This is a genomic window from Oscillospiraceae bacterium NTUH-002-81, from assembly GCA_032620915.1.
Taxonomy (GTDB): Bacteria; Bacillota; Clostridia; order Lachnospirales; family Lachnospiraceae; genus JAGTTR01.
On sequence record CP136052.1, the window covers coordinates 443357 to 558699 of the forward strand.

The following is a 115343-nucleotide window of genomic DNA, read 5'->3' on the forward strand; positions in this document are numbered from 1 at the left end:
GATCAGGCAATCCTTGCAGATAAGCTGGGATTGTCAGAAAAACAGCTTGCCCATGTAACCAATTCCGAGCCGGGGTGCGGACTGATTCTGTTTGACAACGTGGTTATTCCGTTCGTAGATAAATATCCGGTAGATACCAAGACCTTTGCGGTTATGAATACCAAACCAGAGGAAAGTGTAAGGCAGGAGGTAAATGAGTAGTGGCGGAGAAAAAGAAACAGAAACCGGCTGCATTTGCACAGGAGAAAAAAACCTTTACCGGAGAAATTCCAAAGAAAGCAAACGAGGGTAAAGGTAAAAAATCCGCAGCATATCAGCCGAGAGATGCAGATACCACTTCTGGACACGATGTCCAGAGGTCGAAAAATACAAAGAAGTATCAGAAAGCAGATGCTTCTGGACAGAATGTCCAAAAGTCCGAGGGAGCAGAAGCCGGAGAGAAGTCTAAAAGCGATTTTATGCAGCCGGACAGCACTTTTACGGAGGAAGCCGGAGAGGAGCAGGGTAGAAAAATTGCCAGCGATGACTACCGCCACAGGGACACCTATCATTCGTCACAGAAAAAGGGCAGGTATCAAAGGCGGGAGATAAAGAGCCGGGAGCGAGTAAAGCAATTTGATTTTGAACAGGATTTCCAGACAAAGGACACTACCTTTACCGAAGAGGCAGAACCGGAATTTCATGGAAGCAAAAAGTTAGACCGACTGCAAAAGAAAGCGGAGAAAGCCAGAAAAAAGACGGAAGCTGCAAGAAAGAAGATTCCAAAGAAAACGGAGTATTCTCTGGAGCGTGTTTTTGATGAAAAGACGGGCAGAACAAAGTATGTATTGACTTCTGTAAAAAAAGAGAAACCATTCAAACCGGACAGTCCGGTAAAAAGAGCGGCTGGCAGGGTGGGAATGGAATCTTCTAATTTTGCCCATAGTAAGGTTGCCGAAGTGGAGAAAGAAAATTCCGGTGTGGAGGCTGCCCACAAGACAGAGCAGAGCGGGGAAGATGTTTACCGCTTTTTCAAAGGGCATTACAAAGGGAAAACGGAAAGACGGAGAGCGAAAGCTGCAAAGCTGGAGAAAAAGCAGATGCAGAAAGAGGTCAATTTCCGTTATCAGAAGTTCTTGGAAGAAAATCCGGAAATGCAGGAAAAGACCATTCAGAAGCAGTTGCAGAAAAGACTGCAAAAGCAGCGTATCAAACGGGAATATGCAAAAGCAAGACGGGCGGGACAGACAGCGAAAGCCGCAAAGGAAACAGCGGCGAAGTCCGGGAATCTTTTTACAGCGGCAGCCAGAAAGATACAGGAGATTGCATCAAAAAATGTTTCGCTTCTGCTTGCCATAGGAGCCTTTTCGGTGCTTCTTGTGATGATTATGACAGCAGTATCTTCCTGTGGGGCGATGTTTGCCGGAGGAATCAGTACCACGCTGGCAGGAAGTTATATGAGCGTTCCGGCAGAAATAGATGCGGCAGATTTAGCTTTTTCTGAACTGGAAAAAGAATTGCAGGCAGAGATTGATGCCATAGAAACCACTTATCCGGATTATGATGAGTACCGTTATAATCTGGCATCTATCGGGCATGACCCATTTGCACTGATCAGCTATCTGTCGGCAGTCCATACGGAATTTACTGCAAGTGAGGTACAGGCAGAAATAGAATATCTGTTTGATGAAATGTATGAGTTGACACTAAATCCTACAGAGGAAACGAGGACAAGGACGGTAACAAAAACAGGCACTCATACGGTAACAGACCCGGTTACGGGGGAAACAACAGAAGAGGAATACGAGTATGAAGTGGAAGAGGAATATACCGTAACCATTCTGGAAGTGACCCTGACAGCAAAAGATTTAAACGTAGTAGTTGCCGGACGCATGAATGAGGAGCAGAGAGAAATCTATGCTTTTTATAACCAGACCCACGGGCTGACACAGCAGTTTTATAAGCCCCTTGATTTATATTGGTACAACTATGTGAGCAGTTATTATGGCTGGCGTATCAATCCGGTCACAGGGCAGGAACAGTTACATCGGGGCGTAGATATTGCAGTACCTACCGGAACAACCGTATATGCGGCGATGGACGGGACAGTAACTACCGCAACTTATGACAGCTATTACGGAAATTATGTAGTGATTGAAGATGAAAAAGGCTACTGCACAAAATATGCCCACATGGATACCTTAAATGTCCGGGCAGGACAGAGCGTGACGCATGGAAATGTGATCGGAACAACAGGGAATACGGGAAGCAGTACCGGAAGTCATTTACATATCGAATGTCTGTATCAGGGGGAATATTATAACCCTCTTTTTTATTTTTGAAGCAGGCACGGATACGCTGTATGGCGAAACGCCGGGCAGCGGAAGCGGCGGAGGAAATGTGATACCGCCGGATTCCTATGACGATGCAACCGTGCAGGCACTTATGGAAGAAGCGGCGAGATATTTAGACTATCCCTATGTATGGGGAGGCTCCAGTCCGTCCACCAGCTTTGACTGTTCCGGTTTTGTCTGCTGGGTATTTACAAACAGCGGTGTCCATAACCTGCCACGAACCACAGCACAGGGCATTTATAACCAGTGTACGCCTGTGTCGGCGGCAGATGCAAAGGCGGGGGATATTATCTTTTTTACAGGTACATACAATTCGGGCGTACCAGTCAGCCATGTGGGGATTTACTGCGGAAACGGGGTCATGATTCATTGCGGAGATCCAATCAGTTACGCTTCAATCAATTCGTCCTATTGGCAGAGCCATTTTTATGCGTTTGGAAGATTATCAGGAAATTAAAATAACAGGAAGTGAGGAACGATGACGAAAGAGAGAATTGTAAAGGAGCTTTCCAAAGTCCGGGAACAGCTTGCGGGATTGCAGGCGAGGGAGAGGGATTTGGCGGAACAGCTTCAGATGGCAGAGGATGCGGGAGAAGATGAAATTCATTGAAAAGAATAAAATCTCTCTGGATCGGCTGATTCTGTTAAACAAGGTCAGCGAAGAAGAAATTATGCGTCTGCTGAAAGAAAAAGAGCAGAAAGAAGCAGCACAATCAGAAGAAAGGGAGGCTTACAGCCATGAAGAACAGGAAGTTATCATCTAAGGCAGTTATATCACTGATATTGTCCGCTGTGCTATTTACCATGCCTGCGGTAGCGTTTTCTGTAAATGGGAACTACGCAATCAGCGCTTTTGCCGAAGAAACAAAAGAAACCGAAGAATCCAAACCGGAGGAAAGTACGGAGCAGACACCCGGCGAAAGTGAAACTGATGTCAGTACGGAGGAAAATACAGAAAACAGTACCGAGGGGAAGCACGGAAGAAACTACGGAGGGCAGCACGGAGGGAAGCACCGAAGGCGGCACCGAAGAGAATACAGAAGGCAGTACCGATGAAAGCACCGGGGATGGCACTGTATCGGGAAATGATAAACCGGAGCCGGTATGTAATTGCGAAGATCAATGCGGTGCGTATGAGTATGACAAAAACTGTCCCGTCTGCGTCACAGATTATAAGCTCTGTACCTATAAAAAACCGAATGTGAGTATCAAAATCAGACAGCCGGAGGAGTGGCATAATGACATTGTTTCCGTTTCTTTCAGTGTAAAAGATACCGCAGATACGGGGAATTTTGAAATCGCAAAGATAGAGGCAAAGGTAGGGCAGAATGGAAGCTGGACAGATGTGACGGAGGAAAAGAAATTAAGGATTTCCGAGAACTGTACCGTGTATGTGCTTGTCACAGACCAGAAAGGCAATACCTATGAGAAGAACCGTGCCATAAAGTGCTTTGATACCGTAAAGCCGACCTTAAATGCGGCAGTCAGTGACGGGCTTTTAAGCATACAGGTACATGATACGGATTCCGGTGCAAAGGCGGTATATGTCAATGGATATGAGTTTACAGATCTGACGGGCGGTACGTTAAATATCCGCCTCCAGCAGTTTGACGCAGGGTATGAGTATTTTACCATTTCTGCAATGGACAATGCCGGAAATATGTCTGAGGTTTATAAAACGAAAAATCCGTACTATAAAGACCCTGCCGATACCAGTGATGGGAATCCGGCGGAGCAGCTCCCGGAGAGTGCGACCCCGACGAAACCGGGGAGTGCTACGGGAACCGTGACGGAGCATACCAAAACAGACAGTAACGGAAATACCACATCACAGACAAGTCCTGCCGAACAGAAAAAGCAGGCAATGAAAGAAGCTGCGGAGGCAGAAAGCGGGAAAACAGAAAGTACGGAAAAATCCGGTCAGGGCAAGGAGTTTTATACTATTCAGACCGCCACGGAGAAAGTTTTCTATCTGATTATTGACCGGGACGGAGAGGAAGAAATGGTATATTTTTTGACTGAGGTTACGGAAAATGACCTGTTAAATGCAACTTCCGATAACAGTGAAACCTTGCCGAAAAATTCCGCTGCGTTGGAATCTGCAATTCCGAATGGGGAGAGTGCATTGCCAAACAACAACGGAGAGCAGGCAGATACAGAGGGAAAGGAAACGGAAACAGAAAAAGGTACGGAAGGTGCAGAGAGTACGGGAAATACAGAGGAAACCGAACCGGAGCCGGAAGTGAAAGAAGCACCGAATCCGATGATTTCGTATGTGCTGATTGGTAGTCTTGCCTTAATCGTTATCGGAGCTGCTTATTATTTTAAGGTTGTCCGCAAGAAAAAAGAGGACTTTATCGAGGACGAAGATGAAGATGAGGAAGATAACGAGGAGTATGAAAACGAAGATGAGGAATCGGAGGAAGATACGGAAGAAGATTTCTTTGACGAACAGGAGGAATAAGGTATGCAGTTGGTGGTTACAGAGAAGCCCAGCGTAGCACAGGCAATTTCCCATGTGATCGGGGCGAAAGAGAGAAAAGACGGTTACATGGAGGGAAACGGATTTCTCGTTTCATGGTGTGTAGGACATCTGGTAGAGCTGGCACAGCCGGAGATGTATTCAGAAGCATGGAAAAAATGGAGCTATGAGAGCCTGCCCATGATACCGGAGCAGTGGCAGCATGAAGTGAAAAAGGAAACAGCAACGCAGTATAAAATCTTGAAAAATCTGATGCACGATACAAGAGTTGAAAGTGTGGTGTGTGCCACCGATGCCGGACGGGAGGGAGAACTTATCTTCCGTCTGGTATATGAACAGGCAGGCTGCCGGAAACCAATGAAACGCCTGTGGATTTCATCAATGGAGGAGAGTGCAATCCGTGACGGGTTTGAAAACTTAAAGCCGGGAAGCGATTATGACAGCCTGTACCAGTCTGCACTTTGCAGACAGCAGGCAGACTGGCTGGTGGGATTAAATGGTACGAGATTATTTACTGTACTGTATGGCGGAAAGGTATTAAAGGTGGGCAGAGTACAGACGCCCACCCTTGCCATGCTGGTAGACCGTGAAGTGAAGATTATGAATTTTGAAAAAGAGCAGTATTACATGGCTCATATTCTGATGGATGGGATAGATGCCATGACAGAACGGATTGACGATAAGGCAAGGGCAGAAAGTATTGCTGCAGCGTGTGAAAGTCAGAGTGGAGTGGTTCGTTCCGTTATAAAGGAAAATAAAAGCGTTGCACCACCAAAACTTTATGACCTTACCACGCTTCAGCGGGATGCCAACCGTATCTTTGGTTTTACTGCAAAGCAGACATTGGAGTACACCCAGAGCCTTTATGAGAAAAAGCTGGTCACTTATCCGAGAACGGACAGCCAGTATTTATCCGATGATATGGAAGAAACTGCAAAAGCGGTAATCGGGGCAGTTTATCAGGCGATTCTCTTTGAGGAACAGACCGGAGCAGAGCCGGATATAAAAAGAGTGTTGAACAGTACAAAAGTGACCGACCACCATGCAATTATTCCCACCATAGAAATTACAAAGACAGACCTTTCCGCTGTGCCGGAGGGAGAAATGAAAATCTTATCCCTTGTCGCTAATCGTCTGTTATGTGCAACCGGGAAAAAGCAGTTGTATGAAACGGTAAAAGCAGAGTTTTCCTGCGGTGGTTACAGCTTTCATGTATCCGGAAAAACGGTTCTGCAGAACGGGTGGAAAGAATTTGAAGCAGCATTGAAACGTACCTACCGGGTAGAAAAAACAGATGAGGATAAGGAAGAGAAGAAACTGCCGGAGCTTTCTGAAGGCATGACGTTTCCAGTTATCCAGACAAAGGTAACAGAGCATTTCACGCAGCCTCCCAAACATTTTACCGAGGACAGCCTGCTTTCTGCGATGGAACGTGCCGGAGCAGAGGATATGGGCGATGAGGTGGAACGCAAAGGACTTGGCACACCTGCCACCAGAGCTGACATTATTGAAAAGCTGGTCAAAGACGGTTTTGTGAAACGGGAGAAAAAGCAGATGCTTCCCACCGAGGACGGGATGAAGCTCATTACTGTTCTGCCGGATATGGTAAAATCCCCGAAGCTTACAGCAGATTGGGAGAATACGCTGACTTTGGTTGAAAAAGGCGAATACACCATGCAGGAGTTCATGGATGGCATTGAAGATATGGTGCGGGAGCTGGTGCAAACCTACCACAGTATCAGTGACGATCAGAAGTCTTTGTTTGGAACGATGCAGGAAGTGCTTGGAAAATGCCCGAAATGCGGCAGCGATGTAGTAAAAGGAAAATTCGGTGCTTACTGCAAACAAAAATGCGGCATGAATGTGGGTAGGGCAATGGGAGCAACGTTTTCCGATACACAGATGAAAAGTCTGCTTGAAGGGAAAAAGACCCTTGTGAGAGGATTAAAAGGGAAAAAGGGAAGCTACGATGCGTACCTGATTCCGGAGGGAATTGAGGATTATTCTTATATCAAAGACGGAAAGGAAATCAAAGGTTCGCAGTACAAATTCAAGATGGAATTTCCACCGAGAAAAAGCAAGTGAAAAGGAGACAGAAAAATGAATACAGAAATGAAAAAGACCGTTGTTTACAGCACCGGAGATAAAATTTTAAACATTATGAAAGAGCAGGATATGGATATTCCAGAACTTTCTTTGCGGTGCGGTGTCAGGGAAGATGTATTGATGGATATTCTGGCAGGTATCCGGGAAGCAGATATAAGTACGCTCTGCAAAATTGCAGACGGACTGGAGATTTGTGTACGGGAGCTTTGCCCTGATGAAGAAAGCTATGTCGTTCCGGTGGAAAAAGATATCCTTGCAAAGCTCATTGTGATCAGCGAGCTGAAGGAGATGGAATTGGAGGAGCTGATTGGCACAATTCTGGAAAACGGTATCGAAGAACACGGTTTTTATGAATAAGGCGGCGGGGGTTATCCCCTCCGTCATTTTGGAGGAATGCTTATGGTAACAAAATATCAGATGATTTCCTATCTGGCGGAGGATACCGCAAAAGAGATAGCGAAAAACGGGCAGGAGTGGACAAGGTATCTGACTACCGCTGCAAGGCTTTATAAATATCCGTTCAATGAACAGATACTTATTTTTGCACAACGACCGGATGCAACAGCCTGTGCGTCCCTTGAACTATGGAATGAGAAGATGAATTGCTGGGTAAACCGTGGAGCAAAGGGAATTGCCCTGCTGGATACGGAAAATTCCTATACAAGATTGAAATATGTTTTCGATGTGTCCGACGTACATAAGGCAAGGCGGATAGGACGTGATCCGAATTTGTGGGAGTTGCGTGAGGAGCATAAAGAAACAGTCCTGGCACAGCTTGAAAAGACATACGGAGAAACGGATAAAAACAGCTCCTTTGAACAGCGGATAATGGAAATATCCAATCGGATTGCTTTGGATTATTATGAAGAACTTCTGCCGGAAATCGAATATGTGAAAGAGGGCAGCTTTTTAGAGGAACTGGACGAGTTAAATGTAGGTGTCAGGCTTCGTGATACGCTTTCTTCCAGTATTGCTTACACCATACTGTCACGATGCGGTGCAGATATGGAACTGTGGAAAGACGAGCAGGGATTTGAATATATCAGCGACTTTAATACGATGAAAACCCTGTCTGTTGTTGGTACAGCCACCACAGATATGTGCAAGCCGCTTTTAATGGAGATAGGCAGAACCATAGGAGCGTATGACCGCCAGATTGCCCGCAGGAAGGCACAGGAAAAAGCTAATGCAGGACGCACACAAACTTCTTTGGAAAATACGGAGAAAGTGCTTGCAAATGAAGCAGATACAGACTATAATGCTTTAAAGCGTGAAAGCGAAAAGGAGCTACAAAACAATCAGGAGATAGAAATACAGAGCAAAAAGGAGGATGCGGCACATGAAACTGACATACGAAAAGAACGGGGATTATCTGATTCCGAACCTGACAGCGAACGAGGAACCGGAGGGAACGCTGACGAAGTACGGTATGATGCGGAAGAACTTCTTACAGGAACACCGGAAAGGGATTTATCAGGGCATGATACTGGCGGGCGAGCTGAAAGCACACTGTCTGGAGATACAGGAGCAGGCAGAGCAGAGAATGGAAGCCCTGAGCGAACAGATGGCGAAAGCAGAGGGAGTGAACGAGGAACTGAAAGCAGCCGATCAGATGAAGTGGGTAGCGAAGATGAACAACATCAGACATTCAGCGGAGGAGATCGTGCTGACGGAACTGATTTACAGTTAGAAAATGACATACAGGAAGAAGAAATACCAGAACCGGATAGTGGAGAACATTCATTATCCGGTTCTTTTTTTCCGAAGCTGTCTGAAACAGAGCAGGGGGAGGACTTACAGCGTGGTATTTTATGCAGTGATGAGTTCCTGAAGCATAAAAGACCGGAAATAGCTGGGTATTTTCAGATAGAGCAGGATGCAAAGATTCAGGCGGATTATCTGAGAAATTCGTTCCGCATGGAAGAATACACCGAGTTCAATATCGGGGAAATGCGGGGCGGCTACCGTGCCGATGAGGACGGTATTACCTTATGGAAAGGCAATTATCTGACCCGTGAAGCGGAAAGCAGGCTGTCATGGGAGGAAGCACGTTTTCTTGTCAATTCCTATATGGAGGACGGAGTATATCTTCTTCCAGGAGAAACCGCAGAGCGGATTGAAACAGCGGGAATGTACCAGCAGCTTGACTTATTTTCCATGTTTACGGAGCAGGCTGGCAATCTTGCCATGAAACAGGCGGAAACAGTGACACCGATACGGTCAGAAACAAAGATACCGCCGGAGCAGATAGCGGATATTCTGCGGAGCGGCGGAGGCAGGGATAACAGCAGAAAGCGTATCTACACCAAATATCAGCAGGGAAAGACACCGGAGGAGATGGCTGCTTTCTTACAGAAAGAGTATGGAACAACCGGAAAGGGCTTTGAATTTGACGGAAAGCAGTTAGCGGTATGGTTCAATGAGGATGGGATGCGTGTCGGATATGGCACATCGACAGAGCGTCCGGTGCTTCAGATGAACTGGCAGGAGGTGGAAGCAAAAATCCGCTCACAGGTAGTAAACGGTACCTATATGGGAGCAAATGAAGCTTATCTGACTGACGAAGCAGAACGTGACCGGATTGCAGGGCATCTCTTTTTCTTTTTCCGGGATGGCATGGGAGAACTGCCGGAGGAGCTTGGGCTAAAAGCAGGAAATTATCCGGAGGCTCATGCAAGAATGATAGAATACCTTTCTACAAAAGAAGGAGTTGAGCTTGTGGCTTCCCACATGGATCAGGCACTTCATCAGCTTGAAACCGGAGAGAAAAAGCTACGTTTCCGTTCAGTTATGCCAAAAGAGGAGCTGCGGGAGGAACTTGACAATCTGCTGATAGAAAAACAAATCTTTCCAACCGCAGACCATGTGGAAATAAAAAGGGAGGATTTTATTACTCAGGACGAGATAGACCATAATCTTGGCAGGGGAAGTGGATATTCACATGGTTCTTTCCGCATCTATGATTATTTTCAGGAAAAGCATGACAGCAAAGAAGCAGCGGAATTTCTGAAAAAAGAATATGGCATTGGAGGCGGCTCTCATGCACTTGCCGGAGCAGACCATAGCTGGCAAGACCACAACTTTAAAGGGATTGAATTAAAAAAGGGAAATATCTGCGAACCTTATGCGAAAGTGCTGCTGTCTTGGAAAGTAGTCGAAAAGCGTATCCGAAAGCTGGTGGCGGAAGATAAGTATTTATCTCCGGCAGGGAAAGAAGCCTATGCCCGGTACAAAGAGGAAGAAGCACAGAAAGCGCTGGAAAAAGCACAGGCGGTAATAGAACGGAAAACGAAGGTTGCCTGTAAAGAAGCCATTGAACGGACGATTTCGGAAAAATTTGACGGGTATCGTCTGCCGAAAGATACACCGGATGAAGTAATCCGAAAATATGGTAGCGAGCGTGTCAGCTATGTACTTGCCAATACTGTCATGCACCTGACGCACGATGGCAGATTTTCTCCCGACAATAAGGCATGGGCAAAAGAAATAGAACCGTATGCCAAGTATGAGAACCGTGATTTGATTGTTTCTTCCCATCCGGCGGTCTTAAATGGATTTATCAATCAGACAAGACGGTATATGGAGCAGGAAAAGGAGATTGCGGCACAGCAGATTACCATTGACGGGCAGTTGTGTTTAAAGATTGATGAATGGAAGTCGGAAGAAAATAACTATGTGCTTGGAAATTCCATGCAGGACAATGCGTTCTTTTACGTACTCATAAACGAAAATGTCCATTTTGAATATGATTACAAACCGAGCAGGGAAGAAATTGAAAACGATTATTTGAATCTCATTGCAATGGAAGATATAGACCGACACGAAGCGGAGGTATTTTCACGCATTGAAGGAACGGAAGATGTAGCGGAAACAGAATCACGATTCTCAGTTGAGGAAACCAGCGATGCCTTTGAGCCGGGACAGGATTTTGCAGTATGGGATCATGGCAGGGAAGATTATTATATAAAAGAGGACGGTACAATTCCCACCTTTGAAACAAAAGAGGAAGCGGAACACTATCTGCAAAGCATGGAACCGGACACTTCTGGACACGATGTCCAAAAGTCAGTGGAAGAACCTGCCATAGAAAAGCCTGTGAAGCAGCCTGCACCAAAGATTGATAAATCCAATGCGGTCAATTTCCACATTACAGACGATGCGTTAGGAGCAGGCAGTGCGAAAGAGAAATTCCGACGAAATATAGAAGCAATCCGTACTTTGGAAAAGGTGGAGAGCGAGAACCGTATCGCCACACGGTCGGAACAGCAGATTTTATCACAGTATGTTGGCTGGGGCGGGCTTGCCGATGCCTTTGATGAAAGCAAATCTGCATGGGCGGGAGAATATCAGCAGTTAAAGGAATTGTTATCGTCGCAGGAGTACGCTTCTGCAAGGGAAAGCACCTTAAATGCCCACTATACCAGTCCTGCCATTATCCGCAGTATTTATGATACCTTAGACCGTATGGGATTTGAAAAGGGGAATGTATTAGAGCCTGCAATGGGTATCGGAAATTTCTTCGGAATGCTGCCGGAGAAGATGCAGGAAAGCCGACTTTATGGTGTGGAGCTGGATGGTATTACGGGCAGGATTGCAAGACAGCTCTATCCGAAAGCGGATATTAAAATATCCGGTTTTGAAAAAACAGACTATCCGAATGATTTTTTTGATGTAGCAGTCGGCAACGTGCCATTCGGACAGTATAAGGTAGCGGATAAACAATATGATAAAAATAATTTCCTGATTCATGATTATTTCTTTGCAAAGACATTAGATAAAGTCCGTCCCGGCGGTGTGGTTGCTTTTGTTACCAGTAAGGGAACAATGGATAAAAAAAAAGTCCGGAGGTCAGAAAGTATCTGGCTCAGCGAGCGGAGCTTATGGGGGCGGTCAGACTTCCGAATACAGCATTTAAGGAAAATGCAGGGACAGAAGTCACTTCGGATATTTTGTTTTTTAAGAAGCGTGACCGTGTGATGGACATAGAACCGGATTGGGTACATTTATCAGAAGATGCAAACGGTATCGCCATGAATACCTACTTTGCGGAACACCCGGAAATGATTGTTGGGAAGATGGAAATGGTCAGCGGTCCCTATGGCATGGAAAGCACCTGCCAACCGGATGCCACAAGACCGTTTGCAGAGCAGTTAATGGATGCGGTCAGCCGGATTGACGGGGAAATCGAAGCAGTGGAGACGGACGAGCTTGCGGATGAGCTGGCAGATGCCACCATTCCGGCAGACCCGGACGTAAAGAATTACAGCTACACACTGGTGGAAGATAAGGTATATTACCGTGAAAATTCCATTATGAAGCCTGTGGATATGTCAGAATCCATGCAGGAACGCATAAAAGGCATGGTAGGAATCCGAAACTGTACGCAAGAGCTTATCAATTTGCAGTTGGAAGAATATCCGGATACTGTGATTAAGGAAAAGCAGAAAGAATTGAATACCCTTTATGATACGTTCAGCAGAAAATACGGTTTAATCAATTCCCAGACCAACAAAAGAGCCTTTAATCAGGACAGCAGCTATTGTCTGTTATGTTCTCTGGAAAAGCTGGATGACGAGGGAAATTTCAAAGGCAAAGCGGATATGTTCACGAAACGTACCATTAAGAAAGCGGAAGTGGTTACAAGCGTGGATACAGCAACGGAAGCTCTGGCAGTATCTTTATCAGAAAAAGCAAAAGTTGACCTTTCTTATATGGCGGAGCTGACCGGAAAAAGAGATTGATACAATCAAAGAAGAACTGACGGGCATTATCTTTCAGAATCCGGTCACAGACAGGTGGGAAGCAGCGGACGAGTATTTAAGCGGCAATGTCCGGGATAAGTTGCAAACAGCGAAGATTTACGCCGAAAACCACCCGGAATACAACATAAATGTGCAGGCACTTACACAGGTGCAGCCCACAGAACTGGATGCCAGCGAGATTGAGGTGCGTATCGGTGCCACATGGGTTGAACCGAAATATATTGAAGATTTCATGCGTGATGTTTTTGAAACACCGCAGCATCTCTTCAACCGGAATACAATGGGGATTCAGTATTCCGATGTGACAGGACAGTGGAATGTAAAAGGAAAAAGTGCGGATTACGGAAACAGTCTTGTAAATATGACTTATGGTACAAACCGGAGAAATGCTTATCAGATTTTAGAGGATTCTCTGAATTTAAAGGACAGCCGGGTGTACGATACCGTGATAGAGGACGGAAAGGAAACGAGAGTCCTGAATAAAAAGGAAACCATGATTGCCAGTCAGAAACAGGAGGCAGTCCGGGAAGCCTTTAAGAACTGGGTATTTGAAGATCAGGAACGTAGACAGGACTTGGTGGCGAAATATAACAAGCTCTTTAATTCTACCAGACCAAGAGAATATGACGGTTCCCATTTGAAATTCCCTGGCATGACACCGGACATCGACCTTAGACCGCACCAGTTAAATGCGGTGGCACACCAGCTTTACGGGGACAATACCCTGCTTGCTCATTGTGTGGGAGCAGGAAAGACTTTTGAAATGATTGCTGCAGCAATGGAAAGCAAGCGGTTAGGGTTATGCCAAAAGAGCCTGTTCGTTGTTCCCAATCATTTGACGGAACAGTGGGCGAGTGACTTTTTGCGGTTATATCCCGGAGCAAATATTTTAGCGGCAACGAAGAAAGATTTTGAGCCAGCCAACCGGAAGAAATTCTGTTCCAGAATCGCCACCGGAGATTATGATGCTGTCATTATCGGGCATAGCCAGTTTGAAAAAATCCCGTTGTCGCAGGAAAGACAGATAGGCATTATCGAAAGACAGATTGATGAGATTGAGCTTGCCATAGAGCAGGCGAAAGCAGATAACGGGGAGCGTTACACCATTAAGCAGATGGAAAAGTCCAGAAAATCCCTTATGACAAGACTGGAAAAACTCAACGATACTTCCCGGAAAGATAATGTTGTAACCTTTGAGCAGTTAGGTGTGGACAGGCTGTTTGTAGATGAAAGTCACAATTATAAGAACCTTTTTCTATACACGAAAATGCGGAATGTGGCGGGCATTGCACAGACGGAAGCACAGAAGTCCTCCGATATGTTTGCTAAGTGCCAGTACCTTGATGAGCTGACTGGCGGAAAGGGCATTACGTTTGCTACGGGTACGCCGATCAGCAACAGTATGACGGAGCTTTACACCAATATGCGGTATCTTCAGTATGGTACGCTTCAGAAGATGGGATTAGGGCATTTTGACAGTTGGGCAGCTTCTTTTGGAGAAACACAGACCGCCATTGAGCTGGCACCGGAGGGAACAGGATACCGGGCAAAGACAAGATTTGCAAAATTCTTCAATCTGCCGGAGCTGATTGCACTTTTCAAGGAGAGTGCGGATATCCAGACACCGGATATGTTAAAGCTGCCTGTGCCGGAAGCAGAATATGAGAACGTGGTGCTGAAACCCAGCGAATATCAGAAAGAGATGGTAACATCGCTGGCAGATCGGGCGGAGGCAGTGCGTAACAGACTGGTAGAGCCGCATCAGGATAATATGCTCAAGATTACCAACGATGGAAGAAAACTGGCACTCGACCAGCGTCTGATCAACGATATGCTCCCCGATGAGGAACATTCCAAAGCAAAAACCTGTGTGGATAAGGCATTTGAGATTTGGGAAGATACCAAAGGGGAGAAATCAGCACAGCTTATTTTCTGTGATTTATCGACACCGAAAGGAGATGGTACATTTAATGTCTATGAGGATATAAGAAATAAACTGATGGAAAAAGGTGTTCCCGCAGAAGAAATCGCCTTTATACATCAGGCAAATACGGAGCTTAGGAAAGCGGAGCTGTTCAGTAAGGTAAGAAGCGGACAGGTTCGTTTTTTATTGGGTTCTACTGCAAAAATGGGAGCCGGGACAAACGTGCAGGACAGACTGATTGCTCTGCACCACCTCGATGTACCGTGGCGTCCGTCTGATATTGAACAGCAGGAGGGGCGTATTTTGCGGCAGGGCAACAGGAATCCAAAGGTTAAGATTTTCCGGTATGTGACAGAGGGAACATTTGACAGCTACTCATGGCAGCTTATCGAGAATAAGCAGAAATTTATCGGTCAGATTATGACAAGCAAATCTCCGGTGCGAAGTTGTGAGGATGTGGACGAAGCAGCACTTTCTTATGCAGAGGTTAAGGCTCTGGCAACGGGGAATCCCTATATAAAAGAAAAGATGGATTTGGATATTCAGGTCAGCAAGCTGAAACTGATGAAAGCCAACCACACCAGTCAGAAATACCGTCTGGAGGACAACATTGCAAAGCATTATCCACAGCAGATAACCATTCTGAAGGAGCGTATCAGTGGCTTGCAGGCAGATATTCAGACTGCAAAAACCAATCTCCCAGCAGATAAGGAGTTTTTCTCTATGAGGGTCGGGAATAAGGTCTATACGGATAAAAAAGAAGCCGGAACTGCACTTGTGGAGATGTGCAAAGAAATCAAGAGCGTTAATGCTCCGGCAGTCATTGGAGAGTATGCAGGCTTTAAAATGGCGGTGTCCTTTGATTCCTTTAACCATAAATTCGTTATGAACATCAAAGGACAGCTCAGTCATAATCTGGAGATTGGTGTTGACCCGCTGGGTAACATTTCCCGTATCAACCATGCGTTGGAAGCCATGACAAAGGAACTGGCAGAAGCATCCACAAAGCTGGAGAATGTGGAGCGTCAGCTTGAAACAGCGAAGGTAGAGGTTACAAAGCCATTTGCACAGGAAGCAGAGCTTTCAGAGAAGTTAGACCGCCTTTCTGCCTTAAATGCCCTGCTCAATATGGACGAAAAGGGAGATGACGGAATAGGTATGGAAGATGATAAATCGGAACTGGGTACTGAGCAGGTGGCAGATACCAGAAAACCGTATCCCATAGAAAATACCCGACATAATTATGCTGTGGAGAATGGAAATCCGCAGGGAATGAGGCTCACAGCAGCGATGGCGGATAAGCCGGCACAGAGGGTATCCTTGAAAGAAAAGCTTGAGACTATGAAAGTAAAGGCTGCGGGGAATAATATAGAAAATTCCGTGCAAAGAGATAAGGGGAAGGAGGAGTATTTGTAATTATTATATTTCTTTTTATGCAAATATGAAATATAATATTAGTTCAAGGGAAATATAGTGATAGAGCGATTTGGAAAAAGCTAAAGAGAAATGGAGACAACGTAATACATAAAAATGGAAATTGAATTTGTCAGACACTGTCTGACAAATTCGGAAAGGATATATTATGAATGATTTAGAGCAGACAAATATGCTTCAGCCATTGGTGGATGAGATTGAAACAGCAGTTTCAAATGCCAAAAAAGAGATAGCTGAAAAAGTAAACAGTGTAATTACAGAGACGTATTGGAAAATCGGAAAATATATTGTTGAGTTTGAGCAGGATGGAAATGTTAAAGCAGCATACGGTTCAAAATTATTAACAACACTCTCGCATCAATTAACTTTGCGATTGGGACGAGGATACAGCCGCCCAAACCTCAACAATATGCGGAAGTTTTATCTTTGTTATGAGAATTGTCAGACGGTGTCTGACAAATTGACATGGTCGCATATTTGTGAGCTGATAAAGATTGATGATGAATTAGAAAGAAGTTTTTACGAAAAAGAATGTTATAAGGAAAAGTGGGATGTAAGAACACTCAGGCGACAGATGGATTCCGCTTTGTTTCTTAGATTAGCTACAAGCAGAGATAAAGAAGGAATTCTGGCACTTGCCAGAGAGGGAATTACTTATGACAAGCCAGAGGATGTTATCAAGGATACTTACACATTAGAATTTTTGGGACTTCCGGAGAAAGAGCGTTATAGTGAGGAAGACTTGGAGCAGAAAATAATAGATAATCTCCAAAAATTCTTGTTGGAATTAGGAAAAGGATTTACCTTTGTGGGCAGGCAGTATCCCTTTAACTGTAAACAATATTCATTACCATGTGGACTTGGTATTTTACCACAGAATTTTGAAATGCTTTGTGCTGATTGATTTAAAGAAAAATTCCGTCCAGCATATAGACATCGGTCAGATGAATATGTATATGGGGTATTTCGCAAAAGAAGAAAATATGGCAGATGATAACCCACCGATTGGCATTATCCTGAGTCATAACAAAGATGAACTGCTTGTAGAATATGCAACTTACGGTATGGACAGCAATTTATTTGTTTCAAAATATGAATTGTATCTGCCAAATCGCAATGAACTCCAAAAATTAGTGAACAATATTTTAGAGAAGGATACAGAAAAGAAAGAAGAGTAATAAAAAAGCAATCTAAAAAAGATGCAAATTGAATAGGCATATCGAAAAAGACAATCAGAGATGGTTGTCTTTTTTGCGTGGAAAAAAAGAAAGGACAATCGAATTATGGAAGATAAAAATACCGTTTACATGAGTGAAAAGCAAAAAGTCAAAGAGATTACGGATAAGCTGGAAGCTGGTTTGAAAGAGCTTTTTGAGAGTGAAAAATATAAAAGCTATCTCAGTACCATGTCAAAATTTCATAATTACAGTTTTAATAATACGCTGCTGATTGCCATGCAGAAGCCGGAAGCTACGCTGGTGGCAGGTTATCAGGCGTGGCAGAAGAACTTTGAGCGGCACGTCAATAAAGGAGAAAAAGGCAATCCGTATTCTTGCACCAGCTCCTTATAAAATCAAAGAGGAACGTGATAAGTTAGACCCTGTAACGGGAGAAATGATGTTTGATGAAAACGGTATGCCGCAGAAAGAGGAAACAGAGGTTACCATTCCTGCCTTTCGTGCGGTATCTGTTTTTGATGTATCGCAGACGGATGGCAAGCCTATTCCGGAACTGGAAGTGAATGAGCTGTTATCTACGGTGGAGGGATATGAGGATTTTGTCCAGGCGCTTATGAATATTTCTCCTGTTCCGATTGCATTTGAAGATATTCCCGGCGATTCCAAAGGGTATTTCAGTACAGCAGAAAAACGGATTGCTGTTCAGGAAAATATGAGCGAAAGCCAGACTTTGAAAACAATGGTGCATGAGGTGGCTCATTCCAGGCTGCATGATAAAGAAGTTAATCAGAGCATGGATATTCCGGTAAAGGACAGGAATACAAAGGAAGTGGAAGCGGAGAGTGTGGCTTTTACAGTGTGCCAGCATTTCGGTATAGATACATCCGATTATTCCTTTGGATATATCGCAGGCTGGAGCAGCGGCAGGAATATGAAAGAGCTGAAATCTTCCCTTGATACAATCCGAAAGACAGCTTCAGAACTGATTACAGGCATTGAGGGGGCAATGCAGGAGCTTCAGCTTAACCGGGAGATGGAGCAGGAACATGGAAAGGAAAGCATTCTGCTGGTACATAACGAGGATTTTTCAGAATACAATCTTGTCAGTGTCCGTGGAATGGACAGTGCAGAACTTATATCCGCTCTTTCTACCATGAATGAAGAGGATAAATCGAATATATCATCTTATCTTGAAAGCAAAGGAGCATGGACTACCGAACTTGCTGACGAGCAGACGGAAGAAGCGGAGGAATATCATATTGATGTCCGCTATAACATGGATACAGACGAGCTTATTGATGTAAAGGAAAGAATGGAACACCCCATTGATACCAATTTATCTGTCATGGGGCAGGCAGAACAACTTATCAATCAGTTGGAAGCAGAAAAAAATATTTTCACGTCTGAGGAGCGAAATCTGATTGTAAATTATGCCTATAAACTTGATGATATGAATAAAACAAGGGAACTTGCAGAGAAACTGGCATATAGGGAGCAGTATGCCCAACAGGATGTGGCATTGACCATAATTGATGCAAAGGCGGAGATTGATGCCCTGCCTGATCCGATGATTGGTTTGTCGGAAATGAGGGAATATGGCTATCAATGGAATGAAATGCTGCCATTAACACAAGAGAAAGCATTGGAATTATTTGAACATGATTTGCCTGTATATTTGCTTCATACTGACGGTGCGGAATCATTGGCAGAAAGCAGGGAGCGTATAGAAGAGCATGAAGGTATCTTTGGGGTTGAAAAGGAAACATGGAATAAAGCATTGAAACAGCAGACTAAGATTACACTTATCTTAATGGACGAACAGGAGCGAGAATATACATACCCGTATCCAGTTGTGGCTGTCGATATAGAAGAAATGGGTGGGGATAGAACTGCGGTATTCAAGACCTCAGAGCCTATTTCAGATACTGATGTGGCAGAAATTCATAATGCTTTTTATGGAACTGATTTGGAATTTGAAATAGAAAAAGAATTAGGTATCACATGGGTGGAATCTATTAACTATGAGGACGGATCTGTTATTACACCTGAAATGGCAAGAAAAGAGCAGCTCCTATATGCTAGTACTGATAAATATGGAATTTATCAATTAAAGCCTAATCCGGAATTAGATTCCTTACGTTTTGAGGGGACGGAATCCTTAAAGCGTATGGGCATTACAAAAGATAATTTTGATGCAATTAAACCAGAGAATTATACACTTTTATATGTGGGCGAATTATCTGAACTGCAAAAAGAGACGCAGGGGGCAACTTTAGAGGCAATCTTTGAAAAATTCAACCTTGACCACCCAGAAGATTTCAGAGGACATTCGCTATCTGTCAGCGATATAGTGGTGCTTCATCAGAACGGACAGAATACGGCTCATTTTGTGGATTCTTTTGGATATACGGAAATACCGGATTTTTTACGGGAGCAGACACCGGAAAAGGAAGAAATGCAGGACACTTCTGGACACAATGTCCAAAAGACAGAACCGGAAATAGATGGAGATGAAATCATTGATCTTGGCGATGAAACAGAACAGGTGCTTGCGGAAATGAAAAAAACTTTGGAAAGTGAACAGGAAACAGAACTGGCATTTTCTATTGCAGACCGTTTTATCAGCATTCAGGAAGTGGATGGCGGTTATGATTATTCCATTATGGGAGCTGATTATAAGGAGATTGACGGAGGAATTTATGATAATCCTGATGTGACGATAAGGGAAGCCTTGCATGATATTTTAGAGGATTTGAAGTCACAGCCGGATTACAATGGTGCAAAAGGAAATATCCAAAGAGAAGATGAACTGATACCGATGGATTATGATGGACTGATGGAAAAAGCAGAGGAAGCAAATCGTATTATTCCGGAGAGTACACCAAGCAGTGTGGTGGCAGATTTTAAGGCAAAAACCGGGGAATTATTCCACGATATTAGTGAAATGAATCCGGAAGAAATCGAGGAAACTGTGAAATGCCATGTGCAGGCGAAGATTGAAGAGTATGATATTAATGCAACAATCGTGGATGTTGCTGTAACAGGAAGCAGATGCAGGGGATTAGAGCATGAAGGTTCTGACCTTGATGTGGTGGTGGAACTTTCCACAGCGGAACGGGAGGACGATTTATTTAATGCCTTTAATGAGGATGGACTTCATATCGGAGAAGTAAAAGTTGACATCAATCCAATTACAGCCCAACGAACAGGTACGCTGGAATCCTATCTGCCACAGATGGAAGAATATTTGGAGGGCGTCAGACAGGTAAGAGAGCAGGAAAAGGAGAGCGCAGAAGTAACTTTAACTGTTTCGGAATGTGGAGAATTTCATAATCTTGGTGAGTGTTATGAGAATATTCCTACGGTGGATGAAGCTATAGCAATCTGGAAGCAGATACCTTCAGAGCGGATGAATGGTATTCCGGCAATCGGAATCAATATCCTAGGGAGAGGGGCGGAACCCTTCGAGGATTACGAGATTGATGTTTTATCTGGAAAGAGGATTGACCTTGGGGTTTTGGACTATGTTCCTGATATTAAAAACAATCCGCAGGCAATGGAAGTCATTACGGAACTGGTGGCTAAATTGCCCGATATGGAGATAGATGGCGTGATGAGTGAAGAAATGGAAGCAAGAGTGTGGGAACTGCGTATGCCGGACTTGCCACAAGAGGAACAGCTTGCAGTAGAACTTGACCGACTTTCCTACGATTATGATACTGTACTGTATCACGATAGTACAAGAAATATGACCGAGAATGTATCAGAGCTTGCAGAATCCATAAAACAGGGCGATACCGGACATTTAACAACGTGGCTTGCAGACATTATTTCGGAGGGAGCTGTACCAGAGGAAATAAAACGAGCAACGGAGCTTCTGGAAAAACTGACAGAGTATAAGCCGCTTGCCAAGATTGAGGAGGCAGAAGAACAGAATTATAATATGATTGATAATGTGCTGAATAATGGTGTTGGGGAGAAAGCCCAAAGGGAAGAAAATAAGAGAATGGAGGAGAAGCCTACGGTAAGGCTTTCCTTAAAATCCCGTCTTGCGGAGAAAAAATCACAGGTAGAAGGGCAATCGAAAGAACATGATGTTCAAGAAAATGAAAAGAAAAGTCAGAGGGAGATGTAAGTGATGAATAAGAGATTTACCGTAGAAGAGAGTAATTTAATCAGTATTTTTATGGAAGAAGGTATAGATTCAGATGTGGGAGGCAGAAAAAATGTCATAAATGGTATCAATAAGACACTGAAACATCTGGAGGATGATGAGATGGTTGAATTGTCATTATGTGTCCTTGCAAAATTAAAGGAATTGACGGATCATGAATTTATGAAGATGGAGTTTGTAGCGGCAGAGTAACATCAAACGTAAGGCAGAACATGGCTTTTGGTGGCTGTGTTCTGTCTTTTTGAATAAGAACTTGACTGATAAATATTACGGGTGTAATATTTATAACGAAAGGGAGTAAATTTTTTTGCTTCAAAATCTTACACTTGTAATATATAAGCGTAGTACATTGATACGAATAAGAAATGGAGGTAACGATGAAGGCAAAACATAGAACCAAAAGAATACAAAGATATAGAAAAATGTTGGGCATTATAGTGTTAATGTTAACAATTACTTTGATTGGAGTAGTTGTGAGTGCAACAGTATTATATAAAAGAAAAAATGCGTGTAAAACACCAGATACTATCTTAGTAGAGTATATGATGCATATTCCAAAACAAGAATACGAAGAAATGTATGCAATGATTGATTTGGAGTCATCTGGATATATCAGTAAGGAAGATTTTCTGAAGAGAAATTCCACTATTTATGAGGGAATTGAAATGCAAAACATGTCGATAAAAAATGTCGAGTATGTGGAGGAAGATAAAAAAGTAACATATTTGACTTCGTTTGATACAGTGGCAGGAACTATCAGCTTTGAGAATGAGGCATTTTTTATAAATGGAGAAGAAGGATATAAATTGGTTTGGGATGATTCCATGATTTTTCCTAATCTGACTTCTGCAGATAAAGTAAGAGTTTCTACTACACAGGCAGAGCGAGGAGAAATTCTGGATAGGAACGGACGTGTCCTTGCAGGAAAAGGTACAGCATCTTCAGTTGGAATTGTTCCGGGCAAGTTGGAAAACAGAGAGGAAGCAATCGCACAGATTGCAGGACTATTGGAAATCACAACGGAAGCGATAGAAAAGAACCTGTCTGCAAAGTGGGTAAAGGATGATTCTTTTGTACCTATTAAAACGATTCCAAGAGTGGAAGAAATTGAGTTAATGTCTATCAGTCCAGAGGAAGAAGTTTTAAAGGAGAAAGAAAGGCATGATAAGTTGCTGGAGATTCCCGGAGTGATGATATCTGATGTTGAAGTGCGTGAATACCCATTAGGGGAAGCCGCTGCGCATTTGGTCGGGTATGTTCAAAGCGTTACTGCGGAAGATTTAGAGGAACATGCAGGAGAAGGTTATACAGCCAATAGTGTAATCGGCAGAAGCGGAATGGAGGGCTTGTTCGAGAAAGAACTGAAAGGCCAGAACGGTTGCAGGATTTACATTGTAAATTCGGAAGATAAAGAGAAGGAGGAACTGGCTTGTATCCTGGTACAGCATGGGCAGGACATCCGGCTTACGATAGATACTGATTTGCAGGTTTCCTTGTACGAACAGTTTAAGGAAGATAAAAGCTGCTCGGTAGCCATAAATCATTATACCGGAGAGGTATTGGCTTTGGTCAGCACACCGGCTTATGACAATAACGATTTTATTATGGGATTATCGAGTGAGCAGTGGACTGTACTTAACGAGGACGAGAATAAGCCAATGTATAATCGGTTCCGGCAAGTGTGGTGTCCGGGATCTACCTTCAAACCAATTATAGCTGCGATTGGTTTACAATCAGGAGCAATCGATCCAATGGAAGATTACGGGAACGTAGGATTAAGTTGGCAAAAAGATGCATCGTGGGGTTCATATCATGTAACAACGCTTCATGCGTATGAACCAGTCATTTTAGAGAATGCCTTGATTTATTCTGATAATATTTATTTCGCAAAAGCAGCATTAAAGATTGGATCGGATGAGTTGGAGAATTCTTTGATACGGCTTGGTTTCAATGAGGAACTACCATTTGAGATTAAGATGGCAGAATCTCAGTATTCCAATACAGAAGGCATTGAAACTGAAATACAGTTAGCTGACAGCGGTTACGGACAAGGACAGATTTTAGTGAACCCGTTGCATATGGCATGTATTTATTCTGCTTTCTGTAATGAGGGAAATGTAATAAAGCCTTATTTGGTATATCAGAATGAAGCGGAAGTTGAGTATTGGATTCCGGGTGCCTTTTCTAACGAGACAGCAAGTCGTGTATTGGAAGGAACAAAGAAGGTTGTGAATGATTCTAATGGAACTGGATATGCAGCCCATCGAGATGACATTCTTTTAGCAGGAAAAACAGGTACGGCAGAAATAAAGGCATCGAAGGATGATACTTCGGGTACAGAATTAGGATGGTTTGCAATTTTTACAGCAGAAGATACGGAATGTCCTATATTGATTATCAGTATGGTAGAAGATGTGAAAGGAAGAGGAGGAAGCGGATATGTTGTTAAGAAAGACAGTCTGGTTCTGGAAGAGTGGTTTAGCAGTCATTAGTTTTGTACTGATGTTTAGTATTTCGGGGTGTAGCGATACACCACCGGAAGAAGATACAGTTTCGGAAACAGTAATTGATGTTCAGGACGTTTCAGAAGAAGAACAGGAGAATGAAGAAGAAATTATAAACATCTGCATAGATCTTTATGACAAGGCAGCAGAGGAAAATAAGTTAGATGATTTGGAAATAATTCGGAGTATTGTAAATCGTCTTGGAGAAAACGAGTATCCTGCTGTTGACAGCAGAAATCAAGTGAATATGACGGAAGCGGAGCAGGTACTGGAATTTTGTGAAAAGGTGGATGCACAGGAAGAAGCAGATATAACGATTCTTGAAGTCGGCTATTTGGGCGGATTTGTAAAATACGATTTGCACACAAAAGACGGAAATGTAGATGTGGTCAGAAGCTATTATGGATACGAAAATGGAGAAATACAGAAAGAAGTTACTGGGAGGTATCAAGCAGAGTATTGGAATTATACAGAAGAAGGTTACCTGATGTTTTCTGGTGTCTGGTTTTCAGAAGAATTATACGTTCTTACATTGAGTGGAGCAGAGGAGCATACCGCATTACGAGTACAGCCATTGGATGAAACATATAGGGAACTGAGTCGGAAATATCTTCTTCCAATCAGCTTTGAACAGAATAATATGTTTATTGTGGATTGGAGTGAAGAAGATTTTGGGGATTTGAATTTCTATGATATGTATGACATTCTTTATCCAAAAGTGAATGGTCAGTATGTTCCTTATGTTGCAGATGACAATTTGTCAGTCAGTGCAGTTTATCGGATTCCAAAAGAGGAATTTGAAAGCGTTATTATGAAATATTTCAATATTGATAGTGAAACGCTGCAATCCAAAACTGTCTATGATTCGGAGGATTCGACCTATGAATACAAACCGAGAGGCTTCGAAGAAGTAGAGTATCCGGAATACCCATATTCAGAAGTAATCGGGTATACGGAGAACAGTGATGGAACAATTACACTTACTGCTAATGTGGTATTTCCATATTCGGGAAATTCCAAAGTATATGCCCACGAGGTTGTGGTTCGTCCTTTGGAGGATGGCGGGGTACAATATGTATCCAATCGAATTATACCCTCCGAGGATAATTCTGAGGAAACATGGCATACGCCACGGTTGACGTTAGAAGAATGGGAAGAATTATACGGAGGCGAATAATGGAAGATGTGAAATGGCTGCTTAGAAGATGTGGTCTTCCGATTTTGCTGCTGTTGATTTTCGTAATAGCCGGAGTGGTCTGTTGGGGAGAACTGCATACAGAAAAGCAAAAGGTGGCAGAAGAAGTATGGGAGCCACCTGTAGAAATCGAAAATAGCGAAGCAGAAACAGAAGAAGCCGAGAATGCGGAAACTTCCACAGAGTCAGCATATTGGTTTATTCCGCAAGCCAGTGATGATCTCCTTACAGAAGAGGAGAAGGAGCAACTGCAGAGTACGGTTTTGTCAGCAGCAGAATCGGTCAGAGAAATCTATAAGGATATTGTAATTGCAGATGCACCAAGCTACTCTTCCGGTATTGGCGAATTTACCAAAGAGCAGAGGAAAGCTGTGGTGGAGCAATTGGGCAGAACCGGTCTGGTAAGTGTTGAAGAAGATACTGCTATGCAAAATCATGAAGCAATCGAAGCATTTTATGCAGATTACCTGGATGGACAAGACTCGATGGTTACGGTATTTGAAGTACAGAGAGATGGGCTGATTGGAGCAGTTACCTTTATCTATCGGAAAGGTGAGTTGCAGACCTATTACATAGGAATTCGGTGGAGAGAAGGTGGTATGCCAGAAATACAGGGAACTTCGGTAAGTAATGTGGCTGAGATTAAACTGACCGAAAAAGGATATTTTATCTACGCATATGAATATGTGATTGCACATGCAAGTTTGAGACAGTATTGGAGAATAGAACCGCTACCAGAAGACTGCCGGGAATTAACGCAAGAATACATATCAGGACTAAGTTATGTGAATTACAATCTGCTCGTTACCGATTGGGATAGCAGCAATGTGGAGGACATTCTGATGCCTTGTATGTATGAAGATGTTTATAGGATTTCTACGGGGGAAAATCTGAAAACTGAGGGTTGGAAGATTCCGGCAGAGGAATATGAAAGGATAATGACTACTTATTTTCCGGTATCGGTAGAACAGTTGAGAGAGCATTGTGGATATGATGAGGGCAGCAATAGCTATGAATATGAGATGATTTATGCCAGTCCATACCCACCTTTCGGAGAAGTAGTTGACTATACCCAAAATGCGGATGGAACGATTACACTTATCGTGGATGGAGTATGGCCGGATTATAATTCTGATCTCGCTTTTCGGAATACGGTTGTGGTCCAGCCATTTGAAGACGGAACTTTCAGGTATCTTTCCAATTCTATAGAACAAATAGAGTTGGAACTGCCGCCAATAGCAAAAGCACATTAAATTTGCTTTGAAAGAAAGGATGATATTATGGCATTAAAGAAAAAAAGCATTTTGCTGATTATGGCATTTCTGATTGGATGCTTCGTATGTGCCTGTGGAAAAGAAGATAGTATTGTGGATGAATCTCTTGTGGAAGATACGGAAGATGTATCTTCCACGGAGGAGATAAAAAGTGCCGAGGAAGAGGCTGCAGAACAATGGGAAAAGGGCTACGACCTTCCGTTAGATGAACAGGAAAGGGAAGAAGCTGAGACTGACTGTAAAAAGCAGATGGAACTTTATCTTGACATTTATGAAACTGCAGATAAAGGGATAGCATCTAATGTTGCTTTGGATGATCAAACAGTTTTGGAAATGCAGAGGAAGCTAAAGGATGCAGGATGTCCGGTTACAACAATGGTAACATATTCTAACATGGAGAATTATGAAAGTGTTGACAGTTTTCTGAAAGAATGTATGGAAGGGAAAAGTGGTTCTGCAGTAATTTATGAAGTCCACAACGATGGTGGATTGGGCAGAATGAAATTCATTTTTGATGGAACAGATATGTATGTTGTAAGTGCAAAAGGAATCTGGAATGCTGATAATAAGCCGGGGATTTCATACATTTCCTATACAAGACTAAAAGAGTGGAAATATACAGATAAGGGATGGTTCTGCTACGAGTTGTGTGTGCCGGAGCCACCGGAGGTCAGTGAAATTGTGGATGGAAGCAGCGTGATTAGAATAAAACCTATGACAGAGGAACAGCGAGAGATGTCTGAGCGCCTCGTCTTGGGACTTGGATATCAGGGACAGAACCTTTTGTGTTCCAACTGGAATACGGAAAATATGAGTGAATTGGATTATAACGGAATGTTTGAATATCTGTATGGAATGAAATATGGAGAAAAGTTCAATTCCGAAGATTATCCAAATGGTATTCCAAAAGAAGAATTCGAAAGTCTGATTATGGAATATCTTCCGATAACAGCGGAGCAGATACGAGAGTACGCAGTATTTGACGAGGAAAACCACACATATGATTGGGCTCGATTAGGATGTGGAAATTATGCACCTACTTTCTTTGGAACTTCTTTGCCAGAGGTCACGGATATCAAAGAAAATGATGATGAGACAGTCACGTTAACGGTGGAGGCGGTTTGTGATATGGTTATTTGCGATGATGCAGTCATAACCCATGAACTTACGGTAAGGTTTGCAGAGGATGGCAGTTTTCAGTATTTGGGGAATAAAATCCTAAATGACGGAATTATGCAGATACCCGATTATCAATACCGAATTAAAGAATGATTTGATAATAGTTGTGTTTTGTGGTAATCTTACAGATGTAAGAAAAGGAAGGAGGACACATGAAGAAATTAAAACTAGTTGGAATATTGGCAGCAGTTGTATTAATAGGCGGTGTGATTTCAATTCCGCTTATAAATAACCACACTGCTTATAAAGTGGAAAAGAAATTATGTGAAACACCACTGCCAGAGAAAACGGAATTGATAGAGTCAATATCACGGGCAGGGAAGCTGACAGGTAACGGAAATGGAATGCAGTATTTCGGAGCAATTCTAATTCGAAGTGACTTGTCTTTGGAAGAATTGGATGCTTACTATTCAAGGTACAGAAGTAATGAGTGGGAATGTTTGGTGAAAATTCAGGAAGGGCAGTCCATTGAGGGGATTGATCACGGGACACTACAATTTGCGGAAGAAATAAAGGACAGGGGTTATTACATTGTATATTCTTGGGGAAGTGAAAATTCTCTATTGGATGAATTGGATATACGTGGACACTAAAAACGAGATGGAGACAAATTATGAAGAAAATTTCTAATATATGTGGTTTTATTGGAATTGCTATATATGCGGTGCTGATGATTCGCATTTCAAATCTATGTCAATACGGTGGGACGAAAGTGGACTTGATTCCAATATTGATTTTGGGTGTTGTTCTTATAGCAACAATCATTTTTGGAATTGTTAGCAGTAGAAAAGAAGAAAAAATTGAAAAAGGTAAACTGTTCTGGGGAAAATGTATTGTAGTTGTTGCCCTGACCATTTTGTTTGGAGGCAGGATTATTTATTCGGCAATCCCTTATAATGGTGCATTGTCATGGAAGATTGACGAATGGCGTAACCAAAAGAAAATTGAACTTACTCATACCAACTTCTTTGAGACAGGTGTAGAAGGAATCTTGGAAGACATTGAGACAGAGTTGGATTTACCGGATGAACTTTATGTTCAAAATAAGTTCCAGCTTTCCTTTGACAAAGATGGTGAAATTCAGAGTATTTATACTTATATGTATGGAAGATATGAAAATGGAGACGAAAATACATTCCTTATTGACTATGATGTGGATGCAGATTCAAAAATGACTGTGTGTATTAATGGAGTTGCGAGCAAATCTTACGATGATGACATGAGATTACAGCCGATGCTTGAAATTTTGAAAAACGCTGATTACAAAACAAGAGTAAATAACTGGGCTGTGGAAGGATATGCAGACGATTATGAAATTCTCTATTATGGCAAGCGGGAATTTAACACAATGGAAGGATTTGTATATCTTCAAGGTGATGTGGATGGTGACGGAGTGGACAACACAGACAATGCCATTTATTCGGAACTGAATGGTGGAGCTGTTTATGGATATGAAGTCTCGCTTCATATTCCAAGTGAATCTGAGGTGACTCCGGTACGTTATTTTATGGAACCGGAAGTGATTCCGTTAGAAACTATCATCGACAGGGAGGAAGAGCAGACTATTGATGATGCTAAAGAAACAGAATCCTGGTATGTAGATAATTCCAACGGTTCTGTATATTACTGGTTGTCTGAGAATAAAGAAATTGGATGGAGATTAGTAGTTACTGATGCGGCAGCAGGAAGCCGTTATTATGAATTGGAAAAGTCATCAGATGGTGGTGAAACATGGAATGTGATAAATGCCAATCCGTTTAACAACAAGATTGGCGTGGCACTGGGAATAGAATTTTACGATGAAAATCTTGGTGTGATTGGTATGACAGGCGCTTCACAGGATGCCTCAACTTTATATGTGACATCAGATGGCGGAGTTACTTTTACACAGATGGAATTTCCAATGGAAGAGGTTACGGAACTGCCGGATATTGCTGATGAACTAGGATACACAATCGCAGATTATGATTACGCAGAGATGCCACAAGTATCCGATGGACAATGGACTGTAATCATCAAGGCAGAATACAGCAGTTACGGAGGCTTGAGATTTACATCTAACGACAATGGAAAGACATGGATGTATGAGGGATTAAGTACAGGCGAAGGTGATTTACAATAAGAAATAAAAGATACGAATAGTGTTAAAACACAAAAAATCGGGTAAAAGATTGTACGACTGACTATGACCTTTACCCGATTTTATTATGTTTTATTTCCAGATATTCATGTCTGACAAGATAGACATGGTTATTTCAGTTGCGTTGCCTCCGGTAGCATCGCTGTCTGCACTAATGTTGGTGGCAAAAAAGTATGTATTATCTGCAGTTTCGATATAACCGATGAACCATCCGTTTACATCCTGTCCATTAACACGGCCAGTTCCGGTCTTTCCGTAGAATGTTCCGGCATCGGAAGCTGAAAGGCAGATGGCATCTTTTACTGCATTGATATTTTCAGGGGCGAAGCCGAAACTGTTATTCTGCAGCTTGGTTAAAAGTTCGACCTGTTCTATTGGAGAGATTTCCAAGGAGGATTCCATCCAATAAGAGGAGAAATCGCCACTCATGTTTTCGTTACCATATCCGATTTCTTGAACATAGCTGTAAACGTCAGAGGCTCCAAGCCGTTCATCTACTGCTTGAAAATACCAATTCACAGAGGAGTTCATTGCAGACTGTAAGGTCTGATCTGCGTTCCATGCTTCAAATGGATAGGTTTCTCCATTCCATGCAATGAACGAATTTTCCGGTGTAATGACGCCTTCTTCCAATCCGAACAAAGCATCGTATATCTTGTAGGTGGAGTTTGGAGCAACCCGTAAGGTGGCATGCTCCATGTCATGTATACTCCATGCATCGTTTTCCAAATCGTATAAAACAAAGCTGCCTTCGTATTCTCCGAAGTATGTGGAGAGGTCTACATAGGAAATATTCTCAGAAGAGGAATCCCATTGGTAGTGGCTTCCATCTGCTGCGTATGTAGAAATAAAAGGTGCGAATCCAAGGAGAAGGACAGCAGTCAACATGAATGCAGTCATACCTTTTACTCTTTTTATAAATGTCGGCTTCTCATAAGATGCAATGTTGATAATTCTCCGTTTCATCTGCTTCATGTTTCCACCAAGACCGGCGGCAAACGGAAATGGAGTAAGTGAAATCTTTTCCGCAAAATTGATCAGTGTATTACCATAATCTGCATAATCATCCTCCTCAAGCATCTTTAAAACAGAGGTGTCACAGGCAACCTCTCTGTCATTGCGCATTTCTTTTAGAGCATACCAGACAAGAGGATTGAACCAATATATTACTCCGGCAAAGTTCATTAGATAGTTGGCAATAGCATCTTTGTGCTTATAGTGCTGTAGCTCGTGTAACAGCATGTATCGCATGTCCGATTCGTTATAATCTGAGATGAGATGAATCGGCAGATAAATACAAGGTTTCAAAAGCCCCACAATAATCGGAGATTTCAAAAATGCAGTACTGTAAACATGGATATTTCTGTTAATTCCCATTTCTTTCATACATCGATGATATAGTTTTCGGACTTCCGGGTTTTGAAGGGGAAGTGCAGATTTTTTCAAGTTCTGTAAGCGGATAGAGGATTTGATTATCAATATAATCATTGCAAGGATGCCTACAAGCCATATTCCAAATAGTATGTATCCGATGCTGGATGGAGTCTCACTATTTACCGAAAGGGCAAAGTCATTCATCCAGTCTGCATTTCCGGCTGGATTGATCCCAACAGCTTCTCCTATGGCGGTTCTGGTGCCAGAAGTAGGAGAACTTTTCAGGCTACTGAGCCACGAGAGGATTTGCGGAAACCCAATGAAACGGAACGGTATAAAAGGAACTACCAACAATCCAAGTAGCAGGAACCACAGATTATACTGCATCCGGCTGGATAGGTTGCCTTTGAATATCCGCTTGGCTATCAAAAGAATTCCGATGATACCGCTGATAAATACATTGCATATTAAAAAGCGTATCATAAAATCAGCCATGTTAATTACCTCCTTTTTTTGACCTCTTGGAAAGAAGAGAGCGGAGAGTGTCTATTTCCGTTTCGGACAGTCTGTCATTTTCTATATATGCAGACAGCATGGCAGTGATGTCCCCATCGTAGTATCGTTCTAGAAAAGAGTTACTTTCCTGACCGATGTATTCACTTTCTTTCACAACTGGAGTGTAAACAAACACCCGACTTTGTTTTTCATAAGTCAGAACGCCCTTGTTCACTAGACGTTTAATTAGAGTTTGTATTGTTTTTGGACTCCAGCTCGTAGTCTGTAATAATTTATCAGTTATTTCATTGGTGCTGATCGGCGCATGTTTCCATACGATTTTCATAACTTCAAATTCAGCTTCAGAAATCTGTGGTAAATCGCTCATTTCAAATCCCTCCTTAAATCTTACGGCTGTAATAAAAATATTATAGATGTTATTTGTGTAGTTGTCAATTTAAGAGAAAATAGATTGACTTGAAATCTTACTTATGTAATAATTAAAATATTACATAAGTAAGAATTAAAAAAGGAGTGGAATCAGGATGATTGAAATTGTAAATAAAGTGCTTTGAAAATAAGAAAACCAATAGATTCACAAGGAGTCTATTGGTTTTCTTACAGAGTTGGATGGTCTTGCTTACGCAGCAAATCAAGCAGGTAACGAACCATAGGTAATAAATCAGCAGCTTCCTGTTCCGTGCAGTCATTCAGTAGGGTTAGGAGCTTCTGGAGATTTGGTTGTTGGTTTGTGCTGGCTGGATAGAAAATCTTATTGGCTGGTATCTTCAAATATGTAATTAAAGGATGCAACTTTTCAAATTTTGGATTACCACGTCCGGCTTCAATATTAAGTATAGTGCGTGTATCCAGATTGAGAGTTTCAGCCAATTTTTCCTGTGAAAGTCCGAGTTCTGTGCGGGCTTCACGCACTGCGATGGCAAGAGCCTGTTTCATATTATCCTGCATTATAATTCACCTCGATAGTAGTTTACATTACATATTATCCTGCGTGAATTACAACAAAATACACTATAAATATGGAGCACAATACATGAATGGGAAATGTAGAAAAATACACAAGAAAAGAATATTGAGTAGAATTGTGGCAGAGGCTTACTACACATATCAAGGTGTATCGCAAAGAAGTAAAAAACTTCAATGCGGTACACCTTTTTTAATGGGGAAATCAGAGCATGGTGGAGTCCTTTTCCAGCTTGCGGTTTAAGGTCTGTTCCTGTCCCGGAGTCCGGTCAAGATACTGGTTCAGATTATCCAGTTTTCGGTTGAGAGCCTGTATGTCTTTTTCAGCAGATTTATAGGTTTTCTGCAAGGCTTCTTTCTTGGCATACAGAGCATTGTAATCATTACGAAACTTATCAATATCAAAATGTTTTAAGCTGATTCCAAAGCGTTTCAGCATATTTTCTGCACCGTCATGGAGCAGGAGTTCTGTTTCATGGTGGCGGAGATAAGCATCAGGGTCTTTCGATTTCTGGTAACGGATGTGATAGATATGATTGCTCTGATATTGTTCAGCGTATTTCAATATCTGTCCTAAATCCTTTAGCTGACGTTCTGTTTCCACAAGACTGTTCCGTGCGGTTTTTGCAAGAACAGACTTACTTTCAATCTGTTTTTCAAGCTCGATGATAGAACCTGCTTTACTGTAACTGCTGGCAGCGATTTTGAGATTTTCAATCGCTGCCCAATGCTGCAGACCGGGGCTTTGCGTGAACTTTTCTTCCGAGGTGTCAATGAGCGTTCGGGAAGAATAATCCTTGATAAGAGGTTTCTTTCGGGCAGGGAATGGGACACGTTTTTGTGTCTGTGCTAAAGCCTTTGTTTCTACCCGTTCCTTAATCCGTTCTTTGGTGTATTCTGCCCCCAAAGACTTTAAGCTGCCACGGACAAAATGCTCCCGGTCAAGGGGGCGGAAGGAAATGTACTTTTAAGGCGTTTTCTCCAATGGTTTCGCCTTTGATTTCATAACCTTTTGCCCGTATCAGCTCCATGCACTGTTCATATGTATCAGCGTTTTGAATTGCTTCATCAATGTCTAGCTTGAGCTTGATTTTCCACGAGGTGCCATTTCTGCCGGATGTCCATTCTTTATAACTTTTACCACGCTGGTTTGTGGGAGAAATGACGGATAACTGATGCTTGGAACACAGCTCATCATTCAGGCGGCGAATGTGGTAGTAGGTCTGTTTACAGTCATGATATTTTTCGTGATTCACATTATCTGCGGCACAGAAAATGATGTGGTTGTGAACGTGACCTTTATCAATATGAGTGGAAACGATATAAGAAAATTTCCCCTCTAACAGCTTGTCGGCAAGCTCCACACCGATCTGATGTGCTTCCTTATAAGATACCTCTCCCGGAGCGAAAGCCTGTATCAGATGAAAGGCTTTGTTGGGGTCTGCCTGATTTGTTTTTGACAGAGCAAATTTGAAGTCAAAGGCAGCGGTTTCAGGACTGCATCCGAAGGAAGAAATGAGAATACTTTCATCTGTTTTTTGGGAATTACAGATATAGTTTACTGCCTTATGGACGGTTGCCTGGATAGCATGGATTTTTGTGATTGCCATACCTGTTTCATCAGCTCCTTTACTTCGTTTACATCGGCTTTATAGACATTGCCAGTAGCATTCATCCGCTTGGCAATCTGGTTCAGATTATTGCCGATACGGGCGAGCGTGGTGTTGTATTCCCGCAGGTGTTCGTAGTTTACATCGTAGACATAGCCATACAAAATCAGATGCCGAATAAATGCGGATTTGCTCTTCATGCCGGAGGCTTTCCATTTCTGATCTAAGATGTATTGCTCGTCATCGCTGAGATAGATTTTAAGTTCATTTTGTCTTTCTCGGTTTGCCATTGCAGTATCAGTCCTTTCCTTATTTATATAAAAGATTTTCAAATATGCCGTAGCCGGCGGTTGTTTTTTGCTTTTAGGGGGACAGGGGGATATGCCCCATGCAAGCCAATTTCTGCAAGTTTTCGCTTGGTAGAAACTTGCGGAAATGGTGCCTGTGAGGGAACACAGGCAGTGCTTGCTATTCTTCTGCAAATTACCCGTAGGGAATTTGCGTGTTGCGTGAGTATAGGCGAGCGGTTTGCAACACAGTAGGGTGTTACCGCCCTTGTTATGGATAGCGTTGATAATTCGACTTTGCAGTTGGGCAGAAGCAATAAAAAAACTGCCACGGTTCATAAGGGCATTGATTGCCCGTAAAAACTCCATAGCAGTTTGTGTGACTTTTTATGATTTTTGATTCTATCCATAATGATTTTATCAATGGGAAAAGGGAAAGTCAATGGCTGGAGAGAGATAAAAGATTTACAGAGAAATTTAGGGGAATAAGCAAAGATACTGCATATTCTGCATTTAAAATTAGAATTGGAAAACCAGAAGAGAGGGGGTGAAGCATGAATACCGTACATCGTAGAACGGAAATAATCAATATTCTTATTATCAGACGACATACAACAGCGAATGAATTGGCACAGGAATTTGGCGTTTCCATTCGCACGATACAGTATGATATTCAGGCTTTAACTCCGGTTTATCCGATTTATACAAAACAGGGAGAGAACGGAGGAATTTTTATAAGAGAGGATTACAAGCCTTATGCCAATTCGCTGACACCTATGGAAGTAGCTGCCTTGCATGAATTATATGATTGGACGGAGGGCATACATAAAAAAGTTTTATTTCAAGTCCTAAGAAAATATGGACCGGATAAATTACAACTTTGATCTTGTCATTCTGATAAAGCACATAATTTTTACAGAACCGTTCATAGCAGACGGAAGTGTGCTTATGTGCTTTTTAGGCTGACAATTTCAGCTTTGATTTTATCCAAAATGCAGACGATGTCTGCGATTGTACCTTGACAATTTCATAAACCAATGCGTACAGGACGTGTGGAATATGTGGAGCCGCTTTGAGGATACGCCATAAGACACCTGCTTTTGCCTTTGGCAGAGGTGGATACGAAGGAATATTGAAAGCAGATATTGAAGTTAAGGTGTGGAGCGAGAAATATCCGGCATAAATGTGTAGCAGTTACACGGAGGCGTTGATACATATTTTTGATAATGATACTTCCGGCTTAGTCCGGTCAGATAAGATGACGGTGCGATACCGATGTGGGTAGTGTAATGAGCTGCCACCTGTACGGATTTTTTAATATCTTCCAATAAAAGCATATTTGTTTGTTAAGTATGTTTTTATTGGCAGATATGCCATAACCATAGCAAGAGAAAAAGAACACACTTTGAAAAGGTAGGTGGAAGAATGCAGGCAAAAGTGAACACAAAAAATTTTATAAGGTATGACGAGGGTGCGGAGAGGTATTCTATGAGTAAACACAGCTTTATGAAATTGGCACAGGATGCTCGTGCTGTTTATAAAATTAACCGTATCACATTGGTAAACGTGAAGATTTTTGAGGAGTATTTGGAATCTTTTCGGGCGTAGACATGATAAGAAAGAGGAAAACGAATTATTGTATATCAAAAAGTATTTGACTTTTTGATATACAAGTAGTAAAATGAAGTCAGGTTATGAAAGGCAGGTGTTGACGGATGGCAAGAATGGGTAGACCTAAGTTAGAAAATCCGAGAAGTGAAGGTGTATTCATCCGTCTTACAAAAGATGAGCATACAGATATAACAGAGTATGCCAGCTCTCATGATCTGACCATAACACAGACGCTTGTTCAAGGATTTAGAAAGCTGCAAGAGCAGGATAATACCGAGAATGAGTAATGGCATTTGTGACCTCTTTCTTATATTGAGAGGAAGGTGGTACATAATGTCAATGTCGAGAAAAAGATTCAAAAGGCAGAGTATTAAGGAAAGGCGAAAGTCAGAGGAAAAACGACGGAAGGTATATCTACCAGTACACCGATTCGACAGGTAAAAGGCGGGTCGTTTATTCAAATGACCTGTTGGAGTTAAGGGAAAAGGAAAAAGAACTTGTTCGCAATCAGTTGGACGGTCTTGAAAGCTATTGCAGTGGAAAGACAACTTTGAACTATGCATTTGACAGGTATATTTCAACGAAGTATGATTTGAAAGAACACACACGGGTAAATTATAAGTATATGTATAACCGTTTTGTCAGAGATACTTTTGGAAAAAGAATCATCAATGATATAAAGTATTCTGATGTGAAATTCTTTTATTGTTCGTTGATGAACATATTGGGGTTACAGGTGAATACATTGGATAATATTCATACGATTCTGCACCCAACCTTTCAGATGGCAGTTAGGGACAATGTGATACGCAATAATCCGGCAAGCGGTGTAATGGCAGAAATCAAAAAGGCGAATGGAAAGAATAAGGGCATAAGACACGCACTTACATTGGAACAGCAGAGAGCATTTTTGAATTATGTATCGAACAGTCCTGTGTATTGCCATTGGTTGCCACTGTTTACAGCACTTTTTGGAACGGGATGTCGCATAGGAGAAATGATAGGGCTGCGTTGGGAAGATTTGGATTATGAGAATAAAACCATTAGTATAAACCATGCGGCTATCTATCGAGTAATGGAGAATGGAAAGAGTGAATTTCATATTTCTTCGCCAAAGACAGAAGCCGGGATTCGTACTATTCCGATGATGCAGGCTGTAGAACAGGCATTTAAGGATGAATACGAAGCACAGAAAGAAACCGGTTTTAATGTGCAAGTGGTTGATGGTATGAGTGGGTTTATCTTTTGCAATAAAGACGGAATTATCCATAAACCCAGCGTAATCAACAGTGCAATCAAAAGAATTTACGAAGCCTACAATGCCGAAGAAATTATTAAGGCAAAACGGGAGAGCAGACGCCCGGTATTGATTCCTCATTTTTCGTGTCATCATATCCGACACACATTTTGCACCAGATTTTGTGAAAATGAAAGAAATCTGAAAGTGATTCAAAGTATTATGGGTCATGCAAATATTGAAACAACGATGGATATTTATGCGGAAGCAACAGATGTGAAGAAAAAGGAAGCAATTAAAGCTCTGGAAAATAATAGTGATATATTTTAGGAAGAAGTCCTTGCAAGGGGACGATTTCCAAGACAAACCTGACATCAAAAAAGTCAGAATACATCAAAATGACATTAGTTTGTTGGATTTTGGTGGACAAATATGGACTGGCGATATATAATGAAAATCGTGTAAAAAAGCGTTTATCAACTTATTTGGACTGTGGTGGATTAGCTTCGGTTATATTCCCGACCATGAAGAGCCAGGGCGCTGCCAAGAACGAAGCAAACAACGCCGCACAGGCAGCAGGCAACGTTTCCGCAGAGAGCGCGGAAGCTGCTGCACCGGCTGGGGACAACAATGGATTCTTCACCCCCAACGAGAAGATCGACTTCTCCAACGTGAAGATCGAGCCGCTGTTCGAGGAGCAGGTAGACTTCGACACCTTCAGCAAGTCCGATTTCCGTGCGGTGAAGGTAAAAGCCTGCGAGGCTGTAAAGAAGTCCAAGAAGCTGTTACAGTTCACCCTGGACGATGGAACCGGCACAGATCGCACCATCCTTTCCGGTATCCATGCTTATTACGAGCCGGAAGAGCTGGTGGGTAAGACGCTGATCGCCATCACCAACCTGCCGCCGCGTGCCATGATGGGCATTGACTCCTGCGGTATGCTGCTTTCCGCAGTGTGCGAGGAGAACGGCGAGGAGAAGCTGAACCTGCTGATGGTGGATAATCATATCCCGGCAGGCGCAAAACTGTATTAAGAGACACGAGTTGTGTAAGCAAGAAAAAATCGCATAATTTGGAACATCAGCAGGAAAACAAGCACGGGCGAAGCGAGTATTTGTTTTCACCTGATGTGACAGCGACAAAATCGGAGAGTGCGAAGCACGGCAACGGTAAAGCCGTTGGATTTTGGAGTGATAAAAGAGTGGGCAATTCCAATCGGGATTGCCCATTTTTAAAATAAGGAAGCTACAAGACGAAAGGCAGGAAGGAGAAATACAGATTATGGGGTTATTTAGCAAATTTAAAAAAGAGAAAACAGCGGTTGATTGGAGTAATACATATGCTGCAACACCAAAATTTTATGCGAAACCAGATGGTAGTCCGTTTGGAGCAATCGCATTAACAGAAGGTACAGAAACAATTCTACCGAAAATGCCACAAAACGAATATGCCGTAGATGGAAAGCAGGTAGACGATTGGAAAATCGTACTTGTAAGCACGACAAAAGATTGTGTTATGGGGGATTGTGATTATCAGAAAGCTTTGAAGAAATTGGAAAAGCACACATTAGATTCCAGGGAGAATACGATTTTAGTGAAAGGCTTATCTTTAGACGAATTAGAAGCTATTGTGGAATAACGGTTATCGATTTGCCTTTTGAGAGAGGAGAAATTCTTTTCTCAAAGGGCTTTTTCTGTTTATACGGATATTCGCAAACTACAAGATAAAGCAGAAACTTCATATACTCTAGGCACAAGGAGGTTGAGGTTTGACTATGGCAACAGCAGGTTGCTTTTCAGAATATGAATTTGTTTATATGATATGGCTATGGAGGTGACAGCTATGGAAACAAAAAATATTATTTTGAAACTTCGTACTGGAAGAGGAATGTCACAAGACGAGCTGGCAGATAAAGTCATGGTAACAAGGCAGGCAGTATCCCGTTGGGAAAATGGAGATACAGTTCCAAACACTGATACACTTAAGCTCTTATCTAAAGAATTTGATGTCTCAATCAATACGCTTTTGGGAGAACCCAGAAAATTGATTTGCCAGTGCTGTGGAATGCCAATCGATGATGATTCCATATTGGGACGTGATAAAGATGGCACATTAAATGAGGAGTATTGTAAATGGTGCTATGCAGATGGAACATACACATATAATGATATGGATGAATTGATTGATGTGTGTGCAAAGAATATGGTAAATGAAAACTTTACCGAAGAACAGGCACGCACTTATCTAAAAGAAATGCTTCCAAAGTTAGATTACTGGAGCAGGTATGATGAACTTAGTGACAATGGGCAGTTTGAAGAGTTTAAAATGCAGTTGATAAATGAAATAAATGATCTGCATATAGACGGACTTCCAAGGGTAGACAAGCTAAATGCACTTGTGGGGAAATATGTGAATCTGGAATATACTCTGCCTAATGGACAAAAAGTGAAATTCCTTGATGATCATAAAACCTATCTGGGAAATCAACTGGAGTCTGAATTTGGAGGAGACAGCTGCTTTGGTATTTTGGCAAGTATGGATTTTATTCTGGTATGTACATATGAGAAGGATGGTGAAAATCCAGAGCTGTTGATTTATAAAAAGAGATAATATAAGCAAAAAGAAAAGTCTTGACAAATAAACGATCGTTTACTATCATTAAAATGTAAACGGTCGTTTATTTATTTTGGAGGAAATGTGCATGAGTAATAGGAAAGAGGAAATATTAATTGTGGCACTGCATTTGTTCGCCAGAGATGGTTACGAGGCTGTCTCTGTTAGCCAGATAGCAGGAGAGCTTGATATGACAAAAGGGGCATTGTACCGTCATTACAAAAGCAAGAGAGATATTTTTGACAGTATTGTAAAGCGCATGGAACAGCAGGATGGCGAACAGGCATCAGAATATGGTATGCCGGAAGAGGAAAAAGAAAAAATGCCTGAACAGTATGAGAATGTATCAGTGGATGATTTGGTGGAATACAGCAAGTCAATGTTTGAATACTGGACAGAGGATGATTTTGCATCATCGTTTCGGAAAATGCTTACGCTTGAACAATTCAAAAATGAAGAAATGCAGAAGTTATATCAGCAATATCTGGTATCCGGACCGGCAGAATACGTGAAGGATCTGTTCAAAAATATGGAAATAAAAAATCCGGAAGAGAATGCAGTTCAATTTTATGCAAATATGTTTTTCTATTATAGTGTATATGATGGAGCAGCAGATAAGACGAAAGCAAAATGTCAGTTTGAACAGATGATGGACAAAATTGTAGTAGAAATGAAGCAGTAATTGTATTTTGGGGGAAGGAATGTGAAATGCAGGAGAAGGGATCGAACATACTTTTTAAGAGAGGACATAAAAGAAATGGAAAAAAGTAATATTATGATTCGTTTAGAGAAAAAGGAAGAACAACAGAAAGTAGAAAATCTGGTAAGAGAAAGTTTTTGGAATGTGTATCGTCCAGGATGCCTTGAGCATTATGTATTGCATCAGCTCAGAAATGATCCGGCATTCGTTCCAGAACTGGATTTTGTGATGGTTTTTAGTGAAAAAGGCAAAGAGGACAAGCTGATCGGTCAGAATATGTTTATGAGAACAAGTATTAAAGCGGATGATGGAAGAAATATTCCAATTATGACGATGGGACCGATTTGCATTACTCCGGAACTGAAAAGACAGGGGTACGGAAAAGTCTTGCTGGATTATTCATTAGACAAGGCAGCGAAGCTTGGATGTGGTGCGGTTTGTTTTGAGGGAAACATTGATTTTTATGGAAAAAGTGGATTCAGACCGGCAAGTGAATTTAACATCCGTTATCATGGACTGGAAGAGGGGCAGGATGCGTCCTTCTTTCTATGCAAAGAGCTGATTCCGGGATATTTAAATGGCATTACAGGGGAGTATGCGACACCAGCGGGATATTTTGTAGATGAAAAGGAATCTGAAGAATTTGATAAGATGTTTCCTTATAAAGAGAAGAAAAAATTACCGGGACAGTTATTTTAATTTACTTGAATTATACAAAGCAGTGTGATATATCAAAACTACCGAATGGTAGTTAAAATAAAACCAAAAGGTAATATATGGGAGATAGTTAAAACAAATAATGAGTGATACAAGAAAAAAAGACATTATCATGGCTACATTGGAGCTGGCAGCTAATAAAGGACTTGGTAACGTATCTATGAATATGATTGCAGATAAGGTTGGGATAAAAAAACCGTCATTATACAATCATTTTGCATCCAAAGAGGAGCTTGTTGAAGTAATGTATCAATTCCTCCGGGAAGAGGCTAAGAAAAATGCCAATATAGGTGCGATTGATTATACAACCATTTTTGCGGATAAGAGTGCATTGGAAATATTGAGGATGATGGTCGGAGGATATTTTAATATGAACCAGCAGGAACATATGATGAATTTCTATAAGGTTATCTATTCCGAAAGAAGCCTGAATCCTATGGCAGCAAAAATTGTCGCAGAAGAGATGGATAAGATGATTATAGCAACGAAGCAGCTGTTTTATGCCATGGAAGTACATAAATTACTTCATTTTACAAATCCGGATCTGAGTGCAGTAAGCTTTGCTATGACGATACATGGGCTGATGGATTACGAACTGGATCAGAGCAATGGTGAGTGTAGGAATGAAACAGATAAGAATCTTTTGGACGATTATCTGAAATGGTTTTGCGAGGAAAATGCTGTATGATAAAGAAAAAGGGTATATTGAATGATTGTGGATTACTTGAAGCAGCAGTTTTTTTGTCATATATAGCAGCGGGAACCCGTTAAGCAGTTTGTATAATGATTTAAAAGTTTCAGATGTGAAGGATCATATAGTGGATTATCAATCCATTGCCAGACGCTAAGACGCAGAGCAGAAATGAAATGTTTTTTGCCTGCGTCTTTTTTGCTATATAAGATCTGCCAGGCAAAGAGGAAAGCTGAATATGTTAAAGTTCTTTAATTGAAAATATAGTAGCTGTTGACAAGTAACCGATAGGTAACTATAATTAAAGTAACCAAAAGGTAACTTGATGACAGATTTAAATTAGGAGACAGATATGGAAAGCAAGGAAAAGAACACAAAGGAAAAAATACTGGAAGAAGCCTTGAAGTTATTTGCACAGAGTGGATATATGGGAACATCCATGAATGATATTGCTTCAAAACTTGGAGTGACCAAGGCTGCATTGTATAAGCATTATAAAAGCAAGCAGGAGATATTGGACAGTATTATTGAAAAAATGAATGAATTAGATATGGAAAGAATAAAGCAATATGAAATGCCGGAGGGTGATCTGGAAAAGGTTGCAGCCGAGTATAAAGAAACGGCATTTGATAAGATCAAGCAGTTCACAAAGGTGCAATTCCTTCATTGGACAGAGGAAGAGTTTTCATGCTGTTTCCGTAAGATGTTGACATTGGAACAGTACAGGGAACCACAGATGGCTCAGTTATATCAGAATTACCTTGCAAGCGGACCATTAACTTATATGGAAGCTTTGTTTTCAGGAATGCTGGGAGATGCAGGAAAAGCAAGACAGACAGCGCTTGATTTTTATGGACCTATTTTTTTGCTTTACAGCATATATGATGGAGCAAAAGACAAAAGCCATGTGATAAAGTTACTGGAAGAGCATATGGATCATTTCTACAGGGAGATGCAGAAAAATTTATAGTAAAGGAAGCCGGACGCTAAGACGCAGTGCAGATTGTGGTGCCGGCATGGGACAGACAGGCACACAGCGAAAAGAGGATGATATGTTAGGTGTGATGATAAATGGCGGAAAACGAGTATCTTTACAGAATTTGAAGGCGGTTACTGAGTAGTATAAAAGTTTGAATTAGCAGGAGGAAAAGCAGATGAAACTCTATTTTGGAAATATGGTAACAACAGTTACTACACTTATGATTTTATCGCTGGTCGGGTTTGTTGGATATTCAATCAGTAACAGAAACAACATTAATTTCTGGGGCAGAAGGAGCCTGTTTGTTTTGGTATATGGCCTTGTTATATGCTGCTTCGCAGCTGCAAGAGACGGACTGGATAAAACAATTCAGTATACGATAGATGGAAGCTGTAATCCAGGAATATTTTCACTTGTGAGCGTTCCAAACATAGTTGGATGTGTCGGAGCTGCAATCATAATTATTGCAGCAATAGCAACACCGATTGCAAAGTCACAGCATATGCGTGAGATATGGTTTTATGTAATGTCCGGCGGAGTGATGCTAAAGATTGTAGTTATGGAGATCGCAAGAATTGCGGTTGGTTATTGAAACAGAATCTGATCCTGAGATGAAACGGGCTTACACGGATATGCTTGAAGGAAGTCTTTCTAACTCTAATAAATGCTGTTTATATTTATGATGGAAAACTTTTAAATAAAATAGGAATGCGCATCATACTTTGGTAGGATTTACAAGCCGCCCACCCTTTGCTAAGATTTTGGTAAAACCGATGCGGATAAGAACCGTGCAAAGATCGGGAAGGAAAGGGCAGTCATATGGAAAAGAGGGCAAAAATCAATCTATTTTTTTCAATAGTTGCAGTGATGTTGCTGACATTTTTATTCGTTCCCGGACAGGTTCGGGCGGAAGATCAGAATGTGGTGCAGTTGGATTTCACGAATTGTTCAGAAATTGATACGGATGCAGGGCGGGTGACCTATGAAATAGAGGGAGCGAAGTATCGGATCAGTCTCTACAGAGAGCTGGACTTTGAACAGATGCAGCGTGTAGCCATTACCTCGAATGGGATGGAAATTGACCTCAATGCATTTTCCTATTATTTAGAGGTGGCGGCAGTGGCTGATCTGGAGGATCTGGAGAATCCGGATAGCGTGCTGCCGGATCTGGCGGCAGTGCAGCTGTATCTGGGCGAGACGGTGTTTGATCTGTCTGCGTCTCCGCGTATCCAGCTGCAGACGGAGCAATTTTCCGGGACGGTTCATATCGACCTGAAAAAGAAAGATGTGGCGCCGCCCGGCCCTTCTTACCCGGATGAAATAGCGATAAGCGGCACGTATGACGGATTTGGAATGGAGATTTTCTTGAACGGAGAAAGAATCGGCCAGGAGAGTGCCCATATTTTCGGGACTGGCCGTGGGTATGCCAGCGGAGACATCTATAATATGCTCCAGATTCAGCTTGCATTTGGAGATGGAGCGATTGGATCAGTAACGGTAAATGGAACAGCGATATCGCTGCCGGAAAATGTTTCCGATACGATGACTTTTGTTGTGGCACCTGCTGACCGGTATGATATTGTCGTAACAAAGAAAATCGTTCCCGTGCCAAGAACCATCGTCTGGGATTCGGATAAATCCGGGCAGCCCGGATGGAATGACGATGAACGGGTAAAAAACGGGACGGTGGAAATCCTGGATGTCCAGGATGCGGATGGCAATTCCCTGGGATTGAAGGATGTCAGGCAGGATGCGGATAAAAATACCGGATATGCCAACATTCTTCCCGGGTCAAAAGTGATTTTCCGCCTGACGCCGGATTATGGGTATCAGCTGACATCTGCCCGGCTGGGAGATACCTCGCTGACTGCCATGGAAGAGAAGTCCGTGTTTGAATACATTATGCCGGACGCCAACGTACATATTGCCGGGATTTTTGAAAAAGTGGAAAATCAGGCAAAGAGCAGTGCTGCGGACGTGAAGGCTGCCGCTATTTTGTTGGCAGATGGGGAGATTTCGTCCGGTTCGGTTGTTCTGTCAGTCAAAGATGCGGAGCTGACGGACGCACAGAAAGCCAATTTTGAGAAAGCAGCCGCCGGGGCGCAGATCATCGCATATACAGATCTGAGCCTGGAACAGATCGTATACAAGGGGACGCCGGACGCAGTCTGGGCAGACCGTTTGCATACATTGCAAAACAAAGCAACGGTAAAGCTCCAGCTGGCGCAGCAGCCGTCTGCCGGGGAAATCGTGGTAATCCACGAAAAACAGGATGGCTTTTATGAAAGTCTTCCGGCTGTTTATGATGCGGCGACGCAGACCGTTACATTCCAGACCACCGGTTTTTCCAACTATGCCATTGCGGCGAAAAAAGCAGATACAAAAGATGACCAGAAGGGCGATGCTGGCAAGACAGACGGTGCGTCTTCCGGTGGTTCCGAGGGTGGAAGCAAGGACAGTACGTCTTCCGGTGGTTCCGACAATGGCAGTAAGGACAGTGCGTCTTCCAGTGGCTCCGGCAGTGGAAGCAGGGAGACAGCTGCCGCCGCAGTCAGCCGGACTGCGCCCGAAACAGGAGATGCAACTTCCCTGTGGTGGCCGCTGGCCTGCCTGGGCCTGTCTGTACTGGTGTTGCGGACTGTCCGGAAGAGAGAACGAAACACACACCCTGACATGTGACCGCACGCAGAGTCAGGAAACAGCTTCCGCATTTTGCTACACTGTGATCACAGAGGAGGCGTGGAAACATGAATTGGATTCAGGGAATACAGCGTGCCATCGACTACGTGGAGGCGCACATCACCGAAGAAATTGATTTTGAAGAAGTGGCGAAGCAGGCCTATTCCTCATCGTTTCATTTTCAGAGAGTCTTCGGGATCCTGTGCGGATTTTCACTGGGGGAGTATATCCGCATGCGCAGGCTTTCCCTTGCGGGGGAGGAGCTGTCCCGTGGGAATGCGAAGATCATTGATGCGGCGCTGAAATACGGCTACGATACGCCGGAGAGTTTTTCCCGTGCCTTTGCCCGGTTTCACGGCATTACGCCCAGCGAAGCCCGGCATGGTGGCAAGGTCAAAATATTCACGTCCCTGTCTGTTAAATTAACTTTCACAGGAGGCAGTAAAATGGATTACAGAATTGAAAAAAGAGAAGCGTTTCAGGTTGTGTGCAAAAGAAAGCGTGTGGGAAAGCCCCAGTCGGCCAATGCTACACCGGACATTACGGCCATGTGGCAGGAATTTGGCGCGGACGGAACCATGGGCAGACTGATCGCGTGCCTGCCTGAACATCCCGTGATGAAAGGGCTGTTGGGCATCTGTTTTTCCTCGGAGCTGAATGCAAAGCAGTTTCCCTACGGCATCGGCGTGGAGTATGACGGAAGACCCATCGACGATGATCTGGAGGTGGTGACGATCCCGGCCCATACCTATGCGGTATTTACCAGCAAAGGAAAAATGCCGGACGCCTTTATCGAGACATACCATCGTATTGTGACCGAGTTTTTCCCGCAAAGCGCCCAGTATGAATATGCGGAAAATGTGGAGTTTGAGGTGTATTCCTCGGCGGACATTTCGGATCCCGATTACCAGTGTGAAATCTGGATCGCAGTGAACGAAAAAGAGAAATAATCGGCCCTGAAATGGCATCCTGCAACACCCGGTTGACAAATTGACAGCCTTACATGGTGGCGGACAACCGAAAAAAGGCTTATGATAAGTGGGAAAAGAAACCTACGGAGGAAGCAGGATGATATTAGCAGATAAGATTATGGAAGAGAGAAAAAGAAACGGCTGGTCGCAGGAGGAGCTTGCGGAGAAGCTGGGGGTGTCCCGGCAGGCGGTTTCCAAATGGGAGAGTGCCGGTTCTAGCCCGGACTTGCAGAGGATCCTTCAAATGTCCCAGCTGTTTGGCGTCAGCACGGACTATCTTTTGAAAGACGAGATGGAACCCGACGGCGTTTATCAGGAAATAGAGCCGACCATGGAACGGCGGGAAACGGTTCCGGTGCGGAGTGTGTCCATGGAAGAGGCCAATGATTTCCTGGACAGGAAAAGGGAGGGAGCGCCACGGATCGCCAATGGCGTGTTTATGTGTATCGTCAGTCCGGCCCTTTTGATCCTTTTGAGCGGAATGGCAGACGACCGCAGATTTCATGTGACGGAAGCCTTTGCGGCAGGGCTGGGTCTGGTATTCCTGTTTGTGATGGTTGCCGTGGCGGTATTTTTGTTTATTACGTGCGGTATCCGGAAAAGCCAGATGGAATATCTGGAAAAAGAAGTTTTTGAAACAGAATATGGCGTCTCCGGCATGGTAAAAGAGAGAAGACGTTCCTATGAGCCTGTGTTTACGCGGGGGATCGCGGTGGGCGTCGGAATCTGTATCCTTTCTGTCGTGCCGCTGCTTCTGGCAGGGGTGGTGGATGCGCCGGACGCGGTCACCTGTGCGATGGTGAGCCTGTTACTGCTTCTGGTGGCGGCAGGCGTCAACATGATCGTGCGGGTGAGCATCATAAAGGGCAGCTACGACATGCTGCTGCAGGAAGGCGAATTCAGCAAAAAAGAAAAACAGGCGAAAACAAAGCTGGACACATTGTCCGGGGTATACTGGTGCCTGGCCACCGCCATTTATCTGGGCTGGAGCTTCTGGACCATGCGCTGGGACATCACGTGGATCCTGTGGCCGGTGGCGGGCGTGCTGTTCGCGGCGGTGTCTGGAACTGTGCGATTGGTCATCGGTGCGGACGGAGCGGATCAATAAATAGTTAGAAAGACATACATCCCAACCCCCTTGCATAGATTGTAAAAAACAAACTATGCAGGGGGATTTTTTTTGAAGGATTATATCGAGGAGCGAGCCGTTGAGATTGCGGAATATATAATAGAAAACAGTGCAACCGTGCGGCAGACGGCAAAAAAATTCGGAATCAGCAAGAGTACGGTACATAAAGATGTGACAGAACGGCTGAACCAGATCAATCCTGCGCTGGCGGGACAGGCGCGGCAGGTGCTTGACGTGAACAAATCGGAGCGTCACATTCGGGGAGGCATGGCAACACGGGAAAAATATTTGCATCAACATGAGGTAAAATAAGAAAAATGGCTTGACGCCAGGGCTGATATTTGCTATAATTTAATAGCTGTCAGATATGGCGACATAGCCAAGTGGTAAGGCGTGGGTCTGCAACACCCTGATCACCAGTTCAAATCTGGTTGTCGCCTCTTGAAAACCCCGATAAAATCGGGGTTTTTTTTGTACTTAAAATGTATGTAAGTGTATGTAAGCCTCAACCAAGGGCTTTTTTTATTGTCTGCTATCTGAAACGGGCTGTCAACAGAAATGTCCGTCATCCTGCGTGACAACCTTCCAAGTCATTGACAATGACTTGCATTTCCTTTCTTTTGTCCTTCAAAATGTTATTCTATTTATAGAAACTTTTTGACAAAAGAAGGGAGATAGAGTTATGGAAAGTGGAAAGAAAGGATTTTTCCGAAAAGAAAATGCTTCCGCCATCGTTCTGATCATCTGCCTGCTTCTGATGGTGATTTCATCGGCGGTGGGGCATAACATTCAGACCAGCGGAGGTTCTGTGAAAACCGAAAACCTTACATTTGTGACAGATACAGGTGCGACCAGCCATGCGAAGCTGTATGTGCCGGAGACGGCAACTGCGGACAACCCGGCACCGGCGATCCTGCTCTGCCATGGGTATACGGCATCGCTGGATGCCATGGAGCCCAATGCCATTGAGCTGTCCCGTCGGGGCTATGTTGTCATGGCACTTGACATGTACGGCCACGGGGAAAGCACCCTGCCGCCGGATGGATATAAGCAGGCGGAGATGGGAAATGTGGAGAACTATGCTCCGGATCTGGGAAGCTACAGTGCGCTGCAGAAGTTTGCGGAGTATGATTTCGTGGATCTGACAAAGATCGGTATGCTGGGACATTCCATGGGAACGGCGGCGATCCAGGAGGGCGCCTATCTTGCCTATGCAAAATGGCAGGCTGCCTATACTGCGGCGCTGACAGAGGCACAGGCAGCCGGGCAGGATGATGCTACAGCAGCTGCGACTGCGTATACGGCGGCTATGGGATCCGGGATCGTGCTTCCCAGTTCCATGGTGCTGACCGGTTACAATTATAATATCCGCAACAGCCAGGATCTGACGTACATCGGCGTCACAGAGGACAATGGTGTATTTCCTCTGTATGCAGCACCGGTGAATATCTGTACCATCGAGGGTGATTATGATGAGTTCTCCGGTCTTCTGTGGGGCATTGATGATGCCAGCCAGTACACCAAGAGCTTTAAGTTCAAGCTTGGCGTAGGCGGCGCCAGCGATGTTCCTTCCGGCACTTATTTTATGTACGGCGATGCTTCCGCCACGCCGCTGAGCCGCGAGGATGCGATCACGGCAGCTGCTTCTGCAGCGGCGACCATGCAGCCGATCCGTGCGGCCTATACGTTTGACGGCACCCATTCGGATACATACTATGACGAGACTGCCATCAGCTATGGCATTGATTTCTTCGATATTACGCTGCGGGGCGGCGAGGAAAGCATTCCGGTAACCGAGCAGAACTGGCATGGGCGTGCAGCCTGCGGTCTGATCGGCCTGCTGTCCGCACTGGTGGGATTTGCGGCAATGGCACTGACACTGCTGCGGGTACCGTTCTTTGCCGGTATTGTGCAGAAGGAGCTTCCGTCTGTCAGCACGGTCAAAGATACGGCAAGCGCTGTAAAATATGCAATCCTTTACATCGTATTCCTGCTTCCGGCACCGCTTCTGTACTATTGGCTGGTGGGATATCCGTATTATATGCAGCCCCAGTGGTTCAAGTTCCTGACAAAATTCATGCCCAACAGCTTTTTCAATATGGCACCGATGAACTCCCTCATGCTGTTTAACGGCGTGGTCGGCGTGATTTTCCTTGTGCTGTATGTGCTGGTGTTCTTCCTGTTTGCGAAAAAGGCCGGTTACACCGTGGAAAACACAGGACTGAAGCTTCCGGTTGTAAATGTGTTGAAGAGCCTGCTTTTGGCAGTGGTATCCTTCGGCCTGATCTATGTGGTGATTTACCTTTGCTCCGGCATTTCCGGAACAGAGTTTTCCTTCTTCAAATACAACATCATGCCGATGGACGGCGCACACTGGGTGGCTTTCCTGAAATACCTGCCAGTGTTCCTGCTGTTTTTCCTGCTGGTCAGCGTGTTCTACAATTCTCTGACCCGTATTGATAACGCACCGGCGTGGCTGAACTACATTCTGATCGCGGTATCTTCCTGCGGCGGTCTGGCTGTGATGTTTGCCTATGACTATGGAAAACTGTTCGCAACGGGAACGAGAGGCATCAAATACATTCCGGGCACTACATCTGCGGCGTGGCTTTCTGCTGTGGGCATGTCCTTCCCGACCGCGCTGGCAGGCATCATGCTGTTCGGTCTGCTGTTTATCCTTCCGATCACAGCAGTGATCAGCCGGGTTTGCTATAAGAAAACCGGTTCCGCATGGCTGGGCGGGTTCCTGACAGCCTTTGTGGCACTGGCATTTACCATCTCCCATATGGTAACTTCTATTATGTAACCGCCGGGAAAAATATGACATATATTAAACTGTACCTGAATAATAGAAGGGAAGGAATGCTATGGCAAGATTTACCAATCAGGCACAGTTGAAATATGGAAATGCTGTGACGAATTCAAATATTGCAGTGGGTGAGATCCTGGAAGTACTGTCGGCTTCCAAGACGGCCGTGCGGGATACCTACGGGCAGAACGACAGCGTGACGTATCTCATTGCGTTGGTCAATTCCGGGACTGTACCGGTGACCGGGCTTACCCTCACCGATGATCTGGGGACTTACGCCTTTGGCCAGGAGACACTGACGCCCCTGACGTATGTGGCCGGAACGGTCACCTATTATATCAACGGCACCAAACAGGCCGCGCCCACAGCTGTGGCCGGGCCGCCGCTGGTGATCAGCGGAATCTCGGTACCGGCAGGCGGCAATACGGTCATCGCCTATGAGGCGGAGGTGAACCGCTATGCACCGCTGGACCTGGAATCCAATATTACCAACACGGCGGTGATCAGCGGCAACGGGATCACACCGATTTCCGTGAATGAAACGGTCAATGCCCGGGTGGAACCAATTCTGACGATCACAAAATCCATCAGCCCGGTGCCGGTAACGGAAAACGGAACGCTGACGTATACGTTCCTGATCCAGAACTCCGGCAACGCGGCGGCAGATGCAGCGTCCGCTGCGGTGATCGTGGATACGTTTGATCCTAGGCTTTCCAACCTGTCGGTGTCCTTCAACGGCACCGCATGGACAGAGGCGGAAAATTACACCTATGATGAGACGACAGGACTGTTTTCCACAACGGCGGGGCAGGTGACCGTACCGGCAGGCACATTCGTACAGGATCCGAATACCGGAGAATGGACTGTGACGCCGGGCATCAGCACGCTGGTGGTGACAGGAACGATATAATGAGCGCAAAAGAAAAGGAAGCGACGTCGAAGACGGCATTTACTTTTCTTGCGCCATTAACGAAGGTTCCGCCTGCGATAGCAGGCAGTAGAGCGCGATAGCGCGGGGAACCTGAGTCTGAAAGGCGAATAACTTTTTGGGACAGCCGGGCTTATGTCTGGCTGTCCTTTTCATTGTCCTGCATCGGAAAGAAACTATCATTTGAAAGCCTGTTTTTATACTGGTACGAAATCAGTTTCCGTGCAGATGCCGTTGATGACAGAATCCGTGGTTCGTCGCCCATGGTAATGGTCGCATACAAGTATACGAGTCTAGGGTCTTGAAAAAATGCTGCTCTGTGCGTAAAATACAGGATATGCAGAGCTTTCATCAGGAGGACGGAAGAAAAATGGAGACGATCACAGTAAGAAAATATACAAGGGATGACGTGGCAGCCATGGTGCGCATCTGGAATGAAGTGGTGGAGGAAGGCGTGGCATTTCCCCAGGAGGAGCTTCTGGATGAGACAAGCGGCGCACAGTTTTTTGCAGATCAGACCTGGTGCGCAGTGGCGGAGGACGAGAAGAGTATGGTGTGCGGCCTGTATATTTTACACCCGAATAATATCGGACGTTGCGGCCATATCAGCAATGCCAGCTACGCAGTGGCATCGGCGTGCAGAGGGCTGCATATCGGTGAAAAACTGGTCAGCGACTGTATCCGGCAGGCCGGTGCCTGCGGTTTTCGGGTGCTGCAGTTCAATGCGGTGGTGGCAACGAATATTCACGCCAGACATCTGTACGAGCGGCTGGGCTTTCAGCAGCTGGGTGTGATCCCGGGCGGTTTTCGCATGAAGGACGGACATTACGAGGATATCTGCCCGTATTATAGAGAGGTCTGATGGAAAAGATCACCGGGAGAGCTGCAAGTGCATCCAGGCGTACAGATAGAAAAAGTCCGGTGGAAGAGGTGGCAGGGAAAGAAACAATGGAAAAGTGCCAGAAAACAGCGGCAGTGGTTGCAGGAATGCCCGGAAAATGGTACGATACCCCTATCAGAGTATGTATCTTTAAGGGGGATCAACGTGAAAGAGAAGGTATTATTTGTGAACGCTTGCGTGCGGGCGGAGTCCCGGACACTGGGGCTGGCACGCTATTTTCTGGGGAAGCTTTCGGACGTGGAAGTAGAAGAGCTGCGTCTGGATGAGGCAGGCCTTGTGCCCATGAGTGAGGAAGCGCTGGCGAAGCGGGATCAGGCCGGACAGACCGGTGATTTTTCTGATCCGGCATACGCACCGGCGAGAGCGCTGAAGGACGCGGATACGGTTGTCATTGCGGCACCGTACTGGGATCTGTCTTTCCCGGCATCGCTGAAAATTTTCATCGAAAATGTGCTGGTGACAGGGCTGGTGTTCGCCTATGGTGCAGACAGTATTCCGCACACGTTGTGCAAAATGAAGCGCGTGGTGTATCTGACCACTTCCGGCGGCTACATTGGTGACATGAACACCGGCGAGGTGTATATCCGTCAGCTGTGTAAAAACTTTCTGGGAGATCCGCAGGTGGATGTGGTATCTGCGGAAGGTCTGGATATCTGGGGAAATGATGTGGAAGGCATTCTGGCATCTGCCCGGGAAAAAATTGACGCACTTTTTTAGAAAATGCTTTTGTGAAAAAGAATCCCTCCGGGGCCATCTGAAAAGAGATGATTCCGGGGGGATTTTTTTATATGATTTTATATGATAAGAAATTACGGCAGGAAATCTTCTCTCACCGGGGTGAAGAATTCCAGCCACTCGGCATCTTCCTCGATGGAAGTGAAGGTGTGCGGGACATTGGCGTCGATCTGCACCGTATCACCGGCCTGGATCATCTGCTCTTCCTCCCCGCAGAGGAACACGCCCTTGCCTTTGATCATGTAGACAACCTGCAGGTGCGGATGGCTGTGCGCCGGAGCGGCAGCGCCCTTTTTGCCGGTCATGTAATTGACGGTGTAGCCGTTTTCTCCCTCGCAGTAAGCCAGGAGCTGGCGGGTGACAGCGGGGCCCATCTGGGCGGCGGGTACATTTTTGCACGGATTTAATTTCATAGTCAGACATCTCCTTTTGTGTCGTTTGCTTCTTGTTGATAAGAAGTATACCATTTCATTTTTTGTCTGTAAATATCTTGACAGATGGGAAAAAAGTGAGTATGATAAAAATTATTTTAAAGATTTAACGCGACAAAGCGTTGAATGGACAAAGAAAAATGGAGGAGCGCAGGATCACAACGCTGATGATCACCCACAATATGGCAAGCAGCCTTCGGCTGGGCAACCGCACGATCCTGATAGACAGCGGCAGTGTGGCCATTGACCTGAAAGGGGAAGAGCGGGAGCACATGGATGTGGAAGGGCTTCTGCGACTGTATCATAAGATCAAAGGGCAGGAATTTGACAATGATCGGATCCTGCTTGCAAACTAGAAAACGGTCATGTCATAATCATAAACCAGAAACAGAAAAAGCTGTATCGGATAAAACGCTATGGTGTGTATAGGCGAATGTATCCGGTGCAGCTTTTCTGATTGTTGTACCTGTATGTTTTCCGTCAGAACTGTTTGTCCCAGGGGATGATTTTTCCTGCCTGTCTTGTTTCCTTCATATCAATGAGCCGCTGGTTGGAGGAACCGCGGAACCGCAGAGTGATGTCCTTCTGCGCCGCTATGAAGGGGCCGTCCACCAGCACGTCGATGAGGGAAAGCATTTCTTCGGTAGCTTCGCAGAAATAGTGACCGTCGGGGATCAGATCCCGATCCAGGACGGCGCCGGTGTAGCACCAGATATCCTTGCCGGGAAATGCTTTTTTCACCCGGCGCAGGAAGGGCAGCAGTGCCCGCTGGTTGGAGATCTCGAAGGGATCGCCGCCCAGCAGCGTCAGGCCGTTGACAAATCCGGGAGCCAGCGCTTCCAGCAGCTCTTCCTCCGTTTGGGCGGTGAAGGGCTGGCCGTAGGAGAAATCCCAGGTCTCGCTGTTGAAGCAGTCCTGGCACCGGTGGGAGCACCCGGATACAAACAGGGATACCCGGACGCCGAAGCCGTTGGCAATGTCTGTTTTCTTGATCTCTCCGTAGTTCATAAAATTTCCCCCTCCCTTGTTCCTTCCGATGCAGAACCCTGTCCATATATTTATACCTTCTTGTTGAGGTACTTTTTTATAAATGTAACACGCGCTCTTTGATCTCCTGGGTACGGCCCTGGTTCCAGAACTGGGTGCCGATGTAGCCGCAGGTACGGCGTGCCACGTTCATCTTGTCCTGATCCTCGTTTCCACACTGGGGGCAGTGCCAGATAAGCTTGCTGTCCCGCTCGATGATCTGGATCTCACCCTCGTAACCGCATTCCTGGCAGTAGTCGCTCTTGGTGTTCAGCTCCGCATACATGATGTTGTCATAGATGAAGCGGATGATCTGCAGAACGGCCTCCAGGTTGTCCTGCATGTTCGGTACCTCCACGTAGCTGATGGCGCCGCCGGTGGATAATGCCTGGAACTGGGACTCGAATTTCAGCTTGTCAAAGGCATTGATCTTTTCGGTAACGTGTACGTGGTAGCTGTTGGTGATGTAGCCCTTGTCTGTCACGCCCTCGATGATGCCGAACCGGCGCTGCAGGCATTTGGCAAATTTATAGGTGGTGGACTCCAGCGGTGTACCGTACAGGCCGAAACCGATGGATGTTTCTGCTTTCCATTTTTCACATGCTTCGTTCATGTGCTTCATGATCTCCAGGGCAAACGGGGTTGCGGTGGGATCGGTGTGGGATTTGCCCGTCATATAGCGGACGCACTCGCACAGGCCTGCGTAGCCAAGGGAGATGGTGGAATAGCCGCCCACCAGCAGCTTGTCGATGGTCTCGCCCTTTTTCAGGCGGGCGCAGGCGCCGTACTGCCACAGGATCGGCGCTGCATCGGACAGCGTGCCCATGAGACGGTTGTGGCGGCACATGAGAGCCCGGTAGCACAGATCCAGACGCTCATCAAAAATTTTCCAGAAGCGCTCGATATTACCGCTGGAGGAAAGGGCCACGTCTACCAGGTTCAGGGTAACGACGCCCTGGTTGAACCGACCGTAGAACTTGTAGTTGCCGTTCTCATCCTTCCACGGACTTAAGGCGCTGCGGCAGCCCATCACCGGGAAGCAGTTGCCTTCCTTTAATTCCTTCATTTTCTTCTCGGAAATGTAGTCAGGAACAAGACGGCGAGCGGTGCAGCGGGCAGCCAGCTCTGTCAGGTAATAGTATGGAGAATCGGTGTGGATATTATCCTCTTCCAGCACATAAATGAGCTTCGGGAAAGCCGGTGTCACCCACACGCCTTTTTTCGTTCTTGACGCCCTGATATCTCTGGCGGAGCACTTCTTCGATGATCATGGCCAGATCCTTCTTCTCCTGCTCGTTCTTGGCCTCGCTCAGATACATGAAGACCGTGACGAAGGGTGCCTGACCGTTGGTGGTCAGCAGGGTAACGACCTGATACTGGATCGTCTGGACGCCGCGCTGGATCTCTTCCTTCAGGCGGGTCTCCACCAGCTCTGCTGCGGTAGCCTCCTCCACAGGAACACCGAGAAGCTCCAGCTCCCGGTTTACCTGTCTGCGGATCTTTTCACGGCTCACCTGTACAAAGGGTGCCAGATGGGCAAGGGAAATGGACTGGCCGCCGTACTGGTTGGATGCCACCTGGGCGATGATCTGGGTCGCAATGTTGCAGGCCGTGGAAAAGCTGTGGGGACGCTCGATGAGGGTGCCGGTGATGACCGTACCGTTCTGGAGCATGTCCTCCAGGTTGACCAGGTCGCAGTTATGCATATGCTGTGCAAAATAATCGCTGTCGTGGAAATGGATGATACCTTCGTTGTGTGCGTCAACGATATCCTGGGGCAGCAGCATACGCTCAGTGAGATCCTTGGAAACCTCTCCGGCCATGTAGTCACGCTGGGTGGAGTTCACCACAGGGTTCTTGTTGGAGTTCTCCTGTTTGGCCTCCTCGTTGTTGCACTCGATCAGGCTTAAAATCTTGTCGTCAGTGGTGTTGGACTGACGGACCAGGGTACGGATGTAGCGGTAGGTGATGTAGTTCTTGGCTACCTCAAAGGCACCGTGAGCCATGATATGATGCTCTACCATATCCTGTACTTCTTCCACACTGGGGGAACGGCGAAGTTCCTCGCAGCTTAACACCACGCTCTCGGCAATTCTCTGAATCTGGCGTTCGGTCAGACGGTCAGCCTCTGCCACCGTGCTGTTCGCTTTGCTGATCGCCACGATGATCTTTGTTATATCGAATACGGTCTCAGAACCATTTCTCTTAATAATCTTCATTCTCGTTCCCTCCACAATATTTTGGTGTGTATTGATTATTATATACTATATATTGAAAATGACATGTTGCAGATGCAACAAAAAACAGATTTCGTCATTATGCACAGTGCGGGCTGTTTTTTGCAGGAAAAAACCCGACCTGTCCAGAATAACAGAAACTGCGGTCGGGTTCAAGGGGGATTACAATCCTTTAAAGATTCAGAATTGATTACAAATTTTTAGAAAATCCATCCCAGGATATTGGAAAGGGCGGAGCTGAAAATAATCAGCAAAATGACGAAAAGTACACTGGTGCCGCCTGCTTTGCCAAGATTTTCTCTGGCTTCGTAGTTGGGCTGAGAAAGGTTGGCAAGGCCGGCCTTCGTCAGCTCCTGTTTCACATATTCCCAGTAGAGCACGTTGCCCTGGCGTCCCAGATAGACGAAATAAAAAACATACAGGGCAATGGTGTACAGGCCGCGTAAGGGCAGGGCGAACATGTTGAAAAAGGAATTCAGCAGGGAAACGATGACCACCAGTGCCAGCGCGGGCTTCCACATTTTGCGGTAGATCATCCAGGAGGCGCTGAACAGGGCGCTGCACCAGTTGTAAGGCTTCTGCCCTCTGGTGATGCAGTGGAACCGTTCCAGATATTTATCCGCATTGTTCCCCACAAAAGCGCGGACATCGTCCTCAAAAAAGCCCTCAATCCGGCGGGGCTCCGACGGATTGGCCCAGTTGTCGAAAGAGCCGCTGCCCTGGGTGGAATTGCTGCCGGTATCGTCGTAGTAGTTGTAGTTATCGCAATTGTCGCTCATAACTTCCTCCTTTGGGAAAGAAAATATTTTGTACCTAAAAATAATTATAGAACGTGATGGTAGCTTTGTCTACAGTTCACTCGCACCATTCGCAAAATCACATCTTCGATACAAATCAGAAACATTTGGGGGATAAATTTAAAAAGTAATTTAAAAACTATGCAACGATTTCTTAAAATAAAACATCTATTATATTATAGAGAGTAAATTGCCGGACGTGCGGGGCGGGGATATCCCGGGGGCACCCCGAAGAAAACGGTGGCAATGGGCGAAAAGAAGGGTACCTGAAAGAAAAAGGGGAAGAGAACGTGTTGGATCTGATCTGCCGGCTGGGCTGGGCCGGGATGGTAAATGTGGTGGTCATTGCCATTATCGTGTATGTGATACGGGCGGTGTTTGTATTATGGAAGAAGAAAAGTTGTCCGGGTATCTGGGGGCTGGTGTTTGCGGCGGCGCTCTGTCCGGTGGAATTTCCCGGCATTCCGTGCAGCGGTTATGTGGTGGAGGCACTGATCGGCTCTTCCATGAAGTTCTATTTTTTTCTGGTGTGGGAGGGCGTTGCGGTGGCCCTTCTGCTGTGGGGCTTCTTGGCGTGCCGCCGGATCAAATGGCATACCCTGGATGGTGCAGAGCTGGAAGAGGGCGTGTTTGTCATGAAGGGCCTGAAACGGGCCCGTGTGTGCGGCTTCTGGCATCCGGTGATCTATGTGCCGGATAATCTGTCACCGCAGGTACAGACGGAAGTCATCGCCCGCAAGAAGAAAGCTATCGCCTCGGGGGCACATCGGATCTTTGTATTTGGCTGTATCGTCACCTGCCTGTACTGGTTCCACCCGATCCTCTGGTTCAGTCTGTACTATATGAAGCACGATATGAATCGGCTGTAAATGTGAAAAAACTGGGAATTCTTTATAAACATCCCCATTTGAGAATCAAATCATGATATAATGTGCGCAGGGAAAAACAAGCGGCTGCGTTAGCAGACATTTGTTTTTCGCAAGCCATTAACGAAGGTTCCGCCTGCGATAGCAGGCAATGGAGCGCGACAGCGCGGGGAACCTGAGTTGAAATCGAACGAACCGCCTGCGACAGCAGGCAGTAGAGCACGATAGTGCGAGTTCGTGAGATTAAGTGTAAAGCCATTAACGAACGAATTAGTTTATATTTATAACAGGAGGGGATGAAATGAATCTTCTTTTTTTCCTCACACCCAAGAGTGAGGTGCTCTATGTGGACAGCCATGATACGGTGCGTCAGGTGATGGAGCGAATGGAATACCATACCTATCAGGCGATTCCGATGATCGATTCTTACGGCCACTATGTGGGAACGATCACAGAGGGAGATATTTTGTGGTGGATCAAGGACGATCTGCCTTTTGATATGAAGAAAGCGGAGACAGAATATATCGGGGATATTCCGCGCAAACGGGAAAATCTGCCGGTGAGCATCCAGTCGGATATGGAAGACCTTATGTCCAAGGCGGTGAACCAGAACTTTGTCCCGGTGGTGGACGACAAGGATATTTTTATCGGCATTATCACGCGAAAAGATATCATTCAGTATCTGGATCGGCAGAGACGACAGGCCGATGCAGGTGAGAACCGGCAGGTGTATGGGCGGGTCGATGCGGGTGAGAACCGACAGGTGTATGGGCAGGCCGATGTGGGTGAGAATCGGCAGGTGTATGGGCAGCCGGGGATGGATGAGAACGGGAACGCACAGGAGCTGACCATATGAAAGTGATCCTTGCGGCGGTCAATGCCAAGTACATCCACTCGAATCTGGCAGTATTCAGTCTCCGGGCGTATGCCGTCCAGCACGGACAGGAGGCGGAGATTGCCGAGTATACGATCAATCATCAGCCAGAGCATATCCTGATGGATCTCTATAAGAGAAAACCGGATGTTCTGGCTTTTTCCTGCTATATATGGAATTTCGAGATGATTCTGGAGCTGGCGGAGGAGTTTTCCCTTCTGTGTCCGGAGACGGACATCTGGCTGGGCGGCCCGGAGGTGTCTTGGCATGCGAAGAAGCTGCTGGAGCGACATCCATTCCTGCGTGGGATCATGCGGGGCGAGGGAGAGGAGACGTTCCTGGAGTTGCTGGAATATTACCGTGGAAAACGGCAGACGCTGGAGGAGATCCGGGGGCTGACATTTCGACAGGCGATGTTAGATCGGAGTCTGCCATCCATGGAGTTGCAGCATCAGACTGACGAGATGCAGATGGTCAGGCAACCGGAGTCTCAGAAGTCAGTGAGCGGGCAGGAAGAAACGGTACATGTGAAGCTTCAGGAACAGATGGAAGGGGAGCAAGTCATCAGACAATCGGCGTCGATGGAGCAACCGGCAATGGTGGAAATTTCCTGGAAATCGCAGGAATCTGTTGTGACAGAGACACACGACCGCGGCCTGCTTCCGCTGGATGCGGTGCCTTTTATTTATGAAGATCTGCAGCAGTTTGAGAACCGCATCCTCTATTATGAGACGAGCCGGGGCTGCCCGTTTTCCTGCTCCTACTGCCTGTCATCCATTGACAAACGGGTGCGTCTGCGCAGCTTTGACAAGGTGCGCGGGGAGCTGGATTTTTTTCTGGAGCATCGGGTGCCTCAGGTGAAGTTCGTGGATCGGACGTTTAACTGTAATAAGAAGCACAGCCGGCAGATCTGGTCTTATATTACGGAACACGACAACGGTGTGACGAATTTTCATTTTGAAATATCGGCGGATCTGCTGGAAGAGGAAGATCTGGCGCTGTTTCGCCGGATGCGGCCGGGGCTCATCCAGCTGGAGATCGGTGTGCAGTCTACCAACCCGGATACGATCCGGAAAATTCACCGGACGATGGATCTGCATAAACTGCGGGAACGGGTGAACGCCGTGCATGCGCTGCACAACATTCACCAGCATCTGGATTTGATCGCAGGGCTGCCGGATGAGGACTATGAAAGCTTCCGCCGTTCCTATGGCGATGTGTATGCCATGGAACCGGAACAGCTGCAGCTGGGATTTCTGAAGGTGCTGAAGGGTTCTGCCATGGAGGAAGAGGCGGCAGATTACGGGGTCGTATACCGCAGAAAGCCGCCCTATGAGGTGCTGTACACCAGAGATCTTCCTTATGCGGATATGATCCGGCTGAAAGCGGTGGAGGAGATGACGGAGGTCTACTACAACAGCGGGCAGTTTGTGCACACCCTGCGGCAGCTGGCGAAGGAATTTGACAATCCCTTTGACCTGTATGCGGCGTTGGGGGATTATTATGAGAACCATGGTCTTTCTGCAATCAGCCATACCCGGATCCGACGGTATGATATTTTGCTGGATTTCATCCGGGAGCGGTTTGCCGGGGATGCACAGAAGATTGATTTTTACCGGGAGCTGTTGACGTTGGATCTGTACCTGCGGGAAAATGTAAAAAGCCGTCCTGTCTGGGCGAGGGATCTGTCCCCGTACAAAGAGGCGTCTGCAGCCTTTTACAAAAAAGAGGATCAAGAGCGGAAGTACCTGAAAGACTACGAGGGATTCCATGCCGGGCAGCTGGCGCGGATGACACACATAGAGGTATTTACATATCCGGTAGTAGCATTAGAAGATAGCACTTGGGTTTCAGATACAAAACAGACAACAGGAATGCATGTGGCAATGCCAGGGAACGGCTGTTATCCGGTATTATTCGACTACCGTAGCCGCAGCCCACTGACCGGAGAGGCAGTCATATACATACTGACGAAGGAGGACGGCTATGGAGACGTATATAGCGATTGACCTGGAGACGACGGGCTTGAGTCCCAAGCTGGATCGCATTGTGGAGATCGGCGCGGTGCGGGTGGAGGACGGCCAGATCACCGATGAACTGAAATTGTTCGTGGATCCGGGGCGGGAACTTCCGGCACGGATCACGGAGCTTACCGGCATCACCCAGGATATGCTGAAAGATGCGGTGAGCCAGGAGACAGCCATCCGCCAGGTGACGGATTTCTGCGAGGATCTGGTGCTGCTGGGTCACAATATTTTGTTTGATTACAGTTTTCTGAAACGGAGTGCGGTGAACCATGGCCTTCCCTTCGTGCATCAGGGCATCGACACGCTGAAGCTGGCGCGGCATTTTCTGCCGGATGCCGAGAGCCGCAGGCTGGAAGACCTGTGTACCTATTACCATATTGAGACGGCGCATCATCACCGGGCGGTGGACGATGCCATCGCGGCCAAATGCCTGTATGACTGCCTGCGGGGACAATTTCTGGAAGGGCATGAGGCCTATTTTGCCCCGGGAGAACTGATTTATGAAGTAAAGAGAGAAAATCCGGCTACCGCAGCACAAAAACGGTACTTGAATGATTTGATAAAATATCATAAAATAGCAATAGACTATGCCGTGGATCAGCTGACGAAGAATGAAGCGTCACGCAAGATCGACCAGATTCTGCTGACATACGGGCGGATCCGGTAGCATTTCGCGGCAGGAGGCGGATCCTGCAGTGCAGGATGTCTGAAAAGAAGGTGAACAGATGAATTTTTATAATCCGAAGAATCGCAGAGTCATTTCTGCGGTGATCATTGCCATACTGGTTGTCAGCATGGTGCTGTCTGTGGTGCTTGGTTCCCTGTAGGCAGCGGGAGAAGGAGGAGTAACGGATGATGAGAAATAAATTTTGGGCGGCAGCGGCGCTGGCCATCGCCATTGGGACGTTTGCGGGCAACGGCGTGGTACATGCGGAGAGCATGCCGAAGGATACAGTGGCGGAGGGCGTGTTTATCGAGCAGCTGGATCTGTCGGGGATGACCATTTCCGAGGCCATTGATGCCGTGGACGACTATATTGCAGGAAAGACGGCAAGTAAGATCCGTCTGAATATCAATGACAACTGGGTGGAAGTGACTGCCGGGGACATGGGACTGTCCTGCGGTAACGCCGAAGTGGTAGAGGAAGCCTTTGAGTACGGCAAGGAGGGCAATATCGTCCAGCGCTACAAGACCATGAAGGATCTGCAACAGGAGCCGTATACCTTTGACCTGGAATTTGGCATTGACGAGGAGAAGATTCGTTCGATCATCGAAGAAAAATGTACCGTGTACGATGTGGCAGCGCAGGATGCCACGGTGACGAGAAGCGGCAGCAGCTTTGAGATCACCCCCGGCGTCACCGGCGTCAAGCTGGACGTGGATGCATCTGTACAGACGGTGATCGATTATATGAAAAATGACTGGGATGGCTCTGATGCGTCCATTGATCTTGTCTGCGAGCTGGATCAGCCCAGAGGCAGCGAGGAAGATTTTGCAAAAGTAAAAGATATACTGGGTACCTTTACCACCAGCTATTCCTCTTCCGGTGCCAACCGTTCCAAGAATGTGGCTAACGGCGTGGAGAAGATCAACGGAACGATCCTGTATCCCGGAGAGACCATGTCTGTGTACGCCCTGACCAATCCGTTTACGGAGGCCAACGGCTATGCCACAGCTACTGCCTATGAGAACGGCATGGAGGTGGACAGCGTGGGCGGCGGTATCTGCCAGGTATCCACAACGCTGTACAATGCGGCGCTGAATGCGGAGCTGGAGATCGTGGAGCGCTCCAACCATTCCATGATCGTCGGCTATGTGAAGCCTTCCATGGATGCGGCCATCGCGGGCACCTACAAGGATCTGAAGATCAAGAACAATACCGATGCACCGATTTATATAGAAGGAAAGACCGCCAACAAGACGGCGACCTTTACCATTTACGGACATGAGACGAGAGACACGGTCAACCGGAAGGTGACCTATGAGAGTGAAGTGCTGGAGCAGACAACAGCGGAGCCGAATCTGAAATATGTGGGCGACAACACGAAGCCCATCGGCTACAAGGCCATCACTCAGAAGGCCCATACCGGTTACAAGGCACAGCTGTGGAAGGTTGTGACGGTGAACGGCGTGCAGGAGAGCCGGGAGGTCATCAACAAGAGCACATACAATGCGGCACCCGCGTACTGTACGGTAGGCACATACTGGGCAGATCCCAATGCGACAGCGGCAGTGAATGCGGCCATTGCGACACAGGACGGTCCCACCATTGATGCGACCATTGCCCCGTATGCAGCGGAGTTGGCGGCAGCAGCAGGACAATAAGAGCGAGACGGATCATGATGGAGTCTGTGTAACCATGCACAGGCTTCATCATTCTTTGCATCCTGCCGGGACTGTGCGGCAGGCTTTGCATATGAGCTGGAAACAGCAGACGGAGGAATGGGATGAAGATAGGAAAAATACCGGAAAGTGTGCTGAAACGGTCGGTGTTCAAGCAGATCCGCACGAAGCGCCCGGAGGTGCTGGTGGGCGCTGGCGTGGGGGAAGACTGTGCCGTGATGAAGCTGGCGGAGGATGAAGTGTTTGTGCTGTCCACAGACCCCATCACGGGAACGGCCAAGGATATGGGCGAGCTGGCGGTACATGTGACGGCCAACGATCTGGCCAGTGCAGGGGCAGAGCCTGTGGGCATGCTTCTGACGGTGCTTTTGCCGGAATCGGTGGAGGAAGCGGACATTCGGAACATGATGGAGGAAGTGGAAAACGCCTGTCATCAGCTGAACATTCAGGTGATGGGCGGACACACCGAGGTGACCCGGGCGGTGAACCAGCCGCTGATCAGCGTCACCGGCGTGGGAAAGGCGAAGGCTGACAGGATCATCACCACGTCCGGTGCCAGACCCGGCCAGGATGTGGTCATCACCAAGTGGATCGGTATCGAGGGGCACATCCATCATTGCCAAAGAAAAAGAAGAAGAACTGCTGAAACGGTTCCCGGCTTCTTTCCTGGAAGCGGCGAAAGAAATGAGCAATCTGCTGTCTGTGGTGCCGGAGGGCCGGATCGCGGCGCAGATGGGCGCAACGGCCATGCACGATGTGACAGAAGGCGGCATTTACGGGGCTCTGTGGGAGATGGCGGAGGCTTCCGGCGTGGGGCTGGAGATCGATCTGAAAGCTATCCCCATCCGACAGGAGACGGTGGAACTGTGTGAGGTCATGGGGCTGAACCCGTACTACCTGATTTCCAGCGGCAGCATGCTGATCGCCACGGATCACGGGCATGATCTGGTGCGGGAATTGCAGAAAGCGGGTATTCATGCGTCCGTGGCAGGCAAGGTGACCAGGGGCAATGACCGGGTGGTGTTAAATGGCGAGGACCGGGCGTTCCTGGAGCGGCCAAGAACCGACGAACTGTACAAGATTTATGAAGCGTGATATCGAAAATGTGATTTTATATCATAGTTTAGAAAAAATAGGAGGAAAACAACGTGAATAACGAGATTATGCGGGAAGAGATCCTGACTTTTATCGAGAAAAACAGCCGTGTGGATCTGAAAGAGCTGGCGATCATTGTGGGAACCGATGAGGTGACCGTGGCCAATGAGATGGCAGCCATGGAAAAGGAGCGGATCATCTGCGGCTATCATACACTGATCGACTGGGACAAGACCAGCATGGAGAAGGTGACAGCGCTCATCGAGGTGCGCGTGACACCCCAGCGTGGCGAGGGCTTTGATAAGATCGCTGAGCGCATTTACAACTATCCGGAAGTACGTTCCGTGTATCTGATCTCCGGTGCGTATGACCTGATGGTCATTCTGGAGGGCAAGACGCTGCGCGGCGTGTCCATGTTCGTGGCAGAGAAGCTGTCTACTCTCGATCAGGTGGTGGGAACCGCAACCCACTTTATTCTGAAAAAATACAAAGATCATGGAACGGTCCTCGGACAGGCCAAGACCGATGAAAGGATGGTAATTACACCGTGAGAAATCCATTAGCAGATAAAGTAGTAGAAATACAGCCGTCAGGCATCCGGAAATTTTTTGATGTGGTAAGCGAGATGCCGGACGCTATTTCCCTTGGTGTGGGTGAGCCGGACTTCGATACGCCGTGGCACATCCGGGACGAGGGCATCTATTCCCTGGAGCAGGGCAGAACGTTCTACACCTCCAATTCCGGTCTGAAGGAGCTGAAGGTGGAGATCGCCAATTATCTGAAACGGAGAATGGCCTGTTCCTACGACCCCAACAGCGAAGTAATGGTAACGGTGGGCGGCAGTGAGGCCATTGATATGGCGCTTCGTGCCATGTTAAATCCCGGGGATGAGGTGCTGATCCCGCAGCCCAGCTATGTATCCTACCTGCCGTGCACCGTGCTGGCGGATGGTGTGCCGGTGATCATTGAACTGAAAGCGGAGAACGAGTTCCGTCTGACGAAGCAGGAGCTGCTGGATGCCATCACCGACAAGACCAAGGTGCTGATCCTTCCCTTCCCCAACAACCCCACGGGTGCCATCATGGAGAAGGAAGACCTGGAAGCCATCGCAGAGGTCATCCGGGAGAAGGATATTTTTGTCATTTCCGATGAGATTTACGCAGAGCTGACCTACAAGGGAGACCCAGTGACCATCGCCTCCCTGCCGGGCATGAAGGAGCGGACGATCCTGATCAACGGATTTTCCAAGGCCTATGCCATGACCGGCTGGCGTCTGGGCTATGCCTGCGGCCCGAAGGAAATTATTTCCCAGATGGTAAAGATCCATCAGTTTGCCATCATGTGTGCGCCGACCACCAGCCAGTATGCCGCTGTGGAAGCGCTGAAAAACGGAGATGCGGACGTGGAGGAGATGCGTACCGCGTACAACCAGCGCCGCCGTTATCTGATGCATGCCTTTGAAGAAATGGGACTGGAATGCTTTGAACCCTACGGTGCGTTCTATGTGTTCCCCTGCATCAAGGAATTCGGCATGACTTCCGATGAGTTTGCCACCCGTTTCCTGGAGCAGGAGAAGGTGGCCGTCGTTCCGGGCACGGCGTTCGGTGCCTGTGGTGAGGGTTATCTGCGAATTTCCTATGCGTATTCGCTGGAAAATCTGAAGATAGCTATGGAAAAACTGAAGCATTTCATTGACAATCTGAGAAAACGGTAATCCGGGAGGCACATCATGGCGAAGCTGAACATCGTGTTATTTGAGCCGGAGATTCCGTCCAACACCGGCAATATCGGCCGTACCTGTGTTGCCACCGGCAGCCGCCTGCACCTCATTGAGCCGCTGGGCTTCAAGCTGAATGAGAAAGCGCTGAAACGGGCCGGGATGGATTACTGGAAAGACCTGGATGTGACGACCTACATCAATTACGAGGACTTTCTGGAGAAAAATCCGGGGGCTAAGATCTACATGGCGTCCACGAAAGCCCCCAATCTGTACACGGAAGTGGACTACGAGCCGGACTGCTATATCATGTTCGGCAAGGAGAGCGGCGGTATCCCGGAGGAAATCCTGCTGGAGCATCAGGAGACAGCCATCCGCATTCCCATGCTGCCGGATACCCGATCGCTGAATCTGGCGAATTCCGTGGCCATCGTGCTGTACGAAGCGCTGCGGCATAACCAGTTTGAACAGATGCAGCTGGGCGGACATCTGACAAAATATGACTGGAAGTAGGGAAAAACAGGGAGTACGCAAATCGCGTTACTCCCTGTTTTTGGCCTTCGGCAGCGAGAAGAGAAATTCGGTTCCCACACCCTCGGTGCTGATGACGTTGATATTTTCGTTGTGTGCCTGAATGATCTCCTTGACGATGGAGAGCCCCAGACCGGTGCCTTTCTTGTCCCGGCCCCTGGAGACATCGGTCTTGTAAAAACGGTCCCAGATCTTGGGGATGCTGTCCCGGGGGATACCGATGCCGCTGTCCTTGACGGAAACAAACACCTTCTCGTTTTTCTCTGTGGTTTCCACGTAAATCTCCGAATTGTGATGACTGAATTTTACCGCATTGTCTATGAGGTTGTACAGCACCTGCTGGATCTTTCCCATATCCGCATGAACGAACAGAGGCCCTTCGGGAAATACCAGCTCAATGGATATCCGCCGTTCCGTGCAGATGCCTTCGAAGGAGGCGGCTGTTTTTTTGATGATCTCATGGATATCAAAGTCCGTCTTGTCCAGATGAGAGGCTTTCGTGTCGTAGCTGTTCAGCGTCAGCAGTCCGCTGGTCAGTTTATTCAACCGGTCGGTTTCAAACAGAACGATGTTCAGGTATTTTTCCTGGAGCTCCGGCGGGATAGTGCCGTCCAGCATGGCCTCCACATAGCCCTTGATGGACGTCAGCGGAGAGCGGAAATCGTGGGAAACGTTGGCAATGAATTTCTTCTGGTATTCATCGGTGCTGCCCACGCCTGCCGCCATATAGTTCAGGGAGGCGCAGAGCCGTCCCAGCTCATCGTTGGAATCCACAGGCAGCTTGTATTTGAAATTGCCGGTGGTATATTCTGCCACGGCTTGGTTGATTTTCCGTAAGGGGCGGAAGATGGCCAGGTGGAAAAACAGCAGAAAGACGAGAGAAAGGCCGTAGATCACCAGAAAACAGATATAGGTGACGGTGAGCAGCCGGTCTGCCTCTTTTAGCAGATTTTTGTATGGCGTGTGGATGAGCACGTAGGCGTTGGTGCTGAAATTGGAAGAAATCGGGGACAGCACGGTGAGCACGTCGTAAGGGTACTGGCCGTAATAGTCGCCGATGCAGTAGTATTGTTTTCCCATATCGGTGGGGTCAAAATCTTCCACAACCGACGGTTCATCTGTGAGAAGGGAAATCTCGGACTGCACCAGGATCCGGCCCTTGCGGTCGATGATCCAGATGTTGGAATCCAGATAAATGTCGATGGCGTCCAGCTGTGCCTGCACATCCCGGAGGGTGATCTGGTTTTGGGCGTACTGCACCGCATAGTTGGAGGCGATATAGTTGGCTTCCTTGTACAGCTTTTCGGCAGTTTCCTTCACCACGTGCTGCTGGGCCAGATAAGAACCCAGGGAGGCGATGGACAGGAAGCTCACCAGACCGAACACTAGATACAGAAAAATCATTTTTATATAGAGGGTATTTTTCATCTGCTTATCCCTTTACTTCGAATTTGTAACCGATGCCCCAGACGGTGCTGATGCTCCAGTCCTGATGATCCTTGATCTTTTCTCGGAGGCGCTTGATGTGGACATCCACGGTCCGTGTATCGCCGATGTATTCATAGCCCCAGATGTGATCCAGCAGCTGCTCTCTTGTAAATACCTGATTGGGGGAGGATGCCAGGAAATAGAGAAGTTCCAGTTCCTTGGGCGGCATTTCCACCGGATGCCCCATATAGAGGACAGAGTAGTTGGTCAGGTTGATAGTGAGATCAGGATACTCTACGAATTTGCCTGTCTGGGTAGGCGCGGCCGCCGGGCGGGCTGGCTGGTACCGGCGCAGCACGGCTTTTACCCGGGCCACCAGCTCCTTCGTGTCAAAGGGTTTGATCATGTAATCGTCGGCGCCCAGCTCCAGTCCCAGCACCTTGTCAAAGGTCTCGCCCTTGGCGGACAGCATGATGATGGGTACCTGGCTTTTGGAGCGGAGCTCCCGGCAGACCTGATAGCCGTCCATGCCGGGCAGCATCAGATCCAGCAGTACCAGATTCGGTGCAAAGCTTTCAAAGGTCTCCAGCGCTTCCTCGCCGTCGTAGGCAATCTGGGTGTCGTAGCACTCTTTGTTCAGGTAGAGGGAGATCAGCTCTGCGATATTCACGTCGTCATCTACAATTAAAATTTTCTGTTTGGATGCCATGTTGGTCCTTTCTATTTATTGGAAGATCATAAGTTCAGGAGCGCTATTCGCAAAATTGCACTGTTGTGCTTTTCGCTATATTAACAGTCATAAGTTCAGCCGCGCCATTCGCAAAATCGCATCTACGATGCTTTTCGCTGCTTCGCAGCTGATTTTTGCTCATTACGTGGCGCTCCGTCGATGATTCTGCAGAGCCGGATTTTTCTGCAAGCAGAAAATCCAGCCTCTTGGAATCATCACTGAACTTATGACTTAAAGTCTACGATCGTAACCCCGGCGTCGCCTTCTCCGAAGGTGCCCAGCCGGAAGGATTTCACATATTTCTGTCGGCGCAGGTAGTTGTGTACGGCGGTGCGTAGGGCACCGGTGCCTTTGCCGTGGACAATGCGCACCTGGGGGATGTGGGCCAGGTAGGCGTCATCCAGATATTTGTCCAGCTCGGCCAGTGCTTCATCTACGGTCTTACCCAGGAGCATGAGCTCCGGGCTGACGGTAAGGGACTTGGACATTTTCAGCTTGCTGCTGCCAGTGCGCCGGTTGTTGGACGGGGCAGGTGCTGCTTCCTGAATGAGCACCAGATCGGAAATATTCACCTGGGAGCGGAGAATGCCCATCTGCACGTACAGATCGCCCTTGGCGTTGGGCAGGGTACTGACAGTGCCGTTGAGGTTCATGCTCAGTACCCGCACGGAATCGCCGATCTTGAAATCCGAAGGCTTGTTGGCCTTGCGGGGCTTCATTTCTTTCTGGTTGGTCATGCGCTTTTCCACGCCGGACATTTTTTCCCGGAGGCGGCTTCTCTCGGCCTCCATCTGCCGGGAATCGATGGCCTCCTTGCCGAATTTGCGGAAATCCCGGATGGTCTGGTCTGCGTATTCCTTGGCCTCCCGGAGAATGGCGTGGGCCTGCTCGTTGGCTTCCTTGAGGATCCGGTCTTTCTGCTGATCCATCCGTTCCTGCTTCTGTTCCAGTTTCTTTTTCAGAGATTCGATTTCCTGCTTGTACTGGGAAATCTCCAGCTGTTCCTTCTCGATGGTCTTGCGGCTGATCTCCAGGTCGGCCAGCAGATCTTCGAAGCTCTCATCCGTCTCGGTGAGATGGACTTTGGCTTCCTCGATGATGGAATCGGGCAGTCCCAGCTTGCTGGAAATGGCGAAAGCGTTACTCTTGCCCGGGATGCCGATGAGCAGCCGGTAGGTGGGCCGCAGGGATTCCACGTCAAATTCGCAGCAGGCGTTTTCTACCTGTGGTGTGGACAGGGCGAACACCTTCAACTCACTGTAGTGGGTGGTGGCCATGGTGCGGATACCCTGGCTGTGGAGCCGGGACAGGATGGCGATGGCCAGCGCTGCGCCCTCGTTGGGGTCGGTGCCGGCGGCCAGTTCGTCGAAGAGCACCAGGGAATTGCGGTCCGCTTTTTTCAAAATATCGACAATCTTCGTCATGTGGGACGAGAACGTACTTAAGGACTGCTCGATGCTCTGCTCGTCGCCGATGTCGGCGTAAACCTCTTTGAAAAGGGCCAGTTCTGACCGGTCAAGGGCGGGAATGTGAAGTCCGGCCTCGCCCATCAGCGTCAGTAGGCCGATGGTTTTCAGGGAAACGGTCTTACCGCCGGTGTTGGGGCCGGTGACGATGAGCAGGTCAAAATCTTTTCCCAGCTCCAGATCCACGGGAACGGCCTTTTTTGGATCCAGCAGCGGGTGACGGCCCTTGCGGATGCGGATGCGCCCCTCGGTGTTGAAAATCGGGGCGGTGGCGTTCTGGGATCTGGCCAGCGCCGCTTTTGCAAAAATAAAATCCAGCTGGGTCAGCATGGTGTAATCGTCGTAGATCATGGCGGCGGACTGGGCTGCCGTTTCTGACAGGGAAGCCAGGATGGCCTGAATCTCTTCCTGTTCCTTCATGGCCAGCTCTTTCAGGTCATTGTTCAGCTTGACGATGGCCATAGGCTCCACGAACAGGGTGGAACCGGTGGAGGACTGGTCGTGGATCATGCCCGGTACCTGGCTCTTGTACTCGGCTTTTACCGGGATGCAGTAACGGCCGCTGCGCATGGTGATGACGGCGTCCTGCAGATACGTCCGACAGGAACCGTTGACCATGGAAACGAGCTGGCTGTGGATCCGGTCATTGACGGCGTTCATCTGCCGCCGGAGGGACTTTAACTTGGTGCTGGCATCGTCACTGATCTCCTCCTCGGAGAGAATGCAGCGGCGGATCTCGGAGGACAGGGGTGTCAGGGGCTCCAGCATGGAAAAATAGGGATCCAGGCTGTCGGTCATATCCTGGGCGGTATCCCTGCGGCCGTAATTTTTGATGCGGCCGGCGGTCTCCAGCAGGGAGCAGATGGACAGAAGCTCCGAGGCATTTAGCGTGCCGCCGATCTCCAGCCGTTTGACGGAGGCCCGGACATCGTGGATGCCATAAAAGGAAGCGCTGCCCTTGCGGATGCTCCGGGAAAAGGCGTCCCGGGTGTGCTGCTGTGCGGTTTCGATATCGGAAAGATTGTCGTAGGGAACCAGCGCCCGGCACAGCGCTTTGCCGCCAGTGGAGGACGCATATTCCGTTAGACGATCAATGATCTTGTTGTATTCCAGTGTTTTTAAAGCTTTTTCATTCATAAATTCTCCTCCCGGACAGCCGGTGGCCGCCGGATAAAAATGTATTTACTATCTTTTTATTATACCTTATAATAAAATAAGTGCAAACCTGTAAATTGAAAACAGAGGTATTTGTATGGATGAAGAGAAGAAAACAGAAGATTTGGAGAAATTTTCTTTTATTCGTGAAAAAATCAAGGAAAAACCGCTGAGCAGGAAGAAGGTACTGACGGCAGCCGGCGTGACGGTGCTGCTGGCGGTGCTGTTCGGCCTGGTTTCGGCGGCGACCTTTACGGTGGTACAGCCCCGGCTGCAGAAGAAACTCAATCCCCAGAAACCGGATCAGGTAACGTTTCCGGAGGACGAGGATGGCACGGACGCGGCGGATGGTGAGGACGCAGATGCGGAAGTCCAGGATCCGGTCATCATTCAGGAGAAGGTGGAATTGCAGCTGTCGGACTATGCGTCGCTGTTTTCCAAAATGAGCGCACTGGCGGCCTCCAGCAGTCGTTCCCTGGTGACGGTGACTTCGGCCACGGACGAGACGGACTGGTTCAATGAACTGCTGGAAAGCAAGACCCACGGTACAGGCGTGCTCATTGCGGACAACGGTATGGAATATCTGATCCTGACAGAGCAGCGGATCGTGAAGGGTGCGGATCGCATCAGCGTGACCTTTTCGGATACGGCAGTGGCGGAGGCCCAGGTGAAAGCCTACGACGGCAATACCGGGCTGGCGGTGCTCTGCGTGAACAAAAAAGATCTGGAAGAATCCACGAAGAAGGTCATTTCCATTGCGGAGCTGGGCAATTCCAATCTGGTGAAAAAAGGCGCACCCATCATTGCGGCGGGCAGCCCCATGGAATATGACAACGCGGCCATGTTCGGCAATATCACGTCCCAGAGCAATTCCGTGGTAAAGGCGGATGCCAGCTATCAGATCCTGACGACGGACATCATCGGAAGCACCAACGGCACCGGCGTGCTGCTGAACCTGGACGGTCAGGTGGTGGGTATCATTTCCCAGGAGGCGGGCGCTGATCTGCAGCCGGGAACGGTGACGGCATTTGCGGTATCAGATATCAAGAGCCTGATCGAAAAGCTGTCAAACGGCGGGGAGATCGCCTATGCAGGCATCCGCGGCAAAGATGTGACGACGGCCATCGCGGAGGCATCCGGCATGCCAAAGGGCGTGTACGTGTCGGTGGATATGGATTCTCCGGCCATGCAGGCGGGCATCCAGAACGGGGACATCATCACGGCGGTGAATAACGTGCCGGTGGAAAATATGAAGACCATCCAGAACTATCTGCTGGATTTTTCGCCGGAGCAGGCGCTGAATCTGACGATCATGCGGCAGGGCAAGGACGAATATGTGGAAATGAATTATGTGGTGACGCTGGGGCAGTTAAAATAGCCTGGCGCCTCCCGGACGGAAGGAGAAAATACGATGAAATATATAGAGACACTGCGGGAAGGGGAGCGGATCGCGGGGGTATACCTGTGTAAATTCTGTCAGCAGGCGCTGACCAAGAACGGCAAGGCATACCTGAATGTGATCCTCCAGGATCGCACCGGCACCATTGACGCGAAAGTGTGGGATCCCAATTCCCAGGGCATTGATGATTTTGAGGCGTTGGATTACATTGACGTCATGGGCGATGTGACCAGCTTCATGAACGCGCTGCAGGTAAATGTGAAGCGTGTCCGCAAGGCCCGGGAGGGGGGAGTATGATCCCAAGGACTACCTGCCGGTGAGCAGCAAGGATATTGAGCAGATGTATGAGGATCTGAAAAAATACATTGCAAAGATCCAGAATCCCTATCTGCAGGAGCTGACGGCCAGCTATTATCTGCGGGATGAGGACTTCATCCGCCGGTTCAAATTCCAGTCTGCGGCAAAGACCGTGCACCACGGATTTGTGGGCGGCCTGCTGGAGCATACATTGAGCGTCACGAAAATGTGCGATTATTTTGCAGATAATTACCCGATCCTGAACCGGGATCTGCTGTTGACGGCAGCAATTTTCCATGATATCGGTAAAACCGAGGAGCTTTCCGCCTTCCCGGAAAATGATTACACCGATGCCGGACAGCTGCTGGGCCATATCATGATCGGCGCGGAGATGGTGGGCGAGCGGATCCGTCAGATCCCTGATTTCCCGGTGAAGCTGGGCAACGAGCTGAAACACTGCATCCTGGCCCATCACGGCGAGCTGGAATACGGTTCTCCGAAGAAACCGGCCCTGGCAGAGGCGCTGGCACTGAACTTTGCGGACAATGCGGATGCCAAGCTGGAGACCATTACAGAACTTCTCCATGCGGCAGGGGATAACAAGGAGTGGCTGGGCTTCAACCGGCTGCTGGATTCCAATATCAGAAAGACGAGCGTTTAAAACAGGAGAAAAGAATGGCAGAGATCAAAAAAAATGAAATATATGAGGTCCGTATCGAGGATATGGGCCATGACGGTGCGGGTATCGGTAAAATTAACGGATACCCGCTGTTTGTTAAAGATGCGCTCATTGGCGATGTGGCGGAAGTAAAGATCATCAAGGCGAAGAAAAATTATGCCTATGCGAGACTGATGCACCTGATCACCCCTTCGCCCCATCGGGTAACGCCCCGCTGTCCGGTGGCGAGACAGTGCGGCGGCTGTCAGATCCAGGCGCTGGACTATGGGCAGCAGCTGTTGTTCAAACAGCGGATGGTGGAAAACAATCTGCGGCGGATCGGCGGCCTTGCAGATGTGGAGGTATTGCCGGTGCTGGGCATGGACGTGCCCTACCGATACCGGAATAAAGCCCAGTTCCCCATTGGCACGGACAAAGACGGCAATCCTGTAGCAGGATTCTATGCCGGCCGGACACACAGCATTATTCCGTGTAAGGACTGCATGCTGGGAGAAGCGGTGAATGCAGAGATCCTTTCTTTGGTGCTGGATCATATGAAGAAATATCATATCCCGGCATATGATGAGATAACGGGAGAAGGGCTGGTACGCCATGTACTGATCCGCTCGGCATTTGCCACCGGGGAACGAATGGTCTGTCTGGTGCTGAACGGTGATCAGATACCGGGACAGGAGGAACTGGCAGAGCAGCTGCGGAAGATTTCGGGCATGACTTCTGTTATGGGAAACATTAACCGGGAGCGTTCCAACGTGATTCTGGGCAATCGGGTATTCCTTATTTGGGGAAAGACTTATATTACGGATAAGATCGGTGATGTTTCTTATCAGATCTCTCCGCTGTCCTTCTATCAGGTGAACCCTGTTCAGACACAAAAATTATATGAAACAGCACTTTCTTATGCCGGACTTACCGGTACGGAGACGGTCTGGGATCTGTACTGTGGTATTGGCACCATTTCCCTCTTCCTGGCCCAGAAAGCAAAGAAGGTATACGGCGTGGAGATCGTCCCCCAGGCCATCGAGGATGCCCGACACAATGCAAAGTTGAACAATATTCAAAATGCAGAATTCTTTGTGGGAAAATCCGAGGAAGTCCTGCCTGCCTATTATGAGGAAAATGGCGGTACTGCGGATGTCATTGTGGTCGATCCGCCAAGAAAAGGCTGCGACGAGGACCTGTTGTACACCATCGCCCGGATGGCGCCTGCGCGGGTGGTATATGTCAGCTGCGATCCTGCTACTCTGGCCCGGGATTTGAAATATCTGTGCGGAAGAGGATATCAGGTGGACAAGGTGCAGCCCGTTGACATGTTTGGTCATACGGTGCATGTTGAGACGGTTGTCTTGCTTTCCAAGGGTAAGGTCGACTCGAAAAAGATTCGGGTTGAGTTCTCTTTGGAAGATATGGATATGTCCGAATTTCAGGATGGGGCAACCTATCCGCAGATCAAGGAGTATGTGTTGGAGCATACCGGGTTAAAGGTGTCCAACCTCTATATCTCACAGATTAAACGAAAATGTGGGATTGGGGTTGGTAAGAACTATAATCTGCCGAAGTCCGAGGATTCCAGACAGCCCCAGTGTCCACCGGAAAAAGAGAAAGCAATCCGAGAAGCATTCAAATATTTTGGGATGATCTAACATCCAGCAAAGTGGAGGTTTCTTATGGATAGGTTGATTTCTTGTGAGTTCAACATGGATAATGCCTGTGTGGAACTGAAATTCTTAGATGGCAGTATGATTGCTATTGATACAATAGCCGTGGAGAATGAGGTTGCTGACAATATGTATCAGCGGTCAGAGCTGGACTATCTAATCTACAATGACCCGATTGGATATGCAGACTTGATATTGAACGGAAACCCCGAAATTTATCTAAAAACTGTAACTGAATGTAAACCCTTAGATTAAAACTCAGCCCTCTGCCTTTTCATTGGCAGAGGGCCGTTTTTTTTGCTTAACAGTTATTGAGCATCCCTTAATTGCTCTACAACACTGCATTTCGCTGCGTTGTCATACATCATGCAGGGGATCAGCCACCCCAGCAGAAGAAATACCGGAATTGTCAGCAGGACAGGCAGAATGGTGAATCGATACTCAAAGAACCAGAACATACTGCCCAGCATTTTTCCCGCAAGAGGTCCCACCGCCAGCGACAGAATAAAAGCCACCGCTACGGAGGACATTGCGTAAAACAATCCCTCGTAGATCAGCATGGTTTTGAGCTGCCGGTTTGTCATTCCTACAGCCTGAAGCACAGCAAATTCACGGCGGCGGGAAAGAATACCGGTCATCATGGCGTTGAAGAAATTTAAGAGTCCCACCAGCCCAATGATAGCACAGAGGATACCACCGATCAGAAGGAACATCTGCCGGAACTGAGCAAATTCAGAGCGAGCCGTGGCCTTGCTTTCATACATCAAGGGCGAAAACTCACCGGCAGTGAGCTTCGATAGATATTGCTCTGCTTCGGCCTCGTCAACTTCGTCCGCTGTGTCGAACAGGTAGAGCATCGGAATGGCTGCACCACCGCTGTCCCTCTGTGCGGTGTCCACAGACAAAACTACGTCATATCCAATACCACTATAACGATAACTCATGGAATTCGGAAGTTCTACCAAGGCGCAGACCGTGTACGCTACATCTCTGGCTCCATACAATTTTGCCTGAAAGTACTCCTCCGGTGTATCTTCGGTGAGTTCCCCGGTGCGGCTGTCGATATATTTCACATCGTCCGCATAGGTAACGGTGATCGTGTCTCCCACCTTGGGGTAGTATTCAAGATTGCGCAGATTACCGTAGTCATCTAAGGAAACCGCAATGGCAATGGCGTTATTGTCCGGCTCCAACATGGGAGAAATATCTCCGTCGAACACTTGCAGCTTGTCAAACAGACTGTTATCCAGAGCCTCGATTCTGGTATCTCCCATCACCATATTGCCCCGGTGCTCCAGACGGCTCATATGGCTGTCCAACTGCTCGGCGCTTTCGTACCTTGCATAGTCCTGCCGCAGAGCATCCTCCGTCATCCACAGGTAGGCGGGTTTTCGCACAGCATATCCCGTGCCGGAAAGACTGGCCTTTGTGTTTGCTGCGATCTCCTCGATCTGTTCTGGCGTGATGAATTCATCTGCCGGGTTGTAACGGAAATAGTCGGGCGTGCTGACGATAAAATCGGCGCAGGTCATGGAGGATACATACTTCTCCATGCTGAAGCCGCCCACAAAGGCACACAGCGCATTGAACAGTGTCACCGACAGTGCCAGAGACACCACCACCAGCACCGTCTTTTTTTCTTGTTTCGTCCCAGATTGGCAAAGGCCATCTGATGGAGCTTCGCTCCCCGGATGCTGCGCCGTTTTTTCTTGGTCTGCATCACATCCGTATATTTGGTAGCCTCCACCGGAGAGACCTTGGCTGCCATTTTTCCGGGCTTGGAACAGGACAAAAGCACCGTCAACAAGGCAAACAGCATGGACCCAAGGAAGATCACAGGCGATGTGCTGATGGTGGTGATGCCTGTATCCAACTGGATGGAGTGCAAGACAACAGGCACCAAAACAGCGCCGATGCCGTAGCCCAGCAGCAGCCCCGCCGGAATGCCGATCAGACAAAGCAGAAGTGCCTGCTGGCGAATGATGCGTTTGAGCTGCCGGGGCGTTGTGCCAATGGTTTTCAGAAGTCCGTAAAACCGGATATCCCCTGCAACAGAGATCTGAAAAATGTTATAGATGATAAGATACCCCGTGAAAATCACCAGCAGCAAAAAAGCTGCTATGGCGATCACAAGTTCCGGATCAAGCTGTGACTCCAGCTGGGATGAGGTATATCCCCAATTGACGCCGATTCGGACGCTGTTGGGATCGGTAAAACTGTCCCATGTGTAACCAAGATCGGTATCCACCTGCTCCATCTGCCCTCGAATGTTTGTGCCGGAGGCCAGCATGACATTCAAATCGGTGCGGAAAGGCTGTAAACCTGTTTTCACTGCCTGCGCTTCGATGTCATCTGCGTAATCACGGCTGATGTTGATGTAATGAACAGGCATTAGTTCATCATAGTCCCAATAGCCCACCAGCGTAAAGGTATCTGTTACAGTAAAGGCGGTTTGATCCTTGTCCGTAATGGAATAGGAAACCGTGACCTCGGCACCCAGCTCCGGCGTTACGCCAAGCAACTGCAATGCTGCTGTATCCATGGCAACTTCTTTGCCGCTTTCGGGCATCCGTCCGGTAGTGGGGGGTGGCATAGCTCCATTTGGTGCAGTTGGCGTCCATGTAGCTGATCTCTGCCGGTATTTTGGCAAAGACCCCCTCCGCAGTGATACCGATTACCTTCCGTACCCCCGCAGCCTTCACCTTTGGGTGGGCAGCGATGCGTTCCGCCTGCTCGGGGGAAACATCCTTAAAGGTGCCATGCGCATAGCCGCCTACCTGCCGAAACTGGTAGGTTTCATAACTGGCGTTCAACGACAAGACAATGGTGAACATGGACGTAAATAGCAGCGTTGTCAGCGCAATGGCAAAAATGGCGATCAGATTGCGGCGACGGTTCGCATAAAGAGATTTTAAGCTGAGCTTTCGAATACATTTTCTGTTTTTGACATTCATCGTAGCCACCTCCCGTTAGTTCTGGGAGACGATCCGACCATCTTCGATACGGATAATGCGGTCTGCCATCTGCGCAATTTCTTCGTTGTGAGTGATCATTACGATTGTCTGGGCGAACTTTTGACTGGTGACTTTCAAAAGGCTCAATACATCCTGGCTGGTCTTACTGTCCAGATTGCCGGTGGGTTCATCTGCCAGAATGATAGCGGGTGCTGCCGCCAGCGCACGGGCAATGGCTACTCGCTGCTGTTGACCGCCGGAGAGCTGATTGGGCAGCGCATCCAGACGATCATCCAGCCCAAGGGTCTGCACGATCTGCTGTACGAAATCCTTGTTGACCTTGCCACCGTCCAGCTCAATGGGTAGAACAATATTTTCATACACATTCAGCACCGGAACAAGATTATATGCTTGGAACACAAAGCCGATTTTCCTGCGGCGGAAGATGGTCAGCGCTTCCTCCTTCAGGGAGAAAATATCCTGTCCGTCCACCATAACCGTGCCGCTTGTAGGGCGATCCAGCCCGCCCAGCATGTGCAGCAGCGTGGATTTGCCGGAGCCGGATGTGCCGACAATTGCAACAAATTCGCCCTTCTTTACACTTAAATCAACTCCATCCAACGCATGAACTGCGTTATTGCCGGAGCCATAAATCTTTTTCAGGTTTTTTGCCTGTAAAACTTCCATAAATGAGTACCTCCATGAAAAAATCTGTATATATGAAAGGAAATGATCCTTTGATACATACAGATTATCGCATAGGAATCTTTCCACATTCTTTCCGGCGGAAAATGAAATCTAACAGTTTTGATAGAATTGTTGTTATTTCGGCAGAAATATGGAAAACGTACTTCCTTTTTCCCGGAACGGAAGCAACCTTGATATAACCGCCCTCGCCGGATATGATCTGTCGGGCAAGGTATAAGCCGATGCCGACCCCTTCCTGCTCCTGAACCGCCTTTGAACGATAAAAACGGGCAAATATCTTCGCTTGCTCATTTTCCGGGATGCCCGAACCGGTATCCGATATATCGATCCTTGCAAACATTTCGTAACTTACGGCAGAAATCCTGATTGTGCCATGCTCTGTATATTTGATGGCATTGTCTACGATATTCGCCAGCGCTTCCGCTGTCCATTTGAAGTCGAATACAGCAAAAGCATCTGTATCCTGCATTTGCAAAGACAATCCTTTTTCAGAAGCCTTGGCAGTATATTGTTCTACCACACTTTCAAGCAGCGGCTGCAGCGCTGCCGGCTGGGGGGAGAGTGAAATGATCCCGTTTTCCAGTCTGGAAAGCTTTACGAGAGAATCGATCAGAAATCGCAGCTTTTCCGATTGTTTGTACAGCGCCTCCACATTTGCCTTCGCCGATGCAGGCAGAGTTTCCTCCATCAAAAGCTCGCTGTATAACAGCAGATTTGCAATCGGCGTTTTCGTCTGGTGGGAAATGTCCGCAATCAAGGTTTTGATTTTGTCTTTTTCCTGCGCTATATTTTGAGAAGATGCTTCTGCTGCGGAAAGATAGTGCGCAAACTTCGTTTCCAATGCAGACAGCTGGCTTTCATCAAAATTGGTTTCAGAAAAGGAGCCGGTCATGGCAGCGTCCAGCATCCTTTCGATTTCTTCCATCGTTTTTCTGGTCTTTCTCCGCTCCCATAACACAACAGCTGCCGCCGCCAGAAAACACAGCAGTATGATCACAATGCCGGTTTTATTCATCTTTTGTCACCCAGCTATAACCGATTCCATAGACGGTTTTAATGTATTTCTGTGCACCAAGCTTATCCCTCAGACGCTTGATCGTAACAGACAAAGCATTTTCATCCACATATTCTGCGCCATCTGTCCAAATCCGGTCGACAAGGTCTCCACGGGTCATGGTTCGACCACGATTTTCAACAAGCAGACGCAGTAATTTTTGTTCTGTTTTACTCAATTCCACTTTTGAATCTCCCACATAAAAGGTCATAGCCTCAAAGTCAAAGTGAAATAGATCCATATGGAACGGCGCATTTTTATGGCTTGACGCTTGCTTTCGCAGTTGGGTATTCACCCTTGCCCGCAAAACCGAAAGAGAGAAGGGCTTGGTAATGTAATCATCAGCGCCCCTCTCCAGTCCGTCTACGATGTCCAGATCGGTGTCGTTGGCAGTCAGCAGAATAACAGGAATATAGGGTGTGTTTTCCTTGACCTCCCGGAGCAGCTCGAGCCCGCTGCCATCCGGCAGATTGATATCCAGCAGGATCATGGATACACCGCCGCAAAGAAGCTGTTCCTTCGCCGTTTTTAGGTCTTGGCAGGATATAATCTGACGGTCATCTGCTTTCAGTGCTTTACTTAAACCCTGATTCAACCCTATATCATCTTCAATAATCAATAATTGTTCCATGTATCTCACTCCCTCGTTATTCAAAGGCCACCATTATTTCCTTGGGTAATTTTTCGTTCTCACAGTTCAGAAGATAGGCGATTGCTCTGCTTGCAAATTTGTTTGTTTTCACTGTATCCCAATCGGCAAGCAAAATGACCTCTGCCTTGCCGTTCTCAAAATCTAATGATATTTCGCCCCATTCGCCGTCGCAGTCTGCCTGATATTCGTAGATTGCGGCGGCGATTTTCTTTTTTTCGCTTGATCTTGGATTTCTGTTTTAGCCGGACTGCATGGATTGCGCCCTCGGCAACCAACAATTCCGTCAACTTGTCCACTGCTTTTCGGTAGGCTCGTTCTGCACCGCTGGCAGTACTGCCCTCAAACATAACCGCCAGTTCTTCAAAGGTGGGGCGGTCTTTCCATGAGCTGACACGCCCACAGGTCATGCAAATTGCTAACCGTTTTTCGAGCAAGGTCTGTTCCCGGTAATTCAGTTTCTCAAATGCCCGCTGCACCTTTTCTGCCTGTATGCCGTTCCAGAGGATATCGGTATAGTTCCAGCTATCGTCAAGGGCTACATCCTCGCCTGTTTCTTCGCCGTCCTCGTCTGTGACATAGAAAGGCTGCTGATTGCGGATTCCACGGACAACTTTCAGATATTCTTCCGCAAGGGCAAGATCGCAGTTGTATTTCTTGGAAAATTCGTTGACCGCATCCTTGGTATTGTGGTACAGCCAAGCCATTGACCGCACCATTTTGTAATTGGTCAGAGAGGACACCGACCATTTTTCTTCGCCCATGCGAAAACGGAGCATAGCATCCCGGATGAACGGGAAAATGTATGTAGCATACTCTGCACCCCTTGGCAAGGTCATAGTCCATCAGCTTTTGGAGCATTTGCTCCCGGCAGGAGAGCTTTATATCTATAAATCGGTCTGTGTCGTACAGATCGCCGCCATCCACACCGAGAAAGTCTTTGATGCGCTTGTTAAGCTGCGGCTCGTAGTGGTGTAGGAAGAATGAGAAATATATCAAATTCTTTTCCTGCAAGGCAGACAGGATATATTCGTTCAGATTGCCCACCGCTGGAGGCTCCGGTTCCAGTTGAAAGATGCGCTCTGCCGCATAAGGAATGATGCCGTCACCGTGCGGATTGACAGCGTGTTTTGGTATGTATCCGGTCATGTCCCATGAAAAATCACTCAGCATAGCGCACCTCCCTTCTCATTTCTATAAGAATCCCTTAAGACATTCTTTCATAAAAAGCATGAAGTATTTCTGCCAATTCCTGCGGTGATTCAATATTAACTTCATGTCCGGCACCAATAATCGTTTTTAATTCCACGTTCTTAAGCAATTCTGCCAATTCAATAGAAGCATTTTTATTCGCAGTATCTTTCTCGCCATATAACAATAGTGTAGGGCATGATATTTTTGTGCAGAGAGTTGTTAAAGTCCAACTCCATCATGGTTTCGCATAGAAGTAAGAAATCAGCTTTTCTAAATCCCATTTGTTGAAACATGGATTTAGGCATAAATCTAAAGAGAAGATTTTGAAATTTCAGAAGCTTCTTGGGCATTTTATATTGTGTGGCGATAAGCACCAAGGAGCGAACTTTTTTCGGATATTGTATAGCATAGTTCAGAGCTAATACGCCCCCCAAGCGATAAACCGCACAAATCAATAGGCTCATCATATTGATTGCAGTAATCTGAAAATGCAGCATATAGATTATCATAGGTCACTTCTTTGCTATGAACTAAATCAGGAAGATTCGGACACAAGCTGTAATCAGTAGTTTGCAAAATATCTATTGTTTTTGTCCAACTGTCAGATGTTTGTCCTAATCCATGCACATATATTTGTTTCATATTGTTCCCCCACTAAATATGTATCTTAGCTTCTGCAAGCAAAGCAGCCTGTTCCATCTCTTTTTCATAATCACCCTTGGCATAAGCAACATTGCTGACCGCCCGAAGCATCTTATCTTTTGCCAGCTTCTTCATAACCTCCGCAAGATCAGCGTCCAGAGTACCACGCTTCACATAGCGGTTTATGGTATTCAGCCGTTTCTCATAAATCTGCTTCAGCGGATGATCGTCCGCAAGTTCTCGCTGTTCTCTACCTTTCAGATTACCGATCTGACGGCAAGTGCGGTGCAGCTTGTCCCCCGGTGCATAGCCACCGCAGTATTTGGTGTGCCTTGCGTTGGTGGTCAGAAACCACTTGCCGCAGATCCGGCATTTCTTCGGTGCATGACCAACACATAAGCCCTCAAAAAGATCAGACCGGAACATCCCTACAAAGGATACATAGTGCATCCGCTTGACCAGCTTCGCAACTTTTTCGCCGGGACGGATGACGGATACATACTGAACGGAATTGTTCAGGGTAGACATCCAGGCATTGCCTTCCGTGATGGAAAACTCCGGCGGGAAATAGCTGCCGAACATTTTTGCAAAACCCTCTGCGGTGCGGTCTGCTTCGTTGCCGTCTGTTTTTTCTGCAAAATCAAGCATGGCCGTTTGGTATTCCCCAAGGGAGTATGCCAGATGCCCGAAAACTGCGGTATAGCGTTGGAGCATCATCGCATCGGTAAAGTTCTGGATTTCTTCAAATTGCAAAGAATTGGTTGCGGCTTTTATGGCAAACTCCACATATTTCAGCGCATTGTCCACAGTAAAGACTTTTTCAATCCGTTCTCTGTGCTTTGAGATATTCATATAGGAGAACGGCGGTGTTTGACTGAGAATATCAAGCATCGTCAGAGCAGCTTCCTTTGCAATAGGACAGAGTGCAGAAGCATCCTGTCCGGCGTTTAATATTCCAAGCAGCAGATTGATTTTCTCGCATTGCTCGTTTATTTTTGCAATGGTATTCACAGGAACATTCAGTGCATCACAGGCAAGCGTACCGACAGGAAATGTTTTGCTCTCATATATGACCGTATCCTGCCAGAAATCCAATGTCATCAATTCTTGATTCATGCTTGCCCTCCTGTCCTGTTTTTTCATTTTTCTAATTATACCATGTAAATGTAAAGAAATCTACGTCCTCAGATAAGTTGTCCTGTTTTTTGAAACAGGATTGTCCTGTCATTAGCCTGTTTTTTGAAAAATCCGTCATAACCATAATAGAAGGAGCGAAGCACCTGCCAATCACGGCGGGTGCTTCGTGCTTTCCAGAATATTATGAACGGAGGGTTTTCTATGACAATCTATGAAACCATCAAGGCGGCAATCAGCGTCAAGCAAGCCGCCGAACACTACGGGCTGAAAGTGAGCCACAACGGCATGGCTTGCTGCCCGTTCCACAACGACAGGCATCCGAGCTTGAAGCTGAATGAGGACTATTTTTTCTGCTTCGGCTGCGGAGCCAAGGGGGACGTAATCGACCTTGTGGCAAGGCTGTTCGATCTGAGCAGTTATGAAGCAGCGCAAAAGCTGGCTGCGGACTTTGGACTTGACCCAAAACCGCCCACTGCCGCAGCTATGGTCAAGCCGAAGCGTCCCTATATCCGTCAGTTACGGGAGGATGAAATGCTGTGTTTCCGGGTGCTGACGGATTATCTGCATCTGCTGGAAGATTGGAAAGTACGATACGCACCCAAGACACCGGAAGATGCTCTGGATGACCGTTTTGTGGAAGCCTGCCAGATGCACTGCTATATCGAATATATGGCAGATGTGCTGACGGTGGGTGATCTGGAAGAACGGGTGGCATTGGTGGACAAGCTGATGCAGGACGGCAAAATTGCTTTTCTGCAAGAGTACATCACACGAAAGAAAAAGGAGGTGGCGCACCATGGCGAAGAACCGGAAAACGCCTGATATGAATTTGCCTGTCTGGTTTGACGGGCAGAACATCAACGAAGCTCTGTTTTGTGAAGAATTTCTGCAGGAGCGCAGAATCATCTTCGCAAACGGAGCTTTTTTCACGCCCAATGGTCGAGTGACGGACGATCTCCCTCTGCGTGGGGAGATTTACGACAAGCTGAAATTCTGTGCCGTGAACAACATCCCCCGGAAGATCACCAACATTCTGGAAGTACTGAAACTGGAAGCGCAAGTGCCTGACTTCCCACCGGAGCAGGATCGCATCCATGTGTTCAACGGTACGCTGCTATTGAACGGCACATTTACCGAGGGTAGACCGGCTATCGTGCGAAGCCGTCTGCCTGTTGTCTACAATCCCGATGCTCCTGCGCCCGTGATCTGGCTGAACTTTTTGAATGGACTGCTCCATGCGGAAGACATTCCCACCTTGCAGGAGTTTATCGGTTATTGCCTGATCCCCTCCAACAAAGGACAGCGCATGATGGTGATTAAGGGCAACGGTGGCGAGGGTAAATCCCAAATCGGTGCGGTGCTTTCGGCTATCTTTGGCACAAACATGAAGGACGGCAGCATCGGCAAGATTTCTGAAAATCGCTTTGCCCGTGCCGATCTGGAGCACATCCTGCTGTGCGTAGATGATGATATGCGGATGGAAGCTCTGCGCCAGACCAACTATGTAAAATCCATCGTGACAGCACAGGGCAAGATGGATTTGGAACGTAAAGGCAAGCAGAGTTATCAGGGCTGGATGTTCGCCCGGCTGCTGGCATTCAGTAACGGTGATCTGCAAGCCCTGTATGACCGCAGCGACGGATTTTATCGCAGACAGCTTGTGCTGACCACCAAGGAAAAGCCGGTGGACAGAGCTGACGATCCTGATCTTGCAGAGAAGATGAAAGCTGAAGCCGAGGGTATCTTCCTGTGGGCATTTGAAGGCTTGCAGCGGCTTGTTGCCAACAACTTTAAGTTTACGGAGAGTGACCGTATCCGGGAAAACCGGGAAGCGGTCAAACGTGACAACAACAATATCTTTGATTTCATGGATTCCGAGGGATACATCCGGCGTAAAGCGGATGCGTCCATCAGCTCCAAGGATTTCTATGAAATCTATCGGATGTGGTGTGAGGAAAACTCCCTTGCACCGCTGAAAGCCCGTAGCTTCAGCGATGCCATGATTGCCAATGCCGGGAGATTCAATCTGGAGCATTGCAACAACATCACCAACTCTGCCGGACGGCGGGTGTGGGGATTCATGGGAGTGGAAGCCATTGCACGACCTCATATAAATGGGTTTTACGGAGATTCGCCGTGTACGTACGTACCGGAGGACATTCCGGAGGAATGGCGGCAGGTCGAGTAAATCCCATTGCTGGTACGTATGTACGCAGCAAAAGAGCGTAAAACGCTTGTTATAGAAACAGCACACATCCTCTCGTTCGGGCTGTTTCTATGTCCACAGGCTTTTGAAAAAGTGTCTGTGGACACCGGCTGCAAGAGGAAGTTGACACAGAACAGCTTCATGCAGACGGGCTGACCATGGGAAAAGGCGCAGACATTTTCGCCTTGGTCAGCAGAGGTCACCGCAGTGACCGCATTCCCCCTCGGGAGAGCCCTCGGAGAGCCCACGGCACTTTGCAGCCAGTATGGATGAAAGTGTCATAGTGGGTTATTACACTTTGAAAAAGTGCCTCTCCGTAGCTCCCCGCTGTCTGCAAATCCCAAAGGAAGGACAAAAATTCAATGGCAAGAAATGATGGAATAGACCGTACCGTAGCCAGAAATCAGGACTTGGAAACGCCTGCGGATGTGGCGAAGGTACAGGAACACAATGAGCGTGAAAAGGACAGCTACAGCAATCAGGACATCGTGCCGGAACGCACTTCTCTGAATGTCCATTTCAAAGCACCCACGGACGATTATGTAAAAATGTTTGAGCAGATGGAACAAGACGGCGTGATCTCCACCAGAGGTCTGAAATCGGATGCCGTCAAATACGGCGAGTTGATCTTCGATGTGAACTCCGCTTACTTCTACAACCACGGTGGTTATGAATTTGCAAAAGAGTTCTATGCCGATGCCTACAAAGCCGCCGTGGAGATCGTGGGCGGTGAACAGTATATCCTCTCCGCTGTGATGCACGCCGATGAGCGCAACCGGGCAATGTCCGAAGCTCTGGGTGAGGATGTGTACCACTATCACCTTCATGTGGTTTATATCCCGGTGGTGGAGAAACAAATCCTGTGGTCGAAGCGATGCAAGGATGAATCCCTCCGGGGAACGGTAAAGGAAACGATCACACAGGTCAGCCGCAGTAAGAAGTGGGAATCCAAACCCGTTCTTGATGAAAACGGAAATCCTATGTTGAACGCAAAAGGGAAAAAGATTTTGAAGTCGTCCTACAGTGTGCTGCAGGATGACTTTTTCAATTTCATGCGAAACGCTGGTTATACCGATGTAGAGCGTGGAGAGCGTGGCAGCACCGAGGAACATCTGACGGTGACGCAGTTCAAGGTGCAGGCAGAACAGCAGCGTTTGGAAGCTGTGACCGGACAGGTGGCACAGGCGGAGCAGAGTTTGGAGAATGCCAAAGCTGCCACGGAGAAACAGAAAAGGAAACTGGAAGCGCTGCAAAAGGAAACCAAGACGGCAAAGACTCTTGCACTGACGGTGCAGGATATTGAAGCGATGGGCAAGAAGGCCACATTCGGAAACAATATCACTCTGACACCGGATGAATGCCGCACACTCAAAGATTATGCTGTCAGTAGCTTTGCGGAAAAGGCAGAGAAGATCAAGTACAAGCAGAAATTCGAGCAAGCGGAGAAAAGTGCAAAAACATGGAAGCAGCGGTACGATGCGCTGCATGAACAATATCAAGAGCTGAAAAAGAAAGCCCAGCCCTTCTTGGATGCACTGGAAATCGCATCCGAAAGGGTTCGGGCTTTTCTTGATGTTGTCCTCAGCAAAGGAAAAGAAACGCAGGAGCACGAACACACTGCACGGAAGCGTGGACAGGATATGGAACTTTGATGGAGGAATCGCCTATTGAAGAAATATTATGAGGAAGCGAAATATAATGCGGCATTTGACCGCTGTGTGGATGTTATGAGCCAGATGCTCCAGAAATATGGACATCAGGTTTTGGATAAATTGGAACAGGACGCTCCGCAGGAAGTGGAGCATTCCGAGGAAAGTAATCAAGCGCAGCCTTTGACGGATAAGGCTGCGTAAAAATTTACAATTTACACGTTGCGTACTTGTTGCGGATATGCTATAATATGTACGCAACGTGTATTTTTGCTTTTAGGGAGATAGGCAGATGGATTGTAAAAACAGAATTATAAAGTTGCGGGAAAGCACGGGATTAAACCGGAAGGACTTTTGCAAGTTGGTTCATATACCATACCGGACGATGACCGAGTGGGAATTGGACAACCGCCATGCACCGGATTATGTGCTGTGGCTTTTGGAGTATTATATCCGTAACGAAGGACTTGTGGTAAAAGAAATGAACGAAGGAGGTGGCGATTCTGAAAAAGAAACAACTTAAATGTTATCTATATACGAGAGTGTCCACCTCCATGCAGGTTGACGGGTACAGCTTGGATGCCCAACGTGACAAGCTGCGGAAGTATGCGGCATACGAGGATATGATCGTTGCCGGGGAGTATTCTGACGAAGGATTTTCCGGCAAGAACATCCAAGGGCGGCAGGAGTTTCAACGGATGCTGAATGACATCCAGGACGGCAAAGATGATGTTTCTTATGTGCTGGTCTTTAAGCTGTCCCGATTTGGCAGAAATGCGGCGGATGTTCTGAACTCTTTGCAACTCATGCAGGATTTCGGTGTCAATCTGATCTGCGTGGAGGATGGCATTGACAGCTCCAAGGATGCAGGAAAGCTGATGATCTCTGTGCTGTCTGCGGTGGCAGAGATTGAGCGAGAAAATATCCGCACACAGACAATGGCAGGACGTGAGCAAAAGGCTCGTGAGGGCAAATGGAACGGCGGTTTCGCTCCATATGGATACAAACTGGAAAATGGAAACCTTGTCATTGCAGAGGATGAAGTTGAGGTGATCCGGGTCATTTATGACCGCTACATCCATACCAACGAGGGCGTTGCCGGAGTAGCCAAATATCTGAACCGCAACGGTTTTATCAAGAAGCTGCGGCAGAATAACACCATTCCCGGATTTTCAAGGAACTTTGTGCAGGACGTACTGGACAATCCCGTTTATATGGGTAAAATTGCTTACGGCAGACGGAGAACCGAAAAGAAACAGGGTACAAGAAATGAGATGCACGTGGTCGAGCAGTCGGAGTTCCCTGTTTACGATGGGCAGCACGAAGCCATTATTTCCGAAGAAGATTGGTATCTGGCACAGGAGAAGCGCAAGATCAATTCCTTTAAGCGGGAAAAGGTCAACAATCCAGATCACGCCCACATCCTGTCCGGTATCTTGAAATGCCCATGCTGTGGCAAGAGTATGTACGGCAATATCGCCAAGGCACACAGCAAGGACAAGAAAACACGGTATTATTACTACTGCAAAAATACGGTTACGCCTACCGGACATGAGTGCAGCTTCCGGCTGAATATCGAGCAGACAGAGATCAACAAATTTGTGGCGAAGGTTATCTCCGCTATGGTCAATAATCCACGGTTTGTAGAAGCGATTCAGGCGAAAATCGGAACAGCAGTTGATACAGAAGATATGGAAAAGCAGATAGCTGTCCTACAAGGGCGGCTAAAGCAAGCCTTTGGAACGAAAAGCCGCTTGGAGCGTCAGATGGATACCTTGGACATCAACGATGCCCACTATGACAGAAAAATTTTGGACTTGCAGCGCCGCTATGATGAGCAGTATGATACCATAGAGGAAATTGAAGTTCAGATTGGCGAATTGCAAAGTCAGATCCGCAGCATTCAGCAGGAGAAGATTTCCGGTGACAATATCTATCGCTTGTTGCTGGCATTTGATGAAGTCTACCATTCCGCAACGGAAGCGGAGCAGAAAGAGTTTATGAAGGCCTTTATCGAGCGAATTGAGATGTTCCCGGAGAAAAGGAAAGACGGAAGTTGGATAAAGAAGATTGTATTCAACTTTCCTGTGCCTGTTGATGGTGAGGAAGTGAAAGAACTTCCCTTGGAAACTGAAACAACTGTTGAGTCCGTAGTTCTGCTGTCACGAGCGTAAGCGAAGAGAAAGCAGATTACGTAGGACCATGCGATAGCTGTCCGCGATTGGCGAGCACAGAGTGCGAAGACAGAGCGGAAACAGCGAACCGCGGAAACAGCGAACCGCGGAAACATGCGTCCTCTTAGCGAAGACGAGTGCATTATAGAAAATGGACATTCCAGAACTATAATTATTACAGGTTTTGGGATGTCTTTTTTTTACAGATAAAAAACGATATAACATGACATAATCAGATTGACGAAGCGAGCGAAGACATTTACAATATAGACAAAACGAGATTGTCATAACCGGAGGAATGTGGAGATGGAGAATTTTGTAATGTTGGAAGAGGCATTAAAAAGAATTGAAGAGTTGGAAAAAGAGAATGCAGACCTTCGGGAAAAATTGGAGTATTACAGAAATCGTAAATTAAGCGGACGGAAGAAACATAACGCCAAGTGGATGGCAATTTATAATGCTTTTGTTGTTGGGTATGAGAGCGGCATGACAATGGTAGAAATTGCGAAGCGGAACAATGTCAGTGAGAGGACGATTTATAGGTATAAAGCGTATTATGACAAACTGAGGGAAAAAGAGGAATAGACCATTTTACTGACGTCAGTAAAATGGTTCAATGTGGGAGGAGAAAGTCTAATATGGAAAAGAAAATGATAATGAATTATAAGAAAAGATTTGATGAAATTAGGCATGAAGAAAACGGAGTTGAATTTTGGTATGCACGTGAATTAATGCATTTGCTAGATTATTCAAAATGGCAAAATTTTGAAAATGTTTTATTAAAGGCAAAAGTTGCTTGTGCAAATAATGGCATTGTAGTAGAGGACCATTTTGCTGATGCCAGTAAAATGGTTATTCTGGGAAGTGGCGCAAATAGAGAAGTAGAAGATTATATGCTTACACGTTATGCATGTTATCTTATTGCAGAGAACGGAGATCCTCGTAAAGAACAGATCGCTTTTGCACAAAGCTATTTTGCAGTTCAAACAAGAAAACAGGAATTGATAGAAGAAAGGATTTCTTATATTGAAAGAACTGAGGCAAGAGGAAAGCTTCGAGAATCTGAAAAACGACTGTCTCAAAATATATATGAACGTGGAGTTGATGATGCTGGATTTGGACGTATCCGATCTAAGGGGGATCAGGCTTTATTTGGAGGATTCACTACAAAACAAATGAAAGAACGTTTAGGAGTGCAAGATAAAAGGCCGCTTGCAGATTTTTTACCAACACTTACTATTGCTGCAAAGAACCTTGCAACTGAAATGACAAATTATAATGTTGAAGAAAAAGACTTACAGGGTGAGACGGCTATTACTGTTGAGCATGTTGAAAATAATACGTCAGTTAGGGATATGCTGGGGCAGAGGGGGATTAAGCCAGAAAATTTGCCCGCATCAGAAGATATTAAAAAATTAGAACGTAGGGTAAAGAGAGAAGAAAAGAAGTTAGCTGAGCAGTCGGGAAAATTGACAAATGAATAAACTGGGAGGTTAGGTTATTGAAAAAGAAAACAAAATGCTACATATATACTCGTGTATCAACAGCAATTCAGGTGGATGGTTACAGCTTGGATGCACAGAAGGACAAACTAAAAAAATATGCAGAATTTCAGGATATGGAGATTGTGGGAGAATATTCCGATGAAGGGCATTCCGGTAAGAATATAAAAGGTCGTCAGGAATTTATGCGGATGCTGAATGATATTGAAGATGGCAAGGACGGAGTTGATTTCGTCCTTGTATTTAAATTATCCCGATTTGGTAGAAATGCGGCGGATGTACTCAGCTCTTTACAGCTTATGCAGGATTATGGTGTGAACCTAATCTGTGTGGAAGATGGAATCGACAGTTCAAAAGAAGCCGGTAAACTGCTTATATCTATCATTGCGGCCGTAGCAGAGATGGAGCGGGAAAATATCAGAGTGCAGACAATGGCTGGGCGTGAGCAGAAGGCGAGAGAAGGTAAATGGAATGGCGGATTTGCACCGTATGGATATAGGCTGGAAAATGGGGAACTTGTTATTGCGGAGGATGAAGTGGAAATTATTCAAATGATTTTTGACAGGTATATTCATACCAATGATGGAATCAATGGCGTGGCAAATTATCTGAACAATCATGGATATACAAAGAAGCTGCGTCAGAATGGAACAATACCAGGGTTCTCGGCCAGCTTTATCAAGAAGATAATTGATAACCCGGTATATATGGGGAAGATAGCATATGGACGCAGGCGTACAGAGAAGAAAACAGGAACCCGTAATGAAACTCATGTAGTGGAGCAATCAGATTTCTCTGTTTATGAGGGAGTTCATGAAGCAATTATTGCCGAGGAAGACTGGGAGCTTGCACAGGAAAAGCGTTCAAAAAATAATTATAGGCGTGAAAAAATTCATGATCCGGAACATGCACATATTTTGTCCGGAATATTAAAATGTCCTTGCTGTGGAAAAGGAATGTATGGAAATATCGCTAAAGCAGGGAAAAAAGATAACAAGACCAGATATTACTATTATTGCAAGAATACCGTGAATGCTACCGGGCACAAGTGTACTTTCCGACGCAATATCGAGCAGTCACAGATTGATGATATGCTTGCAAAGCTGATTACAGCAATGACAAAAGAAGGAAAATTTAAGGATGCCATTCAGGATAAGATTGGAGCTACAGTTGATACAACGGATCTGGAAAAACAGTTATCTGTGTTAAATGCAAGTCTTCATCAGGCGGAAACAATAAAAACACGCATTGAACAGCAGATGGATAATCTAGATGTTACAGATACTCATTACGATAAAAAAATATCAGATTTACAGAGACGATTGGATGCTCAATATGATAAAATAGATGAAGTGGAAGAAACAATGGCAGAACTGAAGTCTCAGATTTATGAGCTTAAGAAAAATCAAATTGATGCGGATAGTATATACAGATTTTTAGGTGCCTTTAATGAAGTGTATTCGGAATGTACGGATGCAGAAAAGAAGCAGTTCATGCAGGCATTTATTGAACGCATTGATATATTCCCGGAAAGACGGGAAGATGGAAATTGGATTCAGAATATTAAGTTTCAGTTTCCAGTATCGATTATTAAAGAAGGCAAGGAAGTAGCACAAATCAAGGGGATTTCTTTGGACAAGGAGAAATCGGATAAGCGTAGGAAGCTTTGCTTCCGTAGCGCATCCAGCGTGGCGTAAGACAAATAAAAAACATAAATTTCCGGGCTTTTTCGGAGGTTTGGATTTGAAGCCAGACTTTTGAAAAAGCTCGGTTTTCTTATATGGAAACATATCCACTGCAAAATGTGTGTCAGCTTGTAACCTCGGATTAGATGTCACGATTTGAGGCGGTGGATTAGATGTTAAGAGAGGTTATACAAATCGATATTTGGAAAGGGGTGCACTGCCATGCTGAGAAAATTGAATTGTTTTTTAAACATCGTTATTGGTTCATTCATAGGAGTTTTTATTGGGTACGGAATTTATAAGTTCTGGCACTTTAAAACTTATCCAAATTTATATGTCATGCAGTCTGCACCGTGGTACACAGAGTTACTGTTGGATGGTGCCATGGTGGTCGTTGTGGTGGTCGTATGTATTATCCTAAAGCTGATTATTTGGAAAAAGTTAAAGCCATAACTTCAAGATAGTTGCGATCTGTGAAGGATTTGCAATTTTAGGAATGATATTTTTGATTATCAGTTGATAGTCAACTTCGAAGTTGTAGTAAAGGAGGTTTACAATGGGGTTTTGGATTTTTATGTTGATTATGGATTTGCTTCTTCCATTTACGATGATTGGTTTTGGAAGATATTTTATGAAAAAGGCTCCCAAGGAAATAAATTCAGTATTTGGATATCGGACTTCGATGTCTATGAAGAACAAAGACACATGGGAATTTGCTCATAAATATTGTGGTAAAGTCTGGTATGTCTGTGGAATGGTTATGTTGCCGATAACAGTAATATTCATGCTTTTAGTGATTGGAAAAAATGAAGATTGTGTTGGGAGCATAGGAGGAATTATCTGTGGTGTTCAACTTATTCCTTTAATTGGGTCTATTCTCCTAACAGAAATAGCATTAAAAAAGAATTTTGATAAGAATGGAACAAGACGATAAATTCCAGTTTTTGAAACTGAGAAATCGCAATTTAAGGAGGCAAAGTACAATGAAAAAAGCTATTATTATGATGATTGTGGTATTTGCTTTAGTTGTTTGGCCGTTCAGCGGTGTGTGGCAGCTCTTGTCTGGCATCATTGGCGGTGGAGTCCGAGAATCCTTTATTTATCCGATTTATGGTGGAATTATTCTTCTTTCAGGTATTATAGTCGTTTGTACTGAACTCATTCTGGAAGAAATCAAATCGTTAAAAGACGATATAAAAGATAAAAACGAAGGATGCTGACAACTTCGTGTTGAACAAAATCGCTGCGCGATGGCCTGCCAAGGCTATGGCGCAGTTTTTCTTTACACTTTAATAAAAAGCAGTGGAAACCAAGTCCTACAAGTAGTATTGTTAAGTCACCACAACCAACAATCAAACAGGATCGACATCCCCACTGCCTATGATAAGAATACCATTGAGCTGCCTTTCTGGCAAGCAGTTTTATTATGCTAATGCTCCTCCATGTAAGCAGTGTTTATACATTTACGATTTACTTTACATGGAGGATTTTATTATGTACGAAGAAATTTTTAATCAGATTAGATCTGCTGCGAATAAACGGAATCTCAAGGATTCCACAATTCATGCATACTGTACCAGTGTTGCTCATTTTTTGAACCACACAGCCAAGGATATAGATGCATTAACAACTGACGATGTTGATACATTCCTAACTGAAAAGAAACTTTCCGGGATTTCACCAGAAACATACAATCACTACCATTCAGGAATCCGCTTCTTTTACAAAAAAGTATTGAAGATGAATTGGGATGATGATGACATACCTCGTATGAAAAGGGACAGAAAGTTACCAGCGGTGCTTACAAAAGCAGAAATATCAGCTATTCTTGATGCTACACCAAATCTGAAGCATAAAGCTATGATCGCTACTATGTATTCAGGTGGACTTCGTGTTTCAGAAGTCACACACCTTCATTATGATGATATTTCACGCACGAACAAAACCATACACATCCGCGATGGAAAAAGCCGATCTGACCGTTATACTTTGCTTGCAGACCGGACGCTTGAAATATTGACAGAATACTGGTTTCAATGTGGCAGGCCAAGAGGGATTCTGTTCCCAAGTTCATGGACAGGGGATTATCTTACAAAAGATAGTGTCATTCAATTTTTTCGTGAAAGCGCCGAAAGAGCAGGCATTCAAAAAACACGTCTCCACACATTGTTTGCGTCATAGTTTTGCAAGTCATCTGTTTGAGTCAGGCTGCGATATAAAATATATTCAGGCTCTTTTGGGACATCGTGATCCAAAATCAACAGAGATTTATCTGCATGTAAGCAATAAAACTCTGCTTGGTATTAAAAGCCCATTTGATGAGATGGGTGGTGAATGATTATGGATAAATCATGTACGATACAGGATGTATTTGAACGGTTCTATCCTTCCTATGAAAAGAGGAGTAACCCTCCTGCTCATCACAGAAAAACGGCTTATCACATCAGAAACTGTAAAACAGGAGTTTTTGGTGTAAATATCAGTGTTTGTGAGGACTGCGGATGTATCAGTGTTCACAACAACTCCTGCAGAAGCAGATGCTGTCCCATGTGCCAGGAGTTTCCGAAAGAGAAATGGATTGATGCACAAAAAGAGAACGTATTGGATGCACCCTATTATCATGTAGTATTCACAGTTCCTGAGGAATTGAATTCCATTATTTACAGCAACCAGAAGCTGTTATATGATGCACTGTATCATGCTGCTTCAGCCACATTGAATGAATTGTCAAAAGATGCAAAGTATCTGGGAGCTGATATAGGGTATATCTGCATTCTTCATACCTGGGGCTCTGCAATGAATTATCATCCTCATATTCATACCATTGTTCTTGGAGGTGGGCTTGATGATGAAAATAAATGGAAAGACACAGGTGGAAATTTTTTTCTCCCATATGGTGTCATCTCAAAAGTGTTCCGTGGAAAATATCTGGATGAGTTAAAAAGCCTGTGGAATGATTCTAAGCTTAAATTTCATGGTACAGCAGAGAAATATCAGAACAGCTATCGTTTTAAAGAACTTCTTGATAAGTGTTATGAAAAGAACTGGGTCACTTACTGTAAAGAAACTTTCAATGGTGCACAGTCGGTTATCAATTATCTTGGAAAATATACCCACAGGATAGCAATCAGTAATCATCGAATCAAATCCATGACGGATACGACAGTTACATATGCAGTAAAAGACTATAAAAACGAAGGCCACTGGAAAGAGAAAACAATTTCAGGAGAAGAATTCATCCGTCGATTCATGATGCATGTTCCACCCAAACGATTTGTCAGAATCCGGCACTATGGTCTGCTATCATGTAGAAACAAGAGAAAAAAAAAGATAACTCTCTGCAGAAACCTGCTTGGATGCAAGAAATACATTTCTACATTAAAAAATCTAAATGCAGTAGAAATGATAAAGGTTTTGTATCACATTGATGTATGCAAATGTTCTTCTTGCGGAGGGAATATGGTATCACCCCGCAAAGATAAATACAGTTCTTCTTTTCATGCACATATGAGATGTTAAAATCTACAATTGCATAGAATAAATGGCTTCCGCATAGGAGGTTTGTTTGTCATGCCTGAAATTGATTTCTTGAATAAAAAAACTTTTACCAAAACACCCAGTATGATAAACTTAAGGAAAAGAGCAACGATTGAATCCCCATAGCTATCGGCTAAAGGGACGCGACTTTGTTCACCAAGGTAAAATCGAAATTGATGTAAACGAAAGGGCAGTTTTTATCAGAACTCAAGGCTGCTTTTTCGTTTACACCAACTCCGATTGTTTCCTTAACAGTTTGTATGGGGCGATAAAATCAGAATTTGAGAGAGGATTGAATATGAATAAGGAATGGTCTGAACTTAATAAAACAATGCAGGCACAAATAAAAAAGAAAGATACTTATAAGAGGGGTATTGATACTTTACTTACTTTACGAAGTCAGTTAATACAAACCTTAGTATCTTTCAAAGAAGAATTATGCAGAGAAGATTTTAACTCAATCCCCTTCATAAACGCTGATGGTTATCATAGTAAGACGATTGCTTATTCTATTTGGCATATTTTCCGCATTGAAGATATAGTTGTGCATACAGTGATAAATGAAGATGAACAAGTATTTTTTGCAGGCAATTATCAAGAGCGTATCAATTCACCTATCATTACAACAGGAAATGAACTCATGAAACAGCAGATTGCAGACTTTTCAAAACAGCTTAATCTGGAAGAATTATATTTATATATTTTCGAAGTATGGGAAAGCACTGAGAAAATGCTTGAACGGTTATCTTATGATGAATTGAAAAGAAAAATACCGAAAGAAAGAAAAGGATACTTAGAATCGTTGAATGTAGTAAACGACAATGAAAAAGCAATTTGGCTGATTGATTATTGGTGTAATAAAGATATTTGTGGACTAATTCAAATGCCGTTTTCAAGACATTGGATTATGCACACAGAAGCCTGTTTGCGTATAAAGAACAAGATACATTCATAGGCAAAAATTTCAGTTTGTAGAACTAAGGAAATTGGAATTTAAGGAGGAATAAAGTATGGTTAGTGATTTTATAAGAGCAGCATTTCCATGGATTTTAATGGGTTTATTTGTAGCAATCAGTTGTTCCCTTATGAGTAAAAAAGAGAAATAAATTCCTGTTTGTATTTATAAAAGAGAAAAAATGAGAAAAGTAGTTTTATTTATTGCCATGAGCCTTGACGGATATATTGCGGACGGTAATGGTGGAGTAGCTTGGCTAAATGGTCATGGAAATGACAATGAAAACATCGACACTTATACAGAATTTACCAAAGATATAGATACTGTCTTAATGGGGTGGAATACTTCTCATCAGGTTGTTACTGAACTTTCTCCGCAAGAATGGGTATATAATAAATTTACAACTTATGTATTAACACATAAAGAGTGCAATTCTTCCCAACAAATTCATTTTACAAGTGAAAATCCTGTTTTATTATTGGAACGGCTAAAACAAGAAGCAGGAAAGGATATTTGGATTTGTGGCGGAGCAAATCTTGTTCAGCAGTTGGTAAGCAAAAATATGATTGATAAATATTACATTTCTGTTATTCCTACTCTGTTAGGAAATGGGGTTCGTCTTTTGGGCAACATAGACAGGGAAATAAAGTTAAGGCTTTGTAAAACACAGACTTATAACGGAATAACCGATTTGATTTATATGCGTAGATAACTAGAGAGAAACAGAAAAGCTGTTAAACCGACGGAGCGATCCGACCACGTTGGCGGGAAAATCCTTAAGATTTTTCCGCCATGCTTGCAAGGGGGCGGTTCGCTTCGGCGGTTCGGCGAGCTTGCGAGCCGTTCAAAGCCCCCGTTATCTAACAGGGGGGTACTCTTACAAAAGACAAGAGCAAAAACAAATACAAAACTGCTGATATGCAACGATTTATAAGGTTATAAGAACTTATTTCACTTCACACCCTATTCTTTCTACCCGACAGGTCTAAAACAGCATATCAATAGCAAATAATTATAAGATACAAGGTGTATGCTCCTATGAGTATATGCCTTTTTTGATTGGAGGAATAAAGCATGAATGATATGAAATTTATTGAAACATTAAAGCAAAAGAGAAAAGCCTGTGATTATTCGCAATCACGACTGGCACAGGAACTACAAATCAGCAGGCAGAACTTAAATGAAATTGAAAACGGAAAAACAAAAGCCGGTAAAGAAATGAAGCATATACTTTTACATTATCTTGATTATTGTAATTGTACTCAGCCTTTCACTTTAACGATTGACTACCTGCGTGTTCGTTTTCCCACCACAGACGCATTGGAAATTATAAAAAATGTACTGGCAATGAAGAGCGAATATTTTATTCATGAAGATTACGGAATGTATGGCTATGAAGAACAGTATGTCTATGGGGATATTAGTGTAAATGTTTCTAAAGATAGTTCTATGGGTGTTTTATTGGAATTAAGAGGTATGGGGTGTCGGAACTTGGAATATGTTTTACAGGCAAGAGGGATAGACTGGTATTCCTTTTTAAGCTGTTGTATAGATTGTCAAGGTGTTTTTAAACGCATAGATTTAGCGGTCAATGATATGGGCGGATTGCTGGATATAGAAATTCTAAGGGAACGCTATTATGCCAACAAGGTATGGAAACGTTCAAGAACCCATGAAGCAGTAGACAGCGGGAAATTATCGGGTACACATGGAGATACTGCAAAAACTTTTTATATCGGTTCAAAGAATAGTTCTATTTACTTTTGCCTGTATGAAAAAGAAAAGGAACAAAAAAGCAAAGGCATAAAAACAGACATTAAGAACCGCTTTGAAATTCGGCTAAAAAATGAAAAAGCAGGACAAACGATAGAACAACTTGTTTTTTCAAGAAATCCCGAACAGACCATAGCAAGCCTTATCCTCACACAGATAGATTTTCCCGATTATATTTTATGGGATATATTTTTGGATAATGTAACTACCTCACTTCCTTTTATTATGACGCCTGTTGCTGTCAATATGGATAAAACAAAACGCTGGTTAGAAAGACAGGTCATGCCCTCTTTATTGATGATAAAAGAGATTGAAAAGAAAACAGGAGCAAATTATCTGGAAGAAATCGACAGACATACAAAACTAACAGAAAAGCAGGAATTAAAAATTAAACAAATGACAACAGACATAGCAAATATGATTGAGAAAGATACCACTGTTCCTCAAGGGAATGACGGTATTTTTTAATTTCTTTAAAAAATCTGCAACAAAACGGCTACTTGCGTACAGATATGGTGCGAGGAAAGGAAATCTGACTTTTTTTGAAAACAGGTCATCAAATCGGTGGTTGCTGTCCCTATATGATGTGAAAGAAGAAACGTTTTTCAATTTCAACTTAACAATCCGTAGTTGCCGTTCCCTATATGGAGCAAAGAAAATCTTTTATTCCACAGTTGGCAGTTACGGCGTTGCATGGGTAGTTAGGGGGTGAAAAGAAAATCAGATTTTTTCATCATCAACTTAGCAGAATGACACTTTCTTTCCCTATATGGTACAGGAAAAGAAAAAAAGTTTGGAAGATTGGTTACGCTTCTGTTCTTTTCCAACGCGGTATATAGGAAAGATGATTTTCTTCTTTCGTGTTCTTTGACAACTGAATAAAGCAGTTCAATACGTTTGACAGACAGCGAGCCGTTGAAACAGATACGCCATGACCTTTTCCCTGCTAAAGTGAGCGAACCTTATCTGTGTTCCTGTAAGAAACTTGTCCTTTCCTACCGCCATGACCTGTCCTGTCTGATAATGATACTCCCGTACAGCCACAGCTTGAGCGTTCAGAGCGTCGCACGCAATGGGTACGGCTACATAAGAACTATGCAGAGGTGGAACTCCTGTGGGCTATGACAAAAGCCGTTGAATTGCTTAGAAAAGATTTTTACAGAAAGGGGGTATGTGTTATTGCTGATATTGTAAAAACAAGGCAGGTAAAGACGAATAATAAGCGTGGCATTGGCAACAGAGGAAAAACAAAAATTGTTGTAAAAGAGCATTTTTCCGAAAAGGGAAAGACAATGGGAGAACTTCTGACAGATGTTATGCTGGAAAAAGCAAAGCAGACAATCGCATAAAATCGGTGCAGTTGTAAGAAATAGATTGAATGACAAAAAGTACCCGTGTTATACTTTACTTGCAAGCAGGTATTGTAAACACGGGTTAGTTATAAAGGAGGATAACTGACAATGAAACAACAGATTTACAATACTGCACTTTATCTTAGGTTAAGCCGAGATGATGAATTACAGGGCGAAAGTTCCAGCATTACCACACAAAGAAGTATGTTGCGTCTATATGCAAAAGAACATCATTTGAATGTGATTGATGAGTATATTGATGACGGCTGGTCGGGAACAAATTTTGAAAGACCGAGTTTCCAGAGAATGATTGAAGATATAGAGGCAGGAAAAATCAACTGTGTTGTAACGAAAGACCTTTCCCGACTTGGCAGAAATTATATTATGACAGGACAATATACAGAATTGTATTTTCCCAGCCATAATGTCCGTTACATAGCGATTGACGACGGTGTAGACAGCGAAAAAGGCGAAAGTGAGATTGCACCATTTAAGAATATCATCAATGAATGGGTGGCAAGAGATACAAGCCGTAAAGTGAAATCGGCATTTAAGACAAAATTTGCAGAGGGTGCGTATTATGGGGCTTATGCTCCGTTAGGATATAAAAAACACCCCGACATCAAAGGAAAACTGCTGGTTGATGAGGAAACAAAATGGATTGTTGAAAAAATCTTCTCCCTAGCCTATCAAGGTTACGGTAGTGCCAAAATCACAAAGGTACTGCGAGAAGAAAAAGTTCCGACAGCGTCTTGGCTGAATTTCACAAGGTACGGTACTTTTGCACACATCTTTGAGGGAAAGCCCGACAGCAAGCGTTATGAGTGGACGATTGCTCATGTTAAGGCAATTTTAAAAAGTGAAGTCTATATCGGAAACAGCGTTCATAATCGACAATCAACAGTTTCATTCAAGAGCAAGAAAAAAGTGCGTAAGCCCGAAAGTGAATGGTTTCGAGTAGAAAATACCCACGAACCGATTATTGACAAAGAAGTGTTCTATCGTGTGCAGGAACAGATAAAATCAAGGCGTAGACAGACAAAGGAAAAAGCAACGCCGATATTTGCAGGGCTTGTCAAGTGTGCGGATTGTGGCTGGTCTATGCGGTTTGCGACAAATAAGGCAAATAAAACGCCATACAGTTATTATGCTTGCAGTTACTACGGGCAGTTTGGCAAAGGTACTTGTTCTATGCACTATATCCGTTATGATGTGTTGTATCAAGCCGTATTGGAACGATTGCAGTATTGGGCTAAGGCAGTACAGCAGGACGAAGAAAAGGTGTTGAATAAGATACAAAAGGCTGGCAATGCAGAGCGAATACGGGAAAAGAAGAAAAAGGCAAGTGCTTTGAAGAAGGCCGAGAACCGTCAAAATGAAATTGACCGCTTGTTTGCGAAAATGTACGAAGATAGAGCCTGTGAGAAGATAACGGAACGAAACTTCATCATGCTGTCGGGAAAATATCAGAAAGAACAGATAGAACTGGAACAGCAGATAACCAACCTAAGAGAAGAATTAAGTAAAATGGAACAGGATATGATAGGTGCTGAAAAGTGGATTGAGTTAATCAAGGAGTATTCCGTACCAAAGGAACTGACAGCACCGTTATTAAATGCAATGATAGAAAAAATCCTTATTCATGAAGCAACAACGAATGAGGACAATGAAAGAATACAAGAAATAGAGATATACTACCGATTTATTGGAAAAGTAGACTGATAAAGAGGGTTCATATCTTTAACTAAGGGAAACTGGATCGAATATGCCGGATCTAAGTATATTGGTTGAACTTGCTGATTATTATGACATTGAAATAAAAGAGCTCCTGGATGGAGAAAGGAGTTCGACCATGAACAAAGAGATGAAAGAAACATTAAACAAAGTAGCTGATTATGAAGATTGGGTAAAAGCAAAAAGCTTTAAAAGCCGGAAATCTTGCTTTTGCATCTATGTTCCTGATCAGTGTTGTAGCTATTATCATACAGCTTCTATTGGCAGTAAATCTTCGTCTGGTGCTAGGTGAAACGTTAATTGCTCTGGTAGGCGGAATTGTATATGCGTTTATTATGGTACATAATGGCATTTGGGATAAAGGCTTGTCTGCGAGAGAGGCACTATGGAGAGATTTCCTTACCAGTGTGATCTGTGCAGGAATTTTCTCTGTGTTTTATGGTATCTGCCTGAGAAGAATGGGGGCAACCGAGAAGCAAACGATATATTTCGCTTTACTTTTTCTGGGTGGAATTACAATCGTGGCATTTATTGTTCTCAGAGTATTATCATATTTTAACCGGAACAGACGCCGGATTTCAGTTAATGAGGAGCAAAGAGATATTCCAACGACAAAGACAGGCAGTACAAAAATTTACAACGCTAAAGATATAGTAGAAGCGGGAAGAATTATAGAACTTTTAAAAGAACAAGGAATTGCTGCTTTTTCACAGGAAGCGAGTGCAAGCGTCGCTATGCATGGTGCACCGGGATTTGGTATGTATGGTGTGGATGTATTGGTGGAAGGTGATGAAGCGAAAAAGGCAATACAGATTATCGAAGCCGCAGATGATTCTCAAAGCAAAGAAAAATTTTGACATTTCTATGGAACCGTGATAATATGATTATAGAAAAAGAGTGCTACCGATAGACGGTTAGTCCGATATAAAGTTAGACAAAAATTGCCGCTTAGTTTACCAGACTGGGGCGGCTATTTTTGTGGTTTATGATTATCCTTACCGAATGTGTATCCGATACTAAAGCAGGTTAAGCCGAAGCCCACTACTGCTATAAAATCTACAATACTCATTGGCTTAGCCCTCCTTTCCAGTGGATTCCCGTTCGGGTTTCTATGTAATCAGAGGGTCACAGTCCCTCTGCTGAAGGACTAACCGCCTACCGTTGTATGGTAGCACCCATGCACTGATTATAACAGTCAGAGTGTATGGCTACAACAGCAAATTAAAGTAAGTGCAACTATAATAATTGAATTATGTAGGATACTTGCCGATATTGAAAAAAATAACAGTGGAATAAACTTCGGATTGGGAAGTAAATGATATATGGAAATTTTAACTACTAGGGAATGGGCAACTGTGATCTGGGCATTTATTTTATTTGTGTATGCAATGGTACATAGACAGATTAGAGAGGCATTTTGGAATGTTGTAAAAATATTCTTTGGTAAGAAGTTAAGAATACTTTGGGGGATTATTTTCCTTTATGTTTTGGGTATAACTTTAATATTTTATCAGTTACCGTTTTGGGATAATGCTTTTATTAAAGATATTATAGTTTGGTTTGTCTTTTCAGGTTTGATATACTGCATGAATGCTGTTTCAAAAGAGGCAGATGAGGAATATATTAGAAAAGTTTTAAAAGATAATTTGAAATTGACGATTGTTTTGGAATTTATTATTAGCACATTTACTTTCAACATATGGGTTGAATTGGTAATTATTCCGATCACAACAATAATTGTAATTATGAATGTAATTGCAGAGCGCGAAGAGGAGTATGAGAAAGTACATAAGTTGCTAGATATGGTTCTTGCGGTGGCAGGATTTTGGATACTATACGAGACTATAAAGATTGGAATACATGAATATAAAGAACTGGATGCATTAAATACTTTTATTAGTTTTATGATTCCTATTGTGTATTTAATACTAATTATACCGTTAGAATACATACTTGAACTTTATCCAAAATATGAAGTGTTGTTTGTCAGGATGTCATTTAAGGAAGCAAAAGATAAAAAAATTCAAAGAAGACATCGTTGGCTTGTGATAAAAGTATGTAAACTTTCAGTGCATAAAGTGATGCTCTTTCAAAAGAAATATTGGTGCAAAATGTATAGTAGAATGTCTGTAGCAGAATTTGAGAATCTGATAAAAGAATTCAGGGGCGAATGCAATAATGAGAGATAATTTCTGTATTTCGGAATAAATAATTGGATTGATATATGAGTACATTTTGAGTGCAATTTTTATGCCAGTCAAAATTATGCCTGCTAATATGGCGAATACAACAATGAAAAGTAGCGAAAACGCTATTGAAATTACAGAAATCAATCTCCTGTGAGACGAGTTTGAGTAAGTGGAAATAGAAGAGCCCTTAGCTGTGGGTAAAAACTCATAGCTAAGGGCTTTTGATGGGACTTTTGCCCATATTTGCGAGGTATCAGACTTTGGGTAATGGTTTTAATAACACCGTTATTCCTAAAGCCGCTGGAATTATCAGTGGCAAGATTATCCATGCACTCTGGAACAGTACCCAGGAAAGAATCGAAAGAATAGAGAAAATTGTTATTTTTACATAGGCATCTGCTTTTAGCTTCTGTTTTTTCAGCATTACGATAGAGGATATTAACAGAATCAGGAATATTACAAATAATAAAACAATCCCTACTGCCAGCAAAAAGGCTACAACTCCCGTCATTCCTCCAAGCAATGCTGTAAGCGAGCCTGGAAAGATAAGATATCCGCCTATGTAGTCTCCATTTCCTCCAGAGTTGGTTGCCAGATTTATACCAGCTGTTGTGATTTTTGCAGCATGTCTGACAAGAAATAAAGATGCAATTCCGGCACAGAGAAAAAATGTCGTATAAATACCAATGAGTATTGTGGAAATTAGTGATCCAAGAGGGATTTTTTTTATCATTCATAGTATAAGTCCATTCTTTCTGCCATAGAAATAATTGATGGGATTGCGTATGGATATCCGTTATCTTCATTTACTGCAAGCACACCGTGCCTGCTACACTTCTGAAGTCCCTTAACTGCTTAAATTTATATTATTATACAACTTTTTTTGATTCTTAGACAAGATGTGACCTTGGAATATTTAGTTTTGCAAGTGGGTTTTGTTTATTGTATTTTGCAATATAGCGTTGCATTCCTGAGCGAACTCGCTTATGATTTGAGTCGAAACATATTGTTATTATTCACAGCTACGGAGAAAGTGTTATCATTTCTGATAACAAATAATCTCTAAACAGAATTGATTAGTAATTGTCGGATTCGAGTAGTAAACAGGGAGCCGGGGAGTTGCTTTGATAGCGGGCTTCCCGGCTCTTGGTGTGTGGTGTGATACCTTTTTGATACCTGAACAAATTATTCATCTTCGCCCTTAACATCAAGAGCTGTGGCAATTCAATGTTTTATTATGATTGTATAAACATGGTGCTAGCACCATGTGACAAGAACTAATAAGAGAAATTCTTTATGGTATGAATGACTCTAAAAGGGATCTGATTAGTCGATGAATACTGGGATTGCGGTAGGAAAGAGTTCATTGGATGAAATAAAATAGGTTGTATTTATCCTAAAATTTTCATATAATATAAAAAAGGAGATGATCACATGACGATAGATACAAATACCATGGTTTCAATTTCAGAAGCCAACCAGAATTTTTCAAAGGTTGCAAGACTGGTGGACGAGCGTGGATCAGCAGTTATTTTGAAGAATAATGTTCCAAGATACATTGTGATAGATTTTAGTAAAATGGATGAAGATGTTGTTGCGTTGGATGAAGACGTACTGAGTATATCGAAAAAACTTATGGAGCAAAACCGAGAAGCATATGAGGTATTGGCTAAATGAAGAGATTAAGCAAAGAACAGATTCTCTTGCTTCATTCTCAACTTATTCAGCAAACAGGCGGAAGTGATGGTGTCAGAGATTATGCTTTGCTGGAATCAGCAATAGAGGCACCATTTCAATCTTTTGGTGGCGACGAGTTATATCCAACGATACAGGCTAAAGCAGCAAGATTGGGATATGGTTTAATAAAAAACCATTGTATACAAATGCATTTCAAAAATTGAAACCAGGTAACGGAACGAGTTTGAAGGTATGTGTTAAAGCATTGATTGAAGAATACGGTAAGGATATTTTTGAAAAAGAAATGGAAGCAAATGGGGAGGAATTTTTATCTACAATGATAAACAGCCGTGTTCGTATAATGCACATAAAGCGGAATCAGAAAAATAAGTATTTTAATGGCAATGAATCTGTTTTGTATATTTTAAAACTAAGTTTATTATATCGCAGAATTTTATTGGATATTTTAGGTATTGAGAAGCAGATGTATGCAGATAAATTGCAAAAGTGTGTGACAAGACTTAATAGGTGGAATGATACATTAGATAAGCTTCTTCTAAGACTATAAGAGTGTGAAATATCTCTGGTTCTACAACAGTACAGTGGTTCTAAAAAGTTCTGAAACGAGATGCAGAATAGAAAAAATTGAAAATAGTAGTAAATCTGACGTCTGTACCCAACCGATTTTACACCATGTAACAGAGAACGGAGTAGGGTTCGAATAATCCACACAATCACAAGATACCAGTAGTTATACGGATTAAAAGCAAATTTGCTTAATGATTGGCAACATTTTGTGATTATTCAAGAGATAAAAATTTAATTCAATATGCGAAGCGGAACAAAACAAATGGTAAGGTAGAATGTTCGATTTCAGGTCTGTCGGGATGTATTGGTGCTGAGCAATGCAAATTTTATTAAAAAAAGAATGTATATAAATAAATTGATTGGTACCATATGCGATATCATAACAAATGTTAAAGTGGGATAAACTGATCACACGTATATGCAATTTATCGAAAGATCTCCGGTTTGATGAGTTACGGAAAGTATTGGAAAGCTACAGATACGAAATAAATGCACCAAGAAGTGGAAGCAGTCATTACACTTTCAGAAAGCAAGGATGTATGCCAATTACAATACCAAAGCATGAACCACTTAAGAAAGTATATATAGAAATGGTAAGGCAGATTGTAGAAGGCGAGGCTAAGAATGATGAAGACGCTGAATGATTATATGGCAATGTCCTATCGTATGGAAATTGTGGAATACAAGGATGACGGCAGATTTGTGGTTTCTTATCCAGATTTGCCTGGTGCATTACTTGTGGTGAAACAGTAGAGAGTGCGGTAGCAAATGCACGGGATGCTAAAAAGGCATGGATTGAAGCTGCATTAGAAGAAGATGTAGAGATTCATGAACCAGACAGTTTGGAAGATTATTCTGGACAGTTTAAATTGAGAATTCCACGAAGTTTGTACAGATCACTGGCAGAACATTCTCAGCGGGAAGGAATCAGCATGAATCAATATTGTGTGTATCTGCTTTCCAGAAATGATGCAATGTTTTCAAAATAAATATTGTTTTGTAATCCGCTTGCCTTCTACTTTACAATAATAGTTGCTGATATATAATTGAAAAGAAAGAGACAAATTGCAATTTAATGAGGGCAAAGCAAATGGAGCAGATTATCAATTATAGAGACATACCTACAGATAAAAAACTGATATTTTAAATGCTCTTGAGCAAATAGGTTTTATTCCAGCATATGGCAGAGTGAAAACAATGCAACGAGTTATGGAAAAATCGATCCCGGGTTCAGGACCTCAATTCTATTTTGTTTTTCGCGAAGATAAGTTGATAGGATACACTTTTCTGTAATATGATGTAGGGCAAGTCAGAAAATCGTTTGAACGCTTTCCTGCAATAAAAAGTTTTTAGGCTTTAATCTTCCTTTCATAATTGCCCTGTATGATACAAGCATAACAACAAGAAAGAAAACAAATAGAAAGGAAATTCAGAACATGAAAAAAATTAATTTTACTAACATCAGCGAGAAGATTAAAGCAAATGGAAAGAAAATTTTGAAGAGAACAATCGCAGCAGCAGCGGTACTCTCAATCCTTGGCGGTTCTGTTGTAGTTTACGCGGAGCATAAAGAGAATCAGACTGAGCAGAAAATTCATGACAGAATCCGTGAAGATGCAAAGACAGATGGAATTACATTAATATCTGAGGATGAGGTAAAAAAGATTGCACTTGATGATGCAAAAGCAAAAGAAACAGATGTCAAATATCTGGAAATTTCACTGGATGATGAACAGAATAACCGTTATAATGATTATGATGATAACGACAATGATGACGATGACCATGATCACGAAGATGACGATCATGATGACGAAAATCATGAAAAACGTTATATCTACGAAGTTGATTTTATTTACGATGGTATGGAATACAGCTATGAAATTGATGCCGAATCTAAAGAAATCCTTCAGCGTCAGTACGAATCCTGGTGGAATTAATAGCCGATACCTTATGGCTGAAAAGTAAAATAGAGACAACATAGGAGTCAATTACTGATAGGTAACAGTATTGACTCCTACGTTTATCTGAGGATTTTATATACAGGAGGGCAGACAGTAATGCGTGTGCTTGTGGTAGAAGATGAGAAAGATCTTAATCGTGTGATCACGAGAAAACTCAAAGCGGAAGGATATAGCGTAGATTCCTGTTTTGATGGTGCAGAAGCCTTGGATTATATGGAAATGACACCTTATGATGTTATTGTTATGGATATTATGATGCCTGAAAAAAACGGATATCAGGTTTTGAAAGAAATGCGTGAAAAGGGCAACCGTTCTCCGGTGCTTTTTCTGACTGCACGAGATGCTCTTGAAGATCGTGTCAAAGGGCTGGATCTGGGGGCGGATGATTATCTTGTGAAACCATTTCATTTTGAAGAACTTATGGCAAGAATCAGGGTGATGCTTCGCAGAAACCATGGAAGTGTTTCCAATCGTCTTGCTCTTGCAGACCTTACTCTGGATTGCGATACACATGAAGTCAGACGGGGAGAAAAACGAATTGAATTGTCTGCAAAAGAATTTTCTATTTTGGAATACATGCTTCGTAATAAAGGAATTGTCCTTTCAAGAGAAAAACTGGAAACACATATCTGGAATTATGAATACCAGGGTGCGTCCAATATGATTGATGTATATATCCGCTATCTGCGTCTGAAAATTGATAAAGAATTTGAGCCGAAGCTGATCCATACAGTAAGGGGAGTTGGCTATGTACTCCGGGAGGTGGATGCATGAAACAACTGACAATCCGTACAAAAGTAACATTTTGGTATGCGATGATTATGGTATTGATGGCGGCATCTACGCTTGGCTTGCTTTTGTCAGTTTCAGAAACGGCTCACCTTTCTGATCAGAAAAGCAGACTGATGGAAACGGTGGAAGAGGCAGCGGAAGACATTTCGGAGGACGGAGAAGATGTATTTGATTCTTTTGAAGACGGGGTTTATCTTTCTCTTTATGATTCGCAGGGTACATTTCTTCAGGGAAATATTCCTTCTGATTTTCAGAAAAATCTGGAATTTTCAGAGCAATCCGTATATTCGATAAAGGCGAACCGGCAGAGTTTTTATGTCTATGATAGAAAACTGTCTGATGGACAATGGATACGAGGGATAATCTCCGAATCAGAGTTCAGTCATTTTCAAGTGACAGTGATACGGACAGCTTTTATTTTGCTTCCCATGTTGGTGATAATAGCTACGGTGGCTGGATATTTTATTACAAAACGGGCTTTTCGTCCGGTACGACAGATTCAGGAAACCGCACAGCAGATTACAAGAAGCAATTCGCTTTCTTCCAGAATTGGACTTCCGGAGGGAAGAGATGAAATTTCTCAGCTCGCAAATACAATCGATGAGATGCTGGAACGGTTAGAACAGAGTTTTGAAAAGGAAAAGCAGTTTACTTCTGATGCATCCCATGAACTTCGCACGCCGATATCTGTAATTTTGATGGAGAGTGAATATGTTCTTCAGGATGCAAGTACTTTTGAAGAGGCCAGGGAATCTATGGAGGCAGTCAACCGTCAGGCAAACAGAATGTCGGAGTTGATTAACCAGCTGCTGTTTTTTGCCCGTGAAGAAAATGGAACACTGGCGGTGAACTTTGAAAAAACAGAGATTCTTCCAGTCCTTCAGGAAATTATAGGGGATTGCCGGCCGCTTGCAGAAAGTTTTGATATTTCGGTTGAATTTACGAATCATCTAAAGGATGGCTTTGCATGCAAAGTTGATCGTATGCTGTTTTCAAGGGCTGTTCACAACTTGATACAGAATGCTGCTGTCTATGGAAAACAAGGTGGACATATCTGGGTATCTGTTTATGTAGAAGGAAACTATCTTGTGGTATCGGTCAAAGATGATGGCATCGGTATCAGCAGTGAACATTTGGAAAAAATCTGGGATCGCTTCTATCAGGTAGATGAATCACGCAGCAGGGCGTATGCCGGAAGCACAGGCCTCGGTCTGTCCATGGTACAGAAAATTATGGAAAAACACAACGGTTATGTAAAAGTGGAAAGCGAAGAGGGGAGTGGAAGTACATTTTGGCTGTATTTTGAAATCTGATGGTTTTCATATTTACCAGCTCCTTTGATTTGCTTCAATAAGAAAAGCATACCGCATCACGCTGCGTGAGAGTTAAGCTATTTTTGAAAAAATGTGGTCCTTCATGTGTACTATTTACTAAATCTCATACTTTGGTCTGATTGACGGCGCCACCCTTTGAAAGTAAAATATTTCATATAGAAGCTTACTGCAACGAAATATCTTTTGCCAAGGGGGAGCAAAATGAAAAAGAGAATTCTGAAATTTCGTCTGGCAGGGGCAGTGGTGACGCTGCTGGGCGTGTATCTGATGGTGATCGGGTACGGTGCCACCTGGTCGCTGACGATTGCCACGATCGTGCTGATTTTTGGTATTGCGATCTGGATGATGGCCAAACCGGAGGATTATAATTCCATGACGGACATTGCAGCCATGATCGAGATGGACAGGCCCAGGAAGATCGAGGAGTTTTATGAGGCGTACAAGAATGTGTGGACGCCGCTGGGCTCGGGATGGCTGGGCAAGTTTTATACGATGAAGCAGACGGCGCTGGTGTTTGGCCCGGACGCCAGAGGACAGTACATTTATTTCTGGCTGACGAAGGACGGGATCGTGGGATATGTGGGGTATTCGTTTGTGGAAAAGTTTATCCGCAAGCAGCTGACGAAGCCGCTGATCCCGGTGCCGGAGGATGTGAGCCTGAGCGTGGCAGGGCATCTGAGCTATCATTCGGATTTTCTTATGTTCCAGAGTGAGCTGAAAACGAATCTGGAACGGTTTGTGAAAACCGGTCGGGTCGAGCCTTTTATGCAGACGAAGCCATCGCAGATCTACACGTTTACGGAGGACTTCAAGCTGACGGGACAGCATTTTGACCTGGAGGACGCGGACGGAAATCTGGTGTACGCCATCGACAGTACGGTGCCGCTGAAGACGTTTCGGATTTATGATGCGGCGCATAACGAAGTGTTCCGCATGACGAAGGAGCTGCTGCATGTGCTGCCGACATACCGTTTTTATCTGTATGAGGAGCCATATGGGACGCTGCAGAAGAAGTTTGCCCTGGTAAAAGACAGATTTTCCATGGAATTGCCGGAGGGTACGCTGGAACTGATGGAATATGCGGGCTCCATCGGCCACAATTACCGGGTGACGCTGAACGGGAAAATGCTGGGTGCCATCATGGACAATATGGATCTCACGATCCAGAATGTGTTTTTTGACAATGCATTTCTGATCGTTTATGACACGCGGTATCTGCCGCAGCTGACGGCGCTGGCGGTGATGGCGGCCAGAGAGCTGGCCCGGGACAAGGACGGCGCGCTGCCGAATCGCAGATAAGAGGGGGAGAAACAGATGAAGGGAAAATGGAGAGCATTTGTGGGGATTTTTACAGCAGCGTATGTGCTGACAGGCTGCGGCGCGATATCATCGCCCATCGAGTATGACAGCGCGGATGCGGCCAAGGAGGCGCTGCAGTCGGCTTCTGTCCTGACGGTGGAGTGTAATCTGGAGGACGCAGACCCGGCGGGAAACCTGCTGGCGGACGGTAAAATAGCAGGCTTTATGAAAAATACCGGTTTTATCAATCTGAAATGGACGGTGAGTGTGGACGATGTGGACTGGTTTTATCTGAAGATTGTGACGGATGAGCCCATCAACGATGTGGAGGGGATCGTATCCGGCACAACGTATGCCTATTATGATATGGACGATACGTGCCTTGGCTATTCCCAGGAGCAGGTCATCGACGGCGCCTTTTTTATCGCATTTCTGGATGCCGACGGCAATCGCAAGGATTATCTGGCGTCGGAGGACGGGACGGTACTGTTTGACAGCTCCTTCAACGTGATCGGCAGAGCAAAGGGACAGCATTCTATCCTGGGTTCGGACTGCCAGATCACCGTGACGATGGAGGATGGCGTGGATCAGGAGGTGGATCTGAAGGATAAACTGGCCATGACCATGCCGATTTATGATGAGGAGAAACGCTGGTATCTGGATAACAAGTAATCGGTTCCCGCTTCTCGAAAAATGAAAAAAATAATAAAAAATTATAGAAATACTGCAAAAAAATGCCGGGAAGATCGTTTTCTCTATAGGTAAAAAAGAGAGGGGATTTTTTATGGGGGAGCAGGAACTGTTGAGAAAGCTGGGGATATGGCCGAATCTGAGCGGATATCAGTATCTGATGAAGGGGATTTGAGATGATCAGAATGGATCCGGACTATCTGCAGTATGTGACGAAGCGGCTGTATCCGGATATTGCCGATGTTTATCAGATGAGCTGGCCCAGCGTGGAGCGGGCGATCCGCACCTCGCTGATCACCTGCTGGGACAGAGGCAACCGGGATTTCCTGGATCAGATGGTGGGGTATCATCTGCGGGATCGCCCGACGGTCAGCGAATTTTTCGCACTTTCGTGGCTGTATCTGTGCCGGCAGGAACAGGAGAACGCATAGACGGGGAAATCCCGGGAAGGAAGAACAGATGACCTTTCCGGGATTTTTTTGATAAAATATATTAATAAGCAGGTTTTCACCGGCAAGGTGATTGACAGGCGGCAGGAAGAAGAATATACTCATAACAGTGTTATACAACACTGTTACAGATATGGAGGTACAGGTGTCAAAATTAATTGAAGGTGTTTCTGAGAAGATAGAAGCATGTGCGAAAAAGGAATTTCTGGAAAAGGGTTATGTGGATGCATCGCTTCGGACGATCGCGACGGAGGCCGGGACAACGACCGGGTCTATTTACTCCCGTTATGGCGGGAAGGAAGGGCTTTTTTCTGCGATCGTGGAGCCGGCGGCGGAAGAATTTGTCGGTATTTTCCGGCAGGTGCAGGAGACGTTTCACACGATGGAGGCAGAGCGGCAGGCGGAGAGCCTGGATGATTTTACCAGAAGCGGGATGCGGCAGATGGTGGATTACATGTATGCGCATTTTGAGGAGTTTCAGCTGCTGGTGACCGGCGCCTACGGAACGAAATTTCAGAATTTTGTGGAGCATCTGGTGGATATCGAGACAGAGTACACCTACAAGTTTATGGAGACGATCGGCCTGGAAGTGAAGAAGGGCAAGCCCATCACGAAGGATTTCATGCACATCATGAACAAGGCGCTGTTTGAAAGCTTTTTTGAGGTGATCCGGCACGGAATGTCGAAGGCGGAAGCGGTGGAGTACATCGATATGCTGGAAAAATATCACAGCGCAGGCTGGAATATCATTTACCAGGAGTATTATTGATGGCAGAGACGCGGCCAGGCTGCTGCCGACGTGTGGCAGCCTCTCTTTTTGATGGGTGGTTAGCCGACGCTTACTCTGTGACAGTGGTCAGCAACAAAAATGTCTGTAGAAAGGAAAAGGAGACTCGTATGAACAAGGGTGGAAAACTGAAAGGAAAAGATCTGATCAATATCGGCATTTATGCTGCGATTTACTGTGTCATCATGACCGCTGTGGCGATGCTCGGCTTTATTCCGATCATGATGCCGATACTTTGCGTGCTGGTGCCGCTGCTGGGTGGCATTCCGTACATGCTTTTTGTGACAAAGGTGGAAAAACCGGAAATGATCCATATTTACGCCATGATCGTGGGGCTGTTCCTGTGGATCACGGGCATGGGATACTGGCCGTTCATTTTCGGCGTCGTGTTTGGTTTTGTGGCCGATAAGATCGTGCAGTCCGGCAATTATAAGAGCAGTTCCAAGGCCATTCTCAGCAATGCGGTATTCAGCCTGGTGATTTTCGGCAATTTTGTACCGCTGCTCATCAATGCGGAGGAATATTTCAAGACCCGCCAGAGCTTCGGCGAGGATTACATCACTTCCCTGATCGCGATCATGGGCCATTCCTGGCTGGTTCCGGCGCTGCTTGCCGCTACCATCATTTTTGGCCTGCTGGGTGGTGTACTGGGAAAAGCAGTATTGAAAAAGCATTTTGAAAAGGCGGGAATCGCATAATGAAGGGTGCAAACATAACCTTTGATCCCCGGACAAAGCTGCTGCTGCTTCTGACCATGGGCATTTTTGTGCTGGGCAGTGCG

The 115343-nt window shown here is 45.2% G+C and carries 93 protein-coding genes, 1 tRNA gene and 19 pseudogenes (2 of these 113 running past the window's edge); 90 read left to right on the forward strand and 23 right to left on the reverse strand.

Annotated features, from left to right (window positions below; all coding sequences use genetic code 11):
* From RJD28_02150 to RJD28_02240, 19 genes and pseudogenes are all read left to right on the forward strand, one after another.
* Positions 1 to 201, forward strand: partial view of a conjugal transfer protein TraE gene (locus RJD28_02150; GenBank protein WNV58379.1) — the 3' end only. Its footprint begins 2250 nt before the window's first position; 201 of the gene's 2451 nt are visible here — the last part of the coding sequence; the start codon falls outside the window, past its left edge; it ends in the stop codon at positions 199 to 201.
* Positions 201 to 2790, forward strand: a pseudogene (locus RJD28_02155) (peptidoglycan DD-metalloendopeptidase family protein). Before RJD28_02150 ends, RJD28_02155 begins: the two are co-directional and overlap by 1 nt.
* Before the next feature lie 21 nt (positions 2791 to 2811).
* Positions 2812 to 3097, forward strand: a pseudogene (locus tag RJD28_02160) (cell envelope biogenesis protein TolA).
* Between the two features lie 167 nt (positions 3098 to 3264).
* Positions 3265 to 4797 (forward strand): DUF4366 domain-containing protein, encoded by a 1533-nt coding sequence (locus tag RJD28_02165; GenBank protein WNV58380.1) that lies wholly within the window; start codon positions 3265 to 3267, stop codon positions 4795 to 4797.
* A 3-nt stretch (positions 4798 to 4800) separates the two neighbouring features.
* Positions 4801 to 6900, forward strand: coding sequence for a DNA topoisomerase 3 (locus RJD28_02170; protein WNV58381.1), 2100 nt, complete (start codon positions 4801 to 4803; stop codon positions 6898 to 6900).
* A gap of 15 nt (positions 6901 to 6915) precedes the next feature.
* The gene (locus RJD28_02175; protein WNV58382.1) at positions 6916 to 7278 is read left to right on the forward strand and encodes a helix-turn-helix transcriptional regulator; all 363 of its coding nucleotides are present in this window, start codon (positions 6916 to 6918) and stop codon (positions 7276 to 7278) included.
* Positions 7279 to 8260: 982 nt separating this feature from the next.
* Positions 8261 to 8611 carry a TnpV protein gene (locus RJD28_02180; protein WNV58383.1) on the forward strand — a complete coding sequence of 117 codons (351 nt, stop codon included), beginning with the start codon at positions 8261 to 8263 and terminating at the stop codon, positions 8609 to 8611.
* A gap of 1100 nt (positions 8612 to 9711) precedes the next feature.
* A pseudogene (locus RJD28_02185) lies at positions 9712 to 10443 on the forward strand (DUF3849 domain-containing protein).
* A gap of 600 nt (positions 10444 to 11043) precedes the next feature.
* Positions 11044 to 16023: pseudogene (locus RJD28_02190) on the forward strand (SNF2-related protein).
* Positions 16024 to 16189: 166 nt separating this feature from the next.
* Complete coding sequence (locus RJD28_02195; GenBank protein ID WNV58384.1) at positions 16190 to 16945, forward strand: PDDEXK nuclease domain-containing protein; 756 nt, start codon at positions 16190 to 16192, stop codon at positions 16943 to 16945.
* Positions 16896 to 17219 (forward strand): PDDEXK nuclease domain-containing protein, encoded by a 324-nt coding sequence (locus RJD28_02200; GenBank protein ID WNV58385.1) that lies wholly within the window; start codon positions 16896 to 16898, stop codon positions 17217 to 17219. Before RJD28_02195 ends, RJD28_02200 begins: the two co-directional genes overlap by 50 nt.
* Positions 17220 to 17324: 105 nt before the next feature.
* Positions 17325 to 21354, forward strand: a pseudogene (locus RJD28_02205) (YodL domain-containing protein).
* 3 nt (positions 21355 to 21357) lie between these two features.
* Positions 21358 to 21585 (forward strand): transposon-transfer assisting family protein, encoded by a 228-nt coding sequence (locus RJD28_02210; protein WNV58386.1) that lies wholly within the window; start codon positions 21358 to 21360, stop codon positions 21583 to 21585.
* Between the two features lie 185 nt (positions 21586 to 21770).
* On the forward strand, positions 21771 to 23885 hold the full coding sequence (locus tag RJD28_02215) for a penicillin-binding transpeptidase domain-containing protein (GenBank protein ID WNV58387.1): 2115 nt from the start codon (positions 21771 to 21773) through the stop codon (positions 23883 to 23885).
* The gene (locus tag RJD28_02220; GenBank protein ID WNV58388.1) at positions 23833 to 25074 is read left to right on the forward strand and encodes a DUF6070 family protein; all 1242 of its coding nucleotides are present in this window, start codon (positions 23833 to 23835) and stop codon (positions 25072 to 25074) included. The genes RJD28_02215 and RJD28_02220 overlap by 53 nt, the downstream gene beginning before the upstream one ends.
* Positions 25074 to 26345 (forward strand): DUF6070 family protein, encoded by a 1272-nt coding sequence (locus tag RJD28_02225; protein WNV58389.1) that lies wholly within the window; start codon positions 25074 to 25076, stop codon positions 26343 to 26345. Before RJD28_02220 ends, RJD28_02225 begins: the two co-directional genes overlap by 1 nt.
* A 27-nt stretch (positions 26346 to 26372) precedes the next feature.
* Positions 26373 to 27638, forward strand: coding sequence for a DUF6070 family protein (locus RJD28_02230; protein ID WNV58390.1), 1266 nt, complete (start codon positions 26373 to 26375; stop codon positions 27636 to 27638).
* 59 nt (positions 27639 to 27697) lie between these two features.
* Positions 27698 to 28138 carry a hypothetical protein gene (locus RJD28_02235; protein ID WNV58391.1) on the forward strand — a complete coding sequence of 147 codons (441 nt, stop codon included), beginning with the start codon at positions 27698 to 27700 and terminating at the stop codon, positions 28136 to 28138.
* 20 nt (positions 28139 to 28158) lie between these two features.
* The gene (locus RJD28_02240; protein ID WNV58392.1) at positions 28159 to 29667 is read left to right on the forward strand and encodes a hypothetical protein; all 1509 of its coding nucleotides are present in this window, start codon (positions 28159 to 28161) and stop codon (positions 29665 to 29667) included.
* 90 nt (positions 29668 to 29757) lie between these two features.
* On the opposite strand, the gene RJD28_02245 is transcribed toward RJD28_02240, so the two are convergent.
* The 5 genes and pseudogenes from RJD28_02245 to RJD28_02265 all read right to left on the reverse strand — a co-directional run bounded on the left by RJD28_02245 (position 29758) and on the right by RJD28_02265 (position 34438).
* Positions 29758 to 31554, reverse strand: coding sequence for a BlaR1 family beta-lactam sensor/signal transducer (locus tag RJD28_02245; protein WNV58393.1), 1797 nt, complete (start codon positions 31552 to 31554; stop codon positions 29758 to 29760).
* A gap of 1 nt (position 31555) precedes the next feature.
* A complete protein-coding gene (locus RJD28_02250) occupies positions 31556 to 31942 on the reverse strand; it encodes a BlaI/MecI/CopY family transcriptional regulator (protein ID WNV58394.1) in 387 nt (128 codons plus the stop codon).
* Positions 31943 to 32172: 230 nt separating this feature from the next.
* Positions 32173 to 32523 carry a helix-turn-helix transcriptional regulator gene (locus tag RJD28_02255; protein ID WNV58395.1) on the reverse strand — a complete coding sequence of 117 codons (351 nt, stop codon included), beginning with the start codon at positions 32521 to 32523 and terminating at the stop codon, positions 32173 to 32175.
* A gap of 220 nt (positions 32524 to 32743) precedes the next feature.
* Positions 32744 to 34148, reverse strand: a pseudogene (locus RJD28_02260) (relaxase/mobilization nuclease domain-containing protein).
* A complete protein-coding gene (locus RJD28_02265; protein WNV59540.1) occupies positions 34097 to 34438 on the reverse strand; it encodes a MobC family plasmid mobilization relaxosome protein in 342 nt (113 codons plus the stop codon). The pseudogene RJD28_02260 and the gene RJD28_02265 overlap by 52 nt, the downstream one beginning before the upstream one ends.
* A 386-nt stretch (positions 34439 to 34824) precedes the next feature.
* On the opposite strand from RJD28_02265, the gene RJD28_02270 reads away from it, so the two are divergent.
* The 22 genes and pseudogenes from RJD28_02270 to RJD28_02375 all read left to right on the forward strand — a co-directional run bounded on the left by RJD28_02270 (position 34825) and on the right by RJD28_02375 (position 53117).
* Positions 34825 to 34986: a hypothetical protein gene (locus RJD28_02270; GenBank protein WNV58396.1), complete on the forward strand. Its 162-nt coding sequence runs from the start codon at positions 34825 to 34827 to the stop codon at positions 34984 to 34986.
* 3 nt (positions 34987 to 34989) lie between these two features.
* Entirely contained in the window at positions 34990 to 35319 is a 330-nt protein-coding gene (locus RJD28_02275) for an HTH domain-containing protein (protein WNV58397.1), read from the forward strand.
* Positions 35320 to 35860: 541 nt separating this feature from the next.
* Positions 35861 to 36043, forward strand: coding sequence for a DUF6462 family protein (locus RJD28_02280; GenBank protein WNV58398.1), 183 nt, complete (start codon positions 35861 to 35863; stop codon positions 36041 to 36043).
* A gap of 107 nt (positions 36044 to 36150) precedes the next feature.
* Positions 36151 to 36333 carry a CopG family transcriptional regulator gene (locus tag RJD28_02285; GenBank protein ID WNV58399.1) on the forward strand — a complete coding sequence of 61 codons (183 nt, stop codon included), beginning with the start codon at positions 36151 to 36153 and terminating at the stop codon, positions 36331 to 36333.
* A 62-nt stretch (positions 36334 to 36395) separates the two neighbouring features.
* Positions 36396 to 37613: pseudogene (locus RJD28_02290) on the forward strand (site-specific integrase).
* A gap of 179 nt (positions 37614 to 37792) precedes the next feature.
* Positions 37793 to 38317, forward strand: a pseudogene (locus RJD28_02295) (lysine--tRNA ligase).
* Between the two features lie 247 nt (positions 38318 to 38564).
* Positions 38565 to 38921: a DUF4299 family protein gene (locus RJD28_02300; GenBank protein ID WNV58400.1), complete on the forward strand. Its 357-nt coding sequence runs from the start codon at positions 38565 to 38567 to the stop codon at positions 38919 to 38921.
* Between the two features lie 204 nt (positions 38922 to 39125).
* Positions 39126 to 39893: a zinc ribbon domain-containing protein gene (locus RJD28_02305; GenBank protein ID WNV58401.1), complete on the forward strand. Its 768-nt coding sequence runs from the start codon at positions 39126 to 39128 to the stop codon at positions 39891 to 39893.
* A gap of 91 nt (positions 39894 to 39984) precedes the next feature.
* Positions 39985 to 40578, forward strand: coding sequence for a TetR/AcrR family transcriptional regulator (locus RJD28_02310; GenBank protein ID WNV58402.1), 594 nt, complete (start codon positions 39985 to 39987; stop codon positions 40576 to 40578).
* A gap of 75 nt (positions 40579 to 40653) precedes the next feature.
* A complete protein-coding gene (locus RJD28_02315; protein WNV58403.1) occupies positions 40654 to 41295 on the forward strand; it encodes an N-acetyltransferase in 642 nt (213 codons plus the stop codon).
* A gap of 130 nt (positions 41296 to 41425) precedes the next feature.
* Complete coding sequence (locus RJD28_02320; protein WNV58404.1) at positions 41426 to 42001, forward strand: helix-turn-helix domain-containing protein; 576 nt, start codon at positions 41426 to 41428, stop codon at positions 41999 to 42001.
* A 355-nt stretch (positions 42002 to 42356) separates the two neighbouring features.
* On the forward strand, positions 42357 to 42974 hold the full coding sequence (locus RJD28_02325; GenBank protein WNV58405.1) for a helix-turn-helix domain-containing protein: 618 nt from the start codon (positions 42357 to 42359) through the stop codon (positions 42972 to 42974).
* A 184-nt stretch (positions 42975 to 43158) separates the two neighbouring features.
* On the forward strand, positions 43159 to 43575 hold the full coding sequence (locus RJD28_02330; protein ID WNV58406.1) for a hypothetical protein: 417 nt from the start codon (positions 43159 to 43161) through the stop codon (positions 43573 to 43575).
* A gap of 227 nt (positions 43576 to 43802) precedes the next feature.
* Positions 43803 to 45662, forward strand: a complete 1860-nt coding sequence (locus RJD28_02335) for a hypothetical protein (GenBank protein WNV58407.1) — start codon at positions 43803 to 43805, stop codon at positions 45660 to 45662.
* A gap of 68 nt (positions 45663 to 45730) precedes the next feature.
* Positions 45731 to 46612: an AraC family transcriptional regulator gene (locus tag RJD28_02340; GenBank protein ID WNV58408.1), complete on the forward strand. Its 882-nt coding sequence runs from the start codon at positions 45731 to 45733 to the stop codon at positions 46610 to 46612.
* A gap of 118 nt (positions 46613 to 46730) precedes the next feature.
* Complete coding sequence (locus RJD28_02345) at positions 46731 to 47741, forward strand: helix-turn-helix transcriptional regulator (GenBank protein ID WNV58409.1); 1011 nt, start codon at positions 46731 to 46733, stop codon at positions 47739 to 47741.
* 72 nt (positions 47742 to 47813) lie between these two features.
* Entirely contained in the window at positions 47814 to 48074 is a 261-nt protein-coding gene (gene spoIIID / locus RJD28_02350) for a sporulation transcriptional regulator SpoIIID (protein ID WNV58410.1), read from the forward strand.
* A 57-nt stretch (positions 48075 to 48131) separates the two neighbouring features.
* Positions 48132 to 48202, forward strand: a tRNA-Cys gene (locus RJD28_02355).
* 242 nt (positions 48203 to 48444) lie between these two features.
* Positions 48445 to 50568: an alpha/beta fold hydrolase gene (locus tag RJD28_02360; GenBank protein ID WNV58411.1), complete on the forward strand. Its 2124-nt coding sequence runs from the start codon at positions 48445 to 48447 to the stop codon at positions 50566 to 50568.
* Positions 50569 to 50629: 61 nt separating this feature from the next.
* Complete coding sequence (locus RJD28_02365; GenBank protein ID WNV58412.1) at positions 50630 to 51481, forward strand: hypothetical protein; 852 nt, start codon at positions 50630 to 50632, stop codon at positions 51479 to 51481.
* A 388-nt stretch (positions 51482 to 51869) separates the two neighbouring features.
* Positions 51870 to 52361: an N-acetyltransferase gene (locus RJD28_02370; protein WNV58413.1), complete on the forward strand. Its 492-nt coding sequence runs from the start codon at positions 51870 to 51872 to the stop codon at positions 52359 to 52361.
* 183 nt (positions 52362 to 52544) lie between these two features.
* Entirely contained in the window at positions 52545 to 53117 is a 573-nt protein-coding gene (locus tag RJD28_02375; protein ID WNV58414.1) for an NAD(P)H-dependent oxidoreductase, read from the forward strand.
* 92 nt (positions 53118 to 53209) lie between these two features.
* Here the strand turns inward: RJD28_02375 and RJD28_02380 are convergent, their stop codons facing one another.
* A complete protein-coding gene (locus tag RJD28_02380; GenBank protein ID WNV58415.1) occupies positions 53210 to 53548 on the reverse strand; it encodes a cupin domain-containing protein in 339 nt (112 codons plus the stop codon).
* Positions 53549 to 53706: 158 nt separating this feature from the next.
* On the opposite strand from RJD28_02380, the gene RJD28_02385 reads away from it, so the two are divergent.
* The gene (locus RJD28_02385; protein WNV58416.1) at positions 53707 to 53922 is read left to right on the forward strand and encodes a hypothetical protein; all 216 of its coding nucleotides are present in this window, start codon (positions 53707 to 53709) and stop codon (positions 53920 to 53922) included.
* A gap of 124 nt (positions 53923 to 54046) precedes the next feature.
* Here the strand turns inward: RJD28_02385 and nrdG are convergent, their stop codons facing one another.
* The 3 genes and pseudogenes from nrdG to RJD28_02400 all read right to left on the reverse strand — a co-directional run bounded on the left by nrdG (position 54047) and on the right by RJD28_02400 (position 57608).
* Positions 54047 to 54574, reverse strand: coding sequence for an anaerobic ribonucleoside-triphosphate reductase activating protein (nrdG, locus tag RJD28_02390; GenBank protein ID WNV58417.1), 528 nt, complete (start codon positions 54572 to 54574; stop codon positions 54047 to 54049).
* 76 nt (positions 54575 to 54650) lie between these two features.
* Positions 54651 to 56811, reverse strand: a pseudogene (nrdD, locus tag RJD28_02395) (anaerobic ribonucleoside-triphosphate reductase).
* 218 nt (positions 56812 to 57029) lie between these two features.
* On the reverse strand, positions 57030 to 57608 hold the full coding sequence (locus RJD28_02400; protein ID WNV58418.1) for a DUF2628 domain-containing protein: 579 nt from the start codon (positions 57606 to 57608) through the stop codon (positions 57030 to 57032).
* Between the two features lie 308 nt (positions 57609 to 57916).
* Between RJD28_02400 and RJD28_02405 the strand changes: the two genes are divergently transcribed.
* From RJD28_02405 to RJD28_02445, 9 genes and pseudogenes are all read left to right on the forward strand, one after another.
* The gene (locus tag RJD28_02405) at positions 57917 to 58495 is read left to right on the forward strand and encodes a hypothetical protein (protein ID WNV58419.1); all 579 of its coding nucleotides are present in this window, start codon (positions 57917 to 57919) and stop codon (positions 58493 to 58495) included.
* A gap of 298 nt (positions 58496 to 58793) precedes the next feature.
* Positions 58794 to 59174: pseudogene (locus RJD28_02410) on the forward strand (CBS domain-containing protein).
* Between the two features lie 170 nt (positions 59175 to 59344).
* Positions 59345 to 61375, forward strand: coding sequence for a B12-binding domain-containing radical SAM protein (locus RJD28_02415; GenBank protein ID WNV58420.1), 2031 nt, complete (start codon positions 59345 to 59347; stop codon positions 61373 to 61375).
* The gene (locus RJD28_02420) at positions 61353 to 62060 is read left to right on the forward strand and encodes an exonuclease domain-containing protein (protein WNV58421.1); all 708 of its coding nucleotides are present in this window, start codon (positions 61353 to 61355) and stop codon (positions 62058 to 62060) included. Before RJD28_02415 ends, RJD28_02420 begins: the two co-directional genes overlap by 23 nt.
* Before the next feature lie 185 nt (positions 62061 to 62245).
* Positions 62246 to 63718, forward strand: a complete 1473-nt coding sequence (locus RJD28_02425; protein WNV58422.1) for a VanW family protein — start codon at positions 62246 to 62248, stop codon at positions 63716 to 63718.
* 122 nt (positions 63719 to 63840) lie between these two features.
* Positions 63841 to 64831, forward strand: a pseudogene (locus RJD28_02430) (AIR synthase family protein).
* A gap of 68 nt (positions 64832 to 64899) precedes the next feature.
* Complete coding sequence (locus RJD28_02435; GenBank protein WNV59541.1) at positions 64900 to 65382, forward strand: Lrp/AsnC family transcriptional regulator; 483 nt, start codon at positions 64900 to 64902, stop codon at positions 65380 to 65382.
* A complete protein-coding gene (locus tag RJD28_02440) occupies positions 65379 to 66545 on the forward strand; it encodes an aminotransferase class I/II-fold pyridoxal phosphate-dependent enzyme (GenBank protein WNV58423.1) in 1167 nt (388 codons plus the stop codon). The genes RJD28_02435 and RJD28_02440 overlap by 4 nt, the downstream gene beginning before the upstream one ends.
* Before the next feature lie 15 nt (positions 66546 to 66560).
* Positions 66561 to 67061: a tRNA (cytidine(34)-2'-O)-methyltransferase gene (locus RJD28_02445; GenBank protein WNV58424.1), complete on the forward strand. Its 501-nt coding sequence runs from the start codon at positions 66561 to 66563 to the stop codon at positions 67059 to 67061.
* Between the two features lie 27 nt (positions 67062 to 67088).
* On the opposite strand, the gene RJD28_02450 is transcribed toward RJD28_02445, so the two are convergent.
* The 3 genes from RJD28_02450 to RJD28_02460 all read right to left on the reverse strand — a co-directional run bounded on the left by RJD28_02450 (position 67089) and on the right by RJD28_02460 (position 71840).
* Entirely contained in the window at positions 67089 to 68507 is a 1419-nt protein-coding gene (locus tag RJD28_02450; GenBank protein WNV58425.1) for an ATP-binding protein, read from the reverse strand.
* A gap of 4 nt (positions 68508 to 68511) precedes the next feature.
* Entirely contained in the window at positions 68512 to 69216 is a 705-nt protein-coding gene (locus tag RJD28_02455) for a response regulator transcription factor (GenBank protein ID WNV58426.1), read from the reverse strand.
* Between the two features lie 245 nt (positions 69217 to 69461).
* The gene (locus tag RJD28_02460) at positions 69462 to 71840 is read right to left on the reverse strand and encodes an endonuclease MutS2 (GenBank protein WNV58427.1); all 2379 of its coding nucleotides are present in this window, start codon (positions 71838 to 71840) and stop codon (positions 69462 to 69464) included.
* A gap of 115 nt (positions 71841 to 71955) precedes the next feature.
* Between RJD28_02460 and RJD28_02465 the strand changes: the two genes are divergently transcribed.
* The 4 genes and pseudogenes from RJD28_02465 to RJD28_02480 all read left to right on the forward strand — a co-directional run bounded on the left by RJD28_02465 (position 71956) and on the right by RJD28_02480 (position 76143).
* A complete protein-coding gene (locus RJD28_02465) occupies positions 71956 to 73236 on the forward strand; it encodes a trypsin-like peptidase domain-containing protein (protein WNV58428.1) in 1281 nt (426 codons plus the stop codon).
* A gap of 33 nt (positions 73237 to 73269) precedes the next feature.
* Positions 73270 to 74215: pseudogene (locus RJD28_02470) on the forward strand (HD domain-containing protein).
* Between the two features lie 14 nt (positions 74216 to 74229).
* Complete coding sequence (rlmD, locus tag RJD28_02475) at positions 74230 to 75873, forward strand: 23S rRNA (uracil(1939)-C(5))-methyltransferase RlmD (protein ID WNV58429.1); 1644 nt, start codon at positions 74230 to 74232, stop codon at positions 75871 to 75873.
* Between the two features lie 24 nt (positions 75874 to 75897).
* Complete coding sequence (locus tag RJD28_02480) at positions 75898 to 76143, forward strand: DUF6061 family protein (protein ID WNV58430.1); 246 nt, start codon at positions 75898 to 75900, stop codon at positions 76141 to 76143.
* Between the two features lie 53 nt (positions 76144 to 76196).
* Here the strand turns inward: RJD28_02480 and RJD28_02485 are convergent, their stop codons facing one another.
* From RJD28_02485 to RJD28_02530, 10 genes and pseudogenes are all read right to left on the reverse strand, one after another.
* Positions 76197 to 77516, reverse strand: coding sequence for an ABC transporter permease (locus RJD28_02485; GenBank protein ID WNV58431.1), 1320 nt, complete (start codon positions 77514 to 77516; stop codon positions 76197 to 76199).
* The gene (locus tag RJD28_02490; protein ID WNV59542.1) at positions 77483 to 78280 is read right to left on the reverse strand and encodes an ABC transporter permease; all 798 of its coding nucleotides are present in this window, start codon (positions 78278 to 78280) and stop codon (positions 77483 to 77485) included. The genes RJD28_02485 and RJD28_02490 overlap by 34 nt, the downstream gene beginning before the upstream one ends.
* A gap of 7 nt (positions 78281 to 78287) precedes the next feature.
* Positions 78288 to 78842, reverse strand: coding sequence for a hypothetical protein (locus tag RJD28_02495; protein ID WNV58432.1), 555 nt, complete (start codon positions 78840 to 78842; stop codon positions 78288 to 78290).
* Positions 78843 to 78857: 15 nt separating this feature from the next.
* Complete coding sequence (locus tag RJD28_02500; protein WNV58433.1) at positions 78858 to 79529, reverse strand: ABC transporter ATP-binding protein; 672 nt, start codon at positions 79527 to 79529, stop codon at positions 78858 to 78860.
* Positions 79530 to 79664: 135 nt separating this feature from the next.
* Positions 79665 to 80565: pseudogene (locus RJD28_02505) on the reverse strand (HAMP domain-containing sensor histidine kinase).
* Positions 80558 to 81235: a response regulator transcription factor gene (locus RJD28_02510; GenBank protein WNV58434.1), complete on the reverse strand. Its 678-nt coding sequence runs from the start codon at positions 81233 to 81235 to the stop codon at positions 80558 to 80560. Before RJD28_02510 ends, RJD28_02505 begins: the two are co-directional and overlap by 8 nt.
* A 16-nt stretch (positions 81236 to 81251) precedes the next feature.
* Positions 81252 to 82426 (reverse strand): annotated as a pseudogene (locus RJD28_02515) (hypothetical protein).
* A gap of 34 nt (positions 82427 to 82460) precedes the next feature.
* The gene (locus RJD28_02520) at positions 82461 to 82631 is read right to left on the reverse strand and encodes an alpha/beta hydrolase (protein ID WNV58435.1); all 171 of its coding nucleotides are present in this window, start codon (positions 82629 to 82631) and stop codon (positions 82461 to 82463) included.
* Between the two features lie 167 nt (positions 82632 to 82798).
* Positions 82799 to 83089, reverse strand: a complete 291-nt coding sequence (locus tag RJD28_02525) for a hypothetical protein (GenBank protein ID WNV58436.1) — start codon at positions 83087 to 83089, stop codon at positions 82799 to 82801.
* 12 nt (positions 83090 to 83101) lie between these two features.
* Positions 83102 to 84205, reverse strand: coding sequence for a DUF6076 domain-containing protein (locus tag RJD28_02530; protein ID WNV58437.1), 1104 nt, complete (start codon positions 84203 to 84205; stop codon positions 83102 to 83104).
* A 222-nt stretch (positions 84206 to 84427) separates the two neighbouring features.
* On the opposite strand from RJD28_02530, the gene RJD28_02535 reads away from it, so the two are divergent.
* From RJD28_02535 to RJD28_02630, 20 genes and pseudogenes are all read left to right on the forward strand, one after another.
* A complete protein-coding gene (locus RJD28_02535) occupies positions 84428 to 85048 on the forward strand; it encodes a CHC2 zinc finger domain-containing protein (protein ID WNV58438.1) in 621 nt (206 codons plus the stop codon).
* Positions 85023 to 86414: a phage/plasmid primase, P4 family gene (locus tag RJD28_02540; GenBank protein ID WNV58439.1), complete on the forward strand. Its 1392-nt coding sequence runs from the start codon at positions 85023 to 85025 to the stop codon at positions 86412 to 86414. Before RJD28_02535 ends, RJD28_02540 begins: the two co-directional genes overlap by 26 nt.
* A 380-nt stretch (positions 86415 to 86794) precedes the next feature.
* Positions 86795 to 88084: a plasmid recombination protein gene (locus RJD28_02545; GenBank protein WNV58440.1), complete on the forward strand. Its 1290-nt coding sequence runs from the start codon at positions 86795 to 86797 to the stop codon at positions 88082 to 88084.
* Between the two features lie 15 nt (positions 88085 to 88099).
* Positions 88100 to 88285, forward strand: a complete 186-nt coding sequence (locus tag RJD28_02550) for a hypothetical protein (protein WNV58441.1) — start codon at positions 88100 to 88102, stop codon at positions 88283 to 88285.
* Between the two features lie 88 nt (positions 88286 to 88373).
* Positions 88374 to 88604 (forward strand): helix-turn-helix transcriptional regulator, encoded by a 231-nt coding sequence (locus RJD28_02555; protein ID WNV58442.1) that lies wholly within the window; start codon positions 88374 to 88376, stop codon positions 88602 to 88604.
* On the forward strand, positions 88585 to 90255 hold the full coding sequence (locus tag RJD28_02560) for a recombinase family protein (GenBank protein WNV59543.1): 1671 nt from the start codon (positions 88585 to 88587) through the stop codon (positions 90253 to 90255). Before RJD28_02555 ends, RJD28_02560 begins: the two co-directional genes overlap by 20 nt.
* Positions 90256 to 90561: 306 nt before the next feature.
* A complete protein-coding gene (locus RJD28_02565) occupies positions 90562 to 90840 on the forward strand; it encodes a helix-turn-helix domain-containing protein (protein ID WNV58443.1) in 279 nt (92 codons plus the stop codon).
* Positions 90841 to 90893: 53 nt separating this feature from the next.
* Positions 90894 to 91739: a DNA damage-inducible protein D gene (dinD, locus tag RJD28_02570; protein ID WNV58444.1), complete on the forward strand. Its 846-nt coding sequence runs from the start codon at positions 90894 to 90896 to the stop codon at positions 91737 to 91739.
* A gap of 17 nt (positions 91740 to 91756) precedes the next feature.
* On the forward strand, positions 91757 to 93454 hold the full coding sequence (locus RJD28_02575) for a recombinase family protein (protein WNV58445.1): 1698 nt from the start codon (positions 91757 to 91759) through the stop codon (positions 93452 to 93454).
* Positions 93455 to 93998: 544 nt separating this feature from the next.
* Positions 93999 to 94376, forward strand: coding sequence for an SdpI family protein (locus tag RJD28_02580; GenBank protein ID WNV58446.1), 378 nt, complete (start codon positions 93999 to 94001; stop codon positions 94374 to 94376).
* Between the two features lie 49 nt (positions 94377 to 94425).
* On the forward strand, positions 94426 to 94662 hold the full coding sequence (locus RJD28_02585) for a hypothetical protein (GenBank protein WNV58447.1): 237 nt from the start codon (positions 94426 to 94428) through the stop codon (positions 94660 to 94662).
* 274 nt (positions 94663 to 94936) lie between these two features.
* Positions 94937 to 95780 (forward strand): annotated as a pseudogene (locus RJD28_02590) (tyrosine-type recombinase/integrase).
* The gene (locus tag RJD28_02595; GenBank protein WNV58448.1) at positions 95777 to 96961 is read left to right on the forward strand and encodes an IS91 family transposase; all 1185 of its coding nucleotides are present in this window, start codon (positions 95777 to 95779) and stop codon (positions 96959 to 96961) included. The pseudogene RJD28_02590 and the gene RJD28_02595 overlap by 4 nt, the downstream one beginning before the upstream one ends.
* Positions 96962 to 97277: 316 nt before the next feature.
* A complete protein-coding gene (locus tag RJD28_02600) occupies positions 97278 to 97934 on the forward strand; it encodes a phage head-tail adapter protein (protein WNV58449.1) in 657 nt (218 codons plus the stop codon).
* Between the two features lie 181 nt (positions 97935 to 98115).
* Complete coding sequence (locus RJD28_02605) at positions 98116 to 98646, forward strand: dihydrofolate reductase family protein (GenBank protein ID WNV58450.1); 531 nt, start codon at positions 98116 to 98118, stop codon at positions 98644 to 98646.
* Between the two features lie 362 nt (positions 98647 to 99008).
* Positions 99009 to 100175, forward strand: coding sequence for an XRE family transcriptional regulator (locus tag RJD28_02610; GenBank protein WNV58451.1), 1167 nt, complete (start codon positions 99009 to 99011; stop codon positions 100173 to 100175).
* A 666-nt stretch (positions 100176 to 100841) separates the two neighbouring features.
* Positions 100842 to 101056, forward strand: a pseudogene (locus RJD28_02615) (tRNA wybutosine-synthesizing protein 3-like protein).
* 111 nt (positions 101057 to 101167) lie between these two features.
* Entirely contained in the window at positions 101168 to 102781 is a 1614-nt protein-coding gene (locus tag RJD28_02620) for a recombinase family protein (GenBank protein ID WNV58452.1), read from the forward strand.
* Positions 102782 to 103011: 230 nt separating this feature from the next.
* Entirely contained in the window at positions 103012 to 103650 is a 639-nt protein-coding gene (locus RJD28_02625) for a DUF2007 domain-containing protein (protein WNV58453.1), read from the forward strand.
* A gap of 465 nt (positions 103651 to 104115) precedes the next feature.
* Positions 104116 to 104982 (forward strand): hypothetical protein, encoded by an 867-nt coding sequence (locus RJD28_02630; protein ID WNV58454.1) that lies wholly within the window; start codon positions 104116 to 104118, stop codon positions 104980 to 104982.
* A 253-nt stretch (positions 104983 to 105235) separates the two neighbouring features.
* On the opposite strand, the gene RJD28_02635 is transcribed toward RJD28_02630, so the two are convergent.
* A complete protein-coding gene (locus RJD28_02635; protein ID WNV58455.1) occupies positions 105236 to 105715 on the reverse strand; it encodes a hypothetical protein in 480 nt (159 codons plus the stop codon).
* Positions 105716 to 106416: 701 nt separating this feature from the next.
* Between RJD28_02635 and RJD28_02640 the strand changes: the two genes are divergently transcribed.
* From RJD28_02640 to RJD28_02710, 15 genes and pseudogenes are all read left to right on the forward strand, one after another.
* On the forward strand, positions 106417 to 106659 hold the full coding sequence (locus RJD28_02640; GenBank protein ID WNV58456.1) for a type II toxin-antitoxin system Phd/YefM family antitoxin: 243 nt from the start codon (positions 106417 to 106419) through the stop codon (positions 106657 to 106659).
* Positions 106656 to 106859: pseudogene (locus tag RJD28_02645) on the forward strand (type II toxin-antitoxin system death-on-curing family toxin). The gene RJD28_02640 and the pseudogene RJD28_02645 overlap by 4 nt, the downstream one beginning before the upstream one ends.
* Positions 106860 to 106924: 65 nt before the next feature.
* Positions 106925 to 107227, forward strand: a complete 303-nt coding sequence (locus RJD28_02650) for a hypothetical protein (GenBank protein ID WNV58457.1) — start codon at positions 106925 to 106927, stop codon at positions 107225 to 107227.
* Between the two features lie 406 nt (positions 107228 to 107633).
* Entirely contained in the window at positions 107634 to 107891 is a 258-nt protein-coding gene (locus RJD28_02655; GenBank protein WNV58458.1) for a toxin HicA, read from the forward strand.
* A pseudogene (locus tag RJD28_02660) lies at positions 107875 to 108236 on the forward strand (type II toxin-antitoxin system HicB family antitoxin). The gene RJD28_02655 and the pseudogene RJD28_02660 overlap by 17 nt, the downstream one beginning before the upstream one ends.
* Before the next feature lie 86 nt (positions 108237 to 108322).
* Positions 108323 to 108537 (forward strand): annotated as a pseudogene (locus RJD28_02665) (hypothetical protein).
* 146 nt (positions 108538 to 108683) lie between these two features.
* A complete protein-coding gene (locus tag RJD28_02670; GenBank protein ID WNV58459.1) occupies positions 108684 to 109187 on the forward strand; it encodes a PepSY domain-containing protein in 504 nt (167 codons plus the stop codon).
* 120 nt (positions 109188 to 109307) lie between these two features.
* The gene (locus tag RJD28_02675) at positions 109308 to 109985 is read left to right on the forward strand and encodes a response regulator transcription factor (protein WNV58460.1); all 678 of its coding nucleotides are present in this window, start codon (positions 109308 to 109310) and stop codon (positions 109983 to 109985) included.
* Positions 109982 to 111316 (forward strand): ATP-binding protein, encoded by a 1335-nt coding sequence (locus RJD28_02680; protein WNV58461.1) that lies wholly within the window; start codon positions 109982 to 109984, stop codon positions 111314 to 111316. The genes RJD28_02675 and RJD28_02680 overlap by 4 nt, the downstream gene beginning before the upstream one ends.
* A gap of 222 nt (positions 111317 to 111538) precedes the next feature.
* Entirely contained in the window at positions 111539 to 112636 is a 1098-nt protein-coding gene (locus RJD28_02685) for a hypothetical protein (GenBank protein ID WNV58462.1), read from the forward strand.
* 15 nt (positions 112637 to 112651) lie between these two features.
* Positions 112652 to 113308 (forward strand): hypothetical protein, encoded by a 657-nt coding sequence (locus tag RJD28_02690; protein WNV58463.1) that lies wholly within the window; start codon positions 112652 to 112654, stop codon positions 113306 to 113308.
* Between the two features lie 194 nt (positions 113309 to 113502).
* Entirely contained in the window at positions 113503 to 113757 is a 255-nt protein-coding gene (locus RJD28_02695) for a sporulation initiation factor Spo0A C-terminal domain-containing protein (protein ID WNV58464.1), read from the forward strand.
* Positions 113758 to 113920: 163 nt separating this feature from the next.
* A complete protein-coding gene (locus RJD28_02700) occupies positions 113921 to 114544 on the forward strand; it encodes a TetR/AcrR family transcriptional regulator (protein ID WNV58465.1) in 624 nt (207 codons plus the stop codon).
* A gap of 128 nt (positions 114545 to 114672) precedes the next feature.
* Positions 114673 to 115260 carry an MptD family putative ECF transporter S component gene (locus RJD28_02705; GenBank protein WNV58466.1) on the forward strand — a complete coding sequence of 196 codons (588 nt, stop codon included), beginning with the start codon at positions 114673 to 114675 and terminating at the stop codon, positions 115258 to 115260.
* A protein-coding gene (locus RJD28_02710) for an energy-coupling factor transporter transmembrane component T (GenBank protein ID WNV58467.1) crosses the window boundary here: on the forward strand, positions 115260 to 115343 show its 5' portion. 633 nt of this gene lie beyond the right edge of the window; the window shows 84 of its 717 coding nt (coding positions 1–84); its start codon is at positions 115260 to 115262; its stop codon lies beyond the right edge, outside the window. Before RJD28_02705 ends, RJD28_02710 begins: the two co-directional genes overlap by 1 nt.

Coding starts and splice junctions, on each gene's coding strand:
- RJD28_02165 (WNV58380.1), top strand. CDS start 3,265: ATGTCAGTACGGAGGAAAATACAGAAAACAGTACCGAGGGGAAGCACG.
- RJD28_02170 (WNV58381.1), top strand. CDS start 4,801: ATGCAGTTGGTGGTTACAGAGAAGCCCAGCGTAGCACAGGCAATTTCC.
- RJD28_02175 (WNV58382.1), top strand. CDS start 6,916: ATGAATACAGAAATGAAAAAGACCGTTGTTTACAGCACCGGAGATAAA.
- RJD28_02180 (WNV58383.1), top strand. CDS start 8,261: ATGAAACTGACATACGAAAAGAACGGGGATTATCTGATTCCGAACCTG.
- RJD28_02195 (WNV58384.1), top strand. CDS start 16,190: ATGAATGATTTAGAGCAGACAAATATGCTTCAGCCATTGGTGGATGAG.
- RJD28_02210 (WNV58386.1), top strand. CDS start 21,358: ATGAATAAGAGATTTACCGTAGAAGAGAGTAATTTAATCAGTATTTTT.
- RJD28_02215 (WNV58387.1), top strand. CDS start 21,771: ATGAAGGCAAAACATAGAACCAAAAGAATACAAAGATATAGAAAAATG.
- RJD28_02220 (WNV58388.1), top strand. CDS start 23,833: ATGTTGTTAAGAAAGACAGTCTGGTTCTGGAAGAGTGGTTTAGCAGTC.
- RJD28_02225 (WNV58389.1), top strand. CDS start 25,074: ATGGAAGATGTGAAATGGCTGCTTAGAAGATGTGGTCTTCCGATTTTG.
- RJD28_02230 (WNV58390.1), top strand. CDS start 26,373: ATGGCATTAAAGAAAAAAAGCATTTTGCTGATTATGGCATTTCTGATT.
- RJD28_02235 (WNV58391.1), top strand. CDS start 27,698: ATGAAGAAATTAAAACTAGTTGGAATATTGGCAGCAGTTGTATTAATA.
- RJD28_02240 (WNV58392.1), top strand. CDS start 28,159: ATGAAGAAAATTTCTAATATATGTGGTTTTATTGGAATTGCTATATAT.
- RJD28_02245 (WNV58393.1), bottom strand. CDS start 31,554: ATGGCTGATTTTATGATACGCTTTTTAATATGCAATGTATTTATCAGC.
- RJD28_02250 (WNV58394.1), bottom strand. CDS start 31,942: ATGAGCGATTTACCACAGATTTCTGAAGCTGAATTTGAAGTTATGAAA.
- RJD28_02255 (WNV58395.1), bottom strand. CDS start 32,523: ATGCAGGATAATATGAAACAGGCTCTTGCCATCGCAGTGCGTGAAGCC.
- RJD28_02265 (WNV59540.1), bottom strand. CDS start 34,438: ATGGCAAACCGAGAAAGACAAAATGAACTTAAAATCTATCTCAGCGAT.
- RJD28_02270 (WNV58396.1), top strand. CDS start 34,825: ATGATTTTTGATTCTATCCATAATGATTTTATCAATGGGAAAAGGGAA.
- RJD28_02275 (WNV58397.1), top strand. CDS start 34,990: ATGAATACCGTACATCGTAGAACGGAAATAATCAATATTCTTATTATC.
- RJD28_02280 (WNV58398.1), top strand. CDS start 35,861: ATGCAGGCAAAAGTGAACACAAAAAATTTTATAAGGTATGACGAGGGT.
- RJD28_02285 (WNV58399.1), top strand. CDS start 36,151: ATGGCAAGAATGGGTAGACCTAAGTTAGAAAATCCGAGAAGTGAAGGT.
- RJD28_02300 (WNV58400.1), top strand. CDS start 38,565: ATGGGGTTATTTAGCAAATTTAAAAAAGAGAAAACAGCGGTTGATTGG.
- RJD28_02305 (WNV58401.1), top strand. CDS start 39,126: ATGGAAACAAAAAATATTATTTTGAAACTTCGTACTGGAAGAGGAATG.
- RJD28_02310 (WNV58402.1), top strand. CDS start 39,985: ATGAGTAATAGGAAAGAGGAAATATTAATTGTGGCACTGCATTTGTTC.
- RJD28_02315 (WNV58403.1), top strand. CDS start 40,654: ATGGAAAAAAGTAATATTATGATTCGTTTAGAGAAAAAGGAAGAACAA.
- RJD28_02320 (WNV58404.1), top strand. CDS start 41,426: ATGGCTACATTGGAGCTGGCAGCTAATAAAGGACTTGGTAACGTATCT.
- RJD28_02325 (WNV58405.1), top strand. CDS start 42,357: ATGGAAAGCAAGGAAAAGAACACAAAGGAAAAAATACTGGAAGAAGCC.
- RJD28_02330 (WNV58406.1), top strand. CDS start 43,159: ATGAAACTCTATTTTGGAAATATGGTAACAACAGTTACTACACTTATG.
- RJD28_02335 (WNV58407.1), top strand. CDS start 43,803: ATGGAAAAGAGGGCAAAAATCAATCTATTTTTTTCAATAGTTGCAGTG.
- RJD28_02340 (WNV58408.1), top strand. CDS start 45,731: ATGAATTGGATTCAGGGAATACAGCGTGCCATCGACTACGTGGAGGCG.
- RJD28_02345 (WNV58409.1), top strand. CDS start 46,731: ATGATATTAGCAGATAAGATTATGGAAGAGAGAAAAAGAAACGGCTGG.
- RJD28_02360 (WNV58411.1), top strand. CDS start 48,445: ATGGAAAGTGGAAAGAAAGGATTTTTCCGAAAAGAAAATGCTTCCGCC.
- RJD28_02365 (WNV58412.1), top strand. CDS start 50,630: ATGGCAAGATTTACCAATCAGGCACAGTTGAAATATGGAAATGCTGTG.
- RJD28_02370 (WNV58413.1), top strand. CDS start 51,870: ATGGAGACGATCACAGTAAGAAAATATACAAGGGATGACGTGGCAGCC.
- RJD28_02380 (WNV58415.1), bottom strand. CDS start 53,548: ATGAAATTAAATCCGTGCAAAAATGTACCCGCCGCCCAGATGGGCCCC.
- RJD28_02385 (WNV58416.1), top strand. CDS start 53,707: ATGGAGGAGCGCAGGATCACAACGCTGATGATCACCCACAATATGGCA.
- nrdG (WNV58417.1), bottom strand. CDS start 54,574: ATGAACTACGGAGAGATCAAGAAAACAGACATTGCCAACGGCTTCGGC.
- RJD28_02400 (WNV58418.1), bottom strand. CDS start 57,608: ATGAGCGACAATTGCGATAACTACAACTACTACGACGATACCGGCAGC.
- RJD28_02415 (WNV58420.1), top strand. CDS start 59,345: ATGAAAGTGATCCTTGCGGCGGTCAATGCCAAGTACATCCACTCGAAT.
- RJD28_02420 (WNV58421.1), top strand. CDS start 61,353: ATGGAGACGTATATAGCGATTGACCTGGAGACGACGGGCTTGAGTCCC.
- RJD28_02425 (WNV58422.1), top strand. CDS start 62,246: ATGATGAGAAATAAATTTTGGGCGGCAGCGGCGCTGGCCATCGCCATT.
- RJD28_02435 (WNV59541.1), top strand. CDS start 64,900: ATGCGGGAAGAGATCCTGACTTTTATCGAGAAAAACAGCCGTGTGGAT.
- RJD28_02445 (WNV58424.1), top strand. CDS start 66,561: ATGGCGAAGCTGAACATCGTGTTATTTGAGCCGGAGATTCCGTCCAAC.
- RJD28_02450 (WNV58425.1), bottom strand. CDS start 68,507: ATGAAAAATACCCTCTATATAAAAATGATTTTTCTGTATCTAGTGTTC.
- RJD28_02455 (WNV58426.1), bottom strand. CDS start 69,216: ATGGCATCCAAACAGAAAATTTTAATTGTAGATGACGACGTGAATATC.
- RJD28_02460 (WNV58427.1), bottom strand. CDS start 71,840: ATGAATGAAAAAGCTTTAAAAACACTGGAATACAACAAGATCATTGAT.
- RJD28_02465 (WNV58428.1), top strand. CDS start 71,956: ATGGATGAAGAGAAGAAAACAGAAGATTTGGAGAAATTTTCTTTTATT.
- rlmD (WNV58429.1), top strand. CDS start 74,230: ATGGCAGAGATCAAAAAAAATGAAATATATGAGGTCCGTATCGAGGAT.
- RJD28_02480 (WNV58430.1), top strand. CDS start 75,898: ATGGATAGGTTGATTTCTTGTGAGTTCAACATGGATAATGCCTGTGTG.
- RJD28_02490 (WNV59542.1), bottom strand. CDS start 78,280: ATGCCTGTTCATTACATCAACATCAGCCGTGATTACGCAGATGACATC.
- RJD28_02495 (WNV58432.1), bottom strand. CDS start 78,842: ATGAATGTCAAAAACAGAAAATGTATTCGAAAGCTCAGCTTAAAATCT.
- RJD28_02500 (WNV58433.1), bottom strand. CDS start 79,529: ATGGAAGTTTTACAGGCAAAAAACCTGAAAAAGATTTATGGCTCCGGC.
- RJD28_02510 (WNV58434.1), bottom strand. CDS start 81,235: ATGGAACAATTATTGATTATTGAAGATGATATAGGGTTGAATCAGGGT.
- RJD28_02525 (WNV58436.1), bottom strand. CDS start 83,089: ATGAAACAAATATATGTGCATGGATTAGGACAAACATCTGACAGTTGG.
- RJD28_02530 (WNV58437.1), bottom strand. CDS start 84,205: ATGAATCAAGAATTGATGACATTGGATTTCTGGCAGGATACGGTCATA.
- RJD28_02535 (WNV58438.1), top strand. CDS start 84,428: ATGACAATCTATGAAACCATCAAGGCGGCAATCAGCGTCAAGCAAGCC.
- RJD28_02540 (WNV58439.1), top strand. CDS start 85,023: ATGGCGAAGAACCGGAAAACGCCTGATATGAATTTGCCTGTCTGGTTT.
- RJD28_02545 (WNV58440.1), top strand. CDS start 86,795: ATGGCAAGAAATGATGGAATAGACCGTACCGTAGCCAGAAATCAGGAC.
- RJD28_02555 (WNV58442.1), top strand. CDS start 88,374: ATGGATTGTAAAAACAGAATTATAAAGTTGCGGGAAAGCACGGGATTA.
- RJD28_02565 (WNV58443.1), top strand. CDS start 90,562: ATGGAGAATTTTGTAATGTTGGAAGAGGCATTAAAAAGAATTGAAGAG.
- dinD (WNV58444.1), top strand. CDS start 90,894: ATGGAAAAGAAAATGATAATGAATTATAAGAAAAGATTTGATGAAATT.
- RJD28_02580 (WNV58446.1), top strand. CDS start 93,999: ATGGGGTTTTGGATTTTTATGTTGATTATGGATTTGCTTCTTCCATTT.
- RJD28_02585 (WNV58447.1), top strand. CDS start 94,426: ATGAAAAAAGCTATTATTATGATGATTGTGGTATTTGCTTTAGTTGTT.
- RJD28_02595 (WNV58448.1), top strand. CDS start 95,777: ATGATTATGGATAAATCATGTACGATACAGGATGTATTTGAACGGTTC.
- RJD28_02600 (WNV58449.1), top strand. CDS start 97,278: ATGAATAAGGAATGGTCTGAACTTAATAAAACAATGCAGGCACAAATA.
- RJD28_02605 (WNV58450.1), top strand. CDS start 98,116: ATGAGAAAAGTAGTTTTATTTATTGCCATGAGCCTTGACGGATATATT.
- RJD28_02610 (WNV58451.1), top strand. CDS start 99,009: ATGAATGATATGAAATTTATTGAAACATTAAAGCAAAAGAGAAAAGCC.
- RJD28_02620 (WNV58452.1), top strand. CDS start 101,168: ATGAAACAACAGATTTACAATACTGCACTTTATCTTAGGTTAAGCCGA.
- RJD28_02625 (WNV58453.1), top strand. CDS start 103,012: ATGTTCCTGATCAGTGTTGTAGCTATTATCATACAGCTTCTATTGGCA.
- RJD28_02630 (WNV58454.1), top strand. CDS start 104,116: ATGGAAATTTTAACTACTAGGGAATGGGCAACTGTGATCTGGGCATTT.
- RJD28_02635 (WNV58455.1), bottom strand. CDS start 105,715: ATGATAAAAAAAATCCCTCTTGGATCACTAATTTCCACAATACTCATT.
- RJD28_02640 (WNV58456.1), top strand. CDS start 106,417: ATGACGATAGATACAAATACCATGGTTTCAATTTCAGAAGCCAACCAG.
- RJD28_02655 (WNV58458.1), top strand. CDS start 107,634: ATGTTAAAGTGGGATAAACTGATCACACGTATATGCAATTTATCGAAA.
- RJD28_02670 (WNV58459.1), top strand. CDS start 108,684: ATGAAAAAAATTAATTTTACTAACATCAGCGAGAAGATTAAAGCAAAT.
- RJD28_02675 (WNV58460.1), top strand. CDS start 109,308: ATGCGTGTGCTTGTGGTAGAAGATGAGAAAGATCTTAATCGTGTGATC.
- RJD28_02680 (WNV58461.1), top strand. CDS start 109,982: ATGAAACAACTGACAATCCGTACAAAAGTAACATTTTGGTATGCGATG.
- RJD28_02685 (WNV58462.1), top strand. CDS start 111,539: ATGAAAAAGAGAATTCTGAAATTTCGTCTGGCAGGGGCAGTGGTGACG.
- RJD28_02690 (WNV58463.1), top strand. CDS start 112,652: ATGAAGGGAAAATGGAGAGCATTTGTGGGGATTTTTACAGCAGCGTAT.
- RJD28_02695 (WNV58464.1), top strand. CDS start 113,503: ATGATCAGAATGGATCCGGACTATCTGCAGTATGTGACGAAGCGGCTG.
- RJD28_02705 (WNV58466.1), top strand. CDS start 114,673: ATGAACAAGGGTGGAAAACTGAAAGGAAAAGATCTGATCAATATCGGC.